General features: G+C 67.3%; 110 protein-coding genes, 1 tRNA gene and 1 pseudogene (2 of these 112 cut by a window edge). 76 read left to right on the forward strand and 36 right to left on the reverse strand.

Going from position 1 to position 111,031, the window contains the following annotated elements; translation table 11 throughout:
- The 4 genes in view from ACAM58_RS10585 to ACAM58_RS10600 are tightly spaced (at most 20 nt apart) and all read left to right on the forward strand, a layout consistent with a single transcriptional unit that may run on beyond the window.
- A protein-coding gene (locus ACAM58_RS10585; protein WP_007828159.1) for an acyl-CoA carboxylase subunit beta crosses the window boundary here: on the forward strand, positions 1-302 show its 3' portion. Its footprint begins 1,243 nt before the window's first position; 302 of the gene's 1,545 nt are visible here — the last part of the coding sequence; its start codon lies beyond the left edge, outside the window; its stop codon occupies positions 300-302.
- A 20-nt stretch (positions 303-322) separates the two neighbouring features.
- Positions 323-2,371, forward strand: coding sequence for an acetyl-CoA carboxylase biotin carboxylase subunit (gene accC / locus ACAM58_RS10590; protein ID WP_026283787.1), 2,049 nt, complete (start codon positions 323-325; stop codon positions 2,369-2,371).
- The gene (gene bioB / locus ACAM58_RS10595) at positions 2,371-3,399 is read left to right on the forward strand and encodes a biotin synthase BioB (protein WP_018902824.1); all 1,029 of its coding nucleotides are present in this window, start codon (positions 2,371-2,373) and stop codon (positions 3,397-3,399) included. The genes accC and bioB overlap by 1 nt, the downstream gene beginning before the upstream one ends.
- Entirely contained in the window at positions 3,396-3,887 is a 492-nt protein-coding gene (locus ACAM58_RS10600) for a VOC family protein (protein WP_038106567.1), read from the forward strand. The genes bioB and ACAM58_RS10600 overlap by 4 nt, the downstream gene beginning before the upstream one ends.
- Here the strand turns inward: ACAM58_RS10600 and ACAM58_RS10605 are convergent.
- Complete coding sequence (locus tag ACAM58_RS10605) at positions 3,877-4,374, reverse strand: Lrp/AsnC family transcriptional regulator (RefSeq protein WP_012747254.1); 498 nt, start codon at positions 4,372-4,374, stop codon at positions 3,877-3,879. The two genes, ACAM58_RS10600 and ACAM58_RS10605, sit on opposite strands and share 11 nt — an antisense overlap.
- 115 nt (positions 4,375-4,489) lie before the next feature.
- On the opposite strand from ACAM58_RS10605, the gene yedA reads away from it, so the two are divergent.
- Positions 4,490-5,416: a drug/metabolite exporter YedA gene (yedA, locus tag ACAM58_RS10610; protein WP_018902822.1), complete on the forward strand. Its 927-nt coding sequence runs from the start codon at positions 4,490-4,492 to the stop codon at positions 5,414-5,416.
- A gap of 12 nt (positions 5,417-5,428) precedes the next feature.
- Here yedA and ACAM58_RS10615 read toward each other — a convergent pair whose 3' ends face one another.
- The 4 genes from ACAM58_RS10615 to ACAM58_RS10630 form a co-directional block, all read right to left on the reverse strand.
- Positions 5,429-6,067, reverse strand: a complete 639-nt coding sequence (locus ACAM58_RS10615) for a LysE family translocator (protein WP_018902821.1) — start codon at positions 6,065-6,067, stop codon at positions 5,429-5,431.
- On the reverse strand, positions 6,064-6,708 hold the full coding sequence (locus ACAM58_RS10620) for an RnfABCDGE type electron transport complex subunit B (RefSeq protein ID WP_012747257.1): 645 nt from the start codon (positions 6,706-6,708) through the stop codon (positions 6,064-6,066). Before ACAM58_RS10620 ends, ACAM58_RS10615 begins: the two co-directional genes overlap by 4 nt.
- Positions 6,705-8,120, reverse strand: a complete 1,416-nt coding sequence (locus ACAM58_RS10625; protein ID WP_018902820.1) for a polyhydroxyalkanoate depolymerase — start codon at positions 8,118-8,120, stop codon at positions 6,705-6,707. The genes ACAM58_RS10620 and ACAM58_RS10625 overlap by 4 nt, the downstream gene beginning before the upstream one ends.
- A 158-nt stretch (positions 8,121-8,278) precedes the next feature.
- The gene (locus ACAM58_RS10630) at positions 8,279-9,475 is read right to left on the reverse strand and encodes an amino acid aminotransferase (protein ID WP_012747259.1); all 1,197 of its coding nucleotides are present in this window, start codon (positions 9,473-9,475) and stop codon (positions 8,279-8,281) included.
- A 106-nt stretch (positions 9,476-9,581) separates the two neighbouring features.
- On the opposite strand from ACAM58_RS10630, the gene uvrB reads away from it, so the two are divergent.
- From uvrB to ACAM58_RS10680, 10 genes are all read left to right on the forward strand, one after another.
- Positions 9,582-11,699, forward strand: a complete 2,118-nt coding sequence (uvrB, locus tag ACAM58_RS10635) for an excinuclease ABC subunit UvrB (RefSeq protein ID WP_012747260.1) — start codon at positions 9,582-9,584, stop codon at positions 11,697-11,699.
- A 234-nt stretch (positions 11,700-11,933) separates the two neighbouring features.
- Complete coding sequence (gene iscR, locus ACAM58_RS10640) at positions 11,934-12,470, forward strand: Fe-S cluster assembly transcriptional regulator IscR (protein WP_007828186.1); 537 nt, start codon at positions 11,934-11,936, stop codon at positions 12,468-12,470.
- 79 nt (positions 12,471-12,549) lie between these two features.
- Complete coding sequence (locus ACAM58_RS10645) at positions 12,550-13,770, forward strand: IscS subfamily cysteine desulfurase (protein WP_012747261.1); 1,221 nt, start codon at positions 12,550-12,552, stop codon at positions 13,768-13,770.
- A 29-nt stretch (positions 13,771-13,799) separates the two neighbouring features.
- On the forward strand, positions 13,800-14,219 hold the full coding sequence (iscU, locus tag ACAM58_RS10650; RefSeq protein ID WP_012747262.1) for a Fe-S cluster assembly scaffold IscU: 420 nt from the start codon (positions 13,800-13,802) through the stop codon (positions 14,217-14,219).
- A gap of 1 nt (position 14,220) precedes the next feature.
- Positions 14,221-14,544, forward strand: coding sequence for an iron-sulfur cluster assembly protein IscA (gene iscA, locus ACAM58_RS10655; RefSeq protein ID WP_012747263.1), 324 nt, complete (start codon positions 14,221-14,223; stop codon positions 14,542-14,544).
- Between the two features lie 63 nt (positions 14,545-14,607).
- Positions 14,608-15,126, forward strand: coding sequence for a Fe-S protein assembly co-chaperone HscB (hscB, locus tag ACAM58_RS10660; protein ID WP_018902819.1), 519 nt, complete (start codon positions 14,608-14,610; stop codon positions 15,124-15,126).
- A gap of 5 nt (positions 15,127-15,131) precedes the next feature.
- Positions 15,132-16,988: a Fe-S protein assembly chaperone HscA gene (gene hscA, locus ACAM58_RS10665; RefSeq protein ID WP_018902818.1), complete on the forward strand. Its 1,857-nt coding sequence runs from the start codon at positions 15,132-15,134 to the stop codon at positions 16,986-16,988.
- 7 nt (positions 16,989-16,995) lie between these two features.
- Complete coding sequence (gene fdx / locus ACAM58_RS10670; RefSeq protein WP_012747266.1) at positions 16,996-17,334, forward strand: ISC system 2Fe-2S type ferredoxin; 339 nt, start codon at positions 16,996-16,998, stop codon at positions 17,332-17,334.
- 12 nt (positions 17,335-17,346) lie between these two features.
- Positions 17,347-18,054, forward strand: a complete 708-nt coding sequence (gene dnaQ / locus ACAM58_RS10675) for a DNA polymerase III subunit epsilon (RefSeq protein ID WP_012747267.1) — start codon at positions 17,347-17,349, stop codon at positions 18,052-18,054.
- 79 nt (positions 18,055-18,133) lie between these two features.
- Positions 18,134-18,208, forward strand: a tRNA-Val gene (locus tag ACAM58_RS10680).
- Between the two features lie 52 nt (positions 18,209-18,260).
- On the opposite strand, the gene ACAM58_RS10685 is transcribed toward ACAM58_RS10680, so the two are convergent.
- Positions 18,261-18,638 (reverse strand): hypothetical protein, encoded by a 378-nt coding sequence (locus tag ACAM58_RS10685; protein ID WP_026283784.1) that lies wholly within the window; start codon positions 18,636-18,638, stop codon positions 18,261-18,263.
- Complete coding sequence (locus ACAM58_RS10690; protein ID WP_230537694.1) at positions 18,629-19,189, reverse strand: peptidoglycan recognition family protein; 561 nt, start codon at positions 19,187-19,189, stop codon at positions 18,629-18,631. The genes ACAM58_RS10685 and ACAM58_RS10690 overlap by 10 nt, the downstream gene beginning before the upstream one ends.
- 256 nt (positions 19,190-19,445) lie before the next feature.
- Between ACAM58_RS10690 and ACAM58_RS10695 the strand changes: the two genes are divergently transcribed.
- The 4 genes from ACAM58_RS10695 to ACAM58_RS10710 all read left to right on the forward strand — a co-directional run bounded on the left by ACAM58_RS10695 (position 19,446) and on the right by ACAM58_RS10710 (position 21,926).
- The gene (locus tag ACAM58_RS10695) at positions 19,446-19,568 is read left to right on the forward strand and encodes a hypothetical protein (RefSeq protein WP_018902816.1); all 123 of its coding nucleotides are present in this window, start codon (positions 19,446-19,448) and stop codon (positions 19,566-19,568) included.
- Between the two features lie 34 nt (positions 19,569-19,602).
- Positions 19,603-20,706, forward strand: coding sequence for an NAD(P)/FAD-dependent oxidoreductase (locus ACAM58_RS10700; RefSeq protein WP_012747271.1), 1,104 nt, complete (start codon positions 19,603-19,605; stop codon positions 20,704-20,706).
- 149 nt (positions 20,707-20,855) lie between these two features.
- Positions 20,856-21,152, forward strand: a complete 297-nt coding sequence (locus ACAM58_RS10705; protein ID WP_012747272.1) for a DUF883 family protein — start codon at positions 20,856-20,858, stop codon at positions 21,150-21,152.
- A gap of 51 nt (positions 21,153-21,203) precedes the next feature.
- Positions 21,204-21,926: a phage holin family protein gene (locus ACAM58_RS10710; protein WP_018902815.1), complete on the forward strand. Its 723-nt coding sequence runs from the start codon at positions 21,204-21,206 to the stop codon at positions 21,924-21,926.
- Positions 21,927-21,947: 21 nt separating this feature from the next.
- Here the strand turns inward: ACAM58_RS10710 and ACAM58_RS10715 are convergent, their stop codons facing one another.
- A complete protein-coding gene (locus ACAM58_RS10715) occupies positions 21,948-23,024 on the reverse strand; it encodes a quinone-dependent dihydroorotate dehydrogenase (RefSeq protein ID WP_018902814.1) in 1,077 nt (358 codons plus the stop codon).
- A gap of 40 nt (positions 23,025-23,064) precedes the next feature.
- Between ACAM58_RS10715 and rpiA the strand changes: the two genes are divergently transcribed.
- Positions 23,065-23,796: a ribose-5-phosphate isomerase RpiA gene (gene rpiA, locus ACAM58_RS10720; protein WP_018902813.1), complete on the forward strand. Its 732-nt coding sequence runs from the start codon at positions 23,065-23,067 to the stop codon at positions 23,794-23,796.
- 39 nt (positions 23,797-23,835) lie between these two features.
- On the opposite strand, the gene ACAM58_RS10725 is transcribed toward rpiA, so the two are convergent.
- The 5 genes from ACAM58_RS10725 to ACAM58_RS10745 all read right to left on the reverse strand — a co-directional run bounded on the left by ACAM58_RS10725 (position 23,836) and on the right by ACAM58_RS10745 (position 30,754).
- The gene (locus ACAM58_RS10725; RefSeq protein ID WP_012747276.1) at positions 23,836-24,477 is read right to left on the reverse strand and encodes a glutaredoxin family protein; all 642 of its coding nucleotides are present in this window, start codon (positions 24,475-24,477) and stop codon (positions 23,836-23,838) included.
- A 30-nt stretch (positions 24,478-24,507) separates the two neighbouring features.
- Complete coding sequence (locus tag ACAM58_RS10730; RefSeq protein ID WP_018902812.1) at positions 24,508-26,565, reverse strand: M3 family metallopeptidase; 2,058 nt, start codon at positions 26,563-26,565, stop codon at positions 24,508-24,510.
- A gap of 5 nt (positions 26,566-26,570) precedes the next feature.
- The gene (gene folD, locus ACAM58_RS10735) at positions 26,571-27,422 is read right to left on the reverse strand and encodes a bifunctional methylenetetrahydrofolate dehydrogenase/methenyltetrahydrofolate cyclohydrolase FolD (protein ID WP_018902811.1); all 852 of its coding nucleotides are present in this window, start codon (positions 27,420-27,422) and stop codon (positions 26,571-26,573) included.
- A gap of 162 nt (positions 27,423-27,584) precedes the next feature.
- Entirely contained in the window at positions 27,585-28,217 is a 633-nt protein-coding gene (locus tag ACAM58_RS10740; RefSeq protein ID WP_012747279.1) for a response regulator transcription factor, read from the reverse strand.
- On the reverse strand, positions 28,214-30,754 hold the full coding sequence (locus tag ACAM58_RS10745; RefSeq protein ID WP_012747280.1) for a PAS domain S-box protein: 2,541 nt from the start codon (positions 30,752-30,754) through the stop codon (positions 28,214-28,216). The genes ACAM58_RS10740 and ACAM58_RS10745 overlap by 4 nt, the downstream gene beginning before the upstream one ends.
- A gap of 205 nt (positions 30,755-30,959) precedes the next feature.
- Here ACAM58_RS10745 and aceE point away from each other — a divergent pair, with 205 nt between their 5' ends.
- The 4 genes from aceE to lpdA (ACAM58_RS10765) are packed head-to-tail and all read left to right on the forward strand — an operon-like array spanning position 30,960 to position 37,821.
- On the forward strand, positions 30,960-33,674 hold the full coding sequence (aceE, locus tag ACAM58_RS10750) for a pyruvate dehydrogenase (acetyl-transferring), homodimeric type (RefSeq protein WP_012747281.1): 2,715 nt from the start codon (positions 30,960-30,962) through the stop codon (positions 33,672-33,674).
- 57 nt (positions 33,675-33,731) lie between these two features.
- Positions 33,732-35,408, forward strand: a complete 1,677-nt coding sequence (gene aceF, locus ACAM58_RS10755; RefSeq protein WP_369664419.1) for a dihydrolipoyllysine-residue acetyltransferase — start codon at positions 33,732-33,734, stop codon at positions 35,406-35,408.
- On the forward strand, positions 35,405-35,998 hold the full coding sequence (locus tag ACAM58_RS10760; RefSeq protein WP_012747283.1) for an MFS transporter: 594 nt from the start codon (positions 35,405-35,407) through the stop codon (positions 35,996-35,998). Before aceF ends, ACAM58_RS10760 begins: the two co-directional genes overlap by 4 nt.
- Positions 35,995-37,821 carry a dihydrolipoyl dehydrogenase gene (lpdA, locus tag ACAM58_RS10765; protein ID WP_018902809.1) on the forward strand — a complete coding sequence of 609 codons (1,827 nt, stop codon included), beginning with the start codon at positions 35,995-35,997 and terminating at the stop codon, positions 37,819-37,821. The genes ACAM58_RS10760 and lpdA (ACAM58_RS10765) overlap by 4 nt, the downstream gene beginning before the upstream one ends.
- 88 nt (positions 37,822-37,909) lie before the next feature.
- Here the strand turns inward: lpdA (ACAM58_RS10765) and ACAM58_RS10770 are convergent, their stop codons facing one another.
- Entirely contained in the window at positions 37,910-38,494 is a 585-nt protein-coding gene (locus ACAM58_RS10770) for a C40 family peptidase (RefSeq protein ID WP_012747285.1), read from the reverse strand.
- 322 nt (positions 38,495-38,816) lie between these two features.
- Between ACAM58_RS10770 and ACAM58_RS10775 the strand changes: the two genes are divergently transcribed.
- The gene (locus tag ACAM58_RS10775; RefSeq protein ID WP_369664484.1) at positions 38,817-39,869 is read left to right on the forward strand and encodes a PQQ-dependent sugar dehydrogenase; all 1,053 of its coding nucleotides are present in this window, start codon (positions 38,817-38,819) and stop codon (positions 39,867-39,869) included.
- 16 nt (positions 39,870-39,885) lie between these two features.
- On the opposite strand, the gene ACAM58_RS10780 is transcribed toward ACAM58_RS10775, so the two are convergent.
- On the reverse strand, positions 39,886-40,683 hold the full coding sequence (locus tag ACAM58_RS10780) for an alpha/beta fold hydrolase (protein WP_369664420.1): 798 nt from the start codon (positions 40,681-40,683) through the stop codon (positions 39,886-39,888).
- 83 nt (positions 40,684-40,766) lie between these two features.
- On the opposite strand from ACAM58_RS10780, the gene ACAM58_RS10785 reads away from it, so the two are divergent.
- The 7 genes from ACAM58_RS10785 to ACAM58_RS10815 all read left to right on the forward strand — a co-directional run bounded on the left by ACAM58_RS10785 (position 40,767) and on the right by ACAM58_RS10815 (position 51,008).
- Positions 40,767-41,369: an isochorismatase family protein gene (locus ACAM58_RS10785; protein ID WP_278879449.1), complete on the forward strand. Its 603-nt coding sequence runs from the start codon at positions 40,767-40,769 to the stop codon at positions 41,367-41,369.
- 83 nt (positions 41,370-41,452) lie between these two features.
- Entirely contained in the window at positions 41,453-43,420 is a 1,968-nt protein-coding gene (locus ACAM58_RS10790) for a propionate--CoA ligase (RefSeq protein WP_369664485.1), read from the forward strand.
- Between the two features lie 178 nt (positions 43,421-43,598).
- Positions 43,599-46,475, forward strand: coding sequence for a 2-oxoglutarate dehydrogenase E1 component (locus tag ACAM58_RS10795; RefSeq protein ID WP_307591746.1), 2,877 nt, complete (start codon positions 43,599-43,601; stop codon positions 46,473-46,475).
- Positions 46,476-46,530: 55 nt separating this feature from the next.
- Positions 46,531-47,790: a 2-oxoglutarate dehydrogenase complex dihydrolipoyllysine-residue succinyltransferase gene (gene odhB / locus ACAM58_RS10800; protein WP_027730836.1), complete on the forward strand. Its 1,260-nt coding sequence runs from the start codon at positions 46,531-46,533 to the stop codon at positions 47,788-47,790.
- A gap of 14 nt (positions 47,791-47,804) precedes the next feature.
- Entirely contained in the window at positions 47,805-49,235 is a 1,431-nt protein-coding gene (gene lpdA, locus ACAM58_RS10805) for a dihydrolipoyl dehydrogenase (RefSeq protein ID WP_018902795.1), read from the forward strand.
- A gap of 4 nt (positions 49,236-49,239) precedes the next feature.
- The gene (zapE, locus tag ACAM58_RS10810; RefSeq protein WP_012747293.1) at positions 49,240-50,340 is read left to right on the forward strand and encodes a cell division protein ZapE; all 1,101 of its coding nucleotides are present in this window, start codon (positions 49,240-49,242) and stop codon (positions 50,338-50,340) included.
- Positions 50,337-51,008, forward strand: coding sequence for a hypothetical protein (locus tag ACAM58_RS10815; protein ID WP_012747294.1), 672 nt, complete (start codon positions 50,337-50,339; stop codon positions 51,006-51,008). The genes zapE and ACAM58_RS10815 overlap by 4 nt, the downstream gene beginning before the upstream one ends.
- Positions 51,009-51,042: 34 nt before the next feature.
- On the opposite strand, the gene ACAM58_RS10820 is transcribed toward ACAM58_RS10815, so the two are convergent.
- Positions 51,043-51,810: a PP2C family serine/threonine-protein phosphatase gene (locus ACAM58_RS10820; RefSeq protein ID WP_012747295.1), complete on the reverse strand. Its 768-nt coding sequence runs from the start codon at positions 51,808-51,810 to the stop codon at positions 51,043-51,045.
- 108 nt (positions 51,811-51,918) lie between these two features.
- On the opposite strand from ACAM58_RS10820, the gene ACAM58_RS10825 reads away from it, so the two are divergent.
- Positions 51,919-52,122 (forward strand): YdcH family protein, encoded by a 204-nt coding sequence (locus ACAM58_RS10825; RefSeq protein WP_012747296.1) that lies wholly within the window; start codon positions 51,919-51,921, stop codon positions 52,120-52,122.
- The gene (locus ACAM58_RS10830) at positions 52,119-54,176 is read left to right on the forward strand and encodes an ATP-dependent DNA helicase (protein WP_018902792.1); all 2,058 of its coding nucleotides are present in this window, start codon (positions 52,119-52,121) and stop codon (positions 54,174-54,176) included. The genes ACAM58_RS10825 and ACAM58_RS10830 overlap by 4 nt, the downstream gene beginning before the upstream one ends.
- A 51-nt stretch (positions 54,177-54,227) precedes the next feature.
- Here the strand turns inward: ACAM58_RS10830 and ACAM58_RS10835 are convergent, their stop codons facing one another.
- Positions 54,228-55,034 carry an outer membrane protein assembly factor BamD gene (locus ACAM58_RS10835; RefSeq protein ID WP_012747298.1) on the reverse strand — a complete coding sequence of 269 codons (807 nt, stop codon included), beginning with the start codon at positions 55,032-55,034 and terminating at the stop codon, positions 54,228-54,230.
- A gap of 56 nt (positions 55,035-55,090) precedes the next feature.
- Here ACAM58_RS10835 and ACAM58_RS10840 point away from each other — a divergent pair, with 56 nt between their 5' ends.
- The 21 genes from ACAM58_RS10840 (at position 55,091) to ACAM58_RS10940 (ending at position 76,341) form a co-directional block, all read left to right on the forward strand.
- Positions 55,091-56,074, forward strand: a complete 984-nt coding sequence (locus tag ACAM58_RS10840) for an RluA family pseudouridine synthase (RefSeq protein WP_369664421.1) — start codon at positions 55,091-55,093, stop codon at positions 56,072-56,074.
- A gap of 127 nt (positions 56,075-56,201) precedes the next feature.
- Positions 56,202-57,047 (forward strand): SMC-Scp complex subunit ScpB, encoded by an 846-nt coding sequence (scpB, locus tag ACAM58_RS10845; RefSeq protein ID WP_278880861.1) that lies wholly within the window; start codon positions 56,202-56,204, stop codon positions 57,045-57,047.
- On the forward strand, positions 57,044-58,867 hold the full coding sequence (locus tag ACAM58_RS10850) for a pseudouridine synthase (protein ID WP_369664422.1): 1,824 nt from the start codon (positions 57,044-57,046) through the stop codon (positions 58,865-58,867). Before scpB ends, ACAM58_RS10850 begins: the two co-directional genes overlap by 4 nt.
- Before the next feature lie 151 nt (positions 58,868-59,018).
- Complete coding sequence (ndk, locus tag ACAM58_RS10855; protein WP_012747302.1) at positions 59,019-59,444, forward strand: nucleoside-diphosphate kinase; 426 nt, start codon at positions 59,019-59,021, stop codon at positions 59,442-59,444.
- A gap of 21 nt (positions 59,445-59,465) precedes the next feature.
- Complete coding sequence (gene rlmN / locus ACAM58_RS10860; RefSeq protein ID WP_012747303.1) at positions 59,466-60,614, forward strand: 23S rRNA (adenine(2503)-C(2))-methyltransferase RlmN; 1,149 nt, start codon at positions 59,466-59,468, stop codon at positions 60,612-60,614.
- Between the two features lie 4 nt (positions 60,615-60,618).
- A complete protein-coding gene (gene pilW, locus ACAM58_RS10865; RefSeq protein WP_018902788.1) occupies positions 60,619-61,476 on the forward strand; it encodes a type IV pilus biogenesis/stability protein PilW in 858 nt (285 codons plus the stop codon).
- Entirely contained in the window at positions 61,469-62,437 is a 969-nt protein-coding gene (locus ACAM58_RS10870) for a helix-turn-helix domain-containing protein (RefSeq protein WP_012747305.1), read from the forward strand. Before pilW ends, ACAM58_RS10870 begins: the two co-directional genes overlap by 8 nt.
- Positions 62,434-63,714 carry a flavodoxin-dependent (E)-4-hydroxy-3-methylbut-2-enyl-diphosphate synthase gene (gene ispG / locus ACAM58_RS10875; RefSeq protein ID WP_012747306.1) on the forward strand — a complete coding sequence of 427 codons (1,281 nt, stop codon included), beginning with the start codon at positions 62,434-62,436 and terminating at the stop codon, positions 63,712-63,714. The genes ACAM58_RS10870 and ispG overlap by 4 nt, the downstream gene beginning before the upstream one ends.
- Before the next feature lie 12 nt (positions 63,715-63,726).
- A complete protein-coding gene (gene hisS, locus ACAM58_RS10880; protein ID WP_278879053.1) occupies positions 63,727-65,049 on the forward strand; it encodes a histidine--tRNA ligase in 1,323 nt (440 codons plus the stop codon).
- 5 nt (positions 65,050-65,054) lie between these two features.
- Positions 65,055-65,747 (forward strand): tetratricopeptide repeat protein, encoded by a 693-nt coding sequence (locus ACAM58_RS10885; protein WP_012747308.1) that lies wholly within the window; start codon positions 65,055-65,057, stop codon positions 65,745-65,747.
- A 7-nt stretch (positions 65,748-65,754) separates the two neighbouring features.
- Positions 65,755-66,897 carry an outer membrane protein assembly factor BamB gene (bamB, locus tag ACAM58_RS10890; RefSeq protein ID WP_062361606.1) on the forward strand — a complete coding sequence of 381 codons (1,143 nt, stop codon included), beginning with the start codon at positions 65,755-65,757 and terminating at the stop codon, positions 66,895-66,897.
- Between the two features lie 48 nt (positions 66,898-66,945).
- Positions 66,946-68,289, forward strand: coding sequence for a ribosome biogenesis GTPase Der (der, locus tag ACAM58_RS10895; RefSeq protein ID WP_018902785.1), 1,344 nt, complete (start codon positions 66,946-66,948; stop codon positions 68,287-68,289).
- Between the two features lie 164 nt (positions 68,290-68,453).
- Positions 68,454-68,699 carry an RNA chaperone Hfq gene (gene hfq, locus ACAM58_RS10900; RefSeq protein ID WP_012747311.1) on the forward strand — a complete coding sequence of 82 codons (246 nt, stop codon included), beginning with the start codon at positions 68,454-68,456 and terminating at the stop codon, positions 68,697-68,699.
- A 52-nt stretch (positions 68,700-68,751) separates the two neighbouring features.
- Entirely contained in the window at positions 68,752-69,921 is a 1,170-nt protein-coding gene (hflX, locus tag ACAM58_RS10905) for a GTPase HflX (RefSeq protein ID WP_012747312.1), read from the forward strand.
- Positions 69,922-69,995: 74 nt separating this feature from the next.
- Entirely contained in the window at positions 69,996-71,366 is a 1,371-nt protein-coding gene (hflK, locus tag ACAM58_RS10910; RefSeq protein ID WP_278879059.1) for an FtsH protease activity modulator HflK, read from the forward strand.
- A 16-nt stretch (positions 71,367-71,382) separates the two neighbouring features.
- On the forward strand, positions 71,383-72,288 hold the full coding sequence (hflC, locus tag ACAM58_RS10915) for a protease modulator HflC (RefSeq protein WP_012747314.1): 906 nt from the start codon (positions 71,383-71,385) through the stop codon (positions 72,286-72,288).
- Positions 72,289-72,308: 20 nt separating this feature from the next.
- A complete protein-coding gene (locus tag ACAM58_RS10920) occupies positions 72,309-72,497 on the forward strand; it encodes a DUF2065 domain-containing protein (RefSeq protein ID WP_012747315.1) in 189 nt (62 codons plus the stop codon).
- A gap of 43 nt (positions 72,498-72,540) precedes the next feature.
- A complete protein-coding gene (locus ACAM58_RS10925; protein ID WP_012747316.1) occupies positions 72,541-73,701 on the forward strand; it encodes an ATP phosphoribosyltransferase regulatory subunit in 1,161 nt (386 codons plus the stop codon).
- 23 nt (positions 73,702-73,724) lie between these two features.
- On the forward strand, positions 73,725-75,056 hold the full coding sequence (locus ACAM58_RS10930; protein ID WP_012747317.1) for an adenylosuccinate synthase: 1,332 nt from the start codon (positions 73,725-73,727) through the stop codon (positions 75,054-75,056).
- Between the two features lie 19 nt (positions 75,057-75,075).
- Complete coding sequence (locus tag ACAM58_RS10935; RefSeq protein ID WP_012747318.1) at positions 75,076-75,600, forward strand: phosphoribosyltransferase; 525 nt, start codon at positions 75,076-75,078, stop codon at positions 75,598-75,600.
- A gap of 183 nt (positions 75,601-75,783) precedes the next feature.
- Positions 75,784-76,341 (forward strand): hemerythrin domain-containing protein, encoded by a 558-nt coding sequence (locus ACAM58_RS10940; RefSeq protein ID WP_278876651.1) that lies wholly within the window; start codon positions 75,784-75,786, stop codon positions 76,339-76,341.
- 19 nt (positions 76,342-76,360) lie between these two features.
- On the opposite strand, the gene ACAM58_RS10945 is transcribed toward ACAM58_RS10940, so the two are convergent.
- Together ACAM58_RS10945 and ACAM58_RS10950 are read right to left on the reverse strand one after the other, a co-directional pair.
- Positions 76,361-76,813 carry a VOC family protein gene (locus tag ACAM58_RS10945; protein ID WP_012747320.1) on the reverse strand — a complete coding sequence of 151 codons (453 nt, stop codon included), beginning with the start codon at positions 76,811-76,813 and terminating at the stop codon, positions 76,361-76,363.
- A 65-nt stretch (positions 76,814-76,878) separates the two neighbouring features.
- Positions 76,879-77,742 carry a helix-turn-helix domain-containing protein gene (locus ACAM58_RS10950; protein ID WP_369664423.1) on the reverse strand — a complete coding sequence of 288 codons (864 nt, stop codon included), beginning with the start codon at positions 77,740-77,742 and terminating at the stop codon, positions 76,879-76,881.
- A 75-nt stretch (positions 77,743-77,817) separates the two neighbouring features.
- Between ACAM58_RS10950 and ACAM58_RS10955 the strand changes: the two genes are divergently transcribed.
- Entirely contained in the window at positions 77,818-79,011 is a 1,194-nt protein-coding gene (locus tag ACAM58_RS10955) for a PLP-dependent transferase (RefSeq protein WP_369664424.1), read from the forward strand.
- A 113-nt stretch (positions 79,012-79,124) separates the two neighbouring features.
- On the forward strand, positions 79,125-79,328 hold the full coding sequence (locus tag ACAM58_RS10960) for a hypothetical protein (protein WP_012747323.1): 204 nt from the start codon (positions 79,125-79,127) through the stop codon (positions 79,326-79,328).
- A gap of 76 nt (positions 79,329-79,404) precedes the next feature.
- Here the strand turns inward: ACAM58_RS10960 and ACAM58_RS10965 are convergent, their stop codons facing one another.
- Entirely contained in the window at positions 79,405-80,085 is a 681-nt protein-coding gene (locus tag ACAM58_RS10965; RefSeq protein WP_038106443.1) for an arylesterase, read from the reverse strand.
- Here ACAM58_RS10965 and ACAM58_RS10970 point away from each other — a divergent pair.
- Genes ACAM58_RS10970 through rlmB form a run of 3 tightly spaced genes read left to right on the forward strand, consistent with a single transcriptional unit; the run spans position 80,084 to position 82,563 of the window.
- Positions 80,084-80,806, forward strand: coding sequence for an ABC transporter ATP-binding protein (locus tag ACAM58_RS10970; protein WP_012747325.1), 723 nt, complete (start codon positions 80,084-80,086; stop codon positions 80,804-80,806). The genes ACAM58_RS10965 and ACAM58_RS10970 overlap by 2 nt on opposite strands.
- Positions 80,803-81,783 carry a hypothetical protein gene (locus tag ACAM58_RS10975; protein ID WP_369664425.1) on the forward strand — a complete coding sequence of 327 codons (981 nt, stop codon included), beginning with the start codon at positions 80,803-80,805 and terminating at the stop codon, positions 81,781-81,783. The genes ACAM58_RS10970 and ACAM58_RS10975 overlap by 4 nt, the downstream gene beginning before the upstream one ends.
- A 33-nt stretch (positions 81,784-81,816) precedes the next feature.
- Complete coding sequence (rlmB, locus tag ACAM58_RS10980; RefSeq protein ID WP_012747327.1) at positions 81,817-82,563, forward strand: 23S rRNA (guanosine(2251)-2'-O)-methyltransferase RlmB; 747 nt, start codon at positions 81,817-81,819, stop codon at positions 82,561-82,563.
- Positions 82,564-82,593: 30 nt separating this feature from the next.
- On the opposite strand, the gene ACAM58_RS10985 is transcribed toward rlmB, so the two are convergent.
- Both ACAM58_RS10985 and ACAM58_RS10990 read right to left on the reverse strand, forming a co-directional pair.
- Positions 82,594-82,764, reverse strand: coding sequence for a hypothetical protein (locus ACAM58_RS10985; protein ID WP_018902777.1), 171 nt, complete (start codon positions 82,762-82,764; stop codon positions 82,594-82,596).
- Between the two features lie 110 nt (positions 82,765-82,874).
- Entirely contained in the window at positions 82,875-83,462 is a 588-nt protein-coding gene (locus tag ACAM58_RS10990) for a helix-turn-helix domain-containing protein (RefSeq protein ID WP_369664426.1), read from the reverse strand.
- Between the two features lie 61 nt (positions 83,463-83,523).
- On the opposite strand from ACAM58_RS10990, the gene ACAM58_RS10995 reads away from it, so the two are divergent.
- Entirely contained in the window at positions 83,524-84,045 is a 522-nt protein-coding gene (locus ACAM58_RS10995) for a GNAT family N-acetyltransferase (RefSeq protein WP_062361589.1), read from the forward strand.
- A gap of 10 nt (positions 84,046-84,055) precedes the next feature.
- Here ACAM58_RS10995 and ACAM58_RS11000 read toward each other — a convergent pair whose 3' ends face one another.
- Genes ACAM58_RS11000 through ACAM58_RS11015 form a run of 4 tightly spaced genes read right to left on the reverse strand, consistent with a single transcriptional unit; the run spans position 84,056 to position 86,737 of the window.
- A complete protein-coding gene (locus ACAM58_RS11000; protein ID WP_369664427.1) occupies positions 84,056-84,532 on the reverse strand; it encodes a DUF3237 domain-containing protein in 477 nt (158 codons plus the stop codon).
- Positions 84,533-84,542: 10 nt separating this feature from the next.
- Positions 84,543-85,511, reverse strand: coding sequence for an aldo/keto reductase (locus ACAM58_RS11005; RefSeq protein WP_018902774.1), 969 nt, complete (start codon positions 85,509-85,511; stop codon positions 84,543-84,545).
- A 30-nt stretch (positions 85,512-85,541) separates the two neighbouring features.
- Positions 85,542-86,150, reverse strand: a complete 609-nt coding sequence (locus ACAM58_RS11010) for a chromate transporter (protein WP_018902773.1) — start codon at positions 86,148-86,150, stop codon at positions 85,542-85,544.
- Positions 86,147-86,737 (reverse strand): chromate transporter, encoded by a 591-nt coding sequence (locus ACAM58_RS11015; RefSeq protein ID WP_012747334.1) that lies wholly within the window; start codon positions 86,735-86,737, stop codon positions 86,147-86,149. Before ACAM58_RS11015 ends, ACAM58_RS11010 begins: the two co-directional genes overlap by 4 nt.
- A gap of 88 nt (positions 86,738-86,825) precedes the next feature.
- On the opposite strand from ACAM58_RS11015, the gene ACAM58_RS11020 reads away from it, so the two are divergent.
- Positions 86,826-87,737, forward strand: a complete 912-nt coding sequence (locus tag ACAM58_RS11020; protein WP_012747335.1) for a YihY/virulence factor BrkB family protein — start codon at positions 86,826-86,828, stop codon at positions 87,735-87,737.
- Between the two features lie 12 nt (positions 87,738-87,749).
- On the opposite strand, the gene ACAM58_RS11025 is transcribed toward ACAM58_RS11020, so the two are convergent.
- Positions 87,750-88,301 (reverse strand): DUF924 family protein, encoded by a 552-nt coding sequence (locus tag ACAM58_RS11025; protein WP_369664428.1) that lies wholly within the window; start codon positions 88,299-88,301, stop codon positions 87,750-87,752.
- A 116-nt stretch (positions 88,302-88,417) separates the two neighbouring features.
- On the opposite strand from ACAM58_RS11025, the gene ACAM58_RS11030 reads away from it, so the two are divergent.
- The 6 genes from ACAM58_RS11030 (at position 88,418) to ACAM58_RS11055 (ending at position 94,153) form a co-directional block, all read left to right on the forward strand.
- Complete coding sequence (locus ACAM58_RS11030; protein WP_012747337.1) at positions 88,418-88,867, forward strand: CHRD domain-containing protein; 450 nt, start codon at positions 88,418-88,420, stop codon at positions 88,865-88,867.
- A 59-nt stretch (positions 88,868-88,926) separates the two neighbouring features.
- On the forward strand, positions 88,927-90,138 hold the full coding sequence (locus ACAM58_RS11035; RefSeq protein ID WP_369664429.1) for a patatin-like phospholipase family protein: 1,212 nt from the start codon (positions 88,927-88,929) through the stop codon (positions 90,136-90,138).
- Between the two features lie 57 nt (positions 90,139-90,195).
- Positions 90,196-90,978, forward strand: coding sequence for a 3-hydroxybutyrate dehydrogenase (locus tag ACAM58_RS11040; protein ID WP_012747339.1), 783 nt, complete (start codon positions 90,196-90,198; stop codon positions 90,976-90,978).
- Between the two features lie 125 nt (positions 90,979-91,103).
- Complete coding sequence (locus tag ACAM58_RS11045; protein WP_062361577.1) at positions 91,104-92,111, forward strand: tripartite tricarboxylate transporter substrate binding protein; 1,008 nt, start codon at positions 91,104-91,106, stop codon at positions 92,109-92,111.
- 43 nt (positions 92,112-92,154) lie between these two features.
- Positions 92,155-92,628: a tripartite tricarboxylate transporter TctB family protein gene (locus tag ACAM58_RS11050; RefSeq protein WP_018902767.1), complete on the forward strand. Its 474-nt coding sequence runs from the start codon at positions 92,155-92,157 to the stop codon at positions 92,626-92,628.
- A gap of 16 nt (positions 92,629-92,644) precedes the next feature.
- On the forward strand, positions 92,645-94,153 hold the full coding sequence (locus ACAM58_RS11055; protein ID WP_278876641.1) for a tripartite tricarboxylate transporter permease: 1,509 nt from the start codon (positions 92,645-92,647) through the stop codon (positions 94,151-94,153).
- Here the strand turns inward: ACAM58_RS11055 and ACAM58_RS11060 are convergent.
- Positions 94,140-95,102 carry a GNAT family N-acetyltransferase gene (locus ACAM58_RS11060; protein WP_369664430.1) on the reverse strand — a complete coding sequence of 321 codons (963 nt, stop codon included), beginning with the start codon at positions 95,100-95,102 and terminating at the stop codon, positions 94,140-94,142. The two genes, ACAM58_RS11055 and ACAM58_RS11060, sit on opposite strands and share 14 nt — an antisense overlap.
- 151 nt (positions 95,103-95,253) lie before the next feature.
- Between ACAM58_RS11060 and ACAM58_RS11065 the strand changes: the two genes are divergently transcribed.
- Positions 95,254-97,659, forward strand: coding sequence for a YgiQ family radical SAM protein (locus ACAM58_RS11065; protein WP_369664431.1), 2,406 nt, complete (start codon positions 95,254-95,256; stop codon positions 97,657-97,659).
- A gap of 5 nt (positions 97,660-97,664) precedes the next feature.
- Here the strand turns inward: ACAM58_RS11065 and ACAM58_RS11070 are convergent, their stop codons facing one another.
- Positions 97,665-98,078, reverse strand: a complete 414-nt coding sequence (locus tag ACAM58_RS11070; RefSeq protein ID WP_369664432.1) for a DUF1294 domain-containing protein — start codon at positions 98,076-98,078, stop codon at positions 97,665-97,667.
- Positions 98,079-98,159: 81 nt separating this feature from the next.
- On the opposite strand from ACAM58_RS11070, the gene ACAM58_RS11075 reads away from it, so the two are divergent.
- Both ACAM58_RS11075 and ACAM58_RS11080 read left to right on the forward strand, forming a co-directional pair.
- Positions 98,160-99,086: a hypothetical protein gene (locus ACAM58_RS11075; protein WP_369664433.1), complete on the forward strand. Its 927-nt coding sequence runs from the start codon at positions 98,160-98,162 to the stop codon at positions 99,084-99,086.
- Positions 99,087-99,189: 103 nt separating this feature from the next.
- Positions 99,190-101,310 (forward strand): esterase-like activity of phytase family protein, encoded by a 2,121-nt coding sequence (locus tag ACAM58_RS11080; protein ID WP_369664434.1) that lies wholly within the window; start codon positions 99,190-99,192, stop codon positions 101,308-101,310.
- 21 nt (positions 101,311-101,331) lie between these two features.
- Here ACAM58_RS11080 and ACAM58_RS11085 read toward each other — a convergent pair whose 3' ends face one another.
- Positions 101,332-102,210 (reverse strand): CoA transferase, encoded by an 879-nt coding sequence (locus tag ACAM58_RS11085; RefSeq protein ID WP_018902760.1) that lies wholly within the window; start codon positions 102,208-102,210, stop codon positions 101,332-101,334.
- A gap of 219 nt (positions 102,211-102,429) precedes the next feature.
- Here ACAM58_RS11085 and ACAM58_RS11090 point away from each other — a divergent pair.
- Positions 102,430-103,083: pseudogene (locus ACAM58_RS11090) on the forward strand (SDR family oxidoreductase); the annotation flags it as partial.
- 217 nt (positions 103,084-103,300) lie between these two features.
- Positions 103,301-103,909, forward strand: a complete 609-nt coding sequence (locus ACAM58_RS11095) for a glutathione S-transferase (RefSeq protein WP_369664435.1) — start codon at positions 103,301-103,303, stop codon at positions 103,907-103,909.
- 5 nt (positions 103,910-103,914) lie between these two features.
- Here ACAM58_RS11095 and ACAM58_RS11100 read toward each other — a convergent pair whose 3' ends face one another.
- Positions 103,915-104,304: a DUF488 domain-containing protein gene (locus ACAM58_RS11100; protein ID WP_369664436.1), complete on the reverse strand. Its 390-nt coding sequence runs from the start codon at positions 104,302-104,304 to the stop codon at positions 103,915-103,917.
- 30 nt (positions 104,305-104,334) lie between these two features.
- The gene (locus ACAM58_RS11105) at positions 104,335-106,194 is read right to left on the reverse strand and encodes a PhoX family phosphatase (protein ID WP_369664437.1); all 1,860 of its coding nucleotides are present in this window, start codon (positions 106,192-106,194) and stop codon (positions 104,335-104,337) included.
- Positions 106,195-106,286: 92 nt separating this feature from the next.
- On the opposite strand from ACAM58_RS11105, the gene ACAM58_RS11110 reads away from it, so the two are divergent.
- The gene (locus tag ACAM58_RS11110; RefSeq protein ID WP_369664438.1) at positions 106,287-107,114 is read left to right on the forward strand and encodes a crotonase/enoyl-CoA hydratase family protein; all 828 of its coding nucleotides are present in this window, start codon (positions 106,287-106,289) and stop codon (positions 107,112-107,114) included.
- A 258-nt stretch (positions 107,115-107,372) separates the two neighbouring features.
- Positions 107,373-107,684, forward strand: coding sequence for a hypothetical protein (locus tag ACAM58_RS11115; RefSeq protein ID WP_012747354.1), 312 nt, complete (start codon positions 107,373-107,375; stop codon positions 107,682-107,684).
- A 30-nt stretch (positions 107,685-107,714) separates the two neighbouring features.
- On the opposite strand, the gene ACAM58_RS11120 is transcribed toward ACAM58_RS11115, so the two are convergent.
- The 4 genes from ACAM58_RS11120 to ACAM58_RS11135 form a co-directional block, all read right to left on the reverse strand.
- Complete coding sequence (locus ACAM58_RS11120) at positions 107,715-108,860, reverse strand: DSD1 family PLP-dependent enzyme (protein WP_018902755.1); 1,146 nt, start codon at positions 108,858-108,860, stop codon at positions 107,715-107,717.
- An 86-nt stretch (positions 108,861-108,946) separates the two neighbouring features.
- A complete protein-coding gene (locus tag ACAM58_RS11125; protein WP_018902754.1) occupies positions 108,947-109,321 on the reverse strand; it encodes a hypothetical protein in 375 nt (124 codons plus the stop codon).
- A 29-nt stretch (positions 109,322-109,350) separates the two neighbouring features.
- Positions 109,351-109,629 (reverse strand): hypothetical protein, encoded by a 279-nt coding sequence (locus tag ACAM58_RS11130; protein WP_012747357.1) that lies wholly within the window; start codon positions 109,627-109,629, stop codon positions 109,351-109,353.
- Between the two features lie 165 nt (positions 109,630-109,794).
- On the reverse strand, positions 109,795-109,998 hold the full coding sequence (locus tag ACAM58_RS11135) for a hypothetical protein (protein ID WP_369664439.1): 204 nt from the start codon (positions 109,996-109,998) through the stop codon (positions 109,795-109,797).
- A 964-nt stretch (positions 109,999-110,962) separates the two neighbouring features.
- On the opposite strand from ACAM58_RS11135, the gene ACAM58_RS11140 reads away from it, so the two are divergent.
- Positions 110,963-111,031: the 5' end (the start) of a MarR family transcriptional regulator gene (locus ACAM58_RS11140; RefSeq protein ID WP_369664440.1), read on the forward strand. Its footprint extends 924 nt past the window's final position; only the first 69 of its 993 coding nucleotides appear in the window; its start codon is at positions 110,963-110,965; the stop codon falls past the right edge of the window.

Here is a 111,031-nt window from a genome sequence, read left to right on the forward strand (position 1 = left end):
CCAAGCACCTGCGCGGCGACGTCAACCTGGCCTGGCCGCGTGCCGAGATCGCGGTGATGGGCGCCAAGGGCGCGGTGGAAATCATCTTCCGAGAGGACAAGAACGACCCCGAGAAACTCGCCGCCCGCGAAGCGGAATACAAGGCGCGGTTCGCCAACCCATACGTGGCGGGCGCGCGCGGCTACATCGACGACGTGATCCTGCCGCACGAGACGCGCAAGCGCATCTGCCGCTCGCTCGTGATGCTGCGCGAGAAGAAGCTCGAGAACCCGTGGCGCAAGCACGGAAACATCCCACTGTGAGCGGCACGGAGAAGAAGAACATGTTCAAGAAGATACTGATCGCCAACCGCGGCGAAATCGCCTGCCGTGTGATCCAGACCGCGAAGAAGATGGGCATCCTCACCGTCGCGGTCTACTCCGACGCCGACAAGGAGGCCCGCCACGTCGAGCTGGCCGACGAGGCCGTGCACATCGGTGCCGCGCCCAGCCGTGAGAGCTACCTGCAAGCGGACCGCATCATCGCGGCCTGCAAGCAGACGGGCGCCGAGGCGGTGCACCCGGGCTACGGCTTCCTGTCGGAGAACGAGGCCTTCGCGCGCAAGGTCGAGGAAGAGGGCATTGCCTTCATCGGACCCAAGCACTATTCGATCGCGGCCATGGGCGACAAGATCGCCTCCAAGAAGCTCGCGAACGAGGCCAAGGTCAACACCATCCCGGGCTGGAACGACGCCATCGAGACGGCCGAGCGCGCGGTCGAGATCGCCAAGGACATCGGCTACCCGGTGATGATCAAGGCCTCGGCCGGCGGCGGCGGCAAGGGCCTGCGCGTGGCCTACAACGACAAGGAGGCCTTCGAGGGCTTCACCTCGTGCCGCAACGAGGCACTGAGCAGCTTCGGCGACGACCGCGTGTTCATCGAGAAGTTCGTCGAGGAGCCGCGCCACATCGAGATCCAGGTGCTGGGCGATTCGCACGGCAACGTCATCTACCTGAACGAGCGCGAATGCTCGATCCAGCGCCGCCACCAGAAGGTGATCGAGGAGGCGCCTTCGCCGTTCATCAGCGACGCCACGCGCCGTGCGATGGGCGAGCAGGCGGTGCAGTTGGCCAAGGCCGTGAAGTACCAGAGCGCGGGCACGGTGGAGTTCGTGGTCGGCAAGGACCAGAGCTTCTACTTTCTGGAGATGAACACGCGGCTGCAGGTGGAGCACCCGGTGACCGAATGCATCACGGGGCTCGATCTTGTCGAGCTGATGATCCGCGTGGCGGCCGGCGAGGAACTGCCGCTCACGCAGGAACAGGTCAAGCGCAACGGCTGGGCCATCGAGTGCCGCATCAATGCCGAGGACCCGTTCCGCAATTTCCTGCCTTCGACCGGCCGCCTCGTGAAGTTCCAGCCGCCGGGCGAGACCATGTTCGCGGCCGACACCGAGCGCCTGAACGGCGTGCGCGTGGACACCGGCGTGTACGACGGCGGCGAGATCCCGATGTACTACGACTCGATGATCGCCAAGCTCATCGTGCACGGCAAGGATCGCCAGCATGCGATTGCCCGCATGCGCGAGGCGCTCAACGGCTTCGTGATCCGCGGCATCAGCAGCAACATCCCGTTCCAGGCCGCGCTGCTCGCGCATCCGAAGTTCGTGGCGGGTGATTTCAACACCGGCTTCATCGCCGAGCACTACGGCAAGGGCTTCCATGCGGAAGACGTGCCGCACGCCGATCCGGCTTTCCTGATTGCGCTTGCGGCCTATGTGCACCGCCGCTATCGCGCGCGGGCCTCCGGCATCAGCGGACAGCTCGAAGGCCACGGCGTGAAGGTGGGCGAGCAGTTCGTGGTGGTGGAGCTGGGGCCGGAGGGCAGGCATGTGCACCATCCGGTGTCGGTCACCGACTTCCATGGCAAGACCGGCGCCAGCGCCGTGGCCGTGGGCGGCAAGAGCTACAAGATCGACAGCGGCTTTGCGCTCGGCGCCATTCGCGTGCAGGGCATGGTCAACGACCGGCCCTTCACCGCGCAGGTCGAGCGCGGTGCCGGCAAGAACCCGCTGGCGCTGCGCGTGTCCCACGACGGCACGCAGATCGAGGCGATGGTGCTGTCGCCCCTGGGTGCGCGCCTGCTCGAACTGATGCCCTACAAGGCGCCGCCGGACCTGAGCAGGTTCCTGATGTCGCCAATGCCGGGCCTCCTGGTCGAGGTGTCGGTGCAGCCGGGTCAGCAGGTGCGCGCCGGCGAGAAGCTGGCCGTGATCGAGGCCATGAAGATGGAAAACGTATTGTTCGCCACGCAGGACGGCGTGGTCGGCAAGATTTCGGCGGGCAAGGGCGAATCGCTCGCCGTCGATCAAATCATTCTGGAGTTCAACTGATGGGTGCCAACGACTTGCAAACAACGATCACGCTGCACCGGCCCGCCAAGGCCGTGGCGCCGCAAGGCCCCTGGACGGTCGAAGCGATTCAGGCCCTGCTCGACAAGCCGCTGATGGACCTGCTGTTCGAGGCGCAGACGGTGCACCGCCAGCATTTCCCGGAAGGCGACATCGAGCTGGCGACGCTGCTCTCGGTCAAGACCGGCGGCTGCCCCGAGAACTGCGGCTACTGCCCGCAGTCGGCCGAGTTCGACACCGGCGTGAAGGCGCAGAAGCTCATGGAAGTCGACGAGGTGGTGCGCGCCGCGCAGGCCGCCAAGGACGCCGGCGCCACGCGCTTCTGCATGGGCGCCGCATGGCGCGCGCCGAAGGACCGCGACGTCGAGAAGGTGGCCGTGCTGGTCGAGGCCGTGAAGGGGCTGGGCCTGCAGACCTGCGCCACGCTCGGCATGCTGGAGCCGCACCACGCGCACCAGCTCAAGGCCGCGGGCCTGGACTACTACAACCACAACCTCGATACCGCGCCCGAGTACTACACCGACGTGGTCGACACGCGCACCTACCAGGACCGGCTCGACACGCTGGCCCATGTGCGCAGCGCCGGCATCAGCGTGTGCTGCGGCGGCATCGTCGGCATGGGCGAGCAGCCGGTGCACCGCGCGGGACTGATCGCGCAGCTGGCCAACCTGGATCCGTACCCGGAGTCGGTGCCGATCAACAGCCTGGTGCGCGTGCCCGGCACGCCGCTGGCCGATTCGGAACCGGTCGATCCCTTCGACTTCGTGCGCATGATCGCGGTCGCGCGCATCACGATGCCGACCGCACGCGTGCGGCTCTCGGCGGGCCGCCAGCAGATGGGCGATGCGGTGCAGGCGCTGTGCTTCATGGCCGGCGCGAATTCGATCTTCTACGGCGACAAGCTGCTCGTCACCGGTAACCCCGACGTCGAAGCCGACACGGTGCTGCTGCGCAAGCTCGGCCTCAATGCGCGGCAGGTGCAGGAGCAGCCCGAAGGTTGCGCCGCATGATCACCGCCGCCGCACGCCCCTTCAAGGTGCTGGGCATCCAGCAGATCGCCATCGGCGGCCCCGACAAGCTGCGCCTGCAGAAGCTCTGGGTCGATATGCTGGGGCTCGAGGTCACGGGCACCTTCAAGAGCGAGCGCGAGAACGTCGACGAAGACATCTGTTCGATGGGCAGTGGGCCGTTCAAGGTCGAGGTCGACCTGATGCAGCCGCTCGACCCCGAGAAGAAGCCGGCCGTGCACGCCACGCCGCTCAACCACGTGGGCCTGTGGATCGACGACCTGCCCAGGGCCGTCGAGTGGCTCACTGCGCAGGGCGTGCGCTTTGCGCCCGGCGGCATCCGCAAGGGCGCCGCCGGCTTCGACATCTGCTTTCTGCACCCGAAGGCGAACGACGAGTTTCCGATCGCGGGCGAGGGCGTGCTGATCGAGATGGTGCAGGCGCCGCCCGAGGTGGTGAGCGCCTTCAGCGCGCTGGCCGCTACGCGTTGAGCACCTTCCTGATAGGCGGCTTCACGTCCGAGCGTTGAGGCGGCAGCATCGGCTGGTGCTCGCGCGCCGGGTTCAGGATGATCGAGGTGGCGGTTTCGGTGAGGATGCAGAACTTGGTGACCACCGCATCGAGGTGGCTCACGTCGATGACCGCGATCTCCAGGATCCAGCTGTCGTCGCCGGTCACGTTGTAGGCATTGACGCATTCGGGCGTCTGCTGCACCAGTTCCACCACGCGCGCATAGTCGGCGCGGCCCACGCGGATGATCGCGCGGATGCCATAGCCGAGCTTGCCGAGGTTCACGGTCGCGCGGTAGCCGCTGATCACGCCCGCCGCCTCGAGCTTTTTCACGCGCTCCGTCACGGCCGGCTGGCTCAGGTGCACGCGGCGGCCGAGCTCGGCCATGGTGAGCCGCGCATCGGCCTGCAGTTCGGCCAGGATGCGGGTGTCATGCGCGTCCAGCGCGGGGTTCAAGCTGAAGTCCATGCAACTCCTTCAAATCGACGGTATGAAACGCAAAGAACCATGAGATGTGCATGGTTGCGAGAAGATTGCTTTCATACCATGGACGGCGTTTCCATACCAACAAGACAACACCGACATGCCCACTCTCGCATCCCCCGCCCAAGCCGCGTCCGGTCCCGCGCGCACCGCACTGCCGCCGCTGCTGTGGCTCTGCCTGGCCGCCACCTGGGTGGTCTGGGGCTCGACCTATCTCGCGATCAAGTACGCGCTGATCAGCTTTGCGCCGTTCCTGCAGATGGGCTCGCGCTTCCTGTTCGCGGGCGTGCTGCTCGCCGCCTGGATGCGCTGGCGCGGCGCGGCCTGGCCTTCGCGCCTGCAGTGGCGCAATGCCCTCGTGGTCGGCACGCTGATGCTGGGTGGCGGCATGGGCGGCACGGCCCATGCCGAGGTGTCGATCGGCTCCGGGCTGGTGGTGGCCTTCATCGCGGTGGTGCCGCTGCTGATTGCGCTGCTCAACCTGATCTGGGGCGTGAAGCCGACGCGGCTGGAGGCGGCGGGCATTGCGCTCGGGCTCATCGGCGTGCTGATGCTGACGCAGGGCAGCGGCTTCCAGTCGTCGCCAGCAGGCCTGGCGGCAATTTCCATTGCCTGCATCTGCTGGTCGATGGGCAGCGTGCTGAGCCAGCGCAGCCTGCCGCTCGCGCCCGGCGCGATGGGTTTCGCGAGCGAAATGATCTGCGGCGGCGTGGTGCTGCTGGTGCTCTCGGTGCTGTCGGGTGAACAGCTGGTGTGGCCACCGCAGCCCGAGGCGGCAGCTGCCTGGCTGTACCTCGTGGTGTTCGGCTCGCTGATCGCGTTCAACGCCTACATGGTGCTGCTCGCAAGGGCGCCCGCCGCCCTGGCCGCGAGCTACACCTTCGTCAATCCGGTGATTGCGATGCTGCTGGGCGTGTGGGTTGCCAACGAGACCGTGACGCGCTTCGAGTGGTACGCGGTGGCCGTGGTGCTGGCCGGTGTTCTGCTGCTGCTCTTCAAGCGCCCGCAGAAGGCGAAAGAGAGCTGAAGCTCGTGCCGTTCAGGTGCCCGGGCGGCGCCAGAAGGCCAGCGTGGCGGCCAGCAGCCACATGCCAGCCGCGCAGCTGCGGTTCAGCGCCTTGAGGCCGCGGCGCGAGAGCCAGCGCACGGCCTGCGTTCCGGCGGCCGCATAGGCCAGCATCACGCAGGTGTCGAGCGCCACGAAGATCGAGCCGAGCAGCAGGTACTGCGTGCCTTGCGGCCTTGTGATGTCGATGAACTGCGGCAAAAAGGCCGCGAAGAACAGCACGGTCTTGGGATTCGACAGCGCCACGAGCAGGCTGCGCATGAGCGCGACGCGGCCATGCGGGCGAACTTCGATGGCGGATTTGGCCAGCGCGGCGCCAAGGTCGGCCCCTTCGCTGCGCCACAGCTTGACGCCGAGCCAGACCAGGTAGGCGACACCCGCCACCCGGATCGCGTTGAAGAGCAGTTCCGATGCGGCGAGCAACGAACCGAGCCCGAGCGCAACCACCGCGATCAGCGTGATGCTCCCGAGCGACGCGCCGGCAATGCCCCAGCTCGCGCGGCGCATGCCGCCGTCGATGCCGTTGGAGAGCGCCAGCAGCATCGTCGGGCCGGGAATGACGGCCAGCGCGAGCGAAGCGACGAGGTAGATCAGCAGCGTGTCGAGGGTCATGGCTTGGCAGTGGGTGGGCGTTGTTGCTGTTGCGAGGCGGCGCGCGCGCGCGCCAGCGCGGCTTCGACGATGGAGCGCTTGCGCGTGTCGGCGGCCTGCGGCTCTGCGACCGCGGGCGCTTCTTGCCCGCTCTTGCGCTTGTCGTTTGCGCGGCGGTGCTCTGCGTGCAGCTTGTAGCGCCGCAATGCGGCCTCGGCCTGCGCCTGCGACCAGGCCTGCCAGCCGCTGCGGCCCGGCGTCTCGACCTCGAGCGAGATGCAATCGACAGGGCACACCGGAATGCAGAGCTCGCAGCCCGTGCAGTGCGCTTCGATCACGGTGTGCATGCGCTTGTTGATGCCCACGATGGCATCGGTGGGGCAGGCATCGAGGCAGAGCGTGCAGCCGATGCACCAGGCTTCGTCGATGACCGCCATCGCGCGCGGGCCTTCGGTGCCGAACTGCGGATCGAGCGGGAGCGGCTCGCGGCCGGTGAGCCGCGCCAGCCTGGCCACGCCTTCGGCACCGCCGGGCGGGCACTGGTTGATGCCGGCCTGGCCGTCGGCCAGGGCTTGCGCGTAGCCGGCGCAATCGGGGTAGCCGCAACGTGTGCACTGCGTCTGCGGCAGTGCATCGTGGATGCGTGCGGCCAGCCCGTTCACTTCCTGCGTGCCGCGGGCTTCTTGGCGGGGGCGGCCGCCACGGCTTTCCTGGCTGCGGTGCTCTTGGTGGCTGCAACGGCCGCCGTGCTCCGGCCCGGCTTGATGCGGTCTTCGGCCGGCAGGCTTTCGCGTGCGCCGGCGCGGCGCTGGGGCTGGTCATGGGCCGCGATGAACTTTTGCACCTTGGGATAGACCAGTTCGCGCCAGCGGCGGCCGCTGAAGATGCCGTAGTGGCCGGCGCCCTTGACTTCGTAGTGCTCGCGGTGCGAATCGGCAATGCCGGTGCACAGGCTGTGCGCGGCCTCGGTCTGGCCCGAGCCTGAGATGTCGTCGAGCTCGCCCTCGACGGTCAGCAGGGCGGTCGAATGGATGTCCTGCGGGCGCACGCGCTCGATCTGGCCCTTGGGGTTCTTGACGTCCCAGGTGCCGTTCACGAGTTCGAATTCCTGGAACACGGTGCGGATGGTGTCCAGGTAGTAGTCGGCGTCCATGTCGAGCACGGCGTTGTACTCGTCGTAGAACTTGCGGTGGGCCTCGGCGCTTGCGTCGTCGCCCTTGATGAGGTCCTTGAAGTAGTCGTAGTGGCTCGAGGCGTGGCGATCGGGGTTCATGGCCACGAAGCCCGTGTGCTGCAGGAAGCCCGGGTACACGCGGCGGCCTTCACCCGGGAAGCCCTGCGGCACGCGGTAGATCACGTTGTTCTCGAACCATTCGAAGCTCTTGTTCATCGCGAGGTTGTTCACCGCGGTGGGCGACTTGCGCGCGTCGATCGGCCCGCCCATCATCGTCATCGTGAGGGGCAGCGGCTCGCCGCGGCTGGCCATCAGCGACACGGCCGCCAGCACCGGCACGGTCGGCTGGCACACGCTCACCACGTGGCAGTTGCCGTACTCGGCCTGCAGGCGGCGGATGAACTCCTGCACGTAGTTGACGTAGTCGTCGAGGTGGAACTCGCCCTCCGACATGGGCACGAGGCGCGCGTTCTTCCAGTCGGTGATGTAGACCTTGTGGTCCTGCAGCATGGTGCGCACGGTGTCGCGCAGCAGCGTGGCGTAGTGGCCCGACAGCGGCGCCACGATCAGCACCACGGGCTGGCTCTTGAGCGTCTTGAGGATGTGCGGTTCGTCGGTGAAGCGCTTGAAGCGGCGCAGCTCGCAGAAGGGCTTGTCGAGCTCGACGGCCTCCTGGATGACCACGTCCTCGCCCTCGACCTTGACGGACTTGATGTTGAACTCGGGCTTCTCGTAGTCCTTGCCGAGGCGGTAGAGCAAGTCGTAGCCCGCCGCCATGCGCTGGGCCATGGGCAGCTGGCCCCACACCGCGCCTTGGCCATAAAGCTTGGACGCCGCTTGCGCGAAGTCCGAAAACGGCTCCATGAGGGAACGCTGGGCTTCGTAGAGTTGATAGAGCATCGCTGGTCTTGGAGTGGAATGTTGCAATGCAATATATCAGCGCATTCGCTGACTTGCAGGGGGCCTAACCCCTACATCGGCCCTGCCGAAAGGGCCGTTTTTAAGCCACGAATGTGAAGGAATCGCAAAACGCGGATTCCCTCACATCCTGCTGACGGCTAGATGACCTTGGCGATCGACGCGCAGACGTAGTCGATGTTCTTGCTGTTGAGCGCGGCCACGCACATGCGGCCGGTGTCGGTGCCGTACACGCCGAACTCGTTGCGCAGGCGCACCATCTGGTCCTTGCTGAGGCCCGAGTAGCTGAACATGCCGATCTGCGTGGTGATGAAGCTCATGTCTTCCTTCACGCCAGCGGCCTTGAGGCCGTCGACCAGCTTCTGGCGCATGGCCTTGATGCGCACGCGCATTTCGCCGAGTTCCTTTTCCCACAGGGCGCGCAGCTCGGGGTTGCCGAGCACTGCGGCCACCACGGCGCCGCCGTGGATCGGCGGGTTGCTGTAGTTGGTGCGGATCGCGATCTTGAGCTGCGACAGCACGCGGCCGGCTTCTTCCTTGTTCTCGCACAGCACCGACAGGGCACCCACGCGCTCGCCGTAGAGGCTGAAGCTCTTCGAGAACGAGGTCGAGACGAAGAAGGTCAGGCCCGCGTCGACGAACTTGGCGACCGCCGCACCGTCTTCCTTCAGGCCGTAGCCGAAGCCCTGGTAGGCCATGTCGAGGAAGGGCACCAGGCCCTTGGCCTTGACCGCGGCCACGACCTGGTCCCACTGCTCGGGCGTGATGTCGTAGCCGGTCGGGTTGTGGCAGCAGGCGTGCAGCACCACGACGGTGCCGGCCGGCGCCGCGTTCAGGGCGGCCAGCATGCCGTCGAAGTTGACGCCGCGCTTGGCGGCGTCGTAGTAGGGGTAGCTTTCGACCTCGAAGCCCGCATTGGTGAACAGGGCGCGGTGGTTTTCCCAGCTCGGGTCGCTGATCAGCACCTTGGCCTTGGGGTTGAGCTTCTTGAGGAAGTCGGCGCCGACCTTCAGGCCGCCGGTGCCGCCGATGGCCTGGATGGTGGCCACGCGGCCCGATTGCACCGGCTCGCTGTCGGCGCCGAAGACCAGGCCCTTGACCGCGTTGTCATACGCCACGATGCCGTCGATCGGCAGGTAGCCGCGCGCCGTGGGCGCCTTCATCATGTTCTGTTCGGCGGCCTGCACGCACTGCAAAAGCGGCAGCTTGCCGTTGTCGTCGTAGTAGACGCCGACGCCGAGGTTGACCTTGTTGGGGTTGGTGTCGGCTGCAAACTGCTCGTTGAGGCCGAGGATCGGGTCGCGCGGTGCCATTTCGACCGCGGTGAACATAGACATGGAGAAAGTCCTTTGGGATGAAAGCTTCGCTGGCAACCGGACTTGCGCTACGCTTTCCGGTTGCCTTGAATTTTACCGGCGCCATCGCCACCTGTCGGGAACAGCCATGCCAGAGAACAACGAAGCCATAGCAGACCTGAAGAAACTGGACCCGATCGGGCCGGCGAAGCAGGGCGAATTCATCAAATACCCCGGTTCGCCTTTCGAACTTTTCCAGCCCTACCCGCCGGCCGGGGACCAGCCGAAGGCCATTGACGGCCTGGTCGAGGGCGTGCTCGACGGCGAGGTGTTCCAGACGCTGCTGGGCGTCACGGGCTCGGGCAAGACCTTCACCATGGCCAACGTGATCGCACGGCTGGGCCGCCCGGCCATCGTGTTCGCGCCCAACAAGACGCTGGCGGCGCAGCTCTACAGCGAATTCCGCGAGTTCTTCCCCAAGAACGCCGTCGAGTACTTCGTGAGCTATTACGACTACTACCAGCCCGAGGCCTACGTGCCGCAGCGCGACCTGTTCATCGAGAAAGACTCGTCGATCAACGAGCACATCGAGCAGATGCGCCTGTCGGCCACCAAGAGCGTGCTGGAGCGGCGCGACACGGTCATCGTGGCCACGGTGAGCGCCATCTACGGCATCGGCACGCCCGAGGACTACACGCAGATGCGTTTCATCATGCGGGTGGGCGACCAGATCGGCCAGCGCGACGTGATCGGGCGGCTGATCCGCATGCAGTACACCCGCAACGAGCAGGACTTTTCGCGCGGCACCTTCCGCGTGCGCGGCGACACCATCGACGTGTTTCCGGCCGAGCACAGCGAGCTGGCCATCCGCATCGAGCTGTTCGACGACGAGATCGAGACGCTGCAGCTGTTCGATCCGCTCACGGGCCGCATCCGCCAGAAGATCCCGCGCTTCACCGTATACCCGTCCAGCCACTACGTGACGCCGCGCGACAAGGTGCTGAGCGCGGTCGAGACCATCAAGATCGAGCTGGCCGAGCGGCTCAAGGAATTCGTCTCGCAGGGCAAGCTGGTGGAGGCGCAGCGCCTGGAGCAGCGCACCCGCTTCGACCTGGAGATGCTGGCCGAGATCGGCCACTGCAAGGGCATCGAGAACTACACGCGCCACCTCTCGGGCGCCGCCCCGGGCGAGCCGCCCGCCACCTTGACCGACTACCTGCCGAAGGACGCGCTGATGTTCCTCGACGAGAGCCACCAGATGGTCGGCCAGCTCAGCGCCATGTACAACGGCGACCGGGCCCGCAAGACCACGCTGGTCGAATACGGCTTCCGGCTGCCAAGCGCGCTGGACAACCGCCCGCTCAAGCTGGAGGAGTTCGAGACGCGCATGCGCCAGTGCATCTTCGTCTCGGCCACGCCGGCGCAGTACGAGAAGGACCATGCCGGCAACGTGGTCGAGCAGCTGGTGCGGCCGACCGGCCTGATCGACCCCGAGGTCGAGGTGCGCCCCGCAACCCACCAGGTGGACGACGTGCTGGGCGAAATCCGCATCCGCGTCGACAAGAACGAGCGCGTGCTCATCACCACGCTGACCAAGCGCATGGCCGAGCAGCTGACCGACTACCTGGGCGACAACGGCGTGAAGGTGCGCTACCTGCACAGCGACGTCGACACCGTGGAGCGGGTCGAAATCTTGCGCGACCTGCGCCTGGGCAGCTTCGACGTGCTGGTGGGCATCAACCTGCTGCGCGAGGGCCTGGACATTCCCGAGGTGTCGCTGGTGGCCATCCTGGACGCCGACAAGGAGGGCTTCCTGCGCGCCGAGCGCTCGCTGATCCAGACCATCGGCCGCGCGGCGCGCAACCTGAACGGCAAGGCCATCCTCTATGCCGACCGGATGACAGACTCCATGAAAAAGGCCATCGGCGAAACCGAGCGCCGCCGCGCCCGGCAGATTGCCTACAACGAGGCCAACGGCATCACCCCGCGCAGCATCGTCAAGCAGGTGCGCGACCTGATCGACGGCGTCTACAGCGAAAAGACCGGCAAGGAAATGGCCAAGCTCGACCTGGAGCGCGCCAAGGTCGAGGACATGAGCGAAAAGGACATCGCCCGCGAGATCAAGCGGCTCGAAAAGCTCATGATGGAGCACGCCCGCAACCTCGAATTCGAGAAGGCGGCCCGGGTGCGCGACCAGCTGGCGCTGCTGCGGGAGCAGGCTTTTGGCGCCTCCGGCGGGGACAATATCGCCGTCCTGCCGTCCTAGGAGGGGGTTCCGGTTTCTTCAAGCGATTCCCGCTGGGGTTTACCCGAGCAGACCTGAAGGTCTTCTGCTATACTTGAGCGAAATACTCAACAACAACAAAAAAGAACTTCGCGATGAAGAACCGATCCCACTGGCTGGTTCACCAGCGCCAGGGGTCGGGCAGGGCGGAGACGAAGTCACCGCGGCCTTGGGGCACGGTGTCATTTCAACGGTAAGCACTTGAAGGAGCTTGCGATGCGTCTCACTACCAAAGGCCGTTTTGCGGTCACAGCAATGATCGATCTGGCGCTGCGTCAGAACACCGGTCCGGTCACGCTGGCTGCGATCAGCCAGCGGCAGCAGATTTCGTTGTCGTATCTCGAACAGCTGTTCGGCAAACTGCGCCGCCATGAGCTGGTCGAGTCGACCCGCGGCCCCGGCGGCGGCTACAGCCTCGGCCGCAAGGCTGCGGATATCACCGTCGCAGACATCATTGTTTCCGTCGATGAGCCCATCGATGCCACGCAATGCGGCGGCAAGGAAAACTGCCTGGGCGAAGCCGGCCGCTGCATGACGCACGAGCTCTGGGCCTCGCTGAACCAGCGCATGGTCGAGTTCCTCGATTCCGTCACGCTGCAGAAGCTGGTCGACGACCAGATCGCCAAGGGCGTGCAGATCGAGAACAAGCCAGTCGTCAAGCGCGCGATTTCCGCGCAGCCAGTGGTCAAGCCGATTCGCGTGAACGCGCCGAATTCGGTGTTTGCCCTCGGCAACGCCTTCGCGAAGTCCTGAAGAAGCCGCGGAGCGCCTTCGGGCGCTGCCGCGAGAAGCCCAGATCAAAGAAACAACCCCACGCCAGCCCGAGCCAGCCATGGACGTCACTCCTCATTTCCCGATCTATCTCGATTACGGCGCCACCACGCCGGTTGACCCGCGCGTGGTCGACGCCATGATCCCCTGGTTGCGCGAGCACTTCGGCAACCCGGCGTCGCGCAGCCACGCCTGGGGCTGGGAGGCTGAAGAGGCGGTCGAGAAGGCGCGCGGCTACGTGGCCGAGCTGATCGGAGCCGACCCGCGCGAGATCGTCTGGACCTCCGGCGCCACCGAGTCGAACAACCTCGCGCTCAAGGGCGCGGCCCATTTCTACAAGGGCAAGGGCAAGCACCTCATCACGGTGAAGACCGAGCACAAGGCCGTGCTCGACACCATGCGCGAACTCGAGCGCCAGGGCTTCGAAGTCACCTACATGGACGTCGAGGAAAACGGCCTGCTCGACCTGGACAAGTTCAAGGCGGCGATCCGCCCCGACACCATCCTTGCGAGCGTGATGTACGTCAACAACGAGATCGGCGTCATCCAGGACGTGGTCGCGCTCGGCAACGCCTGCCGCGAAAAAGGCGTGATCTTCCATGTCGACGCGGCCCAGGCCACCGGCAAGGTCGAGATCGACATTGCCAAGCTGCCCATCGACCTGATGAGCCTGGCTTCGCACAAGACCTACGGCCCCAAGGGCATCGGCGCGCTGTACGTGCGCCGCAAGCCCCGCGTGCGGCTCGAGGCACAGATGCACGGCGGCGGCCACGAGCGCGGCATGCGTTCGGGCACGCTGCCCACGCACCAGATCGTGGGCATGGGCGAGGCCTTCCGCATCGCCAAGCTCGAAATGAAGGAAGACATCGCCAAGGCGGCGCGCCTGCAGAAGCGCCTGCTCGACGGCCTGAAGGACGTGGACCAGGTGTTCATCAACGGCGACCTCGAGCAGCGTGTGCCGCACAACCTGAACATGAGCTTCAACTACGTGGAAGGCGAGTCGCTGATCATGGGCATCAAGGGCCTGGCGGTGTCGTCGGGTTCGGCCTGCACCTCGGCCAGCCTCGAACCCAGCTACGTGCTGCGCGCCCTCGGCCGCAGCGACGAGCTGGCCCACAGCAGCCTGCGCATGACCATCGGCCGTTTCACGACCGAGGAAGAAATCGACTACGCCATCTCGACCATCAAGCACAACGTCGCCAAGCTGCGCGAGCTGAGCCCCCTGTGGGAGATGTTCCAGGACGGCGTCGACATCAGCACGATCCAGTGGTCGGCCCACTGACGCATTGAACAAAGTTTGAGAGGTACACCATGGCATATTCATCCAAGGTCATCGACCACTACGAAAACCCCCGCAACGTCGGCTCCTTCGAAAAGGGCGACGACTCGGTCGGCACCGGCATGGTCGGCGCGCCGGCCTGCGGCGACGTCATGAAGCTGCAGATCAAGGTCAACCCCGAAACCGGCGTGATCGAAGACGCGCGCTTCAAGACCTACGGCTGCGGCTCGGCCATCGCGTCGTCCTCGCTCGTGACCGAGTGGGTCAAGGGCAAGACGCTCGACGAAGCCGCGGCGCTCAAGAACGCGCAGATCGCCGAGGAACTGGCGCTGCCGCCCGTCAAGATCCACTGCTCGATCCTGGCCGAAGACGCCATCAAGGCCGCCGTGAGCGACTACAAGGCCAAGCACGGCGCCAAGACGGCAGAAGCCGAACCATCGGCAGTCCACTGACATGGCCGTTACGCTGACCGAAGCCGCCGCGCGCCACGTCACCCGCTACCTCGGCAAACGCGGCAAGGGCGTGGGCGTGCGGCTGGGCGTGAAGACCACCGGCTGCTCGGGCCTGGCCTACAAGCTCGAGTACGTGGACGAGTTCGCGCCTGAAGACGTGGTATTCGAAGACCACGGCGTGAAGGTGCTGGTCGACCCCAAGAGCCTGGCCTACATCGACGGCACGCAGCTCGACTTCGTGCGCGAAGGCCTGAACGAAGGCTTCAAGTTCATCAATCCGAACGAGCGGGACCGCTGCGGTTGCGGAGAGAGTTTCCGCATCTGATGCGCCGTCGCTGACAGCGACCACAGCCGCCACCATGTCATGTGCTGGCGGTTTTTTCTTGCCATGAACCTCAACGACACCGACTTTCAACTGTTCGCAGTCCCCGCAACCTTCGCGCAGGACCGCGCCGTGCTCGACGCCCGGTGGAAGGAACTGCAGCGCGAGGCCCATCCAGACCGCTTTGCCGCGCAGGGCGCCGCGGCGCAGCGCGTGGCGATGCAATGGTCGGTGCGCATCAACGAGGCCTACCAGCGCCTCAAGGACCCGATCCGGCGGGCCAGCTACATCTGCGAGCTCCACGGTGCGCCGCTGAACGCCGAGAACAACACCGCCATGCCGCCCGATTTCCTGATGCAGCAGATGGAATGGCGCGAGGCGCTCGACGACGCCGGCGACGTTGCCGCGGTCGAGCAGCTGCAGGCCGAAGTCGAAGCCGGCCGCGCCCGCGCGCTGTCGTCGCTCGACTGGCTGATCGACGAGAAGGGCGACTACCCGGCCGCCGCGCAGCAGGTGAGAGCCCTCATGTTCATTGAGCGCTTCGGACAGGACGTCGAAGCCAAATTCGATCAGTTGGGACAATAGCCGGTATGGCTCTTCTTCAAATTTCCGAACCCGGCCAGGCGCCCGATCCGCATCAGCGCCGCATTGCCGTGGGCATCGACCTGGGCACCACGCATTCGCTGGTGGCAGCGGTGCGCAATGGCGTGGCCGAATGCCTGCCTGACGACCAGGGCCGCGTGATCCTGCCTTCTGCCGTGCGCTATCTCGACCGCGAGCGGCGCCAGATCGGCTTCGACGCGCTCGCCGCGCGCGCGCAGGACGCCGCGAACACCATCACCTCGGTCAAGCGCCTCATGGGCCGCGGGCTGGCTGACATCGCCAACCGCGAGTCGATGTCGTACCGGCTGGTGGACGAGGGCGGCATGGTCAAGGTGGAGACGGCTGCCGGCATCAAGTCGCCGGTGGAGATCAGCGCCGAGATCCTGGCCACCTTGCGCTACCGCGCCGAAGACACCTTCGACGGCGAGCTCTACGGCGCCGTCATCACCGTGCCGGCCTACTTCGACGAAGGCCAGCGCCAGGCCACCAAGGACGCCGCGCAGCTTGCCGGCCTCAACGTGCTGCGCCTGATCAGCGAGCCCACGGCCGCGGCCATTGCCTATGGCCTGGACAACGCGAGCGAAGGCGTCTACGCCGTCTACGACCTGGGCGGCGGCACCTTCGACATCTCGATCCTGCGGCTCACGCAGGGCGTGTTCGAGGTCATTGCCACGGGTGGCGACTCGGCCCTGGGCGGCGACGACTACGACCACGCGCTCGCCGACTTCGTGCTCGCGCAAACCGGCCTGCAGGTGGGCAGCGACGCCGACAAGGCCGCCGTGCTGGTGGCTGCCCGTGCGGCCAAGGAGGCGCTGACCGATGCCGATTCCGTGGCGTTCCACGCCGAGCTTGCCGGCGGCGCCGCCCGTTTCGACCTGGCGCGCGCACAGTTCGACGCCGCCACCAAGCCGCTCACCGACCGCACGATCGCGGCGGTTCGCAAGGCGCTGCGCGACGCGAAGCTCAAGCCCGACGACTTGCAGGGCATCGTGCTGGTCGGCGGCTCCACCCGCATGCCGCAGATCCGCCGCGCCGTCGCCGAATTCTTCGGCCGCGAGCCGCTCATCAACCTGAACCCCGACGAGGTCGTGGCGCTCGGCGCCGCCATCCAGGCCAACCAGCTGGCCGGCAACAACGGCGCGGGCGATCTGCTGCTGCTCGACGTGATCCCGCTGTCGCTGGGCATCGAGACCATGGGCGGGCTGGTCGAGCGCATCGTGCCGCGCAACCAGACTATTCCCACGGCAATGGCGCAGGACTTCACCACCTACCAGGACGGCCAGACGGCCCTCGCACTGCACGTGGTGCAGGGCGAACGCGACCTGGTCGCCGACTGCCGCAGCCTGGCGCGCTTCACGCTGCGCGGCATCCCACCCATGGCGGCAGGCGCGGCGCGCATCCGCGTGACCTTCACCGTCGATGCCGATGGCTTGCTGAGCGTCAGCGCCAAGGAGCAGGGCAGCGGCGTGGAGGCCAGCGTGGCGGTCAAGCCTTCGTACGGACTCTCGGACGACCAGATCGCGACCATGCTGCAGGAGAGCTTTTCCACCGCGCAGCAGGACATGCAGGCGCGTGCGCTGGTGGAGGCGCGCGTCGATGCCGAGCGCATGCTGCTTGCCACCCAGAGCGCGCTCGATGCCGACGGCGATCTGCTGGGCGAAGAAGAGCGCGCTGTCATCGATGCGTCGATGGCGAAGCTGCGCGAAGCCGCCAAGGGCAATGACGCCGCGGCCATCGAAGGCGCCACCAAGGCGCTGGCCAACGACACCGAAGCCTTTGCCGCCCAGCGCATGAACGCGGGCATTGCGCGCGCGTTGTCGGGCCGCAAGCTCGAATCCCTCTGAGAACCACATGCCCACCATCAAGATATTTCCGCATCCCGAGTACTGCCCCGAGGGTGCAGAAATCACGGCGCCGGCCGGCACCTCGATCTGCGAGGCGCTGCTCGACAATCACATCAACATCGAGCACGCCTGCGAGATGAGCTGCGCCTGCACCACCTGCCACGTGGTCGTGCGCCAGGGCTTCAATTCGCTGAACGAGGCCGAGGAGGGCGAGGAAGACCTGCTCGACCGCGCCTGGGGCCTGGAGCCACAATCGCGCCTGAGCTGCCAGGCGATCCTGGCGCAGGAAGATGTGACGATCGAGATTCCCAAGTACTCGATCAACCACGCCAAAGAAAACCACTGAAAGAGCCACTGCATGTCGCGCCAGATCGTCCTCGACACTGAAACCACCGGCCTGTCCGCGGAGAACGGCGACCGCATCATCGAGCTCGGCTGCGTGGAGCTGTTCGCCCGCAAGCTCACCGGCAACGACCTGCACATCTACTTCAATCCCGAGCGCGAGAGCCACGAGGACGCGCTCAAGGTGCACGGCCTCACGACCGACTTCCTGCGCGACAAGCCGAAGTTCGCCACGCTGGCCAACGACATCGTCGAGTACCTGCGCGGCGCGGAGCTGATCATCCACAACGCGGCCTTCGACGTCGGCTTCCTCAACAAGGAACTCGAGCTGGCCGGCCTGCCGCCGCTGCGCAGCTTCGTCGGCGAGGTGACCGACACGCTGGCCATGGCCAAGCAGGTCTACCCGGGCAAGCGCAATTCGCTCGACGCGCTGTGCGACCGCTTCGGCGTCGACCGCTCGAACCGCACCTTCCACGGCGCCAAGCTCGACGCGCAGCTGCTGGCTGACGTGTACATCAATCTCACGCGCGGCCAGGACGCCCTGCTGATCGACGTGGCCTCGAACGAGCCGGCGCAGGGCACCACGGTGGTGGCCATCGACCTGAGCCAGTTCGACCTGCCGGTGATCATGGCCGCCGAGCAGGAGCTTGCGGCGCACGAAGCCGTGTTGTCGCAGCTCGACAAATCCAGCAACGGGCGCACGCTGTTTCGGCAAAACAGCTGAAATCCTGTGGCATAATCGAAGGCTTCGCGCAACGCGATTAATTCCAAGGCACTGCAGCAGCGGCGCCAAGGGATTGAAAGGGCGGTTAGCTCAGGGGTAGAGCACAGCATTCACACTGCTGGGGTCGGAGGTTCGAAGCCTCCACCGCCCACCAATTTTCTGAATAAAGCGACCTGGATTGTCCAAGTCGCTTTTTTTGCGTCTACCTACTTCATGCCGAACAGGTCATTGCAGGTATCGCAGGCGAAGTACAGCCGCTGTTCCCCGCACTGAACCGCGCCCGTGGCGCCCGCGCGAATCTGCCAGTCGCATGATTTGCCGCGCTGCTTCAGCGTACCTTCGACAAAGCAGGGCGCCTGCTCATAGTTGTCGTGCAGTGTCTTGTAGTCAACCTGTTTGGCCCGCGAGAAGAACTCGCGCGCCTTGGCGTGGTTTTGCGGCACATCCGTCGGGCGGCAGGTGGCGGGTTGGTCGGATCGGAAGTCGGCGACAAAGACGTCCGTGAACCCTGTGCTGCCGGTTGCACACGCTGCAACGAGCAACGCCGCGGCTGCCGTGGCGGCGATCCGAGACTTCATTTCCATATCGCCGAGCTCGCTTCGCCCGGATTTTTGTATGAAACCGTCGGGTGTCTGTAGACATCGGCGGGCTTCAGGTTGAACTGGGCATACAGCTCGTCGATGAGCCATTGCAGCGCCGTGTTCTGCGCAGCCGTCACCGCTTCATAGGTCTTCTCGTCGATGTGCAGTCCCACGAGCTCGATGCCGATGGCCTCGCTGTTGACCGGGTACCGGTCCGGATACGACTTGGCGCGTTCATGCGCATCCAGTGCGTTGATCTGCTGAATCCACGACATTGCCAGCATCTTGGCCATGGCTGCCGTGTCGCACGTGTTCTTGTTGACGGTCAGGCACTTCGACTTGATCAATTTGCCGACGTGATAGCAGCGCGAGTACAGGCTGGCCGTTTGATAGATCTGGCCATTCTTGTCGATGAGGAAATGGGCGCCATTGCCACCATCTCCGTAGCTGTTGAGACTGGACTCGGCGGTCGATGAGTCTGTTTGATGGACGACGATGGCCAGCACCTTGGGCAGGGCGCCGTGTTCGATGCCGGATGAACGTCTGGCGATCACTCTGCTCTGGGATCGATGAGCATCCCGTTCGCGTCGATGGTCGACATATCTCTCTCCCTGTGGAACGACGCGTCAAAGTACATCACATCTGCCTTCGATGCGGAAGCGTACCGTTTCGTCGTACATAGCGGGTCAAGCCCTCGTTGTGGTGGCCTGATTCAAGAAACTGTCGGCTCGCGCTGACGCCGATCGCCGCCCTGTGCTGGCTGAAGGTTTACCGCAGCAGCTTAGAAAAAGGCAAAGGAGAGCATCCGCCATGGCCACCCATCCCGACCTTCCGTCCCCCATCACGCCGGACCTGCCCGTGGAGCCCGACGAAGGGCCGAGCACGCCGCCCGACGAGCCGACCGATCCCGAGCCGCCCCCCACCACGTCCTGAGAAATCCGCCCGCGAGCCGCGATAAGCTCGCACGATGGATGAACTCGATTGCGCCGTCATCGGCGGCGGTGTGGTGGGGCTGGCAGTGGCGCGCGCCTTGGCGCTCGCGGGCCGGGAGGTGGTGGTGCTGGAAGCCGAAGGTGCCATTGGCACCGGCACCAGTTCGCGCAACAGCGAGGTGATTCATGCGGGCATCTACTACCCGCAGGGCTCGCTCAAGGCCAGGCTTTGCGTGGAGGGCAAGGAGGCGCTTTATGACTACGCAGCAGAGCGCGGCGTGCCCCACCGGCGCTGCGGCAAGCTGATCGTTGCGACTTCGGCCGAGCAGGTGGCCCAGCTGGAAGTCATCCGTGCCAAGGCGGCCGCCAACGGTGTTGGCGACCTCGTGCTGCTGACTGCGCAGCAGGCCATGGCCCTGGAGCCGCAGCTCCACTGCGTGGCGGCATTGCATTCGCCGAGCACCGGCATCGTCGACAGCCATGCCTTGATGCTGAGCCTGCTCGGCGACCTGGAGAACGCGGGCGGCATGCTGGCGCTGAAATCGCCCATCGCCCGTGCGGAATGCGGCCGGGACGCTATCGTCCTGGTAGCTGAAGACGGGACGGCGCTGCGCTGCAACACCGTGGTCAACGCGGCCGGGCTCCTCGCGCCCGAACTGGCCCGCCGCTTCGAAGGCCTGCCGTCGGCGGCCGTGCCCACCGCCTACTTTGCCAAGGGCAGCTATTTCACGCTGTCGGGCCGCGCGCCCTTCAGCCGCCTCGTCTATCCGGTGCCCGAACCCGGCGGATTAGGCGTGCACCTGACGATCGACCTGGGCGGGCAAGCCAAGTTCGGCCCCGACGTGCAATGGGTGCAATCGGCCGACGACCTCGTGGTGGACCCGGCGCGCGGCCATGGCTTCTACGCCGAGGTGCGCAAGTACTGGCCTGCCTTGCCCGACGGAGCGCTGATTCCGGGCTACGCAGGCATGCGGCCCAAGATCTCGGGCCCGGACGAGCCGGCGCGCGACTTCATGATCGACGGACCCGAATCGCACGGCGTGCACGGGCTGGTCAATCTCTTCGGCATCGAGTCGCCCGGGCTCACGAGCAGCCTGGCGATCGGGCGGTACGTCGAGCGCCTGCTCGCGGCGGGCTGACCGCGGACGCAATGCCGGGCCCATCGCGTGCAGAAGTCTGCATAACTGCCGTGCATGAGGGGCTTTTGTGCCTGTAACATGACACCACGCCATTTGCTGGCGTGAAGCCGCCGGCGCGGTGCCGGTGTCATCACGGAGGAAAGTTTCCAATGAGTGCATCCAACAATATCGAAGCGGCAGCCGAAGACATCGCGAGCGACGTGCGCGGCGTGCTGGCCAGCAAGGACCTGGATTCGGTTCCCCACATCAAGGCGCTGCGCCAGCGCATCGACACCAAGCTCGCCATTGCACGCGAACTTGCCGCGGAAAAGAGCAAGCTGGCCGCCAAGAAGGCCCGCGAAGCGGCCAACTCTGCCAACGCCTACGCCCACGACGAACCGTGGCAGATCGCCGGCGCCGCGCTGGCTGTCGGCGTGCTGGTGGGCCTGCTGCTTGGCCGCCGCTGACCTGAACGCAAGCCGCCGCCGCGCCGTTCCTCGCCGAGCCGGATTCGGCGCATGAGATTGCTGTCCCTGTTCGGGCTCGATGCCCGTTTGCGGCGGCTGCGGATCGCTGCGGCCGAAGGTGCGCTGGCGGCCGAAGACCGCGTGCAGCTCCTGCGCATGGCGTGGGAGGACGAGAAGCAGCGCCTCAAGCTGATGCTGGTGCTGGTGGTGGCGGTGCTCGGCCTGACCACGGTGGCGGTGGCCTTGCTGTCGATGGCGGTGGTGGTGCATTTCTGGGAAACGCCGCACCGCATCGCGGCGGCGTGGTCGGTGGCCGGCGTGTGGGTCCTGCTCTGGCTGGGCGCGGCGCTGGGGCTGTTCCTGACCCTTCGCAATGCTTCCAACAGCTTCATGCCGGCACGCCGCGAATTCGAACGCGACTGGGCCTGGGTGCAGGACAGCTTCGGCCTCGGCAAGGATCCCGACCAGGATGAAGAAGCGCCGCGCCCCCGGCGGCCCGCCACGCGCGAGGAACTGCTCGCCCGCATGGATCGCCAGCGCGAGCGCATTGCCACCATGCAGGGCGCAGGCCCGGCACGGCCCGCCGGCGCAACGGCTGCTTCCTCCGAGGCACCGCCGGCCGACGAATCGGCGGCAGCTGCGGCATTGCGCATTGCGCGGGAGCACCCCGTGGCCACCGGCGTCGCCGCCGCGGTGGCCGTGGTGGTGATCCGTCCCAAGCGGCTGCTGCGCTGGGCTGCGTTCATTGCGCCAGTGCTCTGGCGCATGCGCTGAGAAAGAGAAAAGCGCGGAGGCTCAGGCGGCGCTGCGGCCTTGCAGCAATGCCTGCGCCGCTTCGCGCACCAGCGCCGGGCCGCGGTAGATGAGGCCGGTGTAGATCTGCACCACGTCCGCGCCCGCGGCAATCTTGGCCCTGGCATCGGCCGCGCTCAGGATGCCTCCCACCCCGATGATCGGAAAAGCCGGCCCCAGCGCCGCGCGCAGTTGCGAGACCACGCGGTTGCTCGCCTCGCGCACGGGGGCGCCCGAGAGCCCGCCTGCTTCGTTGGCATGCGGCAGGCCGGCAACCGCATCGCGCGCCAGCGTGGTGTTGGTGGCGATCACGCCGTCCATGCCGTGGCGCTGCAACGTGGCGGCGATCACGGCGACCTGGCCCTCGTCCAGGTCGGGAGCGATCTTCACGAACAGCGGCACGCGCCGATGGCTGCGCTCGGCCAGCGCATGGCGGCGCTCGGCGATGGCGCCCAGCAGGGCGTCGAGTGCCTCGTCGCTCTGCAGCGTCCGCAGGTTGGCGGTGTTGGGACTCGAGATGTTGATGGTCACGTAGTCGGCATGCGGGTACACGCCGTCCAGGCAGACCAGGTAGTCGTCCACCGCCTTCTCGATGGGCGTGGCGGCGTTCTTTCCGATGTTGAGCCCGAGCCGCATCGGCTTCCTGCCGCCGCTGCCGCTCCTGCGGAAGCGCGCCTTCTGCACGTTGGCAAGAAAGGCATCGAGCCCTTCGTTGTTGAACCCGAGCCGGTTGATGAGCGCGTCGCGCTGGGGCAGGCGGAACATGCGCGGCTTGGGGTTGCCCGGCTGCGCCTTGGGCGTGACCGTGCCGACTTCGACGAAGCCGAAACCCATGGCGGCAAAGGCGTCGATGCAGCGGGCGTTCTTGTCGAGGCCAGCGGCCAGGCCGACGCGGTTGGGAAATTCCAGCCCCGCCAGCGTGACCGGATCATCGACGCGCGGCGCGGCGTAGGCGCAGGCCAGCGGCGTGTTCTGCGTGCGGGCCAACCCGTCGAGCGTGAGTTCGTGGGCATGCTCCGGGTCGAAGCCGAACAGAAAGGGCCGGGCCAGGCCGTAGAGCGAAGAGGGGAGCAGGGGCATCGGATAATTCTCGACTTCAATGAGCCAAGGATTCTCCGCGATGACTGCACCCGTTTCCCCTTCTTCCGCCGCCGGCGCCGCGAACGGCGCGGGCGCCATCTCCCAGGACGAACTCAAGGCCCAGGTCGGCCGCGCCGCGCTGGCCTACGTGGCCAAGGGTGAAATCGTCGGCGTGGGCACGGGCTCCACGGTGAACAAGTTCATCGACGCGCTGGCCACCATCAAGGACCAGATCAAGGGCGCGGTGTCCAGCTCGGTGGCCTCGACCGAGCGCCTGCGCGCCCTGGGCATCCCGGTGTTCGACAGCAACGAGGTCGACGAACTCGGCGTCTACATCGACGGCGCCGACGAGATCGACCCCCGCGGTTTCATGGTGAAGGGCGGCGGCGCGGCGCTCACGCGCGAGAAGATCGTGGCGGCGCAGTCGCGGCGCTTCGTCTGCATCGCCGATGCATCCAAGCTGGTCGATACGCTCGGCGCCTTTCCGCTGCCGGTGGAGGTGATTCCGATGGCGGCGCGCCGCGTGATGCGGCAGTTCGAGGCCATGGGCGGCATCGCGCAGGTGCGCGAGAAGGACGGATTGCCGCTCGTGACGGACAACGGCCAGCACATCGTCGACGTGACGGGGCTGCGGATCAGCGATCCGCTCGCCTTCGAATCCGAGGTGAGCCAGTGGCCGGGCGTGGTCACGGTCGGCGTGTTTGCCCATCAGAAGGCCGACGTGTGCCTGCTGGGCACGCCCGCGGGCGTGCGAACGATGCAGTTCGACTGAGGACCAACGGCCGCCAGCCCTGGCCGGCGGCCGGCCGGGTCAGAACTTGATGCCGGCCGGGTTGCTCGGGCTCGGACCGCTCGGTGCGGGCGCGGCCGGCGCCGGTTGGGCAACGGGCGCGGGCTCGCGTGCAGCGGGCGCCGGCTGCGCCGCCACCAGCGGCCGGGCCGGCGGATTGCGGTAGCCGGCAGGCAGGCTGTTGCTCTTCGGATAGCCCGCGGCGTCGAGGTATTGCGACCATTCGGCGTCCGAGTAGCCCTTGAGCTGCTGTGAGCCGATCGTCAGCAGCGGCAGCGAGGACTGGTTGCTCAGGCGCTGCAGCGCCTCGACGTCCTGGTTGCTCTTGACGGTGCGCTCCTCGAAGGGGATGCCGCGCGTGACGAGCAGCGAACGGGCCGTGCCGCAGGGCGCGCATTCCTCGCTGCTGTAGAGCGTCACGGGGTAGCGCTGCGCCACCTGCCGCAGCTCGTAGGGCAGCCCGGCATTGGCGGGAGCCGTGATGCCGGCCTGCGGCGCCGCGGCCGGTTCCGTGCTCGCGGTGGGCGCACGGTCCGAGAAGGTGACCTTGCCGTTCTTGTCGACGTTGCGGTAGATCGGCTGGGCCATCGCCCCCGCGGCGACGAGCAGCAGGGCGGCGCCGGACAGGCGATGCAAGGAGGATTTCTTGTGGGTCGGATGCATCGCCCGAGTATCGCAAGCTTCAGGCCCGCATCAAGCGGGCTGGGTCTGCGCCATGCCCTGGTGTCGCAGCAGCGCATCAAGCTGGGGCTCGCGGCCGCGGAAGGCCTTGAACGAATCCATGGCGCTGCGGCTCCCGCCGGCTTCGAGGATGGCCTGGCGGTACCTGCGGCCGGTCTCGATGTTCGGCTGGCCGTCGGCGCCCACGGTTTCCTCGAAGGCCGCATAGGCGTCGGCGCTCAGCACCTCGGCCCACTTGTAGCTGTAGTAGCCGGCCGCGTAGCCGCCCGAGAAGATGTGGCTGAAGGTGTTCGGCGTGCGGCTGAAAGGAGGCGAAGGCATCACGGCCACCTCGGCGCGCACCTTGCCCAGCAGCGCGAGCACGCCGCCCGGCTGCGCGGCGCCGGCCTGGTACTCGGTGTGCAGCAGCATGTCGAACAGCGAGAACTCGATCTGGCGCAGCGTCTGCAGGCCGCTCTGGAAGTTCTTGGCGGCGGTCATCTTGTCGAACAGCGCGCGCGGCAGCGGCTCGCCGGTGTCGATGTGGGCCGTCATGTGCCTGAGCACATCCCACTCCCAGCAGAAGTTTTCCATGAACTGGCTCGGCAACTCGACCGCGTCCCACTCGACGCCGCTGATGCCCGACACGTCGCGCTCGTTCACCTGCGTGAGCATGTGATGCAGGCCGTGGCCGAATTCGTGGAACAGGGTGGTCACGTCGTCGTGCGTGAGCAGCGGCGGCTTGCCGTCGACGCCGCTCGCGAAGTTGCACACGAGTTGCGCCACGGGCGTTTGCAGCACGCCGTCGTCCGGGCGCAGCCAGCGCGCGCGCACGTCGTCCATCCAGGCGCCGCCGCGCTTGGCGGCGCGGGCCGAAGGATCGAGGTAGAACTGGCCGACCTTCTGCCCGGCCCGCTCGATGCGGTAGACCTCGACGCTCGGATGCCAGGTGGGCGCGCTGTCGCGGCGAATCGAAACCTCGAACAGCGTCTCGACGATCTTGAACAGGCCGGCCATCACCTTGGGCGCCGGGAAGTACTGCTTGACCTCCTGCTCGCTGAAGGCGTAGCGCGCTTCCTTGAGCTTCTCGCCGATGTAGCTCCAATCCCAGGCCTGCGGATCGGTGATGCCCAACTGTTCCGCGGCGAAGGCGCGCAGGTCGGCCAGGTCGCGTTCGCCGTACGGCTTGGCCTTGGCCGCGAGATCGCGCAGGAACTTGATCACCTGCTCGGGCGACTCGGCCATCTTGGGCACGACCGAGAGCTCGCCGAAATTCTTGTAGCCGAGCAGTTTGGCTTCTTCTTCCCGCAGCGCGAGGATCTCGTTGATCAGCGCCGTGTTGTCGAAGGCCGGATCGCCGAGCTCGCTGGCACGGGTGACGTAGGCGCGGTAGAGCGTTTCGCGCAGCGCGCTGCTCCTGGCGAACTGCATCACGGGCAGGTAGCAGGGCATCTTGAGCGTGAGCTTGTAGCCCTGCTTGCCTTCGGCTTCGGCTGCTGCGCGGGCCGCGCTCACCACGTCTTCGGGCACGCCCTCGAGCTCGCCCAGCGCCGCGTAGTACGAGAAGGCATCGGTCGCATCGAGCGCGTTCTCGCTGAACTTCTGGCTCAGCTCGGCCTGGCGCTCCTGGATGTCGGCAAAGCGCTTCTTCGCCTCGCCCTGCAGTTCCGCGCCGCCCAGCACGAAGTTGCGCACGGCATTCTTGTGCGCCTGGCGCTGCTCGGGGTTGAGGGTGGCCACGTCGATGGCCTTGTACTTGGCGTAGAGGCGCTCGTCGGAACCCAGGCGGGTCCAGAAGGCGGTCACGCGCGGCATGGCCTCGTTGTAGGCGGCGCGCAATTCCGGCGTGTCGGCCACGGCGTTGAGGTGGCCGACGGCGCCCCAGGCGCGGCTGAAGCGCTCGGACGCGACGTCGAGCACCTTGGAGATCGCATTCCAGTCGGCGGGAAAATCGGCCGCCGTCACGGCCTGCAGCGCCGCCTCGGCTTCGGCCAGCAGGATGTCGACCGCGGGCGCAACGTGTTCGGGCTTGATGCGGTCGAACAGCGGGAGATCGGTGAAGTCGAGGAGGGGATTGTTCTTCATGGCCATGGAAGTCACTTGGCGGCGCGTTCTGCGGCTTCAAGGGTGTTGACGAGCAGCATGGCGCGCGTCATGGGGCCGACGCCGCCGGGCACGGGAGTGATCCAGCCGGCCACTTCCTTGACGCCGTCGAAGTCGACGTCGCCCGCGAGCTTGCCGTCTTCCTTGCGGTTCATGCCCACGTCGATCACGACCGCGCCGGGCTTCACCATGCCGGCTGTCAGGATGTTGCGCTTGCCCACCGCGGCAACGATCACGTCGGCCTGGCGCGTGAAGGCGGCCAGGTCTTGCGTGGCGCTGTGGCAGATGGTCACGGTCGCACTCTTGGCGAGCAGCATCATGGCCATCGGCTTGCCGACGATGTTGCTGCGGCCGATGACCACCGCATGCTTGCCGCGCAGGTCATAGCCGATGGATTCGAGCATCTTCATGCAGCCGTACGGCGTGCAGGGCCAGAAGCCCGGCGCGCCGGTCATGAGCGCACCGGCGCTGGCCACGTGGAAGCCGTCCACGTCCTTGGCGGGCGAGATCGTCTCGATGACCTTCTGGCTGTCCATGTGCCTGGGCAGCGGCAGCTGAACCAGGATGCCGTGCACCTTGGGATCGTCGTTGAGGGCGCGGATGCGGTCGAGCAGCGCGGCCTCGCTCATGTCGGCAGGATAGGTTTCGAGCGTGGCCGCAAGGCCGGTTTCGGTGCTGTCGTTGACCTTGTGCTTCGTGTAGACCTGGCTGGCCGGGTCGCTGCCCACGAGGATGATGGAAAGGGCCGGGTCCACGCCCTTGGCCTTCAGTGCGGCGGTGCGGCCGGCAACCTCGGCGCGAATGGTTTTGGCGAGGGCGTTGCCGTCGATCAGTTGGGCGGTCATCGGTTTCGATTTTCCAAGTAAAAACGCCCGCTTGCGCAGGCGTGGGAGTCATTCATTGCTATCGGGGGGTTAGCTCAGGCCTCTCGCCGGGCCGCCCCAAGGGAGGCCTGCGCCCCCTCGGGGGGCAGCGAATACACGAAGTGATGAGCGTGGGGGCCCATTTCAGGCTTTGGCGGCCGGTGCCGCCTGCCCGAGTGCGATCTTGAGCAGATCGGCCACGGTGTTGGCGTTGAGCTTTTCCATGATGTTGGCGCGGTGCGCCTCGACCGTCTTGATGCTGATGCCCAGGTCGTCGGCAATCTGCTTGTTCAGGCGGCCGGCGACGATGCGCTCGAGCACCTGGGCCTCGCGGCCGGTGAGCTTGGACAGCAGCGCATCGCGGCTGGCCGACTGCTGGTGCTGCGTGAAGGCGCCGCGCGCGTGCTCGAGCATGCGCTCGACCAGCGTGACGAGTTCCTCGTCGTTGAACGGCTTCTGGATGAAATCCATCGCGCCCTTCTTCATGCTGTCGACCGCCATCGGCACGTCGCCGTGGCCGGTGATCACCACGATGGGCAGCGGGGAGCGCCGTTCGATCAGCCGGTCCTGCAGTTCGAGGCCGGTCATGCCGGCCATGCGGATGTCGACGATCAGACAGGCGACTTCGCGCGGGTCGTATCGGGAGAGGAAGGACTCGGCCGAATCGAAGCAGCGAACCCGGTAGTCCTTGCCTTCGAGCAGCCATTGCAGCGAATCTCGCACGGCTTCGTCGTCGTCGACGACATAGACAGTGCCCTTCTTCGGAATCAAACTCATGCAGGTACCTTTGCCTCGTCGCTTGCTACGGAACTGGGAGCGTCCAACACCGGAATCCAGAAGGAAAAACGGCATCCGATCACATCCGGACCATTGTAGATGTTCTCCGCCTGCATCCGGCCGCGGTGGGACTCCACGATGGTGCGGCAGAGGTTCAGCCCGATGCCCATGCCCTCCGGCTTGGTGGAGAAGAAGGCCTCGTACAGGCGGTCCATCACCTCGGGGGCCAGGCCCTTGCCGGTGTCCTGCACCGAGAACTCGATGGCGTTGTGGCCCTCGATCACCTTGGGCAGCACGCGCAGCTCGACGCTGCGGCGGGCGAGCGGCCGCTCGGCAATGTCGATGGACTCGGCCGCGTTCTTCAGCAGGTTGACCATCACCTGCTCGATCAGGATCGGGTCCACCTGCACCACCGGCAGCCGCGCGGCCACGTAGTGGTTGAGCCGCACGTTGCGCCGCCGCAGCTCGATGCCCGCGAGCTCGACCGCCTCGCTGACCATGGTCGACACGTCGGCGGCGGTGCGGTTGGGCTCGCTGCGCTTCACGAACGAGCGGATGCGCTGGATGATCTGCCCCGCGCGCTGCGCCTGCTTGGAGGTTTTCTCCAGTGCCGCGAGCAGCGCCTCGGTGTCGATGGCCTGCCCCTTGATGCGCGACATCATGCCGTTGCAGTAGTTGGTGATGGCCGTCAGCGGCTGGTTGAGCTCGTGCGCCACGCTGGAGGCCATCTCGCCCATCGTGATCAGGCGGCTCGCGGCCTGTGCGCGGTCGGCCTGCGCGGCGGCCTGCTCCTCGGCGTCGCGCCGCGGCGTGATGTCGGTGGCGATCACCAGCTGGGCCAGCCGGCCGTCGACCCAGGTGAGGTAGCGCGAGCGCACTTCGAGCCACTTGCCCAGGTGCGGCACGAAGATCTCGTTGTTGGCAGCCTGGGCGGCGGTCAGGGTGTCGATCGGCAGGCCGGCGTAGGGGTCGACGTCGTCCAGGCCCTCGTCGTGCGCATTGGAGGTGGGCACGCCGGCCTGCGCCACCATGCCCAGGTGGCCCACGGTGTCGGAGCCGAACCAGAGCCGGTACAGCTTGTTTGCGAACAGCAGTTCCTCGCTGCCGATGGGCGCAACCGACACGGCGGCGTCGAGCGCCTCCAGCACCGTGGTGAAGCGCTCGTAGGAAGCCGACAGCTGCTCGCGGATGCGCGTGGGTTCGGTGATGTCGGTCATCGACGTCATCCAGCCGGTCTGGTGGCCGCGCGCGTCGATCAGCGGCGACACATAGAGCCGGGCGTTGAACACGCTGCCGTTCTTGCGCTTCACGCGCACCTGGAAGCCGCCGGGCAGGGCGCGGCCGTGCAGTTCTTCCTCGAGCCGCTCGTTCATCACTTCGCGGTCCGACTCCAGCCAATAGGGGAACGGCGGCGACTGGCCCACCAGCTCGGCTTCGCTCCAGCCCGTCATTGCGCAGAAGGCGGCGTTCACGTAGGTGATGCGGCCCTGCAGGTCGAGCACGCGCATGCCGGTGAGCATGGAGTTTTCCATCGCGCGGCGGAAGTTGGTCTCGGCAACCAGCCGTTGCTGGGCCTGCTGGCGCCGCCGGGTGTGGCGCCAGGTGCCGATCAGCATCCAGCTGGTCAGCACGCTGAGCGCGCAGACCAGCCAGAACAGGCCGTTGCCGACCACCCCCTGCGAGGTCCGGTAGGCCTGGGCGCGCAAGACCAGTGCGTTGCCGACGGGCGACACCGGCACTTCGTACTCATTGGTTCTTTCGGGCCAGGGGAGGAGCCGCGTGCCGCCTTCCCTCAGGTTGGCCGTATTGCCCGCGAGCACGTTGCCCTTGGCGTCGAGCAGCGAGACCGCATAGCGCGCCTGCACTTCCGAGGGCATGCCGTAGCGCAGCAGGCCGTCGACCGAAAACTCGCCCAGCACCACGCCCGCGAACAGGCCCTGGTCGAAGAGCGGAATGTGCAGCTGCAGCATCGCCGCGGGATCGCTGCCCGCCACCGGCTGGGAGAAAACCGGCTGGCGCAGCTCGCGGGCCAGGGCGTAGTTGCTCTCCACGTCGCCCGGGCGCAGCACGTCGCCGATCAGGTGCTGCTGCGCGGGATGCACGCTCGGCGCCGAATAGCCGGCCTTGAAGCGGCGCCGGTCGTCGATCCAGGTGACGGTCTGCAGCTCGGGGAACTGGCTCACGAGCGATTCCGCGCGGCTCGCGAATTCGATCGGGTCGATCTCGCGGTTGGAGGCGTCGCGCGCGATGCGCATCAGCTGTTCCTGGCGCTCGAGCAGGCGCAGGCGCATGCGCTGCTGCGCGTATTCGACGTCGCGCCGCACGGATTCCTGCTCGCGCTCGACTTCCTCGGTGCGCAGGTACCAGAACGCCGACACGATGGCCGCCAGGAACAGCAGCACCGCCGCAATCGGCGCCAGCATGGCGACCGCGTCTTGCAGCACCGGCGTTTGCTGGCGCCACCAGCGGCGCCACCACGAGAGCGGAGACGCATTCACGGCGCTGCGGGCAACCGCCAGCGGAGAGGAAAAAGGCATCCTGCGAGTTTAGGTGATGGCCTCTGCGCCAAGGAGAGCAGGGCCGCAGTGCCATTGATTCCGACGCGGACGACTTTGTTTCCAAAATATCACATTAAGAAATCAGCATGCACTATTTGAAATGGAAGCATTTCTATGAGAAACTTCCGCGCGGTGATCGAAGAGCGCACTAAATTACAGCCACAGCCCTAAAGGAGAGACAAGCATGTCGGCAAATCCCGAGAACCTGTTCGGCTCGGCCGCGAACGACGCGGACGCCCAGGAAACCCGTGAATGGATGGATGCACTGTCCTCCGTCATCCAAAGCGAGGGACCTGAACGGGCCCACTTCCTTCTCGAGCAGCTGCTCGAACATGCGCGGCAGCACAGCATCGACAAGCCGTTCTCCGCCAACACGGCCTACGTCAACACCATCGAGCCCGACCAGGAAGAGCGCTGCCCCGGCAACCTCGAGATCGAGGAGCGCCTGCGCGCCTACATGCGCTGGAACGCCATGGCGATGGTGGTCAAGGCCAACCGCCACCACCCGGCCGAAGGCGGCGACCTCGGCGGCCACATCGGCTCCTTCGCCTCGCTGGCGAACATGTTCGGCGCCGGCTTCAACCACTTCTGGCACGCCGAGAGCGAAAACCACGGCGGCGACTGCCTCTACATCCAGGGCCACGTCTCGCCCGGCATCTATGCCCGCGCCTACCTCGAAGGCCGACTGAGCGAAGAGCAGCTGCTCAATTTCCGCCAGGAAGTCGACGGCAAGGGCCTTTCCAGCTACCCGCATCCCAAGCTGATGCCCGAGTTCTGGCAATTCCCGACCGTCTCGATGGGCCTCGGCCCGCTGATGGCCATCTACCAGGCCCGCTTCCTGAAATACCTGCACGCCCGCGGCATTGCCAACACCGAGAACCGCAAGGTCTGGGTGTTCTGCGGCGACGGCGAAATGGACGAAGTCGAATCGCTGGGCGCCATCGGCCTGGCCGCGCGCGAAGGCCTGGACAACCTGATCTTCGTCATCAACTGCAACCTGCAGCGCCTGGACGGCCCGGTGCGCGGCAACGGCAAGATCATCCAGGAACTCGAAGGCGAATTCCGCGGTTCGGGCTGGAACGTCATCAAGCTGATCTGGGGCAGCAGCTGGGACCCGCTGCTGGCGCGCGACAAGGAAGGTGCGCTGCGCAAGATCATGATGGAGACCAACGACGGCGACTACCAGGCCTTCAAGGCCAACGACGGCGCCTACGTCCGCAAGCACTTCTTCGGCCGCGATCCGCGCACGCTCGAGATGGTCTCCAAGATGAGCGACGACGACATCTGGCAGCTGCGCCGCGGCGGCCACGACTCGCAGAAGGTCTACGCGGCCTTCGACGCGGCCGTGAAGCACAAGGGCCAGCCCACGGTGCTCCTGATCAAGACGGTCAAGGGCTTCGGCATGGGCAAGATCGGCGAGGGCAAGAACAACGTCCACCAGACCAAGAAGCTCAGCGATGAGGACATCATGGCCTTCCGCGACCGCTTCAACATCCCGATCCCGGACAGCAAGATCGCCGACCTGCCGTTCTACAAGCCGGCCGACGACACGCCGGAAATGAAGTACCTGCACGAGCGCCGCAAGGCCCTGGGCGGCTACCTGCCGCACCGCCGCACCAAGGCCGACGAGAGCTTCACGGTTCCCTCGCTGGACACCTTCAAGTCGGTGATGGAACCCACGGCGGAGGGCCGCGAGATCTCCACCACGCAGGCCTACGTGCGCTTCCTCACGCAGCTCCTGCGCGACAAGGCGCTGGGTCCGCGCGTGGTGCCCATCCTGGTGGACGAGGCGCGCACCTTCGGCATGGAAGGGTTGTTCCGCCAGATCGGCATCTACAACCCCGCTGGCCAGCAGTACACCCCGGTCGACAAGGACCAGGTCATGTACTACAAGGAAGACAAGGCCGGCCAGATCCTGCAGGAAGGCATCAACGAAGCCGGCGGCATGTCGAGCTGGATCGCGGCGGCCACGTCGTACAGCACGAACAACCGCATCATGGTGCCGTTCTACGTGTACTACTCGATGTTCGGCTTCCAGCGCATCGGCGACCTGGCCTGGGCGGCCGGCGACATGCAGGCGCGCGGCTTCCTGCTGGGCGGCACCTCGGGGCGCACCACGCTCAACGGCGAAGGCCTGCAGCACGAAGACGGCCACAGCCACATCCTGGCCAACACCATCCCCAACTGCGTGAGCTACGACCCGACCTTCGCGCACGAAGTGGGCGTGATCCTGCACCATGGCTTGAAGCGCATGGTCGAGAAGCAGGACAACGTCTACTACTACCTCACGCTGCTCAACGAGAACTACCCGATGCCCGGCCTGCAGCCCGGCACCGAGGAGCAGATCATCAAGGGCATGTACCTGTCCAGGCAGGGCCCGGCGCTGAAGGCCAAGTCGCCCACCGTGCAGCTGCTGGGCAGCGGCACGATCCTGCGCGAAAGCTTCGCGGCGCAGGAGCTGCTCGAGAAGGACTGGGGCGTTTCGGCCTCGGTGTGGAGCTGCCCGAGCTTCAACGAGCTGACGCGCGACGGCCAGGACGCCGACCGCTGGAACCTGCTGCACCCGGACCAGGCGCCGCGCGTGCCCTTCGTGGCCGAGCAACTGGCACCCACGACCGGACCGGTGGTGGCATCGACCGACTACATGAAGGCCTACGCCGAGCAGATCCGCCCCTTCATCCCGAAGGGCCGCAACTACAAGGTGCTGGGCACCGACGGCTTCGGCCGCAGCGACTTCCGCAACAAGCTGCGCGAGCACTTCGAGATCAACCGCCACTACATCGTGGTGGCCGCGCTCAAGGCTTTGAGCGAAGATGGCACGGTGCCGGTAGCCAAGGTGGTCGAGGCGATCAAGAAGTACGGCATCAATGTCGACAAGGTCAACCCGCTTTACGCCTGAACATCAATAAGCAACAACCAACGAACGAACGGCGCCTCACGGCGGGAGACGAACAATATGGCAGCAGTGGAAGTCAAGGTGCCGGACATCGGCGATTTCGATGAAGTCGCGGTGATCGAGGTGCTCGTGAAGGTGGGCGACACGGTCAAGGCCGAGCAGTCGCTCATCACCGTGGAATCGGACAAGGCGTCGATGGAGATCCCGTCGTCGACTGCCGGTGTGGTCAAGGAACTGAAGGTCGAGGTCGGCAGCAAGGTGAAGGAGGGCTCGGTGGTGCTCGTGCTGGAGGCCGATGGTGCCGCCGCCGCACCGGCGCCCGCAGCGGCCCCGGCCCCTGCGGCGGCCGCCGCCCCGGCACCCGCAGCTGCGGCGCCTGCACCGGCTGCCGCGCCTGCGGCCTCGGGCCCGGTCGAAGTCAAGGTGCCCGACATCGGCGACTTCAAGGACGTTGCGGTCATCGAGCTGCTGGTGAAGCCCGGCGACGCGATCGCGGCTGACCAGTCGCTGATCACGGTGGAGTCGGACAAGGCCTCGATGGAGATTCCATCGTCGGCGGCCGGCGTGCTCAAGGAGCTCAAGGTCAAGGTGGGCGACACGGTCAACATCGGCGACCTGATCGCGATATTGGAAGGCTCGGCAAGTGCCGCGGCACCGGCGCCTGCGCAGGCTGCTGCAGCCGCGCCCGCTGCGGCAACCGCCAGTGCACCCGCGCCGGCCGCCGCATCGCCGGCACCGGCTGCAAGCCCGGCTGCTGCCGCAGCCGCGCCGCATGAGCCGACGGTCGCGCCCACCGGCAACCTGCCGCATGCCTCGCCCTCGGTGCGCAAGTTCGCACGCGAGCTCGGCGTGCCGCTCGAGGAGGTCAAGGGCTCCGGTCCCAAGGGCCGCATCACGCAGGAAGACGTCCAGGGCTTCACCAAGGCCGTGATGAGCGGCCAGGCCAGCACCAAGGCATCGGCCGCCAAGGCGCCGGCTGGCGGCGGCAGCGCGGATGGCGCTGCACTGGGCCTCATTCCCTGGCCCAAGGTCGACTTCACGAAGTTCGGCGCGGTCGAGCGCAAGGACCTGTCTCGCATCAAGAAGCTCAGCGGCGCCAACCTGCACCGCAACTGGGTGATGATTCCGCACGTCACCAACAACGACGAGGCCGACATCACCGAGCTGGAGGCCTTCCGCGTCTCCACCAACAAGGAGAACGAGAAGTCGGGCATCAAGGTCACGATGCTGGCCTTCGTGATCAAGGCGGTGGTGGCGGCGCTGAAGAAATTCCCCGACTTCAACGCCAGCCTCGACGGCGACCAGCTGGTCTACAAGCAGTACTTCCACATCGGCTTCGCGGCCGACACGCCCAACGGGCTCGTGGTGCCGGTGCTCAAGGATGCCGACAAGAAGGGCATCCTGCAGATCAGCCAGGAAATGGGCGAACTCGCCAAGAAGGCGCGCGACGGCAAGCTCGGCTCGGCCGACATGCAGGGCGGCTGCATGTCGATCAGCTCGCTCGGCGGCATCGGCGGCACGCACTTCACGCCCATCATCAACGCCCCCGAAGTGGCCATCCTCGGTCTCTCCAAGGGCCAGATGAAGCCGGTGTGGGACGGCAAGCAGTTCGTGCCGCGCCTCACGCTGCCGCTGTCGCTGTCGTACGACCACCGCGTGATCGATGGTGCCCTGGCTGCGCGCTTCAACGCCTACCTGGGCCAGGTGCTCGCGGACTATCGCCGAATCCTGCTATGACCACGGTAGTGGCCGTCCGCAAAGGCGGCCAGGTCACGATGGCGGCGGATTCGCTGGTGACCTTCGGCGACACGCGGCTCTCGCACCGCGCCGAGGCAAACCAGAAGATCTTCACCGTCGAGGACGCGGCGGGGCAGAGCCTGTTTGCCGTGGCCGGCGCCGCCGCGCACTTCCTGGTGCTGCAGCATGCGCTGGCCGCGCAGCCGCGCGAGGCGCTGCTGTTTGGCAGCAAGCACGAGATCTTCCGCACCTTCACGCTGCTGCATCCGGTGCTGAAGGACGCGTTCTTCATGCAGACCAAGGAAGACGAGCACGAGCCCTACGAGTCGAGCCAGTTCACGATGCTGATGGCCAACCAGAGCGGCATCTACGGCATCTACAGCTACCGCGAGGTGTTCGAGTTCAAGCAGTTCTGGAGCATCGGCTCGGGACGCAGCTTTGCGCTCGGCGCCATGCACGCGGCCTATGACATCAAGTCGCGCACTTCGCGCGACGTGGCGGAGGCGGGCATCGCCGCCGCCTGCGAATTCGATCGCAATTCGGCCCCACCGGTCGACGTTCTCACACTCAAACTGAAAGTGTCCAAATGAGCGAACAACAAATCAAGGTGCCCGACATCGGCGACTTCGACGAAGTCGCGGTGATCGAGGTGCTGGTCAACGTCGGCGACACGGTCAAGGCCGAGCAGTCGCTGATCACGGTCGAATCGGACAAGGCCTCGATGGAAATTCCGTCGTCGGCGGCCGGCGTGGTGAAGGCGCTTGCCGTCAAGGTGGGCGACAAGGTCAAGGAAGGCTCCGTGGTGCTGACGCTCGAGGTGGACGGTGCCGCGGCGCCTGCACCGGCAGCGGCCGCGCCTGCACCCGCCTCGGCGGCTCCTGCGCCCAAGGCTGCCGCTCCGGCCGCAGCCCCGGCAGCGGCGCCCGCGGCCTCCAGCTACGGCGGCAAGGTCGACGTCGAATGCGACGTGATCGTGCTCGGCGCCGGCCCCGGCGGCTACTCGGCGGCTTTCCGCGCGGCCGACCTGGGCCTCAAGGTCGTGCTGATCGAGCGCTACGCCACGCTCGGCGGCGTGTGCCTGAACGTCGGCTGCATTCCCTCGAAGGCGCTGCTGCACGTCGCCTCGGTCATGGACGAGGTCAAGCACTTCGCCGACCTCGGCGTGAGCTTTGCCGCGCCCACGGTCGACCGTGCCAAGCTGCTCGGCCACAAGAACAAGGTGGTGGGCAAGCTCACCGGCGGCCTTACGGCCATGGCCAAGATGCGCAAGGTGACGGTGCTGCGCGGCGTCGGCAACTTCATCGATCCGTACCACCTGGAGGTGGAAGAAACCTCGGGCACCAGCTGGGACACCACCGGCAGGAAGCAGACCGTCAAGTTCCGCAATGCGATCATCGCGGCCGGTTCGCAGTCCGTGAGCCTGCCGTTCATGCCGAAGGACCCGCGCGTGGTCGATTCCACCGGTGCGCTCGAGATGGGCACCGACCCCAAGCGCATGCTGGTCCTGGGCGGCGGCATCATCGGCCTCGAAATGGGCACGGTGTATTCCACGCTGGGCGCGCGCCTGGACGTGGTCGAGATGCTCGACGGCCTGATGCAGGGCGCCGACCGCGACCTCGTGAAGGTCTGGCAGAAGATGAACGCGCCGCGCTTCGACAACATCATGCTCAAGACCAAGACGGTGGGCGCCGAGGCCACGAAGGAGGGCATCAAGGTGACCTTCGAGGGCGAGCAGGCACCCAAGGAGCCGCAGGTCTACGACCTGGTGCTGCAGGCCGTGGGCCGCAGCCCGAACGGCAAGAAGATCGGCGCCGAGAAGGCCGGCGTCGCGGTGAGCGATCGCGGCTTCATTCCGGTCGACATCCAGATGCGCACCAACGTCCCGCACATCTTCGCCATTGGCGACATCGTCGGCCAGCCGATGCTGGCGCACAAGGCGGTGCACGAGGCGCATGTGGCGGCCGAGGTGATTGCCGGCGAGCAAAAGGGCGACAAGGAGCTGTCGAGCGCCGCCTTCAACGCCCGCGTGATTCCGAGCGTGGCCTACACCGACCCCGAGGTGGCGTGGGTGGGTCTCACCGAAGACCAGGCCAAGGCCGAAGGCATCAAGATCAAGAAGGGCCATTTCCCGTGGACCGCTTCGGGCCGCGCCATCGCCAACGGCCGCGACGAAGGCTTCACCAAGCTGCTGTTCGACGCCCAGACGCACCGCATCCTGGGGGGCGGCATCGTCGGCACGCATGCCGGCGACATGATCGGGGAGATTGCGCTGGCCATCGAGATGGGCGCCGACGAGATCGACATCGGCAAGACCATCCACCCGCATCCGACGCTGGGCGAGAGCATCGGCATGGCGGCCGAGGTGGCGCACGGGACCTGTACCGACCTGCCGCCGGCCAAGAAGGCGGCCTGACCGGCGAGCTTCGACCGGCCACAAAAAATCCCGCCGCGGCGGGATTTTTTTCGTCCTGATGGAGGACGCGGGATTTGGGAGGGAAGGCTCAGTTGCCGGTGTGGGTTGCCGCAGTTGCCGCGGCCTTGATCTCGTCGTTCTGGGCGCCACCGAGCACGCGGCGTGCGCCGTCGAAGCGGCGGCTCCAGTAGCTGCCGTTCATGTCTTCCACACGGACCTGGGCACCGGTGCGCGGCGAGTGGATGAACTTGCCTTCGCCCACATAGATGCCGACATGGCTGAAGGCGCGGCGCATGGTGTTGAAGAAGACGAGGTCGCCGGGCTTGAGCTGGCTGGGATCGATCTTCTCGGTGGCGGCGGCCTGTTCTTCGGCGCGGCGCGGGAGCACGTGGCCGAGCGTCTGGTTGTACATCGCGCGAACGAAACCGCTGCAGTCGAAGCCGGATTCGGCCGAGTTGCCGCCGCGGCGATAGGGAACACCGAGGAAGCCGATGGCGGTCACCACCAGGTCGGAGGTTCGTTCAGCGACGGTTTGGCGGACCTGCCTGAGTTGGCCGATGATGCCCTTGTCCGCCAGCAGCCGGGCCAGTTCGTCATCGGTTCGATCCTGTTGGGGGGCGGCTTGGACTGCGACGGCAAACAGGAGGGACGCGGGTAGGACGAAAAAACGCATGGCGCGTAGGATATTGATGACGCCCGGTTATGTCAATCTCATCCGAATTGGCGAATGTATCTTCAAGTCTTTGATTTGTTTGATTTTTTTCGATTCGATCGAAGAAAAAATGTAACGACTGATCTTTATGAACCATAAGTGATTGGCCGAAAGCGAACTTTTGTACTCGCATTGAAGAGGCAAACAGCCTGGATTCGGCCTGCATTTCGCGTCAAGATCGCGCCAACTACCCGGAAAAGACATGAACCTGCGAATTCAGGAAGCTGGGCGCCTCCTAGGAAGGGTGGCCATTGTGGCGGGCTTGGCCGTCTGGGGTGCCGCCATGGCGCAGATACGGCCGGAAACCATTTCGACCGGCCTCGAGAACCCATGGGGGGTGGCTTTTCTGCCGGGCGGCCGTTTCGTGGTCACGGAGCGGGCCGGACGGTTGCGGCTGATCGCTGCGGACGGCAAGATCGGCGCGCCCATCACTGGCCTGCCCCCCATCGCGGCCGGCGGCCAGGGCGGCTTGCTCGACGTGCTGGCCGATTCGGGCTTCGACAAGAACCGCACACTGTATTTCTGCTTCTCGGAACCCGCAGCCGGTGGTGGTTCGGGCAACGGCACGGCACTGGCCAGCACGCAGCTTTCGGCCGACGGCACGCGGCTGGAGAACCTCAAAATCATCTTCAGCCAGCAGCCCAAGGTGGCCAGCCGCAACCATTTCGGCTGCCGCATCGTCGAGGCGCGCGACGGCACGCTGTTTCTCACGCTGGGCGACCGGTTCAGCCGCAAGGAAGATGCGCAGAAGCTCGACAACCACCTGGGCAAGGTGGTGCGCATCGCCAAGGACGGCTCGGCGCCCAAGGACAACCCCTTCGTCGGCCGGGCGGGTGCGCTGCCCGAGATCTGGAGCTATGGCCACCGCAACGGACAGGGCGCGGCGCTCGGGCCCGATGGCCGCCTTTGGATGACCGAGCACGGCCCGCAGGGCGGCGACGAAATCAATATCCCGCAAGCCGGCCGCAACTACGGCTGGCCGGTGATCACCTACGGCGAGAACTACGGCGGCGGAAAGATCGGCGAGGGCATCACGGCGAGGGACGGCATGGAACAGCCGCTGCACTACTGGGTGCCGTCGATCGCGCCCTCGGGCATGGCTTTCCTCACCAGCGACCGCTACGGCGCGGCATGGAAGGGCAACCTGTTCGTGGGCTCGCTCAAGTTCGGCTATCTCGACCGCATCGAGCTGAAGGACGGCAAGGTGGTGGCCGAGCACAAGCTGCTGGCCGACGACCGGGCCCGCATTCGCGATGTGAAGCAGGGGCCGGACGGCCTGCTCTACGTGCTGACCGACGAATCCGACGGCAAACTGCTGCGCCTGCGGCCGAACTGAGGCGGGCCTTCAGTCCTCAGCCGGGGCAGCCCGGCAGCGGCAAGGTCGGCAGCATGCGGCGCCAGAGCCGCGTCCACTCGGGCCAGTCGTGGCCGCCTTCGGTCGTGAAGACGCGGTTGGCGGGCAGCGCGGCCGCCAGCAGCCGATGGCTGAAGGCAAAGCGGTCGTCGACGCCATAGCCCAGGTAAAGCGGCGGCCGCGCGCCGAAGGTGGCGGTGGCGCCGACGTAGCCGCGCAGCCACTGCCACAGCTGGGTTTCGTTCGGTATTTGCGGGTCGCTGCCCGGCGGATCGCCCAGCGGACCGGTCCAGCGGGCGAGGCCGCCGGCATTGGCGATGTCGGTGCCGAGCGCGCGTTCCCCGAGATAGGGCGCAATGGCCACGAGGCCCGCAAGCTCGCCGGGATGGGTCTGCGCGTAGAGCAGTCCGCCGAAGCCGCCGACCGAGATGCCGACGATCCAGATGGCCTTGTAGCCCTGGCTGCGCGCCGGCACCATCACGTCCTGGCTCAGGCGCTCGAGGATGGTCCTGGCGTCGTAGTAGCCCAGGTGCGCGTCGACCCGCATCACGTCCACCGCGAGCCTGTTGTCGTTCAGCGCCTTGACGAAGCCTTCGCGCTCGAATTCGTCGGGGTGCGAGTACGCGCCGGGCAGCATCACGATCAGCGTGTCGGCATTCGGCGTGCAGCTGCTCTTCTCGAGCGCGCGGTCCAGCGGCGCCTTGGCGGTGCGCAGGCCACCGCATCCGGTCACCACCAGCGCCGCGCCAAGGGCCAGAATCGGCAAATGGCGCCGGGCCGAAAAGAAGATCCGCATCCGCCCGGAGTCTAGAGAGATACGCGCCGTTTCGGTGGTACGGTCTGGCCCCATCAATTCCATCTGAATGAAAGAACCGGTTCATGCTGCTCGATGCCTCGCTTTCCCAACTCGTCCTGGTCGACTACCAGGCGCGGCTGATGCCGTCGATCTTCGAGGGCGAAGCGGTCGCGCAGAACGCAGTGCGGCTCGGCAAGATGGCCCAGCTGTTCCAGCTGCCGGTGTGGGGCACCGAGCACAACCCTTCCAAGCTGGGCGAGAACCTGCCCGACATCCGCGCGCTGTGCCAGCGCACCCTGTCGAAGATGCACTTCAGCGGCGTGGAAGAGGGGCTCGGCGAATGGCTGCGCGTGCCGGCGAAGGCGCCGCAGGGCAATGCCCGCAGCCTGCCCAAGCACCTGCAGAAGCCCGCGGCGGCTGCCGAAGAGCGCAATTCCATCGTGATCGCCGGCTGCGAAGCCCATGTTTGCCTGCTGCAGACCGCGCTCGACCTGCTGGAGGACGAGTTCGAAGTCTGGGTCGTCACCGACGCCTGCAGCTCGCGCACCGAGCGCAACCGCGACGCCGCCTTCGACCGGCTGGCCGGCGCCGGGGCCGAGCTCGTGACGACCGAGATGGTCGGCTTCGAATGGCTGCGCACCGCGGAGCACCCCGCGTTCTCTGAGCTGCTCACCCTGGTCCGATAGCCGCAACCGGCGGCGCACCGCAAGGGCTCGGCCGGATTGTTCCGGCCGTCAGCTTGCTGCAAGATCGGTCTCCATAATTATGAATTCAGTTTTGGCGATGCCGCCAGGGCCGAACGAATAAACGGAGACAAATCCAGATGAGCCGCTACGAAGAGTTCTACCGCCAGTCCGTCGATGCGCCCGAGGCCTTCTGGGCCGAGCAGGCGAAGCTGATCGACTGGCAAGCCCCCGCCGAGCAGATCCTCGACGCCAGCCAACCGCCTTTTGCGCGCTGGTTCGTGGGCGGCACCACCAACCTGTGCCACAACGCGGTCGACCGGCACCTGGCCGCGCGCGGCGATCAGCCCGCGCTGATCTTTGTTTCCACCGAAACCGGCGTTGAAAAGAGCTACAGCTTCAGCGAACTGCACGCCGAGGTGCAGCGCACCGCCGCCAGCCTGATGGAGCTGGGCGTGGGGAAGGGCGACCGCGTGCTCATCTACATGCCGATGATTCCCGAGGCCGCCTTCGCGATGCTGGCCTGCGCACGCATCGGCGCGATCCACTGCGTGGTGTTCGGCGGATTCGCGAGCGGCTCGCTGGCCACGCGCATCGAGGACGCCGAGCCCAAGGTGGTGGTGAGCGCCGACGCCGGCTCGCGCGGCGGCAAGGTCATTGCGTACAAGCCGCTGCTCGACGAGGCGATCCGGCTGTCGAAGTACAAGCCGGCCGCGGTGCTGCTCACCGACCGCGGCCTCGCACCCATGGAGCTGACGGCCGGCCGCGACCACCTGGCGGCCGAATTGCGGCAGAAGCACCTCGACGCCCAGGTGCCCTGCACCTGGCTGGCCGCCACCGACATCAGCTACACCATCTACACCAGCGGCACCACCGGCAAGCCCAAGGGCGTGCAGCGCGACGTCGGCGGCTACGCCGTGGCGCTGGCCGCGAGCATGAAGCACATCTTCGACGGCCGCGCCGGCGAAACCTATTTCTCGACCAGCGACATCGGCTGGGTGGTGGGCCACAGCTACATCGTCTACGGTCCGCTGATCGCCGGCATGGCCACCCTCATGTACGAGGGCTTGCCCACGCAAGGCATCGACCGGCAGCCGGACGGCGGCATCTGGTGGCGCCTGGTCGAGAAGTACAAGGTGACGGTGATGTTCAGCGCGCCCACGGCGGTGCGCGTGCTCAAGAAGCAGGACCCGGCGCTGCTGAAGAAATACGACCTGTCGAGCCTGCGGGCGCTGTTCCTGGCGGGCGAGCCGCTCGACGAGCCCACCGCGCGCTGGATCAGCGAGGGCCTGGGCGTGCCGATCATCGACAACTACTGGCAGACCGAATCGGGCTGGCCGATGATCACCATTGCCAACGGCGTCGAGGCCAAGCCCAGCAAATTCGGCAGCCCCGGCGTTCCGATGTACGGCTACCGCATCAAGATATTGCACGAATCGACCGGCGAGGAACTGACCGCCCCCAATGAAAAGGGCGTGGTCGTGGTCGAAGGCCCGACCCCGCCCGGCTTCATGCAGACCGTGTGGAAGGACGACGCGCGCTTCGTCAGCACCTACTGGAAGAGCGTGCCCGGCAAGATGGTCTATTCGACCTTCGACTGGGGCATTCGCGACGAGGACGGCTATTTCTACATCCTCGGGCGTACCGACGACGTGATCAACGTGGCCGGCCACCGACTGGGCACCCGCGAGATCGAGGAGAGCATCTCGGGCCACGCCAACGTGGCCGAGGTCGCGGTGGTGGGCGTGGCCGATGCGCTCAAGGGCCAGGTGGCGATGGCTTTCGTGGTGCCGAAGGACGGCATCGCCGTGACCGATGCCGACGCGGCGCTGAGGCTCGAAGGCGAGATCATGAAGGTGGTGGCCGACCAGCTCGGCGCCTTGGCGCGGCCTGCCCGGGTGCGCTTCGTCTCGGGCCTGCCCAAGACCCGCAGCGGCAAGCTGCTGCGGCGCGCCATCCAGGCCGTGTGCGAGCAGCGCGATCCGGGCGACCTGACCACCATCGACGACCCCGCCACGCTGCAGCAGATCAGGCAGCTGGTTTCTTCGGCCTGAGTGAGCAAACCGGGCCTTGCGAAGCCGCGCCGCGCCGTCATATGTTTGACGTGGCACAATGCGAAGGTACTCAGGCCCTTCCCCAGCCACAGTCGCATCCGCCAACCGGTTCAGCCGTGTCGCGGAAGGTTTCTTAACCAGCTAGTGCTTCCTTCAGGGAAGCGAAGGTCAGCGGATCATGAGCGATTCCTCCAAGCCCACGGCGTATGCCGCGTACCAGGGCAACACGTACCTCTTCGGTGGCAATGCGCCCTATGTCGAAGAGATGTACGAAAACTACCTCTCCAATCCCGGCAGCGTGCCTGACAACTGGCGTTCGTATTTCGACGCCCTGCAGAACGTGCCCGCAGCCGATGGCTCCAACACCAGGGACGTCCCGCACCAGCCGGTGATCAACGCCTTTGCCGAACGCGCGAAGCAAGGCACCACCAAGGTCGTGCAGGCCAGCGGCGCGGATTCCGAGCTCGGCCGCAAGCGCACCGCTGTCCAGCAGCTGATTGCGGCTTATCGCAACGTCGGCGCCCGCTGGGCCGACCTGGACCCCCTCAAGCGCGCCGAGCGCCCGGCCATTCCGGAACTCGAGCCCTCGTTCTACGGCTTCACCGATGCCGACCTCGAGACGGTGTTCAACACCAGCAACACCTTCTTCGGCAAGGAGACCATGTCGCTGCGCGACCTGCTCAATGCCTTGCGCGAAACGTACTGCGGCACCATCGGCGCCGAGTACATGTACACCACCGACCAGAACCACAAGCGCTGGTGGCAGCAGAAGCTCGAAAGCGCCCGCACCAACCCGCAGCTCAATGCGGAGCAGAAGAAGCACGTGCTCAACCGCCTGACCGCGGCCGAAGGCCTCGAGCGCTTCCTGCACACCAAGTACGTCGGCCAGAAGCGCTTCTCGCTCGAAGGCGGCGAAAGCTTCATCGTCTCGATGGACGAGCTGATCAACCAGGCCGGCATCAAGGGCGTGCAGGAAATCGTGATCGGCATGGCCCACCGCGGCCGCCTCAACGTGCTGGTCAATTCGCTCGGCAAGATGCCGGCCGACCTGTTCGCCGAGTTCGACCACACCGCGCCTGAAGACCTGCCGAGCGGCGACGTCAAATACCACCAGGGCTTCAGCTCGGACGTGACCACGCCCGGCGGCCCGGTGCACCTGAGCCTGGCATTCAACCCCTCGCACCTCGAGATCGTGAACCCCGTGGTCGAAGGCTCGGTGCGCGCCCGCATGGACCGCCGCGCCGACCCGCAGGGCAAGCAGGTGCTGCCCGTGCTGGTGCACGGCGACGCCGCCTTCGCGGGCCAGGGCGTCGTGATGGAAACGCTGGCGCTGGCCGAAACCCGTGGCTACTTCACGGGCGGCACGGTGCACATCGTCATCAACAACCAGATCGGCTTCACCACCAGCGACCCGCGCGACAGCCGCTCGACGCTGTACTGCTCGGACATCGTCAAGATGATCGAAGCACCGGTGCTGCACGTGAACGGCGACGATCCCGAAGCCGTGGTGCTCGCCACCCAGCTCGCCCTCGAATTCCGCATGGAGTTCCAGAAGGACGTAGTGGTCGACATCATCTGCTTCCGCAAGCTGGGCCACAACGAGCAGGACACCCCCTCGCTCACGCAGCCGCTCATGTACAAGAAGATCGCCCAGCACCCCGGCACGCGCAAGCTGTACGCCGACAAGCTGGCGACGCAGGGCCTGGGCGCCACGCTCGGCGACGACATGGTCAAGGCCCAGCGCGCCGCCTTCGACGAAGGCCGCAACACGGTCGACCCGGTGCTCACGAACTTCAAGAGCAAGTACGCCGTCGACTGGAATCCCTACCTCAACAAGAAGTGGACCGACGCCGGCGACACCGCCATTCCGTCCAGCGAGTGGAAGCGCCTGGCCGAGAAGATCACCACGGTGCCGGCCGGCTTCACGGTGCACCCGCTCGTGAAGAAGGTGCTGGACGACCGCGCCGCCATGGGCCGCGGCGACGTCAACGTCGACTGGGGCATGGGCGAGCACATGGCCTTTGCCTCGCTGGTGGCCAGCGGCTACCCGGTGCGCCTGTCGGGCGAAGACTCGGGCCGCGGCACGTTCACGCACCGCCACGCCGTGCTGCACGACCAGAACCGCGAGAAGTTCGACGAAGGCACCTACACGCCGCTGCAGAACGTGGCCGAGAACCAGGCACCGTTCGTCGTCATCGACTCGATCCTGTCGGAAGAAGCGGTGCTCGCGTTCGAATACGGCTACGCTTCGAACGACCCGAACACGCTCGTGATCTGGGAAGCCCAGTTCGGCGACTTCGTGAACGGCGCGCAGGTGGTGATCGACCAGTTCATCGCCTCGGGCGAAGTGAAATGGGGCCGCGTCAACGGCCTCACGATGATGCTGCCGCACGGCTATGAAGGCCAGGGCCCCGAGCACAGCTCGGCCCGCCTGGAGCGCTTCATGCAGCTGAGCGCCGACACCAACATGCAGGTGGTGCAGCCCACCACGGCCAGCCAGATCTTCCACGTGCTGCGCCGCCAGATGGTGCGCAACCTGCGCAAGCCTTTGATCATCATGACGCCGAAGTCGCTGCTGCGTAACAAGGACGCGACCTCGCCGCTGTCCGAGTTCACCAAGGGCGGCTTCCAGACGGTCATCCCCGACAGCAAGGGCCTGAAGGCCGAGAAGGTCAAGCGCCTGATTGCCTGCTCGGGCAAGGTCTACTACGACCTGGCCAAGAAGCGCGAAGAACAGGGCACCGACGACGTGGCGATCATCCGCGTCGAGCAGCTCTATCCGTTCCCGCACAAGGCCTTCGCGGCCGAGATCAAGAAGTACCCGAACCTCGCCGACGTGGTGTGGTGCCAGGACGAGCCGCAGAACCAGGGCGCCTGGTTCTTCGTGCAGCACTACATCCACGAGAACATGCAGGAAGGCCAGAAGCTCGGCTACTCCGGCCGTGCCGCTTCCGCATCGCCTGCAGTCGGCTACTCGCACCTGCACCAGGAACAGCAGAAGGCGCTGGTCGATGGCGCATTTGGCAAGCTCAAGGGCTTCGTGCTGACCAAGTAATTCCAAGCCTCTTTTTCACACGAACACCTGAAGAACAAAACGGAGCTCACTCCAAATGTCTATCGTAGAAGTCAAAGTCCCCCAGCTTTCCGAATCCGTGGCCGAAGCCACCATGCTCACCTGGAAGAAGAAGGCCGGCGAAGCCGTCGCCGTCGATGAAATCCTGATCGAGATCGAGACCGACAAGGTCGTGCTCGAGGTGCCCGCGCCCTCGGCTGGCGTGCTGGCCGAGATCGTGCAGCCCGATGGCGCCACCGTGGTGGCCGACCAGCTGATCGCGAAGATCGACACCGAAGGCAAGGCAAGCGCTGCAGCGCCTGCAGCAGCGGCACCCGCCGCCGCACCGGCCCCGGCAGCTGCGCCCGCAGCGGCTGCGGCCGCCACCGGCGGTTCGAAGTCCGACGTTGCCATGCCCGCCGCCGCCAAGCTGCTGGCCGACAACAACCTGAAGACCAGCGACGTGGCCGGCAGCGGCAAGGACGGCCGCGTCACCAAGGGCGACGTGCTCGGCGCCGTGGCCTCGGGTGCCAAGCCCGCGCCCGCCGTGGCCGCACCGGCTGCCAAGCCGGCGTTGCCGCAAGTCGCCGCGCCCGCGGGCGCGCCCGACCTGGGCGAGCGCCCCGAGCAGCGCGTGCCGATGAGCCGCCTGCGCGCCCGCATCGCCGAGCGCCTGATCCAGTCGCAATCGACCAACGCCATCCTGACGACCTTCAATGAAGTCAACATGGCGCCCGTCATGGAGCTGCGCAAGCGCTTCCAGGACAGCTTCACCAAGGAACACGGCGTGAAGCTCGGCTTCATGAGCTTCTTCGTGAAGGCCGCGGTGCATGCGCTCAAGAAGTACCCGGTGATCAACGCCTCGGTCGACGGCAACGACATCCTGTACCACGGCTACTTCGACATCGGCATTGCCGTCGGTTCGCCGCGCGGCCTGGTGGTGCCGATCCTGCGCAACGCCGACCAGATGAGCTTTGCCGACATCGAGAAGAAGATCGCCGAATACGGCAAGAAGGCACAGGACGGCAAGCTCGGCATCGAAGAGATGACCGGCGGCACCTTCTCCATCTCGAACGGCGGCACCTTCGGCTCGATGCTCTCGACGCCGATCATCAACCCGCCCCAGTCGGCCATCCTCGGCGTGCACGCCACCAAGGACCGCGCCGTGGTCGAGAACGGCCAGATCGTCATCCGCCCGATGAACTACCTGGCCATGAGCTACGACCACCGCATCATCGACGGCCGCGAAGCCGTGCTGGGCCTGGTCGCCATGAAGGAAGCGCTCGAAGATCCGTCGCGCCTCCTGTTCGACATCTGAGGAGAAAGAATCAGATGGCCAACAAACAATTCGACGTCATCGTCATCGGCGGCGGCCCCGGCGGCTACATCGCCGCGATCCGCGCGGCGCAGCTGGGCTTCAACGTGGCCTGCATCGACGAGTGGAAGAACGGCAAGGGCGGTCCCGCACCGGGCGGCACCTGCACCAATGTCGGCTGCATTCCCTCGAAGGCGCTGCTGCAATCGTCGGAGCACTTCGACCAGGCCGGCCACCACTTCGCCGACCATGGCATCAAGGTCGAAGGCCTTGGGCTGGACCTCGACAAGATGCTGGCCCGCAAGGACCAGGTCGTGAAGCAGAACAACGACGGCATCCTGTACCTGTTCAAGAAGAACAAGATCACCTTCTTCCATGGCCGCGGCTCGTTCGTGAAGGCGGGCGAAGCCGGCTACGAGATCAAGGTGGCGGGCGCCGCCGAAGAGGCGATCGAGGGCAAGCACATCATCGTGGCCACGGGCTCCAACGCCCGCGCGCTGCCGGGTGCGCCGTTCGACGAGGAGAACATCCTCTCGAACGACGGCGCGCTGCGCATCGGCGCGGTGCCCAAGAAGCTGGGCCTGATCGGCTCGGGCGTCATCGGGCTTGAAATGGGTTCTGTGTGGCGCCGCCTCGGCGCCGAAGTCACGGTGCTCGAAGCACTGCCGACCTTCCTCGGCGCGGTCGACGAGCAGATCGCCAAGGAAGCCAAGAAGGCCTTCGACAAGCAGAAGCTCAAGATCGAACTCGGCGTCAAGGTCGGCGAGATCAAGTCGTCCAAGAAGGGCGTGAGCGTGGCCTGGACCAATGCCAAGGGCGAAGCCCAGACGCTGGAGGTCGACAAGCTGATCGTCTCGATCGGCCGCGTGCCCAACACCATCGGCCTGAACGCCGAAGCCGTGGGCCTGAAGCTCGACGAGCGCGGCGCCATTGCCGTGGACGACGACTGCAAGACCAGCTTGCCCAACGTCTGGGCCATCGGCGACGTGGTGCGCGGCCCGATGCTCGCGCACAAGGCCGAGGAAGAGGGCGTTGCCGTGGCGGAGCGCATTGCGGGCCAGCACGGCCACGTCAACTTCAACACCGTGCCGTGGGTGATCTACACCAACCCCGAGATCGCATGGGTCGGCCAGACCGAGCAGCAGCTCAAGGCCGCGGGCCGCGCCTACAAGGCCGGCACCTTCCCGTTCCTCGCGAACGGCCGCGCACGCGCGCTGGGCGACACGACCGGCATGGTCAAGTTCCTGGCCGACGCGGCCACGGACGAGATCCTGGGCGTGCACATCGTGGGCCCGCAGGCCAGCGAGTTGATCTCCGAAGCCGTGGTGGCGATGGAGTTCAAGGCCAGCGCCGAAGACATCGCGCGCATCTGCCATGCGCACCCGTCGCTGTCGGAAGCCACGAAGGAAGCGGCACTTGCCGTGGACAAGCGCACGCTGAACTTCTGATCCTTTGACCAGCGTCAAACAGGCCTATGAGGCGGAACTCGCTGTGCGCGGGTTCCAGAGCGATCCCGCGCAACTGCGCGCCGTGGAAGCGCTGGATCGCTGCGCTCGGGAGTGGGGCGAGTACAAGGCCCAGCGCTCCAACGCGCTGAAGAAGTTCATCAACCGGCCCGAGCTGCCGCGCGGCGTCTACATGTATGGTGGCGTCGGGCGCGGCAAGAGCTTCCTGATGGACCTGTTCTTCAACGCGGTGCCGCTGCGGCGCAAGACCCGGCTGCACTTCCACGAGTTCATGCGCGAGGTGCACCGCGAACTGCGCGAGCTGCAGGGCACGGTCAACCCGCTCGACGAGCTCGGGCTGCGCATCTCCAAGCGCTACAAGCTGATCTGCTTCGACGAGTTCCACGTGGCGGACATCACCGACGCGATGATCCTTCACCGCCTCCTGGTGGCGCTGTTCGAGAACGGCGTGGGCTTTGTCACCACCTCCAATTTTAGGCCCGACGACCTTTACCCCGGCGGGCTGCACCGCGACCGCATCCTGCCCGCGATCGCGCTGCTCAACCAGAAGCTCGAGGTGCTGAGCGTGGACAACGGCACCGACTACCGGCGCCGCACGCTCGAGCAGCTGCGCATGTACCTGACGCCCAACGATGCCTCGGCCGAAAAGGAGATGCGCAAGGCCTTCGACAGGTTGGCCGAAACGGCCGACGAGAACCCGGTCCTGCACATCGAGCAGCGCGAGATCCGCGCCAGGCGTAAGGCCGGCGGTGTTGTGTGGTTCGACTTCAAGACGCTGTGCGGCGGACCGCGCTCGCAGAACGACTACCTCGAGATCGCGAGCCAGTTCCACACCGTGCTGCTGTCCGACGTGCCGCACATGCCGGTGCGCATGGCCTCCGAAGCACGCCGTTTCACCTGGCTGGTCGACGTCTTGTACGACCGGCGCGTCAAGCTCATCATGTCGGCCGAGGTACCGCCGGAGGCGTTGTACACCGAGGGGCCGCTCGCGCACGAATTCCCGCGGACGGTTTCCAGGCTCACCGAAATGCAATCGAGCGAGTTCCTCTCCCTGGAACGCCGCATCGTGGACACTCGACTGACATGAAAAAAATTGTTCTCGCCATGCTGATGGCCTTGGGCAGCCTGCCGCTCTGGGCACAGTCCAACGCGGCCGCGGGCAATGCGAACTTCGAAGCGGAGCGCAGCCGGCTGGCCGCCGAGCGCGCGGCCATCGACGCGCGCTTCGAGAAGGAGCGCGCCGCCTGCTACCAGAAGTTCGCGGTCGAGGACTGCCTGCGCGACAGCCGCAAGCGCCGCCGCGTCGAGACCGACCACATCAAGCGCCAGGAAACGGCCATCAACGACATCGAGCGCCAGCGCCGTGGTGCGGCCGAACTCGAGAAGCTCGACCAGAAGGCGGCCACGCGGCGCCCGCAGGACACGCCCGAGAAGCAGGAAGAAGCTAAAAAAGCCCAGCAGGACCGCGAGCAGCGCGCGGCCGACCATGCGGCGAGCCGCGCCGCGACGGCGGCCGAGGCCGACGAGCGCCGGCGCCAGCTCGAGGCCAAGCAGAAGGCCCACGCCGACGAGCAAGCCAAGGCCGCCCAGCGGCGCGCCGAGGCGCCGGCGGCGGTCGAACGCTTCGAGAGCAAGCAGCAAAAGGCGGCCGAGCACCGGGCCAGCCGCGAGCGGCAGAACGCCGAGCGCACCAAGCCGCGCGGGGCGCCCTTGCCCCCGCCGCCGGCATCCCCGGCTTCGGCGCCCAGCCGCTGAGCCCACCTCGCCGGGCGAGCGCCAGTGGCAGCGCTCAGTCTTGAGGAAGCGCTTCGAGCTTCAGCACCACGATCGAAATGTTGTCGCCCGTGCCGCGCGCCCGGCGGCGCGCTTCTCCCACCAGGATTTCCACCGCTTCGCGCGGCGGCTCCGCGTACAGCACGCTGGCCAGCTCCTCGGGGCTGAAGTAGTGCCAGAGCCCGTCGCTGCAGGCCATCAGCAGGTCGCCCGGCTGCATCGCGGGAATGTAGTGCGGCTCGATGGGCGGGGGCGTCGTGGTCATGCCCAGGCATCCGAGGAGGATGTTGCCCTTGGGGTGGACATTGGCCTCGGCCTCGGTGATTTCGCCGCGGTCGATGAGCACCTGGACATAGGAATGGTCGCGCGTGCGCGTGACGAGCTCGCCGTTCTGGAAGTGGTAGATGCGCGAGTCGCCGGCATGGATCCAGGCGCAGTCGCCCTTGGGGTTCATCAGAAAGGCCGCCAGCGTGCTGTGCGGTTCCTGCTCGCTCGACAGGGCCGTGAGCTTGATGACCGTGTGCGCATCCTCCAGCAGCTGGCGCAGCACGGCCGCGGAGCTGTCGCGGTCGGGGTGGTAGCGCGTGAACAGCTGGCGCGCGGTCATCAGCACCTGGTCGGAGGCCTTGCGCCCGCCGCTGCGCCCGCCCATGCCGTCGGCAATGATGCCCAGCATGCAGCCGGGCACGCGCGGATGGCTCATCATCAGGACCTGGTCCTGCTGATAGGGGCGGTCTCCCTTGTGGAGACCGGTGGCGGCGGCAAGCCGAAAGCCTTGTGTCATGAGCGCAAATGCGCCTGCGGCGCGCCTTCTGTCTTCTCGTGGATTCGTACCAGGACGTATTATCGAGTGAACACGAGCTGCGGGCGGAATACGTTCGCAGCGCCAACGTTGGACTCCAATCTTCACTCCCTTTCCCGCCAATTGATCGAGCTGCGCATCGAACACGCCGACCTCGACGCCACCATCGACCGCCTGGCCGAAGCTTCGCCGCAGGACGAGCTGCTGCTGCGCCGCCTGAAGAAGCGCCGGCTTGCGCTGCGCGACCAGATCACGCGGCTCGAGAACGTGCTCGATCCGAAAGAACCCGCGTGAGCGAAACACTCGAGGACAAGGTGCGCGACGCCTTCGCGCAGGGCGGCGTCCTGTCGCGTGCGGCAGAACAGTTCCGCGAGCGCTCGGGGCAGACCGAAATGGCGCTGGCCGTCGCCCGCACCATCGAGGACGGCGGCGTGCTGGTGGTCGAGGCCGGCACCGGCGTGGGCAAGACTTTCTCGTATCTCGTGCCGGCGTTGCTGAGCGGCGAGCGCGTGCTGCTGTCGACCGCCACCAAGACCCTGCAGGACCAGTTGTTCGGCCGCGACCTGCCGCGTCTGGTCGAGGCGCTCGAGCTGCCGGTGCGCACGGCGCTGCTCAAGGGGCGCGCGAGCTACCTGTGCCTGCACCGGCTCGACCTGGCGCGCCACGATGCCTCGCTGCCCGAACGCGGCAGCCTGCGCACGCTCGCCAAGATCGAGCAGTGGTCCAAGGCCACGCGAACCGGCGACCTGGCCGAGCTGCCCGGGCTGGACGAGCGCTCGCCGCTCATTCCGCTCATCACTTCCACGCGCGAGAACTGCCTGGGCGCGCAGTGCCCGCAGTTCAAGCCCTGCCACGTCAACCTGGCGCGGCGCGAGGCGCTGGCGGCCGATGTGGTGGTCATCAACCATCACCTGTTCTTCGCCGATCTTGCAGTGCGCGAGACCGGCATGGCGGAATTGCTGCCGACCGTGAGCGTGGTGGTGTTCGACGAGGCCCACCAGCTCAACGAAACCGGCGTGCAGTTCCTGGGCGCGCAGCTCGGCAGCGGGCAGGCCCTGGACTTTGCGCGCGACCTGCTCGGAGCCGGCTTGCAGCATGCGCGCGGGCTGGTCGACTGGCAGCAGCTGGTGGCGGCCGTCGAACGCGCCGCGCGCGAGCTGCGCCTTGCGGTCGGCAAGCAGTGGCCCGGCACCAAGCTGCGCTGGGTGGGCCCGTCGCCGGAAGGCATCGACGCGCAGGCCTGGCAGGACGCGCTCGAAGCCCTGCAGCACGCCTTTGAAATGGCTGCCGAAGGGCTCGATACCGTCAGCGAGATATCGCCCGATTTCGTGCGCCTGTATGAGCGGGCGCAGCAGCTCGCCAAGCGCGCGGCACGCTTTGCGCTGCCCTGCGAAACCGACTCGGTGCGCTGGGTCGACGTGGGCACGCAGCTGCGGCTGGTCGAATCGCCGCTCGACATTGCCGAGGCCATGCGCACGCGCGTGCTCAAGATCGGCAGCGGCGCGGCCCCCGACGACGGCGATGAACACGAAGCCCGCGCGGCGCCCGAAGACAGCGGACGCGCCTGGGTCTTCACCTCCGCCACGCTGGGCGACGAACCCACGCTGCGCTGGTTCACCGAGCCGTGCGGCCTGGGCGACGCCGAGGTGCTGCGGGTACAGAGCCCCTTCGACTATGCCGCGCAGGCCGGGCTCTATGTGCCGCGTGCCTTTCCCAAGCCCAACGACGCCGCCCACAGCGCACGCGTGGCGCAGCTGGCCGCACGCGGCGCCGCCGAGCTCGGCGGACGGACCCTGGTGCTGACGACCACGCTGCGCGCGCTGCGCGCCATCGGCGACGAAATGAAGCAGCAGTTCGAACGGCTCGAGGCCGACGTGCGGCCCGAGGTGCTGGTGCAGGGCGAGCTGCCCAAGCGCGTGCTCATGGACCGCTTTCGCGAAGGCGCGGAGGGCGGGCGCGCCGGCTGCGTGCTGGTGGCATCGGCATCGTTCTGGGAAGGCTTTGATGCGCCCGGCGATGCATTGCAGCTGGTGGTGATCGACAAGCTGCCGTTCCCTCCGCCCAATGATCCGCTGGTCGAGGCGCGCTCGCAGCGCCTCGAAGCCCAGGGCCGCAGCTCGTTCAGCGACTATTCGCTGCCCGAGGCGGCCGTGGCGCTCAAGCAGGGAGCGGGGCGGCTGATCCGCCGCGAAACCGACTGCGGCGTGCTTGCCATTTGCGACACCCGCCTGGTCGCCATGGGCTATGGCCGGCGGCTCCTGGCCGCGCTGCCGCCGATGCGCAGGCTGGAAAGCGAAGCGGACTTCGAGGCGGCGATCGGCGAACTCAGGAACTCGCTCTCGGCCTGAAGGGCGCAGACGAAGAAAAAGCCCCGAAGGGCTTTTTGTCGTTCCAGCGGATTACCAGACCTTCCACCACGGATCGTCCTTGCCCTTGAAGCCGCGCGCGAGGTACTCGCTGTGCGGATAGTTGGTGGTCAGCACGCGCTGGGCGTCGTCGCGCAGGTCCTTCATGCCGAGCGCATCGTAGGAGCGCACGATGATGTACAGGGCTTCTTCGAGCGCGGGCACTTCGCGGTAGTCGGACAGCGCGAGCTGCGCGCGGTTGATGGCCGCCAGGTAGGCGCCGCGCGAGTAGTAGTAGCGCGCCACGTGCACTTCGTACTGCGCGAGCGAGTTCACGATGTAGTTCATGCGCTGGCGCGCGTCGGGCGCGTAGCGCGACTCGGGGAAGCGCGTTGCCAGTTCCTTGAACGACTCGAACGATTCCTTGGCGGCCTTCTGGTCGCGCTCGGACAGGTCCTGGCGCGTGAGGAACGCGAACATGCCGAGGTCGTCGTTGAAGTTGATCACGCCCTTGAGGTAGAGCGCGTAGTCGATCGCCGGGCTGGCCGGATGCAGCTTCAGGAAGCGGTCGATGGTGGCAATGGCATTGGCCTTCTCGCCGGACTTGTACTGGGCGTAGGCCTTCTCGAGCTGGGCCTGCTGCGCGAGCGGCGTGCCGGCGGCGCGGCCTTCGAGCTTCTCGTAGAGCGGCACGGCCTTGTCGTAGGCGCCGGAGCCCACTTCGTCCTTGGCCTCGGCGTAGATGCGGTTGGGGCTCCAGTTGGCGGTCTTGTCGACGGAGGTGGAGGAGCAGCCGGCTGCAAGCAGCGCTGCCGCGCTGAGGGCGATCCAGGAGGGGACCGATAATTTGGCGCGAAACATCACATACGGCTTTCGTGAAACAGTTGCCCTCAATTATATCGACCGACCCCCTGGACATGGTCCCCGACGCCGCCGAGTCCGACGAGGGCGCCGACCCGGTCGAATCCAGCGAACTGCGGCCCTTCACCGTGGGCCCGACCGAGCATGGCCAGCGGCTGGACCGCGCGCTGGCCGCCCTGGTGCCGGAATTTTCTCGCAACTATCTGCAACAGCTGATCGAAGCCGGCGCCGTGGAGCTGCTGGGGCGCACCCTGCTGAAGGCTTCCGCCACCGTGCGCGCAGGGCAGACCGGCCATATCGAGCTGCGGCCGACGCCCCAGAGCCAGGCCTTCCGGCCCGAGCCGATGGACATCGTCACGGTGCACGAGGACGAGCACCTGCGCATCATCGACAAGCCGGCCGGCCTGGTGGTGCATCCGGCGCCGGGCCACTGGAGCGGCACGCTGCTGAACGGCCTGCTCGCGCTCGACCCCAAGGCCGCGCTGCTGCCGCGCGCGGGCATCGTGCACCGGCTCGACCGAGACACCAGCGGGCTCATGGTCGTGGCGCGCACCCGGGCCGCGATGGATGCCATGGTGGCGCTGATCGCCGCGCGCGAAGTCAAGCGGCAATACCTCGCGCTCGGACACAAGCCCTGGACCGGCGCGGCAGGCCGGCAGGTCGACGCGCCCATCGGCCGCGATCCGCGCAACCGTTTGCGCATGGCCGTGGTCGACCTCGAGCGCCATGCCGGCAAGACGGCACGCACGCTCATCGAGCGCCTGGACAGCAACGCGCAGGCTTGTGCCGTGCGGTGCACGCTCGAAACGGGCCGCACGCACCAGATCCGCGTGCACATGGCGTCGATCGGGCATCCGCTCGTTGGCGATGCGCTCTACGGCGGAGCGCCGGCCGCGGGGCTGGGGCGGCAGGCGCTGCACGCCTTCAGGCTCGCTTTCGTGCATCCCGTCACGCAAGCCGCGCTGGAACTGCGTTCACTTCCGCCGGCCGACCTGGTTCAGGCGTTCCAGGCCCTGGGGCTGGATTACAATCGCGCCTGACGGCCCGAGGGCCGCGCCGGCCACCCCGATGCCGGCCTTGCGTTGCACTCGCCGCGTGCCGGCAGCGCCTTCTTTCATCCTTCTGAACAAGCGTCCCCGAGACGCCTTTTCCCGGATAACGCAAACCATGAATACGGCGGATGCCAAGCGCATTCTCGAAACCGCCTTGATCTGTTCGAGCCAGCCGCTGCCAGTGCGCGACATGCGCGTGCTGTTCGACGACGAGCTGGGCGTGGACACCATCAAGGTGCTGTTGCTCGAACTGCAGGAAGACTGGGCGCAGCGCGGCCTGGAACTGGTGAACGTTGCCAGCGGCTGGCGCTTCCAGAGCCGGCCCGAGATGCGCGACCACCTCGACCGCCTGCATCCCGAGAAGCCGCCGCGCTACACCCGCGCCGCCCTCGAGACCCTGGCCATCATTGCCTATCGCCAGCCGGTCACGCGCGGCGACATGGAAGACATCCGCGGCGTCACCATCAATTCCCTCATCCTCAAGCAGCTCGAGGACCGCGGCTGGGTCGAGGTGATCGGCCACCGCGAAACCGTCGGCCGGCCGGCGCTGTACGCCACCACGCGGCAGTTCCTCGACGACCTCGGCTTGGCATCGCTCGACCAGCTGCCGCTGATCGAAACGCCGGCCCAGCAGGCGGCGCTGGTCGACGCGCTCGACCAGGCATCGGGCGATCAGCCCGGGCTGCCGATGGACGTGCCGACCGAATCCGACGCCGATGCCTCGGCCATGCCGGAAGCAGACTCGGAAACGGGCGCGCCCGCCGAGCTGGCCGCCGCCGAGGCTCCAGAAGCCGTCGAAGCCGCCGCTGCGCAATTCGCCGAGGACGCGGCGGCTCCCGACGAGGAGCCCGCCGACATTCCGGCCCCCACGGAAGCCGAGCCATCCGTCGAGCTCGAAACCGAACCCCCGTCGCCCGACGAGACCGATCCCCACGCTGTTCCCCCCGGAAAAACCTCATGAGCTCCTCCGACATCGACGACGCGGCAATCGTGCCGGCCCAGCCCGAATCCAAGAAAAAGAAGGCGAAAGCGGCCGTGTCCGGCCCGTCTGCCGAAGCTGAAGCCGAAGCGGGCGTGCCCGCGGCGGCCGCGGCCGAGGGCGAGGCGCCGACGAAGCCGCGCGCCCCACGCCGCAAGAAGGTGGTGGAGCCGGCGGCCGGGGAGGGCGAGCCCGCAGCAGCACCTGCCGCACCCGCCGCGGCAACTGAAGCTTCCGAACCCGCGGCCCAGGTGGCCGATGCAGCGCCCGCCGCCGCACCAGTCGCCGACGAACCCGCCGCCGCCGCTGCGCCAGCCACATCCGTCGAACGCGCCGAAGAGAATGCGCGCGCTTCCTCCTACGACGATGAAGAAGAGGATGAAGAGGAAGAAGAGCCCGACGAGGAAGAGGACGATCTCGACCGCGCACGCCGCGCCGCCGAGCGCGAGCAGCGCAACGCACCGCCGCCCGAGCCGATCCGCTTCGCGGACGTCATCTCGGGCCAGTTCGATGCCGACGAAGAGAGCCCCGAAGTCCCGCCCCTCAAGCGCGTGCTGCTGCCCGAGGCCGACTCGCCCAAGCTGCACAAGGTGCTGGCGCAGGCGGGCCTGGGCTCGCGGCTCGAAATGGAAGCGCTCATTCTGCAGGGCCGCATCTCGGTGAACAACGAGCCGGCCCACATCGGCCAGCGCATCCAGTATGGCGACCAGGTCAAGATCAACGGCAAGCCGATCCGCTACCGCATCGCGCCGCCGCCGCCGCGCGTGATCGCCTACCACAAGCCGGTGGGCGAGGTCGTGACGCACGACGATCCGCAGAACCGGCCCACGGTGTTCCGCAAGCTGCCGCGCCTGCAGCAGGGCAAGTGGCAATCGGTCGGCCGGCTCGACCTGAACACCGAGGGCCTGCTGCTGTTCAGCAGCTCCGGCGACCTTGCCAACCAGCTGATGCATCCGCGCTTCGGCCTGGAGCGCGAATACGCCGTGCGCGTGCTCGGCGCGCTCAATGCCGAGGAAAAGAAGAAGCTGCTCGAAGGCGTTCGCCTCGACGACGGCATGGCCCAGTTCGGCACCATCGAGGAGGGCGGCGGCGAGGGCTCCAACCACTGGTACCGCGTCACCATCTCCGAAGGCCGCAACCGCGAAGTGCGGCGCCTGTTCGAATCGGTGGGCCATGCGGTCAGCCGGCTGATCCGCATCCGCTACGGCGCCATGGTGCTGCCGCGCGGCTTGAAGCGCGGCGCCTGGATGGAACTCGACGAGCGCGACATCAACGCGCTGTTCCAGGCCTCGGGCGGCGGCGCACCGCGTCCGCCGCAGCAGCAGCAGCGCGGGCCGGGCCAGGAAGGTGCCGGCGGCGGTCGCAACGGACGCAACAAGAAGCGGCGCGGCAATCGCAACGCCGGCGGCGGACAGCAGCAGCCGCGCGACATGCGCGACGACGGCCGCGAGGCGCCCATTCCCAATCCGCTCGGCGACGGCCGCCCGCCGCGCGGCGAGCGCGGCGGGCGTGGCAACCGCGGCGGTGGCGGTGGCGGCGGCAACGCCGGCATGCCGCCGCAGGGGCGCCGCGGCAACAGCAACAACAACCGCGGCAACCGCCAGGGCGAGGAGCGTCCGCCGAGCGGCGCGAACCAGCCCGATCCGATGAAGACCTCGCTCGGCTACATCGGCGCCGACAGTTTCTCGCGCCAGCGCAAGGAGCAGCGGCAGGGTCCGGGACGCCGCGGCGGCGGTCCGGGTGGCGGCGGTGGCTTCGGTGGCCAGGGCGGCCCCGGCGGAAACCGGCGCCGCGGGCGCTGAAAGCCAGCTCTCCAGCGCAGCCTTTCGCGGGGTTTTCACCAATCCCGGGGGCTGCGCCGGTTAAAATCAGAGGCTTTGTCGACTTACGATGCAACATATTCGTTGCAGTTGTGACAAATCACTTCAAAATCAAAGCTCAGGAAGCACTTCAATGGCTATCGAACGTACCCTTTCCATCATCAAGCCCGACGCCGTCGCCAAGAACGTCATCGGCAAGATCGTTTCCCGCTTCGAAGCTGCCGGCCTCAAGATCGTTGCCGCCAAGCTCGTGCATCTGTCGCGCAACGAAGCCGAGCAGTTCTACTCGGTCCACAAGGAACGTCCGTTCTTCAAGGACCTGGTCGATTTCATGATCTCCGGCCCGGTGTTCGTGCAAGTGCTCGAAGGCGAGAACGCCATCGCCAAGAACCGCGACCTGATGGGCGCCACGGACCCCAAGAAGGCGGCCCCGGGCACCATCCGCGCCGACTTCGCCGACAGCATCGATGCCAACGCCGTGCACGGTTCGGACGCTCCCGAAACCGCCGCCAACGAAGTGGCGTTCTTCTTCGCCGGCCTCAACGTCTACGCGCGCTGAAGCCGCACGCCAGCTGATTTCATGACCACGGCCAACCTGCTCGAATTCGATCTCGAGGGGCTGGCTGCGTTCTGCGAAAAGCTCGGCGAGAAGCGATTCCGCGCCACGCAGCTGTTCCGCTGGATCCACCAGCGTGGCGCCAGCGACTTCGCCCAGATGACCGATCTGGCCAAGTCGCTGCGCGAGAAGCTCGCCACCACCGCTCGCGTCGAGGCCCTGCCGGTCATCACGCAGCACGAATCCAAGGACGGCACGATCAAGTGGCTGTTCGACGTCGGCGACGGCAATGCCGTCGAAGCCGTATTCATTCCCGAAGACGACCGCGGCACGCTGTGCGTGTCGTCCCAGGCCGGCTGCGCCGTGGGTTGCCGCTTCTGCTCCACGGGGCACCAGGGCTTCAGCCGCAACCTGAGCACGGGCGAGATCGTCGCCCAGCTCTGGTTTGCCGAACACTTCCTGCGCAAGCACCTGAAACGCGACGAGCGGGTCATCTCCAACGTGGTGATGATGGGCATGGGCGAGCCGCTGCAGAACTACACCGCGCTGGTGCCGGCGCTGCGCACCATGCTCGACGACAACGCCTACGGCCTGTCGCGCCGCCGCGTGACGGTGTCGACCTCCGGCGTGGTGCCGATGATCGACCGCCTGGGCGCCGACTGCCCGGTGGCCATGGCCGTGTCGCTGCATGCGCCCAACGATGCGCTGCGCGACGACCTCGTGCCGCTCAACCGCAAGTACCCGATTGCCGAGCTGCTCGAGGCCTGCAAGCGCTACCTGGTGCATGCGCCGCGCGACTTCATCACCTTCGAGTACTGCATGCTCGATGGCGTCAACGACCAGCCCGAGCATGCGCGGCAGCTGGTTGAACTCGTTCGCACCCATGGCGTGTCGTGCAAGTTCAACCTGATTCCGTTCAATCCGTTTCCGGCCTCGGGCCTCTTGCGTTCGCCGCAGCCGCGGGTGCTGGCCTTTGCCAAGGCACTGAGCGAGGCCGGCCTCGTGACCACCGTGCGCAAGACGCGCGGCGACGACATCGATGCGGCCTGCGGACAGCTGGCCGGCGACGTCAAGGACCGTACCCGCGCGGCCGAACGCATGGCCCAGCGCCGTGTGGGCGAGCGCACCGTTGTTCTGCATCCGGTTCGCAAGACCGCCCCCCAGGAGCATTGACCTAATGAGGATGGCCTTTCCGATGACGACCGCAAGCGCGCAGCGGCTGGTGGCTGCAGGCTTTGGCGGCGTCGCCGTGGCGTTTCTGCTCGCGGGCTGCGTCAACACGCGAACCACCACCACCAGCCTGGCCGACACCAGTTCGTCGAGCAAGGGCGCGGAGATCGTGACCGAGTCCGACGAAAGCAGCCGGCAGCGCCGCGCGCGCCTGCGCATGGAGCTCGCCTCGGGCTACTTCGAGCAGGGCCAGACCACCGTCGCGCTCGACGAGATCAAGCAGGCGCTGGTCGCCGATCCCAACAACGCGGATGCCTACAACCTGCGCGGCCTGGTCTACATGCGGCTCGAAGACGCGGGCCTGGCGGAAGACAGCTTCCGCCGCGCCATTGCCATCAATCCGCGCGATCCCAATGTGCGGCACAACTACGGCTGGCTGCTGTGCCAGCAGAACCGCTATGGCGATGCCACCCAGCAGTTCACTGAGGCACTGGCGGTGCCGAGCTATACCGACCATGCCAAGACGCTCATGACGCAGGGCGTCTGCCAGCTCAGGGCAGGCCAGCGTGCCGAGGCGGAGCGCAGCCTCATGAAGGCCTACGAGATCGACGCCGGAAACCCGGTGGTCGGATTCAACCTGGCTTCGCTGCTGGCGCAGCGCGAAGAATGGTCGCGTGCGCAGTTCTACATCCGCCGCGTCAACAACAGCCCTTCGGCCAGCGCCGAGACGCTCTGGCTGGGCATCAAGATCGAACGACGGCTCAACAACCGCGAAGCAGTGGCGCAGTTGGGAGGGCAACTGCAACGGCGCTTCCCGCAGTCCCGGGAGGCAATAGCGTACGAGCGCGGGAATTTCAATGACTGAACGGGTTTCGGAGTTCGGCACTTCCGCGGCACTGCCGCTCGAGGAAGGCGACATCACGCACAAGACAGCCGGCGACATGCTCCGCGAAGCGCGCGAGGCGCACGGCCTGCACATCGAAATGGTGGCCGCGGCGCTCAAGGTGCCGCCGCAGAAGCTCATTGCGCTCGAGGCGGACGACATCGCTTCGCTGCCCGACCCGGTCTTTGCGCGGGCCCTGGCCAGCAGTGTCTGCCGCGCCCTGCGCATCGATCCCGCTCCGGTGCTCGCAAAGCTGCCGGGGGCGCAGCGCGCAGCGCTCGCACTGGCCGACCGCACGCTCAAGAGCAACATCGTTTCCGGAACGCCGCGCTGGAATGGCGGGCGCTCCAGCGGGCTGCCGTCGCGCGCGCTGCTCACGGTGGTGGGGCTGCTGCTGGTCGGCGCGGCCGTGTTGTTCTGGCTGCCCCAGTCGGTGTTCGACCAGGTCGGGGCCTCGGTGTCGCGCTGGACATCGCGTGGCGATGGCGACACCGCTCCGGTGGCGGAAGCGCCGGTGGCTGCGCCGGCTCCTGGCGGATCGTCCGTCGTGGTCGAGAGCGCGCCGGTGTCGCCGGTGGCACCCCCAACCTCGGCTGCACCCGCGGCGCTGGGCACGCCCCCCGCGGCAGCCCCGCCGGCGGGCAGCGCGCCCGCTGCGGCGGCGGCTTCGCCTTCTGCTGTTGCTGCGGCACCTGCCGGCAGCCAGCAGCTGGTCTTCGTCGCGCGCGAGGAATGCTGGATCACCGTCACCGAAGCCGGCGGCAAGCAGCTGCTGCGCCGCAGCCTGCAGGCCGGCGAAACGGTGGCATTGTCGGGAACGCTGCCGCTGTCGGTGGTGGTGGGGCGCGCTTCGGCGGTCGATGTGCAGGTGCACGGAAAGCCCTACGATCTGAAGCCTGTCACGCGCGGCGGCGGCGTGGCGCGTTTCGAGGTGAAACCGTGACCGACTGCACTCCCCAACCCATCGAATCGGCGGCGCCCAAGGCGCGCCGTTCGCGCCAGGCCCAGGTGGTCTGGGGGCCACGCACCGTGACGGTGGGCGGCGATGCGCCCGTGCGGGTGCAGTCCATGACCAACACCGACACCGTCGATGCCGTCGGCACGGCCATCCAGGTGAAGGAGCTTGCCATTGCCGGTTCGGAGATGGTGCGCATCACCGTCAACACGCCGGAGGCGGCGGCCCAGGTGCCGTACATCCGCGAACAGCTCGACCGCATGGGCATCGACGTGCCGCTGATCGGCGACTTCCACTACAACGGCCACCGCCTGCTCACCGACTATCCGGCCTGCGCCGAGGCGCTGAGCAAGTACCGCATCAATCCAGGCAACGTGGGCAAGGGCGACAAGCGCGACCGCCAGTTCGGCCAGATGATCGATGCAGCCATGCGCTGGAACAAGCCGGTGCGCATCGGTGTCAACTGGGGCAGCCTCGACCAGGAACTGCTGGCCAGCCTGATGGACACCAACAGCCAGCGCGCCGAGCCCTGGGACGCGAAGCAGGTGATGTACGAGGCGCTCATCACCTCGGCCATCGAATCCGCCAAGCTCGCCGAATCGATGGGCATGGCCGGCAACCAGGTCATCCTGTCGTGCAAGGTGAGCGGCGTGCAGGACCTGATCTCGGTCTACCGCGAACTCGCCAGGCGCTGCGACTACCCGCTGCACCTGGGGCTCACCGAAGCCGGCATGGGCACCAAGGGCACGGTGGCGTCGGCCACGGCGCTTTCCATCCTGCTGCAGGAGGGCATCGGCGACACCATCCGCGTGTCGCTCACGCCGCAGCCGGGCGAGTCGCGCACGCAGGAAGTGCTGATCGCCAACGAGATCCTGCAGGCGCTGGGCCTGCGCGTTTTCGTGCCGAGCGTCACCGCCTGCCCGGGCTGCGGCCGCACCACCAGCACCACCTTCCAGGAGCTGGCCAAGCAGATCGACGACTACCTGCGCCTGCAGATGCCGGTCTGGCGCAAGAAGTACCCGGGCGTCGAGACGCTGAAGGTGGCCGTGATGGGCTGCATCGTCAACGGCCCCGGCGAGAGCAAGCACGCCGACATCGGCATCAGCCTGCCCGGCACCGGCGAGGCGCCCGCCGCCCCGGTCTTCATCGACGGCGAAAAGGCGCTCACGCTGCGCGGCGACAATATCGCCAACGAGTTTCACCAGCTCGTCGAAAACTACATTCAAAAGCGCTTCGGTCAGCAACTGGCTGCCGACGTCGCCTGACCACTTTCTCCCATGGCTGACAAGATCAATGCCGTCAAAGGCATGAACGACATATTGCCGGCGAGCGTGCCGCGCATCGACCGCCTGCCCGATTCGGCCCTCTGGTCGTGGTTCGAGCAGACGGTGCGCGGGCTCCTCGCCCGCTACGGCTACCAGTACATGCTGACGCCGGTGGTCGAACCCACGGCGCTGTTCGTGCGCGGACTGGGCGAGGTGACCGATATCGTCGAGAAGGAGATGTACTCCTTCACCGATGCAATGAACGGCGACAAGCTCACGCTTCGCCCCGAGGCCACCGCCGGCATCGTGCGCGCCATGGTCGAGCACAACGCGCTCTACAACGGCCCGCTGCGCCTGTGGACGATGGGACCGATGTTCCGCCACGAGCGTCCCCAGAAGGGCCGCTACCGCCAGTTCCACCAGCTCGACGTCGAGGCGCTGGGCTTTCCCGGCCCGGACGTGGACGCCGAGCTGATCCTCATGGTGCGGGCCCTCTGGCGCGAGCTCGGGCTGGTCGAAGGCGAGCACGTGCGCCTGGAGATCAACAGCCTGGGCCAGCCGGCCGAGCGCCAGGCGCACCGCGAAGCGCTGATCCGCCATTTCGAGGCGCATGCCGGCGTGCTCGATGCCGATGCACAGCGGCGCCTGCACAGCAATCCGCTGCGCATCCTCGACACCAAGAATCCCGCCATGCAGGCCGTGGTGGAGGCCGCGCCCCAACTGATGGACTTCCTTGGCGAGGAGTCGCGCGCGCACTTCGATGCGGTGCGCGCCGTGCTCGACGCCGCGGGGCTGGCCTACCGCGTCAACCCGCGCCTGGTGCGCGGGATGGACTATTACAACCTGACCGTCTTCGAATGGGTCACCGACCAGCTCGGTTCGCAGGGCACCGTCTGCGGGGGAGGGCGCTATGACGGCCTCATCGGCCAGATGGGCGGCAAGCCTGCGCCGGCCGTCGGCTTCGGCCTGGGCATCGAACGGCTGCTGCTGCTGATCCAGGAACTCCGCCTGCCGGTCCCCGCCGCGGCGCCCGCGGCGTACGCCATCGTGCCCTCGGCCGCCGCGCTGCCGCAAGTCATGGCCGTGCTCGAGCAGCTGCGCGCCGCCGGCGTGAGCGTGCTGCAGCATGCGGGCGGCGGCAGCATGAAGGCGCAGTTCAAGAAAGCCGACGCGAGCGGAGCGCGCTATGCGCTGGTCTTTGGCGAAGACGAACTGTCGCGCGGCGAAGTCACGGTCAAATCGCTGCGCGAGGGCGGTGGCGAACAGGTGGCGCGGCCTCTCGCCCAGGTGGCCACCTGGGCGGCCACCCTACAATCCCCGGCTCCCAACATCTGATACGCATGGCAACCCATCTCGATCTCGACGAACAGGAACAGCTCGACCAGCTCAAGCATTTCTGGAACACCTACGGCACCCTGATCACCTGGGTGGTGTTGCTCGTGGCCGGGGCCTTCGTGGCCTGGAACGGCTGGCAATATTTCCAGCGCAACAAGGCGGCGCAGGCCGCGGCCCTCTACGACGAGGTCGAGCGCAGCACGCAGTCCGGCGACGTGGAGCGCATCCAGCGCGTGCTGGGCGACATGAAGGAACGCTTCGCCGGCACCGCCTACGCGCAGCAGGCGGGCCTCCTGGCCGCCAAGGCGCTCTACGAGAAGGGCAACGCCGAGGCCTCGCGCGCCGCGCTCGGCTGGGTGGCGCAAAGCGCGGTCGATCCGGGCTACAAGGCCGTTGCCAAGCTGCGGCTGGCGGCCGAACTGCTCGACAGCAAGTCGTACGACGAAGCGCTCAAGCAGCTCTCCGGCGACGTGCCCAAGGAGTTCGAGCCGCTCGTGGCCGACCGCAAGGGCGACATCTACATGGCCCAGGGCAAGCGCGCCGAAGCGCAGGCCGAATACCGCAAGGCCTGGACGGGCCTTGGCCCGGCGTCCGACTACCGGCGCCTGGTCGAATTCAAGCTCAACGCCGCCGGCGTCGATCCGAAGAGCCTGGCACCCGTGATCACGGTCACGCCGGCAGCCCCCAAAAATTCCTGATCGCACTATGAATTTCAAGCGTTTCATGCCTGAGTCGTCCGTCCTGCGTGCAGGTTCGGCCATTGTTCTGGCCGCGATGCTGGCTGCCTGCTCGGGCACCAGCAAGCCCAAGCCGGCCGAACTGCCCGCCAACCCCGCGTTGTTCGGCGTGCGCCAGGCCTGGAGCGTGCGCATCCCGGCCGTGGGCTTCCCGCTGGCCACCGACGTCAGCGGCGACATCGTCACCGTGGCCGGCAGCGACGGCACCGTGGTCGCCATCGACGCCCGTGCCGGCCGCGAAACCTGGCGCGCGAACGCGGGCGCCAAGCTCGCAGCCGGCGTCGGCAGCGACGGCTCGCTGGCCGCGGTGGTCACCACCGACAACGAACTCGTGGCCATCGAAGGCGGCAAGGTCCTGTGGAAGCAGCGGCTCTCGGCCCAGGCCTTCACCGCGCCGCTGGTGGCCGGCCGCCGCGTCTTCGTGCAGACCGCCGACCGCAGCATCAGCGCCTGGGACGGCCAGAGTGGCCGCCGCCTCTGGCTGCAGCAGCGCACGGCCGAAAACCTCGTGCTCAAGAAGTCGGGCGTGCTGATCGCCGTGGGCGATACGCTGATCTCGGGCATCGGTGGCCGGCTGGTCGGCATCAACCCGGCCAACGGCACCTCGCGCTGGGAAGCCCCCATTGCGGCGCCGCGCGGCACCAACGACGTGGAGCGCCTGGTCGACCTGACCGGCAGCGTGAGCCGCGTCGGCGACACCGTGTGCGCCCGTGCCTACTATGCCAACGTCGGCTGCGTCGACACCGCGCGCGGCCAGCTGCTGTGGAGCAAGCCTGCCGTGGGCGCCGAGGGCGTCAGCGGCGACGAGGGCTTCGTCTACGGCACCGAGTCCGACGGCAGCGTCGTCGCCTGGCGCCGCGCCGATGGCGAGCGGGCCTGGCAGTCGACCCGGTTCAAGAACCGCGTCCTGACCGGGCCGCTCGCGGTGGGCCGTTCGCTGGTGATCGGCGAGGACAACGGAACGCTGCACTTCGTCTCGCGCGAAGACGGCGCACTGCTCAATCGCGTCACGCCCGATGGCTCCGCCATTGGCGTCACGCCGGTGATGGCCGGCAACACGGTGGTGGTGGTGACTGCCAACGGCGGTGTGTTTGGATATCGCCCTGAATAACTCTTTGCAAGGCCCGACCATGAAAACCGCGCCCCTGAAAGGCCGGCCATGAAGCCGGTCGTGGCCCTGGTCGGGCGGCCCAACGTCGGCAAGTCGACCCTCTTCAACCGCCTCACGCAGACGCGCGACGCCATCGTCGCCGACTTTGCCGGACTCACGCGCGACCGCCACTATGGCAACGGCCGCCTGGGCAAGCACGAGTTCATCGTGATCGACACCGGCGGCTTCGAGCCCGATGCGGGCAGCGGCATCTACAAGGAAATGGCCAAGCAGACGCGGCAGGCCGTGGCCGAGGCCGATGTCGTGATCTTCGTGGTCGATGCCCGCGAAGGCCTTTCGGCGCAGGACCACGACATTGCGAACGAGCTGCGCCGGCTCGGCAAGCCCTGCGTGCTGGCGGCCAACAAGGCCGAAGGCATGCACGACGGCACCAAGCTGGTCGATTTCTACGAACTCGGCTTTGGCGACGTGCATGGCGTGTCCGCGGCGCACGGGCAGGGCATGCGCGACCTGGTCGAGCTGGCGCTCGCGCCGCTGAACCTGCCCGATCCCGACGACGAGGCGGACGAGGACGACGTCAACAAGCCCATCAAGCTGGCGGTGGCCGGGCGGCCGAACGTCGGCAAGTCCACGCTGATCAACACCTGGCTCGGCGAAGAGCGCCTGGTGGCATTCGACCTGCCGGGCACCACGCGCGACGCCATCTCGGTGCCGTTCGAGCGCAACGGCCAGCGCTTCGAGCTGATCGACACGGCCGGCCTGCGACGCAAGGGCAAGGTGTTCGAGGCGATCGAGAAGTTCTCGGTGGTCAAGACGCTGCAGGCCATCGAGTCGGCCAACGTCGTGCTGCTGCTGCTCGATGCCACGCAGGGCGTGACCGACCAGGACGCGCACATCGCCGGCTACATCCTCGAAAGCGGCCGCGCGGTGGTGATTGCCATCAACAAGTGGGACGCGGTCGACAGCTACCAGCGCGAGCAGATCCAGCGCCAGATCGAAACCCGGCTGCCGTTCCTCAAGTTCGCATCGCTGCATTTCATCTCGGCCATCAAGCGCCAGGGCCTGGGTCCGGTGTGGCAGGCCATTGCGCAGGCCCACAAGTCGGCCACGCGGAAGATGTCCACGCCGGTGCTGACCCGGCTGCTGCTGGAGGCGGTGCAGTTCCAGTCGCCCAAGCGCGCGGGCATGTTCCGGCCCAAGCTGCGCTATGCGCACCAGGGCGGCATGAATCCGCCGGTGATCATCATCCACGGCAATTCGCTGGAGCATGTCACCGAGGCCTACAAGCGCTTTCTCGAAGGGCGCTTCCGCAAGGAGTTCGATCTGGTGGGCACGCCCTTGCGCATCCAGTTCAAAAGCTCGCAAAATCCCTTTGCGGACAAGGACGATTGAGCACGCTTGGCGGCCGATGGCGGCCGATGAGCCATGGCCGGGTCGAAAGTTCCGCCTTTTGAGAGACGTTATTTTTCAAAGGCTTTTGACCCTGATTGCTGCAGCGCAGAAACCCTGTGTTAAGGTCATCTCTCCAACAACTACTCTTGAACACGGAGAATATCGTGAGCAATAAAGGGCAACTTCTACAAGACCCGTTTCTGAACACCCTGCGTCGCGAGCATGTGCCGGTCTCCATTTATTTGGTGAACGGTATCAAGCTGCAGGGCCAGATCGAGTCTTTCGACCAGTATGTCGTGCTGCTTCGCAACACGGTGACGCAAATGGTCTACAAGCACGCCATCTCCACCATCGTGCCGGGTCGTGCCGTCAACTTCTCGGCTGCCGAGAACGACGACGCCGCAGCCTGATCGCGCGGAGCGCGGCGGTAACCCCGCCGCGCTTTTTCCATATTGATCCCGCTTGTCTGAATTGAACTCCCGCCAGGAAGGCGCCGCCGTTCTCGTCGGCGTCGATTTCGGGCTGCCCCATTTCGACAGCGAACTCGAGGAACTCGGCCTGCTCGCGCAGACCGCGGGCCTTTCGCCTGTCGCGCGCCTCGTCTGCAAGCGCAAGGCGCCCGACGCCGCACTTTTCGTTGGAAGCGGCAAGGCCGAAGAAATCAAGGAACTGGCCGCCATGCACCAGGCCAGCGAGGTCATCTTCGACCAGTCGCTGAGCCCGGCGCAGCAGCGCAACCTCGAGCGCCAGCTCGACGTGGCGGTGTACGACCGCACCTTCCTCATCCTCGAGATCTTTGCCCAGCGCGCCCGCTCCCATGAGGGCAAGCTGCAGGTCGAGCTGGCTCGCCTGCAGTACCTGAGCACGCGCCTGGTTCGCCGCTGGTCCCACCTGGAGCGCCAGACGGGCGGTGCCGGCGTGCGCGGCGGTCCCGGCGAAAAGCAGATCGAGCTCGACCGCCGGATGATCAGCGAATCGATCAAGCGCACGCGCGAGCGCCTGGCCAAGGTGCAGAAGCAGCGCGGCACGCAGCGCCGCCAGCGCGAGCGCCGCGAGACCTTCAACATCTCGCTCGTGGGCTATACCAACGCCGGCAAGTCGTCGCTGTTCAATGCGCTGGTCAAGGCTCGCGCGTATGCGGCCGACCAGCTCTTTGCCACGCTCGACACCACCACGCGCAACCTCTACCTGGGCGATGCCCGCAGGCAGGTCTCGATTTCCGACACCGTCGGCTTCATCCGCGACCTGCCGCACGGGCTGGTCGACGCCTTCAAGGCCACGCTGCAGGAGGCCGTCGATGCCGACTTGCTGCTGCACGTGGTCGATGCCTCCAATCCGCACTACCCGGAGCAGATGGCCGAGGTGCAGTCCGTGCTCCGCGACATCGGCGCCGACACCGTCCCGCAGCTTCTGGTGTTCAACAAGCTCGATGCCCTTGAAACTGCGCAGCACCCGCTGCATCTGCAGGACGACATGGAAATCGACGGCGTGCGGGTTCCGCGCATCTTCCTCAGCGCCCGCAGCGGCGAGGGACTGCCCCTGCTGCGCGCCGAGCTGGCCCGCCGGTCGGGCTCCCTGGGCGACGCGATGACCCCAGAGGCCGACACTGAATTGCACGACACCGCCAATTGATTGGGCACAATCCCGCCACTGACAAGAGAACGAAGCGAATGAATGCAAAGCCAGCGTGGAGAGGGTTTCTGGGCATGTTCAACCTGAACGATGGCCGATGGGGCCGTGGCGACGAGCCGTCGTCCAACGGCGATCGCCCAACCGGCAACCGGCCTCCCGACGCGGACCCGCCGGGCGGCCCGACGCCACCGCCCTCGGGCAACAACAACGGCAACGGCAACCGCCCCCGCGGCCAGGGCCCGAACCAGGGCCCGCCCGACCTCGATGAACTCTGGCGCGACCTCAACCGCAAGCTGGGCGGCTTCTTCGGCGGCAAGGGCGGCGGCAATCGCCCCACCGGCGGCGGCAATGGCGGTGGCGGCAACGGCTATCGGCCGGACATGAAGAATGCCGGCTTCGGCCTCGGCCTGGTGGCGGCGGTGGCCGTTCTCATCTGGCTCGGGACCGGCTTCTTCATCGTGAACGAAGGCCAGCAGGCCGTGGTGACGCAGTTCGGCCGCTACAAGACGACGGTGAATGCCGGCTTCAACTGGCGCCTGCCGTATCCCATCCAGCGCCACGAGGTGGTGGTGGTCACGCAGATCCGCTCGACCGACGTGGGCCGCGACGCCATCGTGCGCTCCACCGGCCTGCGCGAATCGGCCATGCTGACCGAAGACGAGAACATCGTCGAAATCAAGTTCGCCGTGCAGTACCGCCTGAGCAATGCGCAGGCCTGGCTCTACGAGAGTAAGTCGCCGGCCGAAACCATCGTGCAGGTGGCCGAGAGCTCCGTGCGCGAGGTGGTCGGCAAGATGAAGATGGATGCCGCGCTGGCCGAGGAGCGCGACCAGATCGCTCCGCGCGTGCGGCAATTGATGCAAACCATCCTCGACCGCTACAAGATCGGTGTCGAAGTGGTCGGCATCAACCTGCAGCAGGGAGGAGTGCGTCCCCCCGAGCAGGTGCAGGCCGCGTTCGACGACGTGCTCAAGGCCGGCCAGGAGCGCGAGCGCACCAAGAACGATGCGCAGGCCTATGCCAACCAGGTCGTGCCGCTTGCCGCCGGTACGTCCTCGCGGCTCAAGGAAGAGTCCGAAGCCTACAAGGCGCGCATCGTCGCACAGGCACAGGGCGATGCCGGCCGCTTCAGTGCGGTGCTGGCCGAGTACCAGAAGGCGCCGCAGGTGACGCGCGACCGCATGTACACCGACGCCATGCAGCAGATCTATGCCAGCACCACCAAGGTGCTGGTCGATACCAAGCAAGGCTCCAACCTGCTGTACCTGCCGCTGGACAAGCTCATGCAGCTGAGCGGCAGCAACCCGGCCGCAACGCCGGTCGATGCGGCCAGCCCCAGCGTGGCGGGTACCGCGCCCGCCCAGTCGTCGGTGATTCCGGTGGTGCCGCCATCGAGCGAGAGCCGCGCCCGCGATGGCCGTTCGCGTGATCGCGACGTGCGTTGAAAAGGCCAGGAAGAACATGAACAGAATCGGATTCATCGCCTCGTCGATCCTCGTCTTGCTCGTGCTGCTGAGCTCGACCCTCTTCGTGGTCGACCAGCGCCAGTTCGGCGTGGTCTATGCCCTTGGCCAGATCAAGAGCGTCATCACCGAGCCGGGCCTCAACTTCAAGCTGCCGCCGCCGTTCCAGAACGTGTCGTACATCGACAAGCGGCTGCTCACGCTCTCCAGCCTCGACACCGAGCCGATGCTCACGGCCGAGAAGCAGCGCGTGGTGATCGACTGGTACGTGCGCTGGCGCATCACCGATCCGCAGGCCTACATCCGCAACGTCGGCCTCGACGAAAACGCGGGCGCCACGCAGCTCAACCGCGTGGTGCGCAACGCCTTCCAGGAAAACATCAACAAGCGCACCGTGCGCGACCTGATCTCGGTGCGCCGCGAAGCGCTGATGGCCGACGTGCAGCGAGAAGTGCTGGCCGTGGTGAAGGGCTCCAAGCCCTGGGGCGTGGACGTGGTCGACGTGCGCATCACGCGTGTGGACTATGTGGAAGCCATCACCGAATCGGTCTACCGCCGCATGGAGGCCGAGCGCAAGCGCGTGGCCAATGAACTGCGTTCGACCGGTACGGCCGAAGGTGAAAAGATCCGCGCCGACGCCGACCGCCAGCGCGAAGTGATCGTGGCGAACGCCTACCGCGACGCCCAGAAGATCAAGGGCGAGGGCGATGCCCAGGCCGCCGCCGCCTACAGCGAGGCCTTCGGCCGTGACCCGCAGTTCGCGCAGTTCTATCGCAGCCTCGAGGCCTACAAGCAAAGCTTCAACAAGAAGAGCGACGTGATGGTGCTCGACCCGTCGTCGGACTTCTTCCGGGCCATGCAGAGCTCGGGCACGCCCGCAGGCAACGCTCCTCCGCGCCGCTGATCCTGCGCCGGGCCGTCGCCGTGAGCGCCGAAATCTTCTGGAGCGCGCTGGCGCTGGTCCTGGTGATCGAGGGCATCCTGCCTTTCGTCTCGCCAGGCGGGTGGCGGCGCGGTTTCGGGCAGCTCATGCAGCTGCGCGACGGCCAGCTGCGCTTCTTCGGACTTTGCAGCATCTTGCTGGGTTTGGCCCTTCTTTGGCTGCTGGGGTAGCGCGGCCCGGTAGAATCCCGGTTTAACCACGCCCCCGATCCCCATGTCCGCCTGGGTCCTCCCGGATCACATTGCCGATGTGCTGCCTTCCGAGGCGCGCCACATCGAAGAACTTCGACGCCAGCTGCTCGATACCGCCCGTGGCTATGGCTACGAGCTGGTGATGCCGCCGCTGCTCGAGCACCTCGAGTCGCTGCTGTCCGGCACCGGCGAGGCGCTCGACCTCCAAACCTTCAAGCTGGTCGACCAGCTCTCCGGCCGCAGCATGGGCCTGAGGGCCGACACCACGCCCCAGGTGGCGCGCATCGACGCCCACCTGCTGAACCGCGAAGGCGTGGCACGCCTGTGCTACTGCGGACCGGTGCTGCACACCCGCCCCGACCGGCCGCATGCCACGCGCGAGCCGCTGCAGTTCGGGGCCGAGATCTACGGCCATGCGGGGCTCGAGGCCGACACCGAAGTGCTGCTGCTGGCACTCGACTGCCTGCATGCATCGGGCCTGAGCGACGGCGTGATCGTCGACCTGGCGGATGCGCGCATCGTGCGGGCGCTGTTCGCCGGCGTGCCGGTCGACGCCGCCGTGCTGGCGCGCGTGCATGCGGCGCTGGTTGCCAAGGATGCGAGCGAACTGCATGCGCTCACGCGCAGTTTCCCGGCTGCGTCGCGCGACGGCCTGCGCGCGCTGGTCCAGCTGTATGGCGATGCGTCGGTGCTCGACGAAGCCGCCAAGGCCCTCAAGGGCACGCCGGCCGTGAGCGCGGCACTGGCCGGATTGAAGCAGCTGGCCGCGAGCCTCGGTGCCGATCCGGCGCGGCAGATCAGCTTCGACCTGGCCGACCTGCGTGGCTATGCCTACTACAGCGGCATGCGCTTCGGCATCTACGTGCCGGGCGCGGCCGATGCGCTGGTGCGCGGCGGGCGCTACGACGAAGTCGGCGCCGTGTTCGGCCGCAACCGGCCGGCGGTCGGCTTCAGCCTGGACGTGCGCGAACTGGTCGGCGTGCTGCCGGCCCGTCCGCTGCGCGCGGCCATCCGCGCGCCCTGGAGCGACGCGGCCGGCCTGCGCGAGGCCATTGCCGGGCTGCGCAAGGCCGGCGAGATCGTGGTCTGCGTGCTGCCGGGCCACGGCAGCGAAATCGATGAATTCCACTGCGACCGCGAGCTCGTCGAGCACGCAGGGCAGTGGCAAGTCCGAGCCCTCTGATTTTTTGAAGTAATGGAACGAGCATGAGCGTAACCACCGGAAGAAACGTGGTCGTCGTCGGCACCCAGTGGGGCGATGAAGGCAAGGGCAAGCTGGTCGACTGGCTGACGGAAAGCGCCCAGGGCGTGGTCCGCTTCCAGGGCGGCCACAACGCGGGCCACACGCTGGTCATCAACGGCGTGAAGACCGCGCTGCACCTGATCCCGAGCGGCATCATGCGGCCCGGCGTCAAGTGCTACATCGGCAACGGCGTGGTGCTTTCGGCTGCCAAGCTGTTCGAGGAAATCGAAGGGCTCGAAAAGGCCGGCGTCGAAGTGCGTTCGCGCCTGCGCATCAGCGAGGCCTGCCCGCTGATCCTGCCTTTCCACGCGGCGCTCGACATCGCGCGGGAAACGTATCGCGAAAAAGGTGGCGTCGAGAAGATCGGCACCACCGGCCGCGGCATCGGCCCGGCCTACGAAGACAAGATCGCGCGCCGCGCGCTGCGCGTGCAGGACCTGAAGCACCCGGAGCGTTTCGCGACCAAGCTGCGCGTGCTGCTCGACCTGCACAACCACGTGCTGACACAAGTGCTCGGCGCGCCCGCCATCGACTTCGACCTGGTGTTCGACGAGGCCATGCGCCATGCCGCGCTGCTCAAGCCGATGATGGCCGACGTGTCGCGCGAACTGAACGACGCGCACAAGGCCGGCGCCAACCTGCTGTTCGAAGGCGCGCAGGGCACGCTGCTCGACGTCGACCACGGCACCTACCCCTACGTCACCTCGAGCAACTGCGTGGCCGGCAATGCCGCCGCGGGCTCGGGCGTGGGCCCGGGCATGCTGCACTACATCCTGGGCATCACCAAGGCCTACTGCACGCGCGTGGGCGGCGGTCCGTTCCCGACGGAACTCGACTGGGCCACGCCGGGCACGCCGGGCTACCACATGAGCACCGTGGGCGCCGAAAAAGGCGTCACCACGGGCCGCAGCCGCCGCTGCGGCTGGTTCGATGCCGCGCTGCTCAAGCGCTCGGCGCAGGTCAACGGCCTGTCGGGCCTGTGCATCACCAAGCTCGACGTGCTCGACGGGCTCGAGAAGCTCGAGCTGTGCACCGGCTACGAGCTCGACGGCGAGACCACCGACATCCTGCCCATGGGCGCCGACGAGATCGAGCGCTGCACCCCCATCTACGAGACCCTCGAAGGCTGGAGCGAGAGCACCGTCGGCGTCACGCAGTACGACAAGCTGCCCGTGAATGCACGGCTCTACCTGCAGCGCATCGAGCAGATCACGGGCGTGCCGATCCACATGGTTTCCACGAGCCCTGATCGCGACCACACGATCATGATGCGCCACCCCTATCTCGCGGACTGAACAGGAACGAACCCCCACCATGTTGACCGAAGACGGCAAGCATCTCTACGTCAGCTACGACGAGTACAACAACCTGATCGAGAAGCTCGCGATCAAGATCCACCAGTCGGGCTGGCAGTTCGACACCATCCTGTGCCTCGCGCGCGGCGGCATGCGGCCCGGCGACGTGCTTTCGCGCATCTTCGACAAGCCGCTGGCGATCATGTCGACCAGCTCCTACCGCGCCGACGCCGGCACGGTGCAGGGGCACCTGGACATCGCGCGCTTCATCACCACGCCCAAGGGCGAGATCGCCGGCCGGGTGCTGCTGGTGGACGACCTGGCCGACTCGGGCCACACGCTGCATGCGGTGATGGACATGCTGCGCAACAACTACAAGCCGATCACCGAACTGCGCAGCGCGGTGATCTGGACCAAGGCGCTGTCGACCTTCACGCCCGACTACTCGGTCGAGTACCTGCCGACCAATCCGTGGATCCACCAGCCCTTCGAAGGCTACGACTCGCTGGGCGCCGAGAAGCTGCTGGAGAAGTGGTCGGTCTGACCGACCCCGCTGCTGCGCCTGCGGCAGCGCCTCATCGGCATTCGGGCCGCCACGCTGTAGGCGCAGCGCGCATCTGCGCCGGCGCGGCTTGCAGCAGCCCCCGCAACGGCGTAGAACCATAGCGTTAAAGCCTCAAGTTCACAGGCAAGCTTGGAGCCGTTCGCGGCTTCGAAGGAGTGAAGCATGTTGGCGGCCGAATGCGCGTGGGCCATCTTGCGCGCCGAGCACGTTCGCACCCGGGAGCTGCTGGCTCGCCTTGAAACGGCGATGAAGGCAGGGGGCGAAGCGGGCGTCCGGCAGCGGGCAAGGTCGGCCATCGAAGCCATCGAGCGCCTTCAGGCCTTCGAAGAAACAACGCACCGCCCCAAGGGCGTTGTCATGCTGAACATGCTGCGCGGCAGGTCGAGCGAGGCCGACGGGCTTCTCGACCAGCTCGATTCGGAGAGCGAGCGCTGCAGCGGCCTGCTTGCACAGGCAAAGATCCTGCTCGCGCGCGCCGAATCAGGCGACAACACGGGCGCGGACGTGGACGCCGACGCGCTGCTGCGGCAGCACCGGCAATTGATGTCCGCGCATCTGGACAAGGAAGACACGCTGTTGCATTCGCATACGGCGCTGCTGCTCAGTCCGGAGGAATGGGCCGCCGTGGTCTCGTCCATCTCGAAGGAGGTGGGAGCGGCCAGGAAGCGCGGGCATCGCCGTTCGCCGCTGCGCGGACAAGTCCCGAAGCCCGCAGGCTGACATTCCGTGCGACGGGTGCCTAGGCGCCTTCGGAATCGAACATCGCGGTGTAGCGCCGCTGCATTTCCTCCGGCGTCAGCTTCTCGATGCTGTGGCCCACGTTCCAGCGATGGCCGAAGGGGTCGCGGAACACGCCCGATCGCTCGCCGTAGAACTGGTCCTGCGGCGCCATGTCGAGCGTGGCGCCGGCCGCCACGGCACGCGCCACCACGGCGTCGGCATCGTCCACGTGCAGGTGCAGCGTCACCGCAGTGCCGCCCAGCGTCCTGGCGCTGGGAATGCCGTATTCGGCGAACTCGTCCGAGATCATCAGGATTGCGCCGTTGTGGAAGTCGAGTTCCGCATGGCCGATGCGGCCGCTCGGCTCGGTGAGGCGGAAGATCTCCTTGACCTCGAAGACCTTGCAATAGAAGTCGATGGCCGCGCCGGCATCGTCGACGCAGAGGTACGGAAACAGTTCGTGGATTGCCATGAGGGTTGCCTTTCGGAAGGAAGGAAGAAGCCATGTCCCGGCGCCGATTCTGCGGCGCCGCCCCGCTAGCGTCTTGAACGAATTTGACCTGCGGCCGCCGGCACGTGCCGCGGCGACACGGCCCCGGACTGCCGCCAGGCCTCTGGCGGCATGCCCGCCATCGCCGAGAACTCGCGGCTCAGGTGCGCCTGGTCGCTGTAGCCCGCGGCGAGCGCGATCTCGGCCCAGCTCTGCACCGGGCCGCCGGCCAGCGCCAGCGCGCGGTCGAAGCGCATCACCCGCGCATATTCCTTCGGGCCAAGGCCGATGCCGCTGCGAAAAAGGGCGATGAAGCGGCGGTGGCTGTAGCCGCTGCGTGCCACCAGCGCGGCGATCGGCGGGTTCTCGCGCGCCAGCGGACCGAGCGCTGCGGCAATGGCCGGGTGCAGGCCGCGCAGGCCGGCGCCTTGCGAATCGATGGCGCGCTGGGCGAGCAAGGCTTCGAAGGCCGCCAGCTGCGCTTCGAGGCTGCCCGCCGCGTGGATCCGTTCGAGCGCGGCGTTGGCCTGCTGCGCACCCCAGAGCGCGTCGAGCGGCGTGTGCTGGCCGGCCAGCGCGTCTTCGGGTGCGCCGAGCAGCGCGCGGGCGGCCCCTGGCTGGAGCTGCGCGCCGACCGAGCGCGTGGCCACCGAAACGTCGCGCATGTAGGGGGCGGCACGTGCACCGCCGACGATCGCATGGCCGCAGGTCTGGCCGCGCACGTCGCCCGGGCCGCCGAACAGCTTCAGCGGCGGCCCCGAGAGCCGGAACACCAGGTGCATGCCCCCGGTGGGCAGCACGTGTTCGCGCGCGCCCGGCTGCCCGGCGGCCGCGCCCGCGGGGGCCGAGGCCCACATCAGCCGCACGTAGGGACGCAGGCAGGGGGCGGGGAGTCTTGTCAGCTGCGGCATGCTGCAGCCCTGGGGAAAAACCGGCTGTTGCCCATCGGCGCATTGTGCGGCGGATTGCCGCGCTAGCATCGGGCCATGAGCAAGCCTTCCACGACCCTGATCCACCACCCCTACACGCCGCCCGCCAACTTCGCCGCGCCGCAGCCGGGCATCTACAAGGCATCGACCGTGTTCTTTGCCGACGTGGCCGCGATGCGCGCGCGCGACTGGAAGACCAAGGCCGGCTACACCTACGGCCTGCATGGCACGCCAACCACCTTCACGCTCGAGGAGCGCCTGGCCACGCTCGAAGGCGGCGCCGAGTGCCTGCTGGTGCCGAGCGGCCTGGCCGCCATTTCGCTGGTTTCCTTCGCCTTCCTGAAGAGTGGCGACGAGGTGCTGATTCCCGACAACGCCTACGGCCCCAACAAGGCGCTGGCGACCGGCGAGCTGGCCAACTTCGGCATCACGCACCGCCTGTACGACGCGATGAATCCTGCCGACCTGGCCGCCAAGCTCTCGGACCGCACGCGGCTGGTGTGGCTCGAGGCGGCGGGCTCGGTGACGATGGAGTTTCCGGACCTGCCGGCGCTCGTGAAAGCCTGCCGTGCGCGCGGCGTGGTGACGGCGCTGGACAACACCTGGGGCGCGGGCCTCGCGTTCGCGCCCTTCGACTTCAACGGCAGCGGGCAGGGCGTGGACATCTCGGTGCATGCGCTCACCAAGTACCCGAGCGGCGGCGGCGACGTGCTGATGGGCAGCGTCGTCACGCGCGACGAGCGGCTGCACCGCGCGCTCAAGCTCACCCATATGCGCACGGGCTTCGGCGTGGGCGTCGGCGACGTGGAAACACTGCTGCGGTCGCTGCCGAGCATCGGGCTGCGCTATGCCGCGCACGACCGTTCGGCGCGCGAACTGGCGCGCTGGCTTGCCGGCCGCGAAGAGATCGCGCAGGTGCTCCACCCGGCACTCGAAGGATCGCCCGGCCATGCCAACTGGCGTGCGCTGTGCGGCGGCACGGACCTGGCGGCGGGCCTGTTCTCGGTCGTGTTCGACGAAAGCTTCAGCACCGAGCAGGTCGACCGCTTCTGCGACAGCCTGAACCTGTTCCGCCTCGGCTATTCGTGGGGCGGCCCGGTGAGCCTGGTGGTGCCGTACGACATCGGCCTGATGCGCGATGCCAGCGTGGCGCGCTGGCCGCACAAGGGCACGCTGGTGCGCTTCTCGGTCGGGCTGGAAGATGTGGAAGACCTGCGGTCCGACCTGCAGCAGGCGCTCGCGCGGATGTAAGAGAAGTTTTCCGGATGCCGGGGCCCGCCGCTCCACGGGCTTTGGGTGCACCGTTATCGCTTACAGTTGGATGACACGCAGTCGCTTTGACTGCCTCGTTCAAGGAGAGAACAGTGGCAACACCCAATTACGGCTACGAAAAGCGCCAGAAGGAGCTGGCCAAGAAGAAGAAAAAGGAAGAGAAGCTCCGCGAAAAGGCCAATCGCAAGCTCTCCCCGAGCAGCGACGGCCTGGCCCCGGGTGACCCGGAAACCGACGTGGCCTCGCTCGAGCGCGATCCGCCGACGGTGCCCGATCTGCCGACCAAGAACGGCTGATCCCAGATCAAGGCTCTCGACAAGAAAGCCGCTGCGGGCCCTCGGGCCTGGAGCGGCTTTTTCTGTTTCGGCAGGCCTACTTGGCGGCGAGCAGCTTGCGCAGTTCCGGCCAGACGTTGTCGAGCAGCTGCGGCTGCGCGGCGGCCGTGGGATGGATGCGGTCGGCCTGGAACAGCGCCAGCGCGTCGGGCGCATCGGCCACGCCCTTGAGCAGGAAGGGCACCAGCGCCGCCTTGGTGGTGCTGGCCACCTTGCCGAACACAGCCTCGAAGCGCCGCGTGTAGTCGCCACCGTAGTTGGGCGGCACCTGGATGCCGACGATCAGCACCTTGGCGCCGGCCGCCTGCGCCGCCTTGGTGATCTGCAGCAGGTTGTCCTCGGTGTTCTGCAGCGGCAGGCCGCGCAGCGCATCGTTGGCGCCGAGTTCGACCACCACGTGGGTGGGCTTGTGCTGCGCCAGCAGCGAGGCAAAGCGGGCCCGTCCGCCCGAGCTGGTGTCGCCGCTGATGCTGGCATTGACCACCGTGGCCGGGATCTTCTGCTGGGCGAGGCGCTTCTCGAGCAGGGGCACCCAGCCTTCGCCGCGCTTGAGGCCGTACTCGGCGCTCAGCGAATCGCCAAGCACCAGGATCACGGGCTGGCGGGGCGCTGGGGCCTGCGCGGCCTGGGCATGGGCTGCCGTCCATGTCCCTGCGCTGCCGAGTGCGGCAGCGCTCAAGATAAAGTCACGTCGTTTCAAAACGAAAAGCCTTTCCATGTCCCAACCCCCGTCTGATGCCATTGTCGCAGTCGAGCATGTGTTCAAGTCCGTGACCGACTCGACCGGTACGCTCGACATTCTGCAGAACATCGATTTCACCCTGGGCGCGCGGGAGACCGCCGCCATCGTGGGTGCCTCGGGTTCGGGCAAGAGCACCTTGCTGTCGATCATTGCCGGGCTCGACACGCCCACGCGCGGCACCGTCAGGCTCGCGGGCGATGACATCTTTGCCATCGACGAGGACGAGCGCGCCGCGCTGCGCGCCCAGCGCGTGGGCTTCGTGTTCCAGAGCTTCCAGCTGCTGGGCAACCTGAGCGCGCTCGAGAACGTGATGCTGCCGCTCGAACTGGCCGACCGCAAGGACGCGCGCAAGGCCGCCACCGAGATGCTCGGGCGCGTCGGCCTCGGCCAGCGGCTCGGCCACTATCCCAAGGTGCTCTCGGGCGGCGAGCAGCAGCGCGTGGCGCTGGCCAGGGCCTTCGTGGTGCAGCCGGCGCTGCTGCTGGCCGACGAGCCCACCGGCAGCCTCGACTTCGCGACCGGCGAGCAGGTCATGCGGCTGATGTTCGACCTGAACCGCGAGCTCGGCACCACGCTCGTGCTGGTCACGCACGACCGCGGCATTGCGGCCCAGTGCGAGCGCCGCATCACCATCGAGGCCGGGCGCATGGCGCTCAACGAGTCGACGCCGGTGCTGGTGGCTTCGCTGCAGGCATGATCGTTCCCCGGTTCTGGGCCGAAGGCCGCATCCAGCAGCACGTCGCGGGCAAGCAGATCACGGTGCGGCGCTACGGCTGGTCCGACGAGAGCCCGATCGCCGCCCAGGCCCATGCCGACCAGCGCACGCAAGAGGCATTCGAGCGCATCGCTGCGGGCGAGGCGCTCAACCGCCGCGAGCGCAAGCTGGCCTACAACGGCGCCGAAGGCGTGCCCATCCGCGAAGAGATCGTCGAGCGGCAGGGTGACACCGTCATCACGCGCAACAGCTATGGCGCGCGCTGCCTCAACACGCCCGACGTGCTGTTCGTCGACATCGACTTCGACGAACCCCTGCGCGGCAGCGTCTTCGGCTTTGCACTGGCGCCCGCGCTGATCGCCGGCATCGTCGGCGGCTGGACCGCCAAGACCTGGCTGGGCGGGCTGATCGCGGCCATCGTGGTCTTTGCCGTCGCCTACCGCATCGGCCTGGCCAGGAAGCGCGGCGAGGCCAGCGGCAACCCCGCGCCCGAAAAGCGCGCGGCCGAGCGCATCGGGCGCTTCGTCCACCAGCACCCCGACTGGCACCTGCGCCTGTACCGCACGCCGGCCGGATTCCGCGTGCTGGCGATGCACGACGTCTTCAGCCCGGCCGACATGGCGGTGGCCGACTGCTTCCATGCGCTGGGCGTCGACAAGGTCTACGCACGCATGTGCCGCAACCAGAACTGCTTTCGCGCCCGCCTGAGCGCCAAGCCCTGGCGCATCGGCATCGGCGAGCACCTGCGGCCGCGGCCGGGCGTGTGGCCCGTGTCGCCCGAGAAGCTGCCGCTGCGCGATGCCTGGGTCGCGCGCTACGAAAAGGCCGCCGAAGGCCATGCCGCCTGCCAGTACCTGGAAAGCGCCGGCAACAGCGCACGGGTGCATCCGAACGCGCTGGCCGTGCAGCAGCTGCACGACGAACGCACCCGCGCGCACAGCGGATTGCCCATGGCCTGAAGGACGGGGCGCGCAGGCCTCGATAATCGGGGGATGTCTTCCCCCAAAGTGATCTTCGGCTTCCATGCCGTGGGCGTGCGCATCAAGACCGCGCCCAAATCGGTGCTCGAAGTGATGTTCGACACCAGCCGGCGCGATGCGCGCATGAAACAGTTCATCGCCCGCGCACAGGAGGCCGGCGTGCGGCTGGTCGAGGCCGACGGGCTGCGGCTGGCCAAGCTCAGCGGCAGCCATGGTCACCAGGGCGTGGTCGCGCGGGTCGAGCCCATTGCGCAGGTGCGTTCGCTCGACGAATTGCTCGAAGGCCTGGAGGAGGCCGGCACCGTGCCGCTCCTGCTGGTGCTCGACGGCGTGACCGATCCGCACAACCTGGGCGCCTGCCTGCGCGTGGCCGACGGTGCCGGGGCCCATGCGGTGATCGCGCCCAAGGACCATGCGGCCGGCATCAACGCGACCGTGGCCAAGGTGGCAAGCGGCGCGGCCGAGACGGTGCCCTACTTCATGGTGACCAACCTCGCGCGCACGCTGAACGAACTCAAGGAACGCAGCATCTGGTGCGTCGGCACCAGCGACGATGCGCCCGGCACCCTCTACCAGAGCGACCTCAAGCGGCCGCTGGCGCTGGTGCTCGGCGCCGAAGGCGAGGGCATGCGCCAGCTCACCCGCAAGACCTGCGACGAGCTCGTGAGCATTCCCATGGCGGGCGCGGTCGAGAGCCTGAACGTTTCCGTAGCCAGCGGCGTGTGCCTCTACGAGGCCATGCGGCAGCGCAGCGCCTGAGGCGGCGCTGCGACCGGGGCGCGGTTCGAATCAGGAAGGGTCTTTGCTGCGCGTGCGGCCCACCGCGCTGAAGATGCCGATGCCCAGGATGATCAGCGCACCGATGCCGATGTAGAGCGTCGGCACGCCGGCCACCGAGGCGCCCCAGGCGAGGCCGGCGAGGAAGATCAGAAAACCGATCATGTAGAGCACAAAGGACATGCGTGTTCCCCCGGAAGCTTTGATGCCTTGCAGTATCCCGGCCGGTCCCGGGGCGGGCACAGGCCGGTGTCTCCAGTCGCTGTGGGAACTTGCCTACTACTTTCGCGCCGCTATGCCGGGGAGGCGACCAGCAGGTAGCGGCAGCCCGCGCGGCCGAGCGCCTTGAAGACCAGCGGCCGGTCGACGCCGAAATCCAGGCAGTCGCCGGGCGCGAGTTCGAAGCGCTCGTCGCCGTAGTCCACCCGCAGCGCGCCTTCGAGCATCCACAGGCATTGCCGGTACGGCTTGCCGCTCCAGCGCGGATAGGCGACCTGCGCCGAACGCGGCAATTCGATCTCGACCATCTCCACGCCGCCGCTCGCGCCGCGCTCGGCGACCTGGCGCCGCAGGTAGCCTGCCTCGGGATCGCGCCAGACTTCCTGTTCGGCCCGGGGGCGCAGCCGGCGCGGCGAAGCCTTGTCCTCCGTCAGCAGCTGCGCGAGCGGCACGCCCAGGCCGGCGGCCAGCCGGCCCAGCAGCACGGCCGTCGGGCTGCTCTCCGCGCGCTCCACCTTCGAGATCATGGCCTTGCTGACGCCGGAAAGCTCGGCCAGCTCGGCCAGGCTCAGCGCCTTGGCCTGGCGCAGCGCCAGCAGCCGGGCGGCAATGAGCGCGTCGATGCCGGAGGGCTCGGCGGGCGGAGATGAATTGTTTCTCATATGAGATTATTATTCTCCTATATTGGACGAATTGAAATTGGACAGCCTGAAAGGAACGAACATGCGCCTGGTCCCCTGCACCGAGGAAGCCCACGCGGGCGCCATCCTTGCCATCCTCAACGAGGCCATTGCCAATTCGACGGCGCTGTACGACTACAAGCCGCGCACGCCCGAGAGCATGGTGGCGTGGTTCGCCACCAAGCGCGCCAACGGCTTTCCCGTGATCGGCGCGGAAGACGAGAGCGGCAAGCTGCTGGGTTTTGCGAGCTACGGCACGTTCCGCGCCTTTCCGGCCTACAAGTACACGGTGGAGCACTCGGTGTATGTCGAGGCGGGCCACCGCGGCGCGGGCCTCGGCCGCAGGCTCATGGAGGCGATCATTGCCGAGGCCGTGGCGCACGACGTGCACGTCATGGTCGGCGCCATCGATGCCGCCAACGCCGGCAGCATCGGGCTGCACGAGCGCCTGGGATTCGAGCATGCCGGCACCGTGCGGCAGGCCGGATTCAAGTTCGGCCGCTGGCTCGACGTGGCCTTCTACCAGCGCATTCTTTCCACGCCGCTGAATCCGGTCGACGGCTAGCTCGCGCGAACTACATGAGCGCGAAGAAGCGCATCACGACTTCGGCCGGGTGCCTGAAGCCCGCCCCGACGAACATGCGCTCGTTGATCCATTTCAGAGAAGCAGAGGCCGTCTCGAAGCGCGGACTGCAGCGGAAGTAGACCTGCGCCGGATCGACCGGCTCGCCGCGCAGCAGCATGGCCATGACCTCTGGCGCGGCCGCGCGAATGGCGTGGTTCTGCACGTAGACCAGGTCGCCCGCATCGGTTTCCAGCCCGTAGCGCGCGTCCAGTTCGGAGAGCGTGTCGCTCACGATCAATTGAAAGTCGCTGCCGCCCGGCAGCACCCGGGCGCGCCAGCCGTGGCCCGATGCTTCCCCGCCCGTGATCGGCACCACGCGGCGCAGGCCGCGCGCGCTGCTGCCCAGCACCTGCGGCACGCCCACTTCGACGCGCAGGTCGGCGAAGTGCTCGAGCAGGGGCGTGGCGATGGCGTCGAAGCCGCTCATGGGGCCCGCCTCAGGCCTCGGGGGTCTCGGCGCTGGCCCGGTCCAGCATCTGGATGGTGCCGGCATCGAGCTTCAGCTGGGTGGCGACCACCAGTTCCTCCAGTTGCGCGATGGAGGTGGCGCTGGCGATCGGTGCGGTGACCGAAGGGCGCGCGATCTGCCAGGCAATGGCCACCTGGCCCGGCTTGGCGTTGTACTGCTGGGCCACCTTGTCGAGCGCCTCGAGAATGCGCAGGCCCCGCGGGTTCAGGTACTTCTTGATGGTGGTGGCGCCGCGTGCGCTCTTGGCGGCGTCGGCCTCGGTGCGGTACTTGCCGGTCAGGAAACCGGCCGCCAGCGCATAGAAGTTGATCACGCCCACTTCGCGCTTCAGGCACAGCGGCTCCAGCTCGTCCTCGAACACCGCGCGGTCGTAGAGGTTGTACAGCGGCTGCAGGCTCTCGTAGCGCGCAATGCCCAGCCGCTCCGAGACGTCGAGCGCCTCGGCCAGCCGGGGCGCGCTGTAGTTGGAGGCGCCGATGGCGCGCACCTTGCCGGCCTTGATGAGTTCGTCGAAGGCCTGCAGCGAATCTTCGAGCGGGGTGGCGGCATCGTCGTCGTGCGACTGGTACAGGTCGATGAAGTCGGTCTGCAGGCGCTTGAGCGAGGCTTCCACCGCTTCGCGGATGTAGGCCGGCGAAAGGCCCGACTTGCCTTCGCCCATCGGCTTGCCGACCTTGGTGGCCAGCACCACGCGGTTGCGCTTGCCGCTTTGCTTGAGCCACTTGCCGATGATGGTCTCGGACTCGCCGCCGCTGTGGCCCGGCACCCAGGCCGAATAGACGTCGGCGGTGTCGATGAAGTTGAACCCCGCGTCCACCCAGGCGTCGAGCAGGCGGAACGAGGTGGCCTCGTCCGCCGTCCAGCCGAACACGTTGCCGCCGAAGGCCAGCGGTGAAACCAGGAGGCCGGAGCGGCCGAGCGAGCGGAGTTGCGACATGAGTTTGTTTCCTGAGGAAGAGAACGAGGATCAGACGAAGCCCACGGCACCGAGCAGCGCACCCGCGCCCAGCAGCCAGAGCAGGTGGACGCGCGTGCGCCAGACGATAAGCGCGGCCACTGCGGTCAGCAGCCACAGATGCCATGCAGGCGCGTCGCCGGCATGGTTACCCGCCGCCAGCACCCAGCCGGTGGCGATCAGCAGGCCCACCACCACCGGCGCCATGCCCTGCTTGAAGGCGCGCACGCCGCGCCGGTCGCGGTTGCGGTGGCCCCAGCGCGTGGCCAGGTAGGTGAGGGTGGTGCTGGGCAGCATGATGCCCAGCATGGTGACCATGAGCCCGAACAGGCCCAGCAGCCAGGCACCCGGCCCCGCGCCGATGCCGCCGCCCGCATTGAGCCCGACGTTCCAGCCCATCAGCGCGACGAAGAGCACGTTCGGCCCGGGCGCGGCCTGGGCGATGGCCACCGAGGAGCTGAACTGCGCATCGCTGAGCCAGCCGTGCTGCGCAACGAGGTAGCGGTGCATGTCCGGAACCGTAGTGATGGCGCCGCTGATCGACAGCAGCGACAGCAGCAGGTACTGGCCGAAGAGCGCCAGCCAGTCGTGCCATTGCATGGCGATGGTCAGCTGGCTCATGCGGCGATCCTGCGCCAGGTCCACGCACAGGCCACGCCGCCCACGGCCAGCAGCACCCAGCCGAGCGGCATCTTGAACAGCGCAATCGCGCCGAACACCAGCGCGACGAAGGCCAGGCAGGTGGCAAAGCCCAGCGGGTGCTTGCGCAGCTGCGGAATCAGCTTGATGCCGGTGGCGGCGATCAGCCCGCCCGACACCGCGCCCATGCCGCGCAGCGCGGCGGCCACCTGCGGGTTGGCGGCGTAGTGGGCATAGAGCACGGCCAGCACCAGGATGACCACGAGCGGTATCGCGAGCATGCCGGCCACCGCGGCAATGGCGCCGCGCAGGCCGAAGTAGCGGTCGCCGATCATCAGTGCGAGGTTGATCACGTTCGGCCCCGGCATCACCTGGGCCACGGCCCAGTCTTCCAGGAACTGCTCGGGCGTGAGCCAGCGCTTCTTCTCCACCATCTCGCGCTGGACGATGGCCAGCACGCCACCGAAGCCCTGCAGCGCAAGCCAGGTGAATGAAACAAAAAGGTCGCGTGGCGACTTCGGTTGCGGATGGGCGGACGGCGCCGCCGCGCCTGAAGGAGACGGATGCATGTGGATGCGATTATCGTAGCCAGGCCTGCAACATGCCGGGCATCGGGCTGACATGCCCCTGCATCACTCAAAGGGAGACTCCACCGCCATGCAAATCCGCGCGCTCTTCGATCTCTGCAAGCAGGCCGTGGCCTCCTGGTCCAACGACTACGCTCCGAGCATGGGTGCCGCGCTGGCCTACTACACGGTGTTCTCGATCGCGCCGCTGCTGCTGATCGTGATCTCGGTGGCCGGCCTCGTGTTCGGCCAGGAGGCCGCGCGCGGCGAGATCTTCGCGCAGCTTTCCGGCCTCATGGGCGCGCAGGGCGCGGCCGCGGTGCAGGGCATGCTGCAGGCGGTCAACAAGCCGGCCGAAGGCATCGTGGCCACGGTGGTCGGCCTGGGCCTGCTGGTGGTCGGCGCGACCACCGTCTTCGGCGAACTGCAGGACGCGCTCGACCGCATCTGGCGGGCGCCGGCGCGCACCAAGAGCAAGGGCCTGTTCAACCTGCTGCGCGTGCGGCTGCTGTCGTTCAGCATGATCATGGCCATCGGCTTCCTGCTGATGGTGTCGCTGGTGGCCAGTGCGGCGCTGGCGGCGCTCAGCAAGTGGTGGGCGCCGGTGTTCGGCGGCTGGGCCACGCTGGCGCAGGCGGTGAATTTCGTCTTCAGCTTTGCGATGGTGACGGTGATCTTCGCGATGATCTACAAGATCATGCCGCGCGTCAGGGTGCAGTGGCGCGACGTGTGGGTGGGCGCGGCGGTCACGGCGCTGCTGTTCACCATCGGCAAGCACCTGATCGGCCTGTACATCGGCAAGAGCAGCGTGGCCTCGGGCTACGGTGCGGCAGGTTCGCTGGTCGTGGTGCTGGTGTGGGTGTACTACTCGGCGCAGATCTTCCTGCTCGGGGCCGAGTTCACCTGGGTCTATGCCAAGACCTATGGCTCGCTCAAGAACATGGGGCGCAGCGCCGACGCGAATCCTTCGCCGACGCGCTCGGACCCGCTGCCGCAGCGCTAGGGCAGGCCCTGGCTATCCCGCGAAGCCGCCCTCGTCGAGGAAGCGCTGCTCCTCCGCGCTGCTGGTGCGCCCGAGCAGCTTGTTGCGGTGCGGAAAGCGGCCGAAGCGCGCAATGATGTCGCGGTGCAGCACCGCGAAGCGCTGGGTGTTGGCATCGAGCGCAGCGTTGAGCTCGACCGAGCGCTGCTGGTCGACCAGCGACTCGGAATGCATGAAGGGCAGGTAGAAAAAGCGCCGCAACTCCTCGTCGGTCTTCAGGTCGAGGCCCGCTTCGATCGCCTGGCGGGCGATGGCCAGCGCCTTGGCATCGGTGGCCAGCATGCGCGCGTTTCCGCGCCAGGTGTTGCGCGGAAACTGGTCGAGCAGCACCAGCAGTGCCAGGGCGCCCTCGGCGCCCTGCGCCCAATGGTCGAGCTCGCCGCGCGCGGCCGCTTCGTGGGCGGCAAGGAAGCGTTCGCGGAACTGCGCGTCGAAGGTTTCGTTCTTGGCAAACCATCGTTCGGGCCCGGCTTGGCGCCAGAAGCCGACGATGTCACGGGCGGTGGGGAGCTCGGCAGGGTTCATGGCCGCATTCTCTTTCAGCCCGCGCCCGGCCGCCAAAGTCGCGGTGGTGGCCGACAAGGCAAATGGCAAGGCCTGCCTATGCTGTAGCGGTTTTCATAACTCAGGAGATAAAGCTCATGACCCGATATGGCAGCTTTTTGCGCGCAACCCTCATCGCCGGCGTGGCCAGTGCCGCGCTGGCCGGTTGCGGAATGATGTCCAGGTCGAACACCGCGAGCTTCAGTGGCGCGATGAACGCCGCCAGCGAAGTGCCGCCCAACATGACGCGCGGCAGCGGCCTGGCGGAGGCCTGGCTCAACCGGGACACCAACGTCCTCAAGTACAAGATCACCTACAGCGGCCTGAGCGGCCCGGCCACCGCGGCGCACTTCCATGGCCCGGCGGCCGCGGGCGCCAATGCCGGCGTGGTGCTGCCCTTTGCCAACGCGGCCAGCCCGATCGAGGGCCAGGCCACGCTCACGCCGGCGCAGGCGGCCGACCTGATCGCCGGCAAGTGGTACGCCAACGTTCACACCGCCGCCAACCCGGGCGGTGAAATCCGGGGCCAGATGCTGCCCAAGATGTGAGGGGGCCAAGCGGCGCGCGGTCAGCTTGCGGTCTTCGCGCTGGTGTCAAATGACACCATATGACGACGAAGACGACCAGGAAGCCACGTGCCGCAAGCCAAAAAACCCTCAACAACACCTTCGAGGAGCGCCGCGAAGACATGCGCGCCGCGCGCAAGGCGCTGGTGCTGCAGGGCGGCGGCGCGCTCGGCGCCTACCAGGCCGGCGTGTATGCCGCGCTCAGCGAGACCGACCTGCAGCCGCACTGGATTGCCGGCGTCTCCATTGGCGCCATCAATGCGGCGCTGATCGCGGGCAACGCGCCCGAGAAGCGCGTCGACCGGCTGCGCGAGTTCTGGCACCTCGTGTCTTCCGGGCCGGCGCAGCGCCTGCCGTCATGGCTGGGCGACCGCGCCACGCAGAACCAGTGGAGCGCCAGCATGGCGATGCTGGTGGGCATTCCGGGCTTCTTCGAGCCGCGCTATTCGCCCGCGCTGCTGATGGGCGCCGCGGCGCCGCTCCTGAGCTACTACGACACCGCGCCGCTGAAGGCCACGCTCGAGCGCCTGGTCGACTTCGACCGCATCAACGCCTGCGAGGCGCGCTTCAGCGTGGGCGCGGTCGACGTGCGCACCGGCAACTCGGTGTACTTCGACAATACGCGCCAGCGCATCGGCCCCGAGCACATCATGGCCAGCGGCGCGCTGCCGCCGGGCTTTGCGCCGGTCAGCATCGACGGCGACGACTACTGGGACGGCGGCATCGTCTCGAACACGCCGCTGCAGTACGTGCTCGACATCCATCCGCGCTCCGAGCCGCTGGTGGTGCTGCAGGTCGACCTTTTCAATGCACGCGGCGAGATGCCGCGCACGCTGTCGGGCGTGATGGAGCGGCAGAAGGACATCACCTATTCGAGCCGCACCCGCATGAACACCGATGCGCTGGCCGCCAACCTGAACCTGCAGCAGGCCATTGCCGACCTGATCTCCAAGCTGCCGGCGCGCCTTCGCAATGACCCCTCGGTGCTGGCGGTGCAGGCCGAGCTCACGCACCACCCGATCGACATCTTCCACCTGATCTACCGCGACAAGCCCTACGAGGTCGAATCGAAGGACTACGAGTTCTCGCGCGCCGCCGTCGAAGAGCATTGGGAGGCCGGCGCGCGCGACATGCGGCGCACGCTGGCGCATCCCGAGACGCTGCGCAGCGACGCCACCGTGAACGGCGTGACCACCTTCGACCTCGGCGAGCCCGGCGTGGAGCGCGTCAAGCGTCCCGGGCTCTCGCGCTGAAGGCGCCCGATTCTTGCAACCCGTTTTTTCTTCTTTCCAACCTCAAGGACATTCACCATGCAACTCAAGGACAAGGTCGCCTACATCACCGGCTCGGCCAGCGGCATCGGCAAGGAGATTGCCATCCTGTTCGCGCGCGAGGGGGCCAAGGTCGTCATTGCCGACCTCAACAAGCAGGCCGCCGAGGCCACCGCGGCCGAGCTCCAGGCAACGGGCGCGCAGGCCCTGGGCGTGGCGGTGGACGTGACCAGCGAAGAGCAGGTCGATGCCTCGGTCGAGGAGGCCGCCAAGGCCTTCGGCGGCATCGACATCCTGGTCAGCAACGCGGGCGTGCAGATCGTTCATCCGGTCGAGGAATTCAGCTTTGCCGACTGGAAGAAGATGCTCGCGATCCATCTCGACGGCGCATTCCTCACCACCAAGGCCTGCCTCAAGCACATGTATGCGCAGGGCCGCGGCGGCAGCGTGATCTACATGGGATCGGTGCACTCCAAGGAAGCTTCGCTGCTGAAGGCGCCCTACGTGACCGCCAAGCACGGGCTCATCGGCCTGGCCAAGACGGTGGCGAAGGAAGGCGCGAAGCACGGCGTGCGCGCCAACGTGATCTGCCCGGGCTTCGTGCGCACGCCGCTGGTCGAGAAGCAGATTCCCGAGCAGGCGAAGACGCTCGGCATCACCGAGGAGCAGGTCGTCAAGAACGTGATGCTGAAGGAAACGGTCGATGGCGAATTCACCACCACCGACGATGTGGCGCGCGTGGCGCTGCTGTTCGCGGCCTTCCCGACCAATGCGCTGACCGGCCAGTCGCTGGTGGTGAGCCACGGCTGGTTCATGCAGTAGCGACGTCGCCGCGCCGCGCACGGCGCACGATGGTTCACCCTAATGTCTCCGGCGAGCGAACTGTGAGAAAAACCGGTTTGCCGTTCAATCGTCATACCAATGACTTTCGCCAGGAGACAAAAACCATGCGTGTTCGTTCCGCCGGCTTTTTTTCGCGCCGCTCCTTCGTGGCCCATGCGGCAGGTGTGGCAGCAGGGCTTGCCATGTTCGCCGCGGCAGCGCCTGCGGCGGCCCAGGCGTATCCCAGCCGGCCCGTCACGCTGATCGTTCCATGGGGTGCGGGCGGCGGCACCGATGCCACGGCGCGCATCATCGCGAGCCTGCTCGAAAAGGAACTCGGCCAGCCGATGACGGTGGTGAACCGCACCGGCGGCAACGGCGTGGTGGGCCATGCGGCCATTGCCGCCGCACCGCCCGACGGCTACACCATCGGCATGGCCACGGTCGAGATCGGCATGATGCATTGGCAGGGGCTGACGCCGCTGACCAGTGCCTCGTACACGCCGATCGGCCTTGCCAATCTCGACCCGGCCGGCATCCAGGTGCGGGCCGACGCGCCCTACAAGAACGTGGCCGAGTTGCTGGCGGCCATCAAGGCCAGTCCCGGCAAGCTCAAGGCTTCCGGCACGGGACAGGGCGGCATCTGGCACCTGGCCATCGCGGGCCTCTTGCGCGACCAGAAGATCGATCCCGCGGCCGTGCCGTGGGTGCCGAGCAATGGCGCGGCGCCGGGCCTGCAGGACGTGGTTGCGGGCGGTGTCGACATCGCGCCGGTCTCGCTGCCCGAGGCGCGTTCGCTGATCGATGCGGGCAAGGTCAAGAGCCTTGCGATCATGAGCGACAAGCCCTCGGCCCTCTATCCCAACGTGCCCACGCTCAAGGCGGCCATCGGCAGCGACTGGTCGATGGCGGCCTGGCGCGGCATCGTCGCGCCCAAGGGCCTGCCGGCCGACGTGCGCGACAAGCTGGCGGGCGCGCTCAAGAAAGTGGTGGCAAGCAAGGAGTACACCGATTTCATGGCCTCGCGCGGCTTTGGGGTGATCTATGCGGGCCCCGACGACTTCGCTGCCTACATGGCCAAGTCCGACGCCGAACTCGGCGCCACGATGAAGGCCGTGGGTATCGTCAAGTGAGCGCCGGACGGCGCGCGCGCCCGCCGGGCGGAGGTGCGGCGCGATGAAATTCAACGACGCGATCTTCGGCGCGATCCTGCTGGCGCTCGGCATCGTGGTGCTTGCCGTGGTGCAGGGCTATCCGGGCATACCGGGCCAGCAGGTGGGGCCTGCGCTGTTTCCGGGGCTGATTGCCGCGGGGCTGTGCGTCTGCGGCGCGATGCTGCTGGCCAAGGGATGGCGCGAACGCCATGCCGCGGCCTGGGTGCGGCTTGGCGACTGGGCCGCTTCGCCGCGTCACGTGCTGTCCGCCGCGCTGGTCATCGGCGCGGTGCTGTTCTACATGTTCGCCTCCGAGCGGCTCGGCTTCCTGCCGACTGCAGCGATCTCGCTGCTGGCACTGATGCTCGCCATGCGCGTGCCGCCGGGCCGTGCGCTGCTGATCGCGCTGGTTGCCGCGCTGCTGATCCATGCCGCGTTCTACAAGCTGCTGCGGGTTCCGCTCCCCTGGGGCGTCCTGATGCCCATCGCCTGGTAACCGGAAACATCCATCCATGTCCGCAGCACTCTTGCAGGCTTTCTCGATGGTCTTCGAGCCCTACACCATCCTCGTGATGGTGCTGGCCTCGCTCTATGGCCTGTTCGTCGGCGCGGTGCCGGGGCTGTCGGCCACCATGGCGGTGGCGCTGCTGGTGCCAGTCACCTTCTTCATGCAGCCGATCCCGGCCATTGCGGCCATGGTGACTGCCACCGCCATGGCCATCTTCTCGGGCGACATCCCGGGCTGCCTGCTGCGCATTCCGGGCACGCCCGCGTCCGCCGCCTACACCGACGAAGCCTTCGCGATGACGCGCAAGGGCATGGCCGAGACGGCATTGGGCGCGGGGCTGGTGTTCTCGGCCGTGGGCGGTCTTTTCGGTACGGTGGTGCTGATCGTGGCGGCGCCCGCGCTGGCCGACTTCGCGCTCAACTTCAGTTCCTTCGAGTACTTCTGGCTCGTGCTGCTGGGCCTGACATGCGCGGTGTTCATCACCTCCGACCGGCCGCTCAAGGGCATGATCACGCTGCTGCTCGGCCTGCTGGTGGCCTGTGTGGGGCTCGGCAATCCGGCGGGCTTTCCGCGCTTCACCTTCGGCAATGCCGAGATGACCGGCGGCATCGGCATGATCCCGATGATGATCGGCATGTTCGCCATCTCGGAGGTGATCCGCTTCGCGGTCGACACGCTGCCGCCGGGCGAGGTGGTGGTCGAGAAAGTGGGCAGCGTGCTCTCGGGCCAGTGGGCGCTGGCCAAGAAGTATCCGGTGCAGATACTGCGCGGCAGCCTGCTGGGCACGGCGGTGGGTGCGCTGCCGGGTGCGGGTGCCGACATTGCGGCATGGATGTCGTACGCCATGAGCAAGAAGTTCTCCAAGGAGCCCGAGAAGTTCGGCACGGGCCATGTCGAAGGCATTGTCGAATCGGGTTCGGCCAACAACAGCGCACTGGCCGGCGCGTGGATTCCGGCGCTGGTGTTCGGCATCCCGGGCGACTCGATCACGGCCATCGTGATCGGCGTGCTCTACATGAAGAACCTCAATCCGGGGCCGACGCTGTTCACCACCAATCCGCAGAACATCTATGCGGTGTTCATGCTGTTCATCATCGCCAACATCATCATGATTCCGCTGGGCATCCTGTGCATCAAGGTGGCCAAGCGCATCCTGCGGGTGCCGCGCAACGTGCTGATGCCGCTGATCCTGCTGTTCTGCATCGTGGGCGCGTTTGCCATCAACAACTCGCTGTTCGACGTGGGCGTGATGCTCGTGGCGGGCATGGTGGCCTACCTGCTCGAGGAGAACGGCTTTCCCATCGCGCCGGCGATCCTGGGCGTGGTGCTCGGCGGCATGCTCGAAGAGAACTTCATCACCTCGATGATCAAGTCGGACGGCAACCTGGCCGGCTTCGTGTCGCGGCCGATTGCCGCATCGCTGGCGGCGGTGGTGCTGCTGGTGTGGCTCGCGCCCCTGCTGAAAAAGCTGTGGCTGAGGGGGCGGCGCACCGCTTCGTCTACTGCAGCTTGAGCGACCAGGTCTCGCCCACGAGCTGCTGGCCGAAGCCTTCGTAGGGCTCGGCCTTGTCGAGCTTGAAGCCCCGCTTGGCGTAGATGGCGCGCGCGGCCGCCAGGCAGCTGTTGGTCCAGAGCACCATCTTGCGATAGCCCTTGCCGCGCGCGAAGGCGATGCATTCGTCGGTCAGGCGCGCGCCCAGGCCCAGGCCGCGTGCGGATGGCGAGAGCAGCAGCAGCCGCAGCTGGGCCGTGGTGGCCGACTTGCGCACCACGAAGATCGCGCCCACGCGTTCGCCGTCGAGCTCGGCGATCCAGCACTTCTCCCACGCGGGCTGGAACTTGCGCACGAACTGCGCCACGATGTCGGCCACCAGCGCCTCGAACTCGCTGTTCCAGCCGTACTCGCGCGCATAGAGCTCGCCGTGCTGCTGCACCACCCAGCCCATGTCGCCGGGCAGCGGGTCGCGCAGCACGATGGTGCGCGTGCGCGCCGCCGGGGCCGCAGCGGGATCGAGCGCGCGCTCGATGCGCGCCATGGCATCGATCAGCTGCTGGCGCCCGTGCGGAGGCACCGGCGCGAGCAGGGCGGCTGCCTCGTCGCGCGATTTCTGTTGCAGCGGCGCAAATGCGGCGTGGCCGGCTTCGGTGAGGCGCAGCACGCTTTGGCGCGCGTCGCGCGGGTGCGGCGCGCGCGTGAGCCAGCCGGCCGCTTCGAAGCGGCGCAGGATGCGGCTCATGTAGCCGGCGTCGAGCCGCAGGTCGCGGCTGATCTCGCTGGCCACCGGCGTTTCCCGGTGGGCCAGCTCGTACAGCACCCTGACATCGGTCAGCGACATGTCGCTGCCAAGGTAGGGATCGAGCACGCCGATGCGGCTCGTGTAGAAGCGGTTGAAGCGACGGATCGCCTTGACCGCGGCGGCGTCGGGCACGGGCGAATTGTCCTGAATGGTTGCTGTTGTCATATTGATGGTTGACTGAGGCAACCATTTAATAGCCTTGCCGCAGGCGCGTCAACAGCCGCCAACGCGACAGAAGTGGTGGAAAACCCTAAAATCGCGGGTTGCCCACTGCCGCGCCGTGCCCGCCAAGCCGCCGCGGCCAACTTCCCCACTGATGAACGCCCCCGTCGACGTCTCCTTTTTTGCGCGTGCCGCCAAGCCGCTGACCAGCTACCGCAAGTACTGGGCGGCCCGTTTCGGCACGGCCAAATTCCTGCCGACCACGCGCAAGGAGATGGACGCGCTCGGCTGGGACAGCTGCGACATCATCGTGGTGACGGGCGACGCCTACGTCGACCACCCGAGCTTCGGCATGGCCGTGATCGGCCGCATGCTCGAGGCGCAGGGCTTCCGCGTGGGCATCATCGCCCAGCCCGACTGGCAGAGCGCCGAGCCCTTCAAGGCGCTGGGCAAGCCGAACCTGTTCTTCGGCGTGACCGCCGGCAACATGGATTCGATGATCAACCGCTACACGGCGGACCGGAAGATCCGCAGCGACGACGCCTACACGCCCGGCGACGTCGGCGGCGCCAGGCCCGACCGCGCGGCCATCGTGTATTCGCAGCGCTGCAAGGAAGCCTGGAACGACGTGCCGATCATCCTCGGCGGCATCGAAGGGTCGCTGCGCCGCATCGCCCACTACGACTACTGGCAGGACAAGGTCCGCCGCTCGATCGTGGTCGACTCGAAGTGCGACCTGCTCTTGTACGGCAACGCCGAGCGCGCCATCGTCGAGATCGCGCACCGGCTGGCGGCCCGCGAGCCGGTGCACGAGATCACCGACGTGCGCGGCACCGCCTTCGTGCGGCGCGACACGCCCGCGGACTGGTTCGAGATCAACTCCACCAGCGTGGACGAACCCGGCCGCGTCGAAGCCCACGTCAACCCCTACCTGATGGTGTCCGAGCAGGCCAAGGCCAACGGCGCCACCTGCGCCAAGGAAGAAGAGGCCCAGGCCGTGGCGCAGGCCGCGGAGGCAGGGGCTGCGGCGGCGAACCCGGTGAACCCCGCCATCAAGCCGCTGACCTTCGTGCCGAATCCCGCGCTTGCGCCGCGCGCAAGGATCAAGGTGCCGCCGCGCGACCGCAGCGTGATCCGCCTGCCGTCGTACGAGCAGGTGCGCGCCGACCCGGTGCTCTACGCGCACGCCAACCGCGTGCTGCACCTGGAGACCAACCCCGGCAACGCCCGCGCGTTGGTGCAGGCGCACGGCGAGGGCGCCACCGCGCGCGACGTGTGGATCAACCCGCCGCCCATTCCGCTCACCACGGCCGAGATGGACCACGTGTTCGACCTGCCGTATGCGCGCAGCCCGCACCCGCGCTACGCCGACGAGAACGGCAGCCACGACGGCGCCACCAAGATCCCCGCGTGGGAAATGATCCGCTTCAGCGTGAACATCATGCGCGGCTGCTTCGGCGGCTGCACCTTCTGCTCGATCACCGAGCACGAGGGCCGCATCATCCAGAGCCGCTCGGAAGAATCGATCATCAAGGAGGTCGAGGCCATCCGCGACAGCGTGAGCGGCTTCACCGGCACCATTTCCGACCTGGGCGGGCCCACGGCCAACATGTACCGGCTCGGCTGCAAGAGCCCCGAGATCGAGGCCGCCTGCCGCAAGCCCAGCTGCGTGTATCCGGGCATCTGCCCGAACCTGGGCACCAACCACGATCCGCTCATCAAGATCTACCGCCGCGCGCGTGCGCTCAAGGGCATCAAGAAGATCCTCATCGGCTCCGGCCTGCGCTACGACCTGGCCGTGCAGTCGCCCGAGTACGTGAAGGAACTGGTGCAGCACCACGTCGGCGGCTACCTGAAGATCGCGCCCGAGCACACCGAGCAGGGCCCGCTCACCAAGATGATGAAGCCCGGCATCGGCAGTTACGACAAGTTCAAGCAGATGTTCGAGAAGTTCTCGGCCGAGGCGGGCAAGAAGCAGTACCTCATTCCGTACTTCATTGCCGCGCATCCGGGCACCAGCGACGAGGACATGATGAACCTCGCGATCTGGCTCAAGAAGAACGGTTTCCGCGCCGACCAGGTGCAGACCTTCTACCCGAGCCCGATGGCAACGGCCACCACGATGTACCACACCAACAAGAATCCGCTGCGCAAGATCACGCGCGAGAGCGAGACGGTGGACATCGTGCGCGGCGACAAGCGCCGCCGCCTGCACAAGGCCTTCCTGCGCTACCACGACGCCAACAACTGGCCGCTGCTGCGCGAGGCCTTGAAGAGCATGGGCCGCGCCGACCTGATCGGCAACGGCAAGCACCACCTGATCCCGACGTGGCAGCCGCTGACCGATGGCGGCTACACGAGCGCGCGGCGCAAGAACTCGACCACTGCGCCGGTGGCCGCCAAGGCGTCGGCGCCTGTCAGGCTGGCGCCGGTGAAGCCCTCGAAGGGCCGCATCCTCACGCAGCACACCGGCCTGCCGCCGCGCGACAACGGTTCGGCGCCGGCGCCGCGCAAGGCCTCGGCCGGCCCGGTGCGCGGCAGCATCCGCAAGCCGCGCTGAGTTGTTCAGCCCGCGAGCAGGCTCGCGGGCAGCAGCTTGCCGACCCAGGCCGCTACGGCGGCCATATTCAGCAGCACGGTGGCCCAGTACACCGCCATGAAGCTCGCCTTGCGCGACTTGTGGCGAAAGAGCCGCTGCGCGCACCACGCGCCCGGCCATCCCCCCGCCAGCGACAGCAGGTGCAGCGTGCTTTCCGCCGTGCGCCAGCGGCCGGCCTGCGCGGCGCTCTTGTCGAAGCCGTAGACGGCGAAGGCCAGCAGGCTGATCAACAACAGCACGCCCAGCGCAATGGGCGGCAGGCGCGTGGTCCACACCCCATACCCGAGCAGCCCCGCATAGCCCAGGATCAGCAGGCCGATGGGCAGGATCGACGAGGAAGACGAGGCCACCGGCTCGCGGCGCCGGCCTTGGCGCTTCATGGCGTGCGGGAAGAAGGAGGACACATGGCCGCGATTCTCCCTTGCCGGGGCGGTGGCCGTCTCTTGTGTATGGTGTGGTCCATGAGCAGTCCGTTCCATTTGCCGGCTCCATGGTTGCGCGCACTGGCGTGCGCCGTCCTGCTCGCGTTTTCCGCGCATGCCCCGGCGGCGTCGCCCGACACCTCGCCCGCACCGGCCTCGGCCTCGGCCGCGGCGCAGGCACTGCGCGCCACGCACCAGCGCATGGGTGCGAAGCTCGCGCAGAACGGCTTCGGGCGGCCCATCCAGCTGGACTCGATGGAGACGCCGAACGGGCTGCAGGGCGACATCTACGCGGTGGTGGACCACCCGCTGCCGGAGATCAGCGCCGCGCTCAAGGAGTCCGCCCGCTGGTGCGAACTGCTCATGCTGCACGTCAACAACCGCCGCTGCCGCACCGGCACGTCGCCGCAAGGCGGCGAGATGCTGACGCTGTTCGTGGTGCGGCGCTACGACAAGCCGGTCGAACAGGCGTTCCAGCTGCCCTTTGCCTATCGCGTGGCCAGCGCGACGCCGGAGTACCTGTCGGTCGAGATGAATGCGGCCAACGGGCCGCTCGGAACCAGCAACTACCGCGTCATGCTCGAGGCGGTGGCACTCGACGGGCAGAAGAGCTTCCTGCATTTCGGCTACAGCTACGACCACAACATGATGGTTCGCATGGCCACCGAGGCGTACCTGGCCACCTTCGGCCGCAACAAGGTGGGCTTCACGGTGGTGGGCAAGGAGGCCGACGGGCAGCCCGACTACATCCGCGGCACGCGCGGGCTGGTGGAGCGCAATGCGATGCGCTACTTCCTCACGCTCGACACCTATCTCTCTTCGGGAGCCGGAGCACCGGCCGAGCGGCGGGAACGTTCCTGGTTCGCCGCGGCCGAGCAGTATCCGCGGCAGCTGCACGAGGTCGACCTGGACACCTATCTCGCGATCAAGCGCGAGGACCGGCAGCGCGACGGCGCCGGCCGCTGAGCACGCGCATCCCCGGCTTCCTGCTTTCACTGGCTTGTCACACGCCGCGGCGCTAATCGCCGGGGCCTGTGCCTGTTGCGCAGGCGCAAAACAAGGACAAGCGATGGCGAAGAAGACAAGAGGATCGAGGATGGGCTGGCTGGCGCTCGCGGGTGCCGCCGGTGCGCTGGTGGCTGCCTGCGGTGGCGGCAGCGGCGGCGGAGGAGGAGGGTGGGCATTTCCCGTGACGGGCGGTGGTGGTGGGAGCGGCACCACCAACCCGCCGGCTGCGCAATCGAAGACCGGCATCTTCCTCGACGCGGCCGTCGAGGGCCTCGACTACACCACAGGCGGCGCCGCCGCGGCCAGCACCAACGCGAATGGCGAATTCAGCTGCAAGGATGGCGAGACCGTGGCCTTCAGCGCCGGCGCGCTCGCGCTCGGCAGCGCGGCCTGCGGAGACGCGGTCACGCCGCTGACCCTGGCCGGCGGCACTGACGTGAAGGCCGATGCGGTCGTCAATCGCCTGCTGGCATTGCAGAGCTTCGACGAGGACCGCGATCCCTCGAACGGCATCCGGCTGACGCCTGCGCTCAAGGCCGGATTGACGGCAGGCGCGCTCGATTTCGGCGCCTCGGCCGAGGCCTTCGACACCGCGCTCAATGCCGTGCTCGCCGCGCTGCCCGCGCCGTACGCCACGCGCACGGTCGACGCCGCCCGCCGCATGCTGGCGCGCGAGCACTTCGAAAACACCCTGGCCTCGCGCCTGGCTGCCCCCGTGACCGAAGCCGCCACGCAGGCCAACCAGCTCGGCGCCATCGGCATCGGCGTGACGCGCTACCAGCTGCAGGCCGACGCCCGTTTCAACGTGCCCTATGAAGGCGACAACGCCAGCATCAAGGCCGATTTTCCCCAGGGCTTCCTGCCGGCCTACGGCTCGGGGCTCGCGTTCAAGGGCAAGGCGGACGACGGCGCGCTCGAGTTCTATGCCATCACCGACCGCGGCCCGAACGGCGACGGCCCGACCGCGCCCGTGCCCGGCGGCAATGGCGCCACCAGCATCAGCAAGGTGTTCCCGGCGCCGTCGTTCGCGCCGAGCTACGGCATCGTGCGCATCGGCAAGACGGGTGCCGTGCTCGCCTCGAGCCTGCCGCTCAGGCTCGATGCCGGCAGGAAGATCAGCGGCCTGCCGCCGCAGTCAGGCGTGGGCTCGACCGGCGAGACGCCGCTGACCGACCGCTACGTGTTCGACGCCGCCAAGGCCAACTTCGATGCCAACGGGCTCGACCCCGAGACGCTGGTGCTCGACAAGGCGCGCAACGTGCTGTGGACCAGCGACGAATACGGCCCCTTCATCGCGCGCATCAACATGGCGACCGGTGTGATCGAGAAGAAATACGCACCGGGCAGCGGCGCCGCCGACCTGCCGCTGGTGCTGGCGCAGCGCCGGCCCAACCGCGGCATGGAAGGTTTGACGCTCGATGCTGCGAGCGGCGTGCTGCACGGCTTCCTGCAGAGCCCGATCGATCCGCGCGATGGCAGCGGCAAGTCGATCAAGGCCAGGCCGCCGGGCGGCAGCAACACCGACGTGCGCCACATCGCGAAGTTCACGCGCTGGCTCGCCTTCGACCCGGCCACCGAAACCTCGAAGCTCTACGCCTACCCGATCGACGGCAGCCAGTACGACAAGGACCGCACCGGCAACGCCAAGCTCGGCGACGTGGTGAGCCTGGGCAACGGCCGCTTCATCGTGATCGAGCAGGGCGCGCGCAAGAGCGACGGCAAGGTGGCCAACAAGCTGATGCTGGTGGAGCTGCCGGCCAACGCGACGGACATCAAGGCCTTCGACCACAACCTGGAGATCAGCAGCATCACGCAGGCGCCCTCGGGCACCGCCGACTATTCGAGCGTGGTGACGATGCGCAAGACCGAGCTGCTCGACCTCAATGCACTGGGCTGGCTGGCCGAGAAGGCGGAGGGCCTGACGATCGTGGACGACCAGACCCTGGCGCTGGTGAACGACAACGACTTCGGCCTGGGCACGGTGCTGCTCGATGCCGGTGGCAAGACCCTGGCCGGCAGCGTCGAGGACTGCACGGCCGACGCCGGCGGCGTGCTCAGCGGCTGCCCCGCGGGCGCCACCGGCGCGCGCATCACGCGCGGCTCCGACCTGGAGCGGCCGACGCGCATCTGGCTCATCAAGCTCGACCGCAAGCTCGGCGAGCTGCGCCTGCCGGCGTCCTGAGGACGCACGCAGGCCGCTCTGTCAGTTGGCCAGCGTGAGCAGCGGCACGTCGCGCTCGCGGCTCATGGCATCGAGCTCGGCGCGCGTGCGCGTTGCGAGCCAGGCGGCCAGCGCCGCGTGCGTGGCCGGCGCCGTCATGTCGGGCGGCGACACGCCCGCGGCCTCGCAGAGCCGGGCCGCGAAGTGCGGCTCCAGCGCCGCCACCGCCACGCGGCCGTCGGCGCAGGGATAGACGCGGTAGCCCGCATGGGCGCCGCCGACCGTGCCCGTGGGCTGCGTGAGGCCCCAGGTGCGCGGCAGCGCCAGCCAGTCGGCCGAGGCATTGAGCGCCACCTCGAGGTACAGCCCGTTCGCGCCGGCCGCGGACCGCGCATGCAGGGTGGCTTGCAGCACGGCTTCGCTCGCGAGCAGCGCGCCGCCCATGTCGGCAAAGAGCGTGGGCGGCAGCTCGGTGCCGGTGACGAGGCCGCTTTCGGCGAGGTAGGTCAGGTCGTGGCCCGGTTCCTCGGCGCGTGCACCGGGCGCGCCGACGATCGCCACTTGCGACAGCCGCGGATGCCGCTCCTGCAGCGCAGCCCGGTCGAGGCCGAGCTTGGCCAGCGCAGAAGGGCGGAACGAGGTCAGCAGCACGTCGGTCTGCGCGAGTTCCGCATGCAGCTGCTGCCGTCCGGCCTCGGACTTGAGGTCGGCGGTGCGGACCGCGATCCCTTCGTGCAGCGCGGCATAGGCAGGCTTGTTGTAGTGCCCCATCGGGTCGCCCGCGGGCGGCTCGAACTTCACGCAGGCGGCGCCCATGGCCCGGCAGCGCAGCAGCGCCGCGGGGCCCGGAAGGTTGAGCGCAAGGCTCAGCACGCGTACGCCTGCAAGCGGCTGGAAGGGGGAGGCTGTGGAAGTTGGCATGGGCGGATTCCAGGGACCAGGTCGGCTGCCATTCTCACCCGGTGCCGGGAGCCGGTTTTCGCAAGCCGCGGCACCGGCAGCGCGCGTAGCATGTGCGACGGCGGCGCTCCCTGCCTTGGCGCTGCCGCAACGACCAAGGAGACCACCATGTTCGAACCTTCCCTCATGACCGGCCAGCGCATTCTCGTGACCGGCGGCGGCACCGGCCTGGGCCGGGCCATGGCCGAGCGCTTCCTGGGCCTGGGCGCCGACGTGGCCATCTGCGGCCGGCGCCAGTCGGTCTGCGAGGAAACCGCGGCCGCGTGGCGCCAGCAGTTTCCGGGGCGCCGCATCGACACCTTTGGCGTCGACATCCGCGTGGCGCAGAGCGTCGACGAGATGGTCGAGAGCCTGTTCCAGGGCGGCGGGCTCACAGGGCTCGTCAACAATGCCGCCGGCAACTTCGTCGCGCCGACCGAGAGCCTCTCGCCGCGCGCCTTCGACGCGATTGCGAACATCGTCTTCCATGGCAGCTTCTACGTCACGCAGGCGGTGGGCAAGCGCTGGGTGGCGGAAGCGAAGGCCGGCAAGTGGAAAGAGGGTGATGCGATGCGCAGCGTGATGAGCATCATCGTCACCTGGGTCGACAACGGCAGCCCCTACGTGGTGCCCTCGGCCATGAGCAAGGCCGGCATCGAGGTCATGACCAAGTCGCTCGCGGTGGAGTGGGCGCGCCATGGCATTCGCCTGAACGCCGTCGGGCCGGGCGAGATTCCGACCGAGGGCATGAGCAAACGCCTCAATCCCGGCGAGGAGCCCGGCGCGCGCAGCAAGAAGACCAACCCGATGGCGCGTACCGGCCGCATGAGCGAGCTGCAGAACCTTGCGGCCTTTCTCATGGCGCCAGGCCAGTGCGACTGGCTCACCGGCCAGAGCATCATGATGGACGGCGGCAACGCGCTGGCCACGGGCGGCAACTTCTACGAGCTGCGGCAGTGGAGCGACGACGACTGGCAGGCCGCGCGCGACGCATCGAGGCGCAGAACCAGAAGGACAAGGCGCAGCGCTGACAGGCGTTATCGTTGCGCCCCATCCCTCAGGAAAAAACAAGATGCAGCTCATCGGCATGCTCGACTCCCCCTACGTGCGCCGCGCGGCCATTTCGCTGCGCCTGCTGGGGCTTGCGTTCGAACACCGGTCGGTCTCGGTCTTCAGCACCTTCGACGAGTTCCGGGCGATCAACCCCGTGGTCAAGGCGCCGACGCTGGTGTGCGACGACGGCACGCCGCTGATGGATTCCACGCTGATCATCGACCACGCGGAAAGCATCGCGGGCCGCAGCCTCATGCCGGCCGGCGGCGCCGAGCGGCTGCATGCGCTGCGGGTGCTGGGGCTCGCGCTCGCGGCCTGCGAGAAGACGGTGCAGATCGTCTACGAGCGCAAGCTGCGCCCGCCCGAGAAGCAGCATGCGCCATGGGTCGACCGGGTGCGGGGCCAGTTGGCCGCCGCCTATGCGGGGCTCGAGGCCGAGATTTCCAGGCTGCCGCCGGTGGCCGATGAAGCCACCCTCGGGCAGGCCGGCCTGACCAGCGCCGTGGCGTGGGGCTTCACGCAGATGATGGTTCCCGAACTGGTCGCACCGGCCGACTGCCCCTCGCTCGCAGCCTTTGCCGCCGCTGCGGAAAGGCTGCCGGCCTTCGTGGCCCTGCCGCCGGCCTGAACGGATCAGTTCGCGATGTCCGCCCCGCGCTCGGCCAGCAGGCCGCGCAGCAGCGAGCGGTGGCAGCGCGACTCGTCCTCGCAGTAGCAGCCGACCGAAAACGCCGCGGTGTGCGACAGGGCGGCCAGCAGGTCGATGCTGCGGCTCGCATCGGCCTCGGCCATCTCGGACTTGTACTTGCGCATGAAGGTGTTCCACTGCGCGGGGGTTTCCGCCTCCTGGCCCAGCTTCATGGTCTCCGCGGAAGGCGCGAGATTGGGATACCACACGTCATACCAGTCCTGCGATGCGAACTCGGTCTTCGGAACGCCGCGCGGCGGGCGGCGCACGGTGCCGATGCGCAGGCCCTCTCCGGCCGTGCGCGGCGTGCCCAGGCGAACGATGCGGATGCTCATGCAAGGTCTCCTTCTTGTGCTTCCTTGGCTTCAGGTGCCGACGATATCGCCGTCGCGCCGGCGGATCGCCAGCGTGGCCGATCGCGGCCGCGCGCTGCCGGACACGGTGCCATCGGGCCAGGCGCTGTTGGGCGTGGCGCTGCCGTCGTCGCGCGATTCGCCCGGGTGCTGGATGTTGACGAACAGCGTGCGCCGGTCCGGCGTCACCACGCAGCCCGTGACCTCGCTGCCGCTGGGTGCCGTGAGAAAGCGCTTGATGCGCCCCGTGGCCGGATCGGCGCACAGCATCTGGTTGTTGCCGAGCGAGGCATAGGGCGGCTTGCCGATGAGCTGGCCGCTCATGTCGGTCTGGATCCAGAGCAGGCCGCCGCTGTCGAAATGCAGGCCGTCGGGGTTGCCGAAGACGTCGGCATCGTCCGACGGATAGTGCGCGCCGCTGCCCGCCTGCGCGGGATCGCCGGCCAGCGCGAAGTGGTCCCAGCCGAAGCCCGCGCTGGCGGCATCCCCGCCGTCCTCGCGCCAGCGCAGGATGCCGCCGAAGAGATTGCCGGCACGCGGGTTGGCCGCATCGGGCGCGGGCTTGCCCGGCTCGCCGCGCTGGCTGTTGTTGGTGAGCGTGACGTACACCTCGCCGCTCTGCGGATGCACCGCGATCCATTCGGGACGGTCCATCCTGGTGGCGCCCACCGCATCGGCGGCCAGCCTGGCGTGGATCAGCACCTCGGCCTGGTCGGCAAAGCCGCTGTCCGCGTCGAGGCCGTTGCGGCCGTGCACGAGCTCGAGCCACTGGCCGCGGCCGTCGGCATCGAAGCGTGCGGCGTAGAGCGTGCCTTCGTCGAGCAGGCGGCTGTTGGCGGAGGCGCGGGCGCCGTCGCCGGCCATCGAGACCTTGCCGTGGCTCACGAACTTGTAGATGTATTCGAACCTGGCGTCGTCGCCCATGTAGACGACCACGCGCCCGTCCTTGGCAAGCGTGCAGGTCGCGCTTTCCTGGCGCTTGCGCCCGAGCGCGGTGCGCTTGACCGGCTTGGCCGCGGGGTCGAAGGGATCGATTTCCACCACCCAGCCGAAGCGGTGGGGCTCGTTCGGATGCCGGCTCATGTCGAAGCGCTCCTCGAAGCGCCAGTACTCCACCCATTGCGAGCCCGGCACCGTGCCGTAGCGGCGCTGTGCGGGCGTGGCGTCCTTCGCTGCTTCCTTCGGGCCGCCGAAGTAGCCGTGGAAGTTTTCCTCGCAGGTCAGGTAGGTGCCCCAGGGCGTGACGCCCATCGCGCAGTTGGCGAAGGTGCCGAGCACTTCGTCGCCGGCCGGATTGGCGGCGGTGCGCATCGGCACCGCGCCCGCGGCGGGGCCGGCGATGCGCATGGGCGTCTGCCCGTGCACGCGCCGTGCGTAGGGCGAGGGCCGCACCTGGCGCCAGCCGCCCCGCGTGAGGCGGATCTCGATGACCGAGACGCCCATCGCATGCAGCGACTTGCGCACCCTCTCGGCGGTCCATTCCTTGCCGCCGCCCGCATGGAGCAGTTGCTCGTCGGTGTATTCGTGGTTCATCACGAGCAGGCCGCGGTCCGGCGACGCGAGCGTAAAGAAGTGCATGCCGTCGTGGTGCATGCCGGCCTGCAGCGCCTGGTCGGCGGCGCTGTTGCTGCCGTCGGGCGCGAAGGCCGGCATCGGCTGCCCGGCGATGCCGGTGGGCGTACCCCAGGGATAGAGCAGCTGCCATTCGTATTCGGGCGGCACCACTACCGCATCGCGCAGCGACGCCGGCACCGCGGTGAAGCCGAGCATGGGCCGGCCCGGGCCGGCGGGTGCGCTGGCGCCCTGGGAATGGAGCAGCGCCACCACGGCGGCGGCACCCGATTGCAGAAAGATCCGGCGGTCCAGGGGCATGGGTCCAGGGGTGTTGGGTAGGCGACAGGCGCCATCATCGCCGAGCGCACGTGCCGGGCGATACTGGCGCAGGAACCGAAGGAGACATTGCCATGGCCGAGCGAATCGAATGGACCCGCCACCCCGACGGCGTGGTGCAACTGCTGCTTGCACGCGCGGACAAGATGAACGCGCTCGATCCCGCGATGTTCGACGCGCTGATCGAAGCGGGCGAGGCCCTGCGCGGCGACGCCGCGGTGCGCGCGGTGGTCATCTCGGGCCAGGGCAAGGCGTTTTGCGCGGGCCTGGACATGGCCTCCTTCGAGCGCATGGGGCAGGGCGCCGCCAGCGCGGTGCTGGGTGCGGCCGCGGGCGGCACTGACCTGTCCGCACGCACGCACGGCATTTCGAATGCAGCCCAGTACGTGGCCATGGCCTGGCGCGAGGTGCCGGTGCCCGTGATTGCCGCGGTGCACGGTGTGGCTTTCGGCGGCGGCTTCCAGGTGGCGCTGGGGGCCGACATCCGCATCGTGGCGCCCGACACCAGGCTGTCGGTCATGGAAATCAAGTGGGGCCTGGTGCCCGACATGGGCGGGATGGTGCTGATGCGCGAACTCGCCCGCAGCGACGTGGTGCGCGAGCTCACCTTCACGGGCCGCATCTTCTCGGGCGAGGAAGCGCTGCAGCTCGGCTTTGCCACGCGGCTGGCGGCCGATCCGCTGGCAGAGGCGCTTCAGATGGCGCACGGCATCGCGGGCAAGAGCCCCGACGCCATCCGGGCCGGCAAGCGCCTGCTCAACGCGGCGCTGTCGCACAGCGCGGCCGAGCTGCTGATCGCCGAATCGGTGGAGCAGCAGGCCTTGATCGGAAGCGCGAACCAGAAGGAGGCCGTGCAAGCCAACATCGAACGGCGTCCGCCGCGGTTCGGCTCGTCGGCCTGAGCCGCCCCAAAGAGGACCCCCAAAGGCCGGATTCAGGCCTCTTTTTTTGCCTTTTTGGTGCAGAAAGCAGGCAAACCGTCACATCCGGCTGGCGATATGTAAGAATTAAGTATCCTTTGTAGGGTGTGCGATCTTCGCCACAAAGCTTCAATTTGTGTGAGGAAGATCACGTCTCGCAAAGGAAAAAGGGCCGGGAAAGGTGGATGTCTTGGTCACATTCCCTAACAATTAATCCTTTTGATTGCGACGGCGCTCTGCATGTCGACCACTTTTTTCTGCAACCTCAGCTTGCCCGTGCTGGTGGGCGAGGATCGCTACAGGTACTTGCCCGTCGTCGCGGTCTTCCGCAGCATCCCGTTCGACCAGGTGGACGAGTGGGTGATGCATCCCGACGGCCAGCCGCGCAGCGATCGCGAATTGGCAGCGGAAGTGCTCGTGGAAATCCGCGAGCCGGCTGGCGGCAGCGTACGCAGTGCGCTGCACTCCTTCGAGGTGGCCGATGTCCTCCAGCTGGACCGTGCGGCCGCCATCGTCGTATCGACCTTTCTTGCAGCCCTGCCGCGCGCCTGACGAACGCGGGGGCCCCGATGCGGGGCTTCTTCAGTGCCTGCCGCGCGCGTCCACCGGCCAGATGGCGACCAGCGTGTCGCCGTCGACCACGTGGTAGGCGTCGTGCAGGTTGACGGTCGGGTCGCAATGCGGCGTGATGAACTCCACCCGGTCGCCGAGCGCGGGCCGCTGCCCGGCGCAAAACAGCTTGCCGTGCTCGTCGCCGAAGAAGGCGTAGCGGCTCGCCGGATCGGCCCCGCGCACCACCAGCGGCACGCCGCAGTCGGTCGCAAAGCACTTGGTGCCGCCGTCCACGGTGACCCATTCCGCCGCATTGGTGCTCACCACCGCCGTCTGCACGAACAGCGACACCTCGAAGGGTGAAGGCTGCCCCGGGCTGGCCTGCAGCACCTGTGCATATTCCGCATCCATGAACACATAGGAGCCGGCCTGCAGTTCGGTGAAGGCGTCCCGCTGCGCGTCGAGGTCGTGCGTGCCGGTGCCCGCACCCGTGACGATCTCGAAGTGAATGCCGCTGCGCCTCGCCTCCGCAACGATGCGCGCGATGGTTTCGCGCAGGCGGGCCGCGGCGGCGCTGCGCTGCTCGCGGTCGACGATGTGCTGCAGGTTGCCGGCATAGGCCTGCAATCCGCGCAGCTTCAGGCGCGGCTCGGCCGCGATGCGGCGTGCAAGCTCGAGCACCTGCGCCTCGCTGGCCGCGCCCGTGCGGTTGTAGCCGGCGCCGTAGTCGACCAGCACCTCGAGCGGATGCGGCAGGCCGAGCGTGGCGGCGGCCAGGTCCGCGGCATTGCGCGGGTCGTCCACCACCACCATCATTCCGCCGGGGCCGGCCAGCCTGGCCAGCTTGACCACGCGCGCGATCTTGCTCGGCGTGACGGCCGGGGAGGTGATCAGCACGTCCGGAATGCCGGCCTTGACCATGACCTCGGCCTCGCCCAGCGTGACACAGCTCACGCCGATGGCGCCCGCGGCAACCTGGCGGCGCGCGATCTCCACCGACTTATGCGTCTTCACGTGCGGCCGCAGCCCGACGCCGCGCGCCTTGGCAAAGGCGGCCATGCGCTCGATGTTGCGCGTCAGTGCGCCAAGGTCGAGCAGCAGCGTCGGCGTGTCGAGCGACTGCCGGCCGCCGGCAATTCCGATCAGCGGTTGGTTGACTTGCGAATCAGGAAGCATGGAAAACCTTCGGAGTGCGGGGCGCGCATCGGCGCGATGAACGAATGGCGAAATGATCGCACCGAAAGGCTTGCGGCGATGCGTCGTCAGTCGTCCTGTGCCGGCAGCCGATGCGCCGGGCGCCGCAGCGCCAGCCACCAGAAGAACCCCGCGTTGACGGCCCAGCCTCCGGCCAGCAGGAGCAGCGCGGTCTGCGCCACGCCCGGCGCAAGATCGAGCGTCAGCAGGGCGAGCGACCAGGGCAAGGCCCCCGTGATCGCCGCCAGCATGGCCGTCTCGCTGTCCGGAAAGGCCGCGCTCGAAACAACGCACACCAAGCCCGCGGCCGTATAGGCGAGCGCGCCGGCGCGCCACCAGGAAGGAAAGATCGGTCGGGTGTCCATGGTGTGCATGGTGCAACGATTGCAGAGGGCCGTGGCATGCCGCGACAGCCGCTCGCGCGAAGCGATGTAAGCCTTCATGCGATGGCGGGCGAGCCGTCGGAGAGAGATCAACCGGCCGGGTTGTGCCGGCAGGGAAGCGCGAAGGCGACCGAAGGCAGGTCGGGACGCGGCCCCTCGCCCGATCCGAAGTAGCGCGCGGCAGCGCGTCCCAGGTTGGTGACCTCGTGCACCGTTGCAGAGGGCGGTGCCGCGCCTTGCGATGGCGCGAACGCCACCTTGATGTACCCGGCATCGCGCAGGTCCTTGAGCCGGTCTATTTCAGACGGACTGTGAAACCGCGCCGGCAGCTGCGTCATGAGGATCTGCTTGAAAAGCGTATGCGCCACGTTACGGCTCCCGACCTGAAGGTGATGGGGTAACAAGCGCGCGCATCGTTGCGCGCCAGTCCGGTGCGGAAGATACCCCGCCCGATGCGGCCTATCGATTCCACGTTCGGCATAGGCCTTGGCATACGGGTAGCGCAGGGCCGGCCCTCGAAAGCGGTCTTCTTCCTAGCGCGATCTGGCTGGACTGGTGCTCTCCTGGGCCGGTGTCGCGGCGCCGCTGGCAGGAACGTTGCCCGGTCCTTTCGATGGATCGGTGATGCCGTAGAAGAAAAGCACCGCCACCACGATGACCGCGATGACGGCCAGCAGGATCCACATCAGGCGGCGGCCGATGTCGCCTTGCTTGCGCTGCTCTTGTTGGGTTGCCATGAACCCAGCCTGAACCTGCAAGGCGCCGGTGCCATGTCGCTTTGGCGCCTCTTGCTGACGGTGGATTTCCTACGTTGGCCCGCCTCAGTTGCTGAGCCACAAAGCAAGCAGCGCGAGCAGGTACACGAGAACCAAGAAGCAATTTCCGGGCAGCTGGCTGCGTTCCATGTGCGTTCTCCAGTGAGGTGGACAACCGGCGCCGCTTGTTTGCCTGTCTTGGATCAAAGCGTTTCGCCGTGAAGCCACTGTAGGAATTGCGCCGCACGCGCGCATGAGCGGTGCGCACCTTTTCCGGTGAGACAAATGTCCTCACTGCCGCTGCCCACGACGTGACAGGGCTCGGAGACGGCGAGGTGCTGCATTTCCGGGCGCCACGCCCCAACTCAGCCGTGGCAACGCTTTCCGGCCATGCGCGCGTGTTTGTGCACCGCCTTATCCACCGCAACGGTGGAGAACTCTCCCTCTGCCATGGGTGGATCAGAGGGCGTCAGCGAGAAAAGTTGTACACATTTGGTATTACATATGGGTAATAACTAACTCGCGATGCAAGCGGAGAGAACGATCAAGCTGCTTTCCGTCGCGCAGGACTCCGCTGCCTCCCTTTGCTGGGCGGAATCTCAGCGGTTTGTCGTGGTTGCTCGTGGAGCAGAGAAGTGGCCCCGGAGGGGATCGAATATTTGGCTAGAAACCGCATGGGCGCTCGCTTCTGGCGGTTCTGGTGGCATCAGGTACCTACAAAAATACCGACAAAAACTGAGGCCTCTCGTCATGTCGCACGTTTGCCACGCGCAAGCGCTGGGTCCCGAGTTGTGCGAGGGAATAGCGAGTCCTCGTTCCGATTATGTCTGGTTCTCGGACCGCTCGGCACGGGGCCGGGAACAGTCAACAGCGCCATGATAACGCCGGTTTGCACGATAACAGTGTATGTGTTATCGTGCAAAATTAAAGTTATTCAGGATGAGCCTTGCCAACCCTCACGACCGCCGTTCTGCGCTACCTCCATGAGGTCCTGGGCATTGAAGCGCGAGCCGTG

This window comes from Variovorax sp. V116 (assembly GCF_041154435.1).
In the GTDB taxonomy this organism is placed as follows: domain Bacteria; phylum Pseudomonadota; class Gammaproteobacteria; order Burkholderiales; family Burkholderiaceae_C; genus Variovorax; species Variovorax paradoxus.

Bases quoted from the DNA above. Each gene is read 5' to 3' on its own strand.
- accC (WP_026283787.1), top strand. From the start codon at position 323: ATGTTCAAGAAGATACTGATCGCCAACCGCGGCGAAATCGCCTGCCGT.
- bioB (WP_018902824.1), top strand. From the start codon at position 2,371: ATGGGTGCCAACGACTTGCAAACAACGATCACGCTGCACCGGCCCGCC.
- ACAM58_RS10600 (WP_038106567.1), top strand. From the start codon at position 3,396: ATGATCACCGCCGCCGCACGCCCCTTCAAGGTGCTGGGCATCCAGCAG.
- ACAM58_RS10605 (WP_012747254.1), bottom strand. From the start codon at position 4,374: ATGGACTTCAGCTTGAACCCCGCGCTGGACGCGCATGACACCCGCATC.
- yedA (WP_018902822.1), top strand. From the start codon at position 4,490: ATGCCCACTCTCGCATCCCCCGCCCAAGCCGCGTCCGGTCCCGCGCGC.
- ACAM58_RS10615 (WP_018902821.1), bottom strand. From the start codon at position 6,067: ATGACCCTCGACACGCTGCTGATCTACCTCGTCGCTTCGCTCGCGCTG.
- ACAM58_RS10625 (WP_018902820.1), bottom strand. From the start codon at position 8,120: ATGCTCTATCAACTCTACGAAGCCCAGCGTTCCCTCATGGAGCCGTTT.
- ACAM58_RS10630 (WP_012747259.1), bottom strand. From the start codon at position 9,475: ATGTCTATGTTCACCGCGGTCGAAATGGCACCGCGCGACCCGATCCTC.
- uvrB (WP_012747260.1), top strand. From the start codon at position 9,582: ATGCCAGAGAACAACGAAGCCATAGCAGACCTGAAGAAACTGGACCCG.
- iscR (WP_007828186.1), top strand. From the start codon at position 11,934: ATGCGTCTCACTACCAAAGGCCGTTTTGCGGTCACAGCAATGATCGAT.
- ACAM58_RS10645 (WP_012747261.1), top strand. From the start codon at position 12,550: ATGGACGTCACTCCTCATTTCCCGATCTATCTCGATTACGGCGCCACC.
- iscU (WP_012747262.1), top strand. From the start codon at position 13,800: ATGGCATATTCATCCAAGGTCATCGACCACTACGAAAACCCCCGCAAC.
- iscA (WP_012747263.1), top strand. From the start codon at position 14,221: ATGGCCGTTACGCTGACCGAAGCCGCCGCGCGCCACGTCACCCGCTAC.
- hscB (WP_018902819.1), top strand. From the start codon at position 14,608: ATGAACCTCAACGACACCGACTTTCAACTGTTCGCAGTCCCCGCAACC.
- hscA (WP_018902818.1), top strand. From the start codon at position 15,132: ATGGCTCTTCTTCAAATTTCCGAACCCGGCCAGGCGCCCGATCCGCAT.
- fdx (WP_012747266.1), top strand. From the start codon at position 16,996: ATGCCCACCATCAAGATATTTCCGCATCCCGAGTACTGCCCCGAGGGT.
- dnaQ (WP_012747267.1), top strand. From the start codon at position 17,347: ATGTCGCGCCAGATCGTCCTCGACACTGAAACCACCGGCCTGTCCGCG.
- ACAM58_RS10685 (WP_026283784.1), bottom strand. From the start codon at position 18,638: ATGGAAATGAAGTCTCGGATCGCCGCCACGGCAGCCGCGGCGTTGCTC.
- ACAM58_RS10695 (WP_018902816.1), top strand. From the start codon at position 19,446: ATGGCCACCCATCCCGACCTTCCGTCCCCCATCACGCCGGACCTGCCC.
- ACAM58_RS10700 (WP_012747271.1), top strand. From the start codon at position 19,603: ATGGATGAACTCGATTGCGCCGTCATCGGCGGCGGTGTGGTGGGGCTG.
- ACAM58_RS10705 (WP_012747272.1), top strand. From the start codon at position 20,856: ATGAGTGCATCCAACAATATCGAAGCGGCAGCCGAAGACATCGCGAGC.
- ACAM58_RS10710 (WP_018902815.1), top strand. From the start codon at position 21,204: ATGAGATTGCTGTCCCTGTTCGGGCTCGATGCCCGTTTGCGGCGGCTG.
- ACAM58_RS10715 (WP_018902814.1), bottom strand. From the start codon at position 23,024: ATGCCCCTGCTCCCCTCTTCGCTCTACGGCCTGGCCCGGCCCTTTCTG.
- rpiA (WP_018902813.1), top strand. From the start codon at position 23,065: ATGACTGCACCCGTTTCCCCTTCTTCCGCCGCCGGCGCCGCGAACGGC.
- ACAM58_RS10725 (WP_012747276.1), bottom strand. From the start codon at position 24,477: ATGCATCCGACCCACAAGAAATCCTCCTTGCATCGCCTGTCCGGCGCC.
- ACAM58_RS10730 (WP_018902812.1), bottom strand. From the start codon at position 26,565: ATGGCCATGAAGAACAATCCCCTCCTCGACTTCACCGATCTCCCGCTG.
- folD (WP_018902811.1), bottom strand. From the start codon at position 27,422: ATGACCGCCCAACTGATCGACGGCAACGCCCTCGCCAAAACCATTCGC.
- ACAM58_RS10740 (WP_012747279.1), bottom strand. From the start codon at position 28,217: ATGAGTTTGATTCCGAAGAAGGGCACTGTCTATGTCGTCGACGACGAC.
- ACAM58_RS10745 (WP_012747280.1), bottom strand. From the start codon at position 30,754: ATGCCTTTTTCCTCTCCGCTGGCGGTTGCCCGCAGCGCCGTGAATGCG.
- aceE (WP_012747281.1), top strand. From the start codon at position 30,960: ATGTCGGCAAATCCCGAGAACCTGTTCGGCTCGGCCGCGAACGACGCG.
- aceF (WP_369664419.1), top strand. From the start codon at position 33,732: ATGGCAGCAGTGGAAGTCAAGGTGCCGGACATCGGCGATTTCGATGAA.
- ACAM58_RS10760 (WP_012747283.1), top strand. From the start codon at position 35,405: ATGACCACGGTAGTGGCCGTCCGCAAAGGCGGCCAGGTCACGATGGCG.
- lpdA (WP_018902809.1), top strand. From the start codon at position 35,995: ATGAGCGAACAACAAATCAAGGTGCCCGACATCGGCGACTTCGACGAA.
- ACAM58_RS10770 (WP_012747285.1), bottom strand. From the start codon at position 38,494: ATGCGTTTTTTCGTCCTACCCGCGTCCCTCCTGTTTGCCGTCGCAGTC.
- ACAM58_RS10775 (WP_369664484.1), top strand. From the start codon at position 38,817: ATGGCGCAGATACGGCCGGAAACCATTTCGACCGGCCTCGAGAACCCA.
- ACAM58_RS10780 (WP_369664420.1), bottom strand. From the start codon at position 40,683: ATGCGGATCTTCTTTTCGGCCCGGCGCCATTTGCCGATTCTGGCCCTT.
- ACAM58_RS10785 (WP_278879449.1), top strand. From the start codon at position 40,767: ATGCTGCTCGATGCCTCGCTTTCCCAACTCGTCCTGGTCGACTACCAG.
- ACAM58_RS10795 (WP_307591746.1), top strand. From the start codon at position 43,599: ATGAGCGATTCCTCCAAGCCCACGGCGTATGCCGCGTACCAGGGCAAC.
- odhB (WP_027730836.1), top strand. From the start codon at position 46,531: ATGTCTATCGTAGAAGTCAAAGTCCCCCAGCTTTCCGAATCCGTGGCC.
- lpdA (WP_018902795.1), top strand. From the start codon at position 47,805: ATGGCCAACAAACAATTCGACGTCATCGTCATCGGCGGCGGCCCCGGC.
- ACAM58_RS10815 (WP_012747294.1), top strand. From the start codon at position 50,337: ATGAAAAAAATTGTTCTCGCCATGCTGATGGCCTTGGGCAGCCTGCCG.
- ACAM58_RS10820 (WP_012747295.1), bottom strand. From the start codon at position 51,810: ATGACACAAGGCTTTCGGCTTGCCGCCGCCACCGGTCTCCACAAGGGA.
- ACAM58_RS10835 (WP_012747298.1), bottom strand. From the start codon at position 55,034: ATGTTTCGCGCCAAATTATCGGTCCCCTCCTGGATCGCCCTCAGCGCG.
- ACAM58_RS10840 (WP_369664421.1), top strand. From the start codon at position 55,091: ATGGTCCCCGACGCCGCCGAGTCCGACGAGGGCGCCGACCCGGTCGAA.
- scpB (WP_278880861.1), top strand. From the start codon at position 56,202: ATGAATACGGCGGATGCCAAGCGCATTCTCGAAACCGCCTTGATCTGT.
- ACAM58_RS10850 (WP_369664422.1), top strand. From the start codon at position 57,044: ATGAGCTCCTCCGACATCGACGACGCGGCAATCGTGCCGGCCCAGCCC.
- ndk (WP_012747302.1), top strand. From the start codon at position 59,019: ATGGCTATCGAACGTACCCTTTCCATCATCAAGCCCGACGCCGTCGCC.
- rlmN (WP_012747303.1), top strand. From the start codon at position 59,466: ATGACCACGGCCAACCTGCTCGAATTCGATCTCGAGGGGCTGGCTGCG.
- pilW (WP_018902788.1), top strand. From the start codon at position 60,619: ATGAGGATGGCCTTTCCGATGACGACCGCAAGCGCGCAGCGGCTGGTG.
- ACAM58_RS10870 (WP_012747305.1), top strand. From the start codon at position 61,469: ATGACTGAACGGGTTTCGGAGTTCGGCACTTCCGCGGCACTGCCGCTC.
- hisS (WP_278879053.1), top strand. From the start codon at position 63,727: ATGGCTGACAAGATCAATGCCGTCAAAGGCATGAACGACATATTGCCG.
- ACAM58_RS10885 (WP_012747308.1), top strand. From the start codon at position 65,055: ATGGCAACCCATCTCGATCTCGACGAACAGGAACAGCTCGACCAGCTC.
- bamB (WP_062361606.1), top strand. From the start codon at position 65,755: ATGAATTTCAAGCGTTTCATGCCTGAGTCGTCCGTCCTGCGTGCAGGT.
- der (WP_018902785.1), top strand. From the start codon at position 66,946: ATGAAGCCGGTCGTGGCCCTGGTCGGGCGGCCCAACGTCGGCAAGTCG.
- hflK (WP_278879059.1), top strand. From the start codon at position 69,996: ATGTTCAACCTGAACGATGGCCGATGGGGCCGTGGCGACGAGCCGTCG.
- hflC (WP_012747314.1), top strand. From the start codon at position 71,383: ATGAACAGAATCGGATTCATCGCCTCGTCGATCCTCGTCTTGCTCGTG.
- ACAM58_RS10925 (WP_012747316.1), top strand. From the start codon at position 72,541: ATGTCCGCCTGGGTCCTCCCGGATCACATTGCCGATGTGCTGCCTTCC.
- ACAM58_RS10930 (WP_012747317.1), top strand. From the start codon at position 73,725: ATGAGCGTAACCACCGGAAGAAACGTGGTCGTCGTCGGCACCCAGTGG.
- ACAM58_RS10935 (WP_012747318.1), top strand. From the start codon at position 75,076: ATGTTGACCGAAGACGGCAAGCATCTCTACGTCAGCTACGACGAGTAC.
- ACAM58_RS10940 (WP_278876651.1), top strand. From the start codon at position 75,784: ATGTTGGCGGCCGAATGCGCGTGGGCCATCTTGCGCGCCGAGCACGTT.
- ACAM58_RS10945 (WP_012747320.1), bottom strand. From the start codon at position 76,813: ATGGCAATCCACGAACTGTTTCCGTACCTCTGCGTCGACGATGCCGGC.
- ACAM58_RS10950 (WP_369664423.1), bottom strand. From the start codon at position 77,742: ATGCCGCAGCTGACAAGACTCCCCGCCCCCTGCCTGCGTCCCTACGTG.
- ACAM58_RS10955 (WP_369664424.1), top strand. From the start codon at position 77,818: ATGAGCAAGCCTTCCACGACCCTGATCCACCACCCCTACACGCCGCCC.
- ACAM58_RS10970 (WP_012747325.1), top strand. From the start codon at position 80,084: ATGTCCCAACCCCCGTCTGATGCCATTGTCGCAGTCGAGCATGTGTTC.
- ACAM58_RS10965 (WP_038106443.1), bottom strand. From the start codon at position 80,085: ATGGAAAGGCTTTTCGTTTTGAAACGACGTGACTTTATCTTGAGCGCT.
- ACAM58_RS10975 (WP_369664425.1), top strand. From the start codon at position 80,803: ATGATCGTTCCCCGGTTCTGGGCCGAAGGCCGCATCCAGCAGCACGTC.
- rlmB (WP_012747327.1), top strand. From the start codon at position 81,817: ATGTCTTCCCCCAAAGTGATCTTCGGCTTCCATGCCGTGGGCGTGCGC.
- ACAM58_RS10985 (WP_018902777.1), bottom strand. From the start codon at position 82,764: ATGTCCTTTGTGCTCTACATGATCGGTTTTCTGATCTTCCTCGCCGGC.
- ACAM58_RS10990 (WP_369664426.1), bottom strand. From the start codon at position 83,462: ATGAGAAACAATTCATCTCCGCCCGCCGAGCCCTCCGGCATCGACGCG.
- ACAM58_RS10995 (WP_062361589.1), top strand. From the start codon at position 83,524: ATGCGCCTGGTCCCCTGCACCGAGGAAGCCCACGCGGGCGCCATCCTT.
- ACAM58_RS11000 (WP_369664427.1), bottom strand. From the start codon at position 84,532: ATGAGCGGCTTCGACGCCATCGCCACGCCCCTGCTCGAGCACTTCGCC.
- ACAM58_RS11005 (WP_018902774.1), bottom strand. From the start codon at position 85,511: ATGTCGCAACTCCGCTCGCTCGGCCGCTCCGGCCTCCTGGTTTCACCG.
- ACAM58_RS11010 (WP_018902773.1), bottom strand. From the start codon at position 86,150: ATGAGCCAGCTGACCATCGCCATGCAATGGCACGACTGGCTGGCGCTC.
- ACAM58_RS11015 (WP_012747334.1), bottom strand. From the start codon at position 86,737: ATGCATCCGTCTCCTTCAGGCGCGGCGGCGCCGTCCGCCCATCCGCAA.
- ACAM58_RS11020 (WP_012747335.1), top strand. From the start codon at position 86,826: ATGCAAATCCGCGCGCTCTTCGATCTCTGCAAGCAGGCCGTGGCCTCC.
- ACAM58_RS11025 (WP_369664428.1), bottom strand. From the start codon at position 88,301: ATGAACCCTGCCGAGCTCCCCACCGCCCGTGACATCGTCGGCTTCTGG.
- ACAM58_RS11030 (WP_012747337.1), top strand. From the start codon at position 88,418: ATGACCCGATATGGCAGCTTTTTGCGCGCAACCCTCATCGCCGGCGTG.
- ACAM58_RS11035 (WP_369664429.1), top strand. From the start codon at position 88,927: ATGACGACGAAGACGACCAGGAAGCCACGTGCCGCAAGCCAAAAAACC.
- ACAM58_RS11040 (WP_012747339.1), top strand. From the start codon at position 90,196: ATGCAACTCAAGGACAAGGTCGCCTACATCACCGGCTCGGCCAGCGGC.
- ACAM58_RS11045 (WP_062361577.1), top strand. From the start codon at position 91,104: ATGCGTGTTCGTTCCGCCGGCTTTTTTTCGCGCCGCTCCTTCGTGGCC.
- ACAM58_RS11050 (WP_018902767.1), top strand. From the start codon at position 92,155: ATGAAATTCAACGACGCGATCTTCGGCGCGATCCTGCTGGCGCTCGGC.
- ACAM58_RS11055 (WP_278876641.1), top strand. From the start codon at position 92,645: ATGTCCGCAGCACTCTTGCAGGCTTTCTCGATGGTCTTCGAGCCCTAC.
- ACAM58_RS11060 (WP_369664430.1), bottom strand. From the start codon at position 95,102: ATGACAACAGCAACCATTCAGGACAATTCGCCCGTGCCCGACGCCGCC.
- ACAM58_RS11065 (WP_369664431.1), top strand. From the start codon at position 95,254: ATGAACGCCCCCGTCGACGTCTCCTTTTTTGCGCGTGCCGCCAAGCCG.
- ACAM58_RS11070 (WP_369664432.1), bottom strand. From the start codon at position 98,078: ATGAAGCGCCAAGGCCGGCGCCGCGAGCCGGTGGCCTCGTCTTCCTCG.
- ACAM58_RS11075 (WP_369664433.1), top strand. From the start codon at position 98,160: ATGAGCAGTCCGTTCCATTTGCCGGCTCCATGGTTGCGCGCACTGGCG.
- ACAM58_RS11080 (WP_369664434.1), top strand. From the start codon at position 99,190: ATGGCGAAGAAGACAAGAGGATCGAGGATGGGCTGGCTGGCGCTCGCG.
- ACAM58_RS11085 (WP_018902760.1), bottom strand. From the start codon at position 102,210: ATGCCAACTTCCACAGCCTCCCCCTTCCAGCCGCTTGCAGGCGTACGC.
- ACAM58_RS11095 (WP_369664435.1), top strand. From the start codon at position 103,301: ATGCAGCTCATCGGCATGCTCGACTCCCCCTACGTGCGCCGCGCGGCC.
- ACAM58_RS11100 (WP_369664436.1), bottom strand. From the start codon at position 104,304: ATGAGCATCCGCATCGTTCGCCTGGGCACGCCGCGCACGGCCGGAGAG.
- ACAM58_RS11105 (WP_369664437.1), bottom strand. From the start codon at position 106,194: ATGCCCCTGGACCGCCGGATCTTTCTGCAATCGGGTGCCGCCGCCGTG.
- ACAM58_RS11110 (WP_369664438.1), top strand. From the start codon at position 106,287: ATGGCCGAGCGAATCGAATGGACCCGCCACCCCGACGGCGTGGTGCAA.
- ACAM58_RS11115 (WP_012747354.1), top strand. From the start codon at position 107,373: ATGTCGACCACTTTTTTCTGCAACCTCAGCTTGCCCGTGCTGGTGGGC.
- ACAM58_RS11120 (WP_018902755.1), bottom strand. From the start codon at position 108,860: ATGCTTCCTGATTCGCAAGTCAACCAACCGCTGATCGGAATTGCCGGC.
- ACAM58_RS11125 (WP_018902754.1), bottom strand. From the start codon at position 109,321: ATGAAGGCTTACATCGCTTCGCGCGAGCGGCTGTCGCGGCATGCCACG.
- ACAM58_RS11135 (WP_369664439.1), bottom strand. From the start codon at position 109,998: ATGGCAACCCAACAAGAGCAGCGCAAGCAAGGCGACATCGGCCGCCGC.